Annotated in this window: 86 protein-coding genes, 3 pseudogenes and 1 other annotated feature (1 of these 90 running past the window's edge); of the genes and pseudogenes, 22 read left to right on the forward strand and 67 right to left on the reverse strand. The window is 54.4% G+C overall.

Going from position 1 to position 115,343, the window contains the following annotated elements; genetic code table 11:
* The first annotated feature begins 6 nt into the window (after positions 1-6).
* A complete protein-coding gene (locus WMW72_RS18450) occupies positions 7-90 on the forward strand; it encodes an IS3 family transposase (protein ID WP_341414600.1) in 84 nt (27 codons plus the stop codon).
* A gap of 81 nt (positions 91-171) precedes the next feature.
* Here WMW72_RS18450 and WMW72_RS18455 read toward each other — a convergent pair whose 3' ends face one another.
* From WMW72_RS18455 to WMW72_RS18480, 6 genes are all read right to left on the reverse strand, one after another.
* Positions 172-1,512 (reverse strand): DEAD/DEAH box helicase, encoded by a 1,341-nt coding sequence (locus WMW72_RS18455; protein WP_341417009.1) that lies wholly within the window; start codon positions 1,510-1,512, stop codon positions 172-174.
* Positions 1,513-1,758: 246 nt separating this feature from the next.
* Positions 1,759-3,000: a glycosyltransferase family 4 protein gene (locus WMW72_RS18460; protein WP_341417010.1), complete on the reverse strand. Its 1,242-nt coding sequence runs from the start codon at positions 2,998-3,000 to the stop codon at positions 1,759-1,761.
* A gap of 18 nt (positions 3,001-3,018) precedes the next feature.
* A complete protein-coding gene (locus tag WMW72_RS18465) occupies positions 3,019-3,681 on the reverse strand; it encodes a DUF1796 family putative cysteine peptidase (protein WP_341417011.1) in 663 nt (220 codons plus the stop codon).
* A gap of 201 nt (positions 3,682-3,882) precedes the next feature.
* Positions 3,883-4,119 (reverse strand): tagaturonate epimerase family protein, encoded by a 237-nt coding sequence (locus WMW72_RS18470; RefSeq protein WP_341417012.1) that lies wholly within the window; start codon positions 4,117-4,119, stop codon positions 3,883-3,885.
* Entirely contained in the window at positions 4,055-4,237 is a 183-nt protein-coding gene (locus WMW72_RS18475; protein WP_341417013.1) for a tagaturonate epimerase family protein, read from the reverse strand. The genes WMW72_RS18470 and WMW72_RS18475 overlap by 65 nt, the downstream gene beginning before the upstream one ends.
* Positions 4,238-4,264: 27 nt before the next feature.
* On the reverse strand, positions 4,265-4,486 hold the full coding sequence (locus WMW72_RS18480; protein WP_341417014.1) for a tagaturonate epimerase family protein: 222 nt from the start codon (positions 4,484-4,486) through the stop codon (positions 4,265-4,267).
* Positions 4,487-4,657: 171 nt separating this feature from the next.
* On the opposite strand from WMW72_RS18480, the gene WMW72_RS18485 reads away from it, so the two are divergent.
* Positions 4,658-4,834, forward strand: coding sequence for a hypothetical protein (locus WMW72_RS18485; protein ID WP_341417015.1), 177 nt, complete (start codon positions 4,658-4,660; stop codon positions 4,832-4,834).
* Positions 4,835-5,021: 187 nt separating this feature from the next.
* On the opposite strand, the gene WMW72_RS18490 is transcribed toward WMW72_RS18485, so the two are convergent.
* Positions 5,022-5,762, reverse strand: coding sequence for a MerR family transcriptional regulator (locus WMW72_RS18490; RefSeq protein ID WP_341417016.1), 741 nt, complete (start codon positions 5,760-5,762; stop codon positions 5,022-5,024).
* Positions 5,763-5,951: 189 nt separating this feature from the next.
* Positions 5,952-7,070 carry an RNA polymerase sigma factor RpoD gene (gene rpoD / locus WMW72_RS18495; RefSeq protein ID WP_341417017.1) on the reverse strand — a complete coding sequence of 373 codons (1,119 nt, stop codon included), beginning with the start codon at positions 7,068-7,070 and terminating at the stop codon, positions 5,952-5,954.
* A gap of 332 nt (positions 7,071-7,402) precedes the next feature.
* On the opposite strand from rpoD, the pseudogene WMW72_RS18500 reads away from it, so the two are divergent.
* A pseudogene (locus tag WMW72_RS18500) lies at positions 7,403-7,930 on the forward strand (sugar phosphate isomerase/epimerase family protein); the annotation flags it as partial.
* 47 nt (positions 7,931-7,977) lie between these two features.
* Here WMW72_RS18500 and WMW72_RS18505 read toward each other — a convergent pair.
* From WMW72_RS18505 to WMW72_RS18535, 7 genes are all read right to left on the reverse strand, one after another.
* Positions 7,978-9,549 carry a type 2 periplasmic-binding domain-containing protein gene (locus WMW72_RS18505; protein ID WP_341417018.1) on the reverse strand — a complete coding sequence of 524 codons (1,572 nt, stop codon included), beginning with the start codon at positions 9,547-9,549 and terminating at the stop codon, positions 7,978-7,980.
* 223 nt (positions 9,550-9,772) lie between these two features.
* A complete protein-coding gene (locus tag WMW72_RS18510) occupies positions 9,773-10,456 on the reverse strand; it encodes a S1 family peptidase (protein ID WP_341417019.1) in 684 nt (227 codons plus the stop codon).
* Positions 10,457-10,498: 42 nt separating this feature from the next.
* Positions 10,499-20,032 carry a chitobiase/beta-hexosaminidase C-terminal domain-containing protein gene (locus WMW72_RS18515; protein ID WP_341417020.1) on the reverse strand — a complete coding sequence of 3,178 codons (9,534 nt, stop codon included), beginning with the start codon at positions 20,030-20,032 and terminating at the stop codon, positions 10,499-10,501.
* 82 nt (positions 20,033-20,114) lie between these two features.
* The gene (locus WMW72_RS18520; protein ID WP_341417021.1) at positions 20,115-27,803 is read right to left on the reverse strand and encodes an S-layer homology domain-containing protein; all 7,689 of its coding nucleotides are present in this window, start codon (positions 27,801-27,803) and stop codon (positions 20,115-20,117) included.
* 90 nt (positions 27,804-27,893) lie between these two features.
* Positions 27,894-33,338: a hypothetical protein gene (locus WMW72_RS18525; protein ID WP_341417022.1), complete on the reverse strand. Its 5,445-nt coding sequence runs from the start codon at positions 33,336-33,338 to the stop codon at positions 27,894-27,896.
* Between the two features lie 363 nt (positions 33,339-33,701).
* The gene (locus WMW72_RS18530; RefSeq protein WP_341417023.1) at positions 33,702-34,097 is read right to left on the reverse strand and encodes a hypothetical protein; all 396 of its coding nucleotides are present in this window, start codon (positions 34,095-34,097) and stop codon (positions 33,702-33,704) included.
* 300 nt (positions 34,098-34,397) lie between these two features.
* Positions 34,398-34,634, reverse strand: coding sequence for a transposase (locus tag WMW72_RS18535; RefSeq protein WP_341417024.1), 237 nt, complete (start codon positions 34,632-34,634; stop codon positions 34,398-34,400).
* Between the two features lie 104 nt (positions 34,635-34,738).
* On the opposite strand from WMW72_RS18535, the pseudogene WMW72_RS18540 reads away from it, so the two are divergent.
* Positions 34,739-35,042 (forward strand): annotated as a pseudogene (locus WMW72_RS18540) (IS4 family transposase); the annotation flags it as partial.
* Between the two features lie 483 nt (positions 35,043-35,525).
* Here WMW72_RS18540 and WMW72_RS18545 read toward each other — a convergent pair.
* The 15 genes and pseudogenes from WMW72_RS18545 to WMW72_RS18620 form a co-directional block, all read right to left on the reverse strand.
* Positions 35,526-37,049: a P-loop ATPase, Sll1717 family gene (locus tag WMW72_RS18545; RefSeq protein ID WP_341417026.1), complete on the reverse strand. Its 1,524-nt coding sequence runs from the start codon at positions 37,047-37,049 to the stop codon at positions 35,526-35,528.
* 413 nt (positions 37,050-37,462) lie between these two features.
* A complete protein-coding gene (locus WMW72_RS18550) occupies positions 37,463-37,675 on the reverse strand; it encodes a hypothetical protein (RefSeq protein ID WP_341417027.1) in 213 nt (70 codons plus the stop codon).
* Between the two features lie 385 nt (positions 37,676-38,060).
* The gene (locus WMW72_RS18555; protein ID WP_341417028.1) at positions 38,061-39,296 is read right to left on the reverse strand and encodes an IS110 family RNA-guided transposase; all 1,236 of its coding nucleotides are present in this window, start codon (positions 39,294-39,296) and stop codon (positions 38,061-38,063) included.
* Positions 39,297-39,436: 140 nt separating this feature from the next.
* Positions 39,437-39,694: a hypothetical protein gene (locus WMW72_RS18560; protein WP_341417029.1), complete on the reverse strand. Its 258-nt coding sequence runs from the start codon at positions 39,692-39,694 to the stop codon at positions 39,437-39,439.
* Between the two features lie 196 nt (positions 39,695-39,890).
* Positions 39,891-40,742 carry a rolling circle replication-associated protein gene (locus tag WMW72_RS18565; RefSeq protein WP_341417030.1) on the reverse strand — a complete coding sequence of 284 codons (852 nt, stop codon included), beginning with the start codon at positions 40,740-40,742 and terminating at the stop codon, positions 39,891-39,893.
* A 1,174-nt stretch (positions 40,743-41,916) separates the two neighbouring features.
* Positions 41,917-42,132, reverse strand: a complete 216-nt coding sequence (locus WMW72_RS18570) for a hypothetical protein (RefSeq protein ID WP_341417031.1) — start codon at positions 42,130-42,132, stop codon at positions 41,917-41,919.
* A 718-nt stretch (positions 42,133-42,850) separates the two neighbouring features.
* A pseudogene (locus WMW72_RS35620) lies at positions 42,851-43,003 on the reverse strand (RHS repeat-associated core domain-containing protein); the annotation flags it as partial.
* Between the two features lie 254 nt (positions 43,004-43,257).
* Entirely contained in the window at positions 43,258-43,971 is a 714-nt protein-coding gene (locus WMW72_RS18585; RefSeq protein WP_341417032.1) for an amino acid ABC transporter permease, read from the reverse strand.
* Positions 43,972-44,050: 79 nt separating this feature from the next.
* Positions 44,051-44,752, reverse strand: coding sequence for an amino acid ABC transporter permease (locus tag WMW72_RS18590; protein ID WP_341417033.1), 702 nt, complete (start codon positions 44,750-44,752; stop codon positions 44,051-44,053).
* A 22-nt stretch (positions 44,753-44,774) separates the two neighbouring features.
* Positions 44,775-45,680, reverse strand: a complete 906-nt coding sequence (locus WMW72_RS18595) for a transporter substrate-binding domain-containing protein (protein WP_341417034.1) — start codon at positions 45,678-45,680, stop codon at positions 44,775-44,777.
* On the reverse strand, positions 45,626-46,861 hold the full coding sequence (locus WMW72_RS18600) for a M20 metallopeptidase family protein (protein ID WP_341417035.1): 1,236 nt from the start codon (positions 46,859-46,861) through the stop codon (positions 45,626-45,628). The genes WMW72_RS18595 and WMW72_RS18600 overlap by 55 nt, the downstream gene beginning before the upstream one ends.
* Positions 46,858-48,183, reverse strand: a complete 1,326-nt coding sequence (locus WMW72_RS18605) for an LLM class flavin-dependent oxidoreductase (protein ID WP_341417036.1) — start codon at positions 48,181-48,183, stop codon at positions 46,858-46,860. The genes WMW72_RS18600 and WMW72_RS18605 overlap by 4 nt, the downstream gene beginning before the upstream one ends.
* Positions 48,180-49,208: an LLM class flavin-dependent oxidoreductase gene (locus WMW72_RS18610; protein ID WP_341417037.1), complete on the reverse strand. Its 1,029-nt coding sequence runs from the start codon at positions 49,206-49,208 to the stop codon at positions 48,180-48,182. The genes WMW72_RS18605 and WMW72_RS18610 overlap by 4 nt, the downstream gene beginning before the upstream one ends.
* On the reverse strand, positions 49,205-49,735 hold the full coding sequence (locus tag WMW72_RS18615; protein ID WP_341417038.1) for a GNAT family N-acetyltransferase: 531 nt from the start codon (positions 49,733-49,735) through the stop codon (positions 49,205-49,207). The genes WMW72_RS18610 and WMW72_RS18615 overlap by 4 nt, the downstream gene beginning before the upstream one ends.
* Positions 49,736-50,087: 352 nt before the next feature.
* Positions 50,088-50,576, reverse strand: a complete 489-nt coding sequence (locus tag WMW72_RS18620; RefSeq protein ID WP_341417039.1) for an Rrf2 family transcriptional regulator — start codon at positions 50,574-50,576, stop codon at positions 50,088-50,090.
* 266 nt (positions 50,577-50,842) lie between these two features.
* Here WMW72_RS18620 and WMW72_RS18625 point away from each other — a divergent pair, with 266 nt between their 5' ends.
* The gene (locus WMW72_RS18625) at positions 50,843-52,387 is read left to right on the forward strand and encodes an MFS transporter (RefSeq protein ID WP_341417040.1); all 1,545 of its coding nucleotides are present in this window, start codon (positions 50,843-50,845) and stop codon (positions 52,385-52,387) included.
* A gap of 93 nt (positions 52,388-52,480) precedes the next feature.
* On the opposite strand, the gene WMW72_RS18630 is transcribed toward WMW72_RS18625, so the two are convergent.
* Genes WMW72_RS18630 through WMW72_RS18660 form a run of 7 tightly spaced genes read right to left on the reverse strand, consistent with a single transcriptional unit; the run spans position 52,481 to position 66,475 of the window.
* The gene (locus tag WMW72_RS18630; RefSeq protein WP_341417041.1) at positions 52,481-55,327 is read right to left on the reverse strand and encodes a GAP1-N2 domain-containing protein; all 2,847 of its coding nucleotides are present in this window, start codon (positions 55,325-55,327) and stop codon (positions 52,481-52,483) included.
* Positions 55,324-56,589 carry a TRAFAC clade GTPase domain-containing protein gene (locus tag WMW72_RS18635; RefSeq protein ID WP_341417042.1) on the reverse strand — a complete coding sequence of 422 codons (1,266 nt, stop codon included), beginning with the start codon at positions 56,587-56,589 and terminating at the stop codon, positions 55,324-55,326. The genes WMW72_RS18630 and WMW72_RS18635 overlap by 4 nt, the downstream gene beginning before the upstream one ends.
* Positions 56,590-56,642: 53 nt before the next feature.
* On the reverse strand, positions 56,643-57,278 hold the full coding sequence (locus tag WMW72_RS18640) for a hypothetical protein (RefSeq protein WP_341417043.1): 636 nt from the start codon (positions 57,276-57,278) through the stop codon (positions 56,643-56,645).
* A gap of 39 nt (positions 57,279-57,317) precedes the next feature.
* Positions 57,318-58,610: a vWA domain-containing protein gene (locus WMW72_RS18645; RefSeq protein ID WP_341417044.1), complete on the reverse strand. Its 1,293-nt coding sequence runs from the start codon at positions 58,608-58,610 to the stop codon at positions 57,318-57,320.
* Positions 58,607-61,219: a hypothetical protein gene (locus WMW72_RS18650; protein ID WP_341417045.1), complete on the reverse strand. Its 2,613-nt coding sequence runs from the start codon at positions 61,217-61,219 to the stop codon at positions 58,607-58,609. The genes WMW72_RS18645 and WMW72_RS18650 overlap by 4 nt, the downstream gene beginning before the upstream one ends.
* 56 nt (positions 61,220-61,275) lie before the next feature.
* Positions 61,276-64,665: a tubulin-like doman-containing protein gene (locus tag WMW72_RS18655; protein WP_341417046.1), complete on the reverse strand. Its 3,390-nt coding sequence runs from the start codon at positions 64,663-64,665 to the stop codon at positions 61,276-61,278.
* Between the two features lie 25 nt (positions 64,666-64,690).
* Positions 64,691-66,475 carry a VWA domain-containing protein gene (locus tag WMW72_RS18660; RefSeq protein ID WP_479724856.1) on the reverse strand — a complete coding sequence of 595 codons (1,785 nt, stop codon included), beginning with the start codon at positions 66,473-66,475 and terminating at the stop codon, positions 64,691-64,693.
* Positions 66,476-66,693: 218 nt separating this feature from the next.
* Between WMW72_RS18660 and WMW72_RS18665 the strand changes: the two genes are divergently transcribed.
* Genes WMW72_RS18665 through WMW72_RS18675 form a run of 3 tightly spaced genes read left to right on the forward strand, consistent with a single transcriptional unit; the run spans position 66,694 to position 69,564 of the window.
* Positions 66,694-66,864 (forward strand): hypothetical protein, encoded by a 171-nt coding sequence (locus WMW72_RS18665; protein ID WP_341417048.1) that lies wholly within the window; start codon positions 66,694-66,696, stop codon positions 66,862-66,864.
* The gene (locus tag WMW72_RS18670) at positions 66,833-67,846 is read left to right on the forward strand and encodes a hypothetical protein (RefSeq protein WP_341417049.1); all 1,014 of its coding nucleotides are present in this window, start codon (positions 66,833-66,835) and stop codon (positions 67,844-67,846) included. The genes WMW72_RS18665 and WMW72_RS18670 overlap by 32 nt, the downstream gene beginning before the upstream one ends.
* The gene (locus tag WMW72_RS18675) at positions 67,843-69,564 is read left to right on the forward strand and encodes a hypothetical protein (protein WP_341417050.1); all 1,722 of its coding nucleotides are present in this window, start codon (positions 67,843-67,845) and stop codon (positions 69,562-69,564) included. Before WMW72_RS18670 ends, WMW72_RS18675 begins: the two co-directional genes overlap by 4 nt.
* A 72-nt stretch (positions 69,565-69,636) precedes the next feature.
* Here WMW72_RS18675 and WMW72_RS18680 read toward each other — a convergent pair whose 3' ends face one another.
* Positions 69,637-69,885: a hypothetical protein gene (locus WMW72_RS18680; RefSeq protein ID WP_341417051.1), complete on the reverse strand. Its 249-nt coding sequence runs from the start codon at positions 69,883-69,885 to the stop codon at positions 69,637-69,639.
* Positions 69,886-70,017: 132 nt separating this feature from the next.
* Between WMW72_RS18680 and WMW72_RS18685 the strand changes: the two genes are divergently transcribed.
* A complete protein-coding gene (locus WMW72_RS18685) occupies positions 70,018-70,917 on the forward strand; it encodes a LysR substrate-binding domain-containing protein (protein WP_341417052.1) in 900 nt (299 codons plus the stop codon).
* Positions 70,918-70,926: 9 nt separating this feature from the next.
* Here WMW72_RS18685 and WMW72_RS18690 read toward each other — a convergent pair whose 3' ends face one another.
* Complete coding sequence (locus WMW72_RS18690; RefSeq protein ID WP_341417053.1) at positions 70,927-71,916, reverse strand: aldo/keto reductase family protein; 990 nt, start codon at positions 71,914-71,916, stop codon at positions 70,927-70,929.
* A gap of 211 nt (positions 71,917-72,127) precedes the next feature.
* On the opposite strand from WMW72_RS18690, the gene WMW72_RS18695 reads away from it, so the two are divergent.
* Positions 72,128-72,277, forward strand: coding sequence for a hypothetical protein (locus tag WMW72_RS18695; RefSeq protein WP_341417054.1), 150 nt, complete (start codon positions 72,128-72,130; stop codon positions 72,275-72,277).
* A 124-nt stretch (positions 72,278-72,401) separates the two neighbouring features.
* Here the strand turns inward: WMW72_RS18695 and WMW72_RS18700 are convergent, their stop codons facing one another.
* From WMW72_RS18700 to WMW72_RS18720, 5 genes are all read right to left on the reverse strand, one after another.
* A complete protein-coding gene (locus WMW72_RS18700; RefSeq protein WP_341417055.1) occupies positions 72,402-73,964 on the reverse strand; it encodes an ABC transporter substrate-binding protein in 1,563 nt (520 codons plus the stop codon).
* A 70-nt stretch (positions 73,965-74,034) separates the two neighbouring features.
* Positions 74,035-74,919, reverse strand: coding sequence for a carbohydrate ABC transporter permease (locus tag WMW72_RS18705; protein ID WP_341417056.1), 885 nt, complete (start codon positions 74,917-74,919; stop codon positions 74,035-74,037).
* 19 nt (positions 74,920-74,938) lie between these two features.
* Positions 74,939-75,880, reverse strand: coding sequence for an ABC transporter permease (locus WMW72_RS18710; RefSeq protein ID WP_341417057.1), 942 nt, complete (start codon positions 75,878-75,880; stop codon positions 74,939-74,941).
* A 258-nt stretch (positions 75,881-76,138) separates the two neighbouring features.
* The gene (locus WMW72_RS18715; RefSeq protein ID WP_341417058.1) at positions 76,139-77,737 is read right to left on the reverse strand and encodes a helix-turn-helix domain-containing protein; all 1,599 of its coding nucleotides are present in this window, start codon (positions 77,735-77,737) and stop codon (positions 76,139-76,141) included.
* A gap of 12 nt (positions 77,738-77,749) precedes the next feature.
* Complete coding sequence (locus WMW72_RS18720; RefSeq protein ID WP_341417059.1) at positions 77,750-79,501, reverse strand: sensor histidine kinase; 1,752 nt, start codon at positions 79,499-79,501, stop codon at positions 77,750-77,752.
* 224 nt (positions 79,502-79,725) lie between these two features.
* On the opposite strand from WMW72_RS18720, the gene WMW72_RS18725 reads away from it, so the two are divergent.
* The gene (locus WMW72_RS18725; protein ID WP_341417060.1) at positions 79,726-81,267 is read left to right on the forward strand and encodes an ABC transporter substrate-binding protein; all 1,542 of its coding nucleotides are present in this window, start codon (positions 79,726-79,728) and stop codon (positions 81,265-81,267) included.
* A 73-nt stretch (positions 81,268-81,340) separates the two neighbouring features.
* On the forward strand, positions 81,341-82,333 hold the full coding sequence (mgrA, locus tag WMW72_RS18730; protein ID WP_341417061.1) for an L-glyceraldehyde 3-phosphate reductase: 993 nt from the start codon (positions 81,341-81,343) through the stop codon (positions 82,331-82,333).
* Positions 82,334-82,405: 72 nt separating this feature from the next.
* On the opposite strand, the gene WMW72_RS18735 is transcribed toward mgrA, so the two are convergent.
* Positions 82,406-83,005 carry a nitroreductase family protein gene (locus WMW72_RS18735; protein WP_341417062.1) on the reverse strand — a complete coding sequence of 200 codons (600 nt, stop codon included), beginning with the start codon at positions 83,003-83,005 and terminating at the stop codon, positions 82,406-82,408.
* Positions 83,006-83,280: 275 nt separating this feature from the next.
* Here WMW72_RS18735 and WMW72_RS18740 point away from each other — a divergent pair, with 275 nt between their 5' ends.
* Positions 83,281-83,895: a DedA family protein gene (locus WMW72_RS18740; protein WP_341417063.1), complete on the forward strand. Its 615-nt coding sequence runs from the start codon at positions 83,281-83,283 to the stop codon at positions 83,893-83,895.
* Positions 83,896-83,983: 88 nt separating this feature from the next.
* Positions 83,984-84,493 carry a metal-dependent hydrolase gene (locus WMW72_RS18745; RefSeq protein WP_341417064.1) on the forward strand — a complete coding sequence of 170 codons (510 nt, stop codon included), beginning with the start codon at positions 83,984-83,986 and terminating at the stop codon, positions 84,491-84,493.
* Here WMW72_RS18745 and WMW72_RS18750 read toward each other — a convergent pair.
* The 15 genes from WMW72_RS18750 to WMW72_RS18820 all read right to left on the reverse strand — a co-directional run bounded on the left by WMW72_RS18750 (position 84,483) and on the right by WMW72_RS18820 (position 101,480).
* Positions 84,483-85,088 carry a rhomboid family intramembrane serine protease gene (locus tag WMW72_RS18750; RefSeq protein ID WP_341417065.1) on the reverse strand — a complete coding sequence of 202 codons (606 nt, stop codon included), beginning with the start codon at positions 85,086-85,088 and terminating at the stop codon, positions 84,483-84,485. The genes WMW72_RS18745 and WMW72_RS18750 overlap by 11 nt on opposite strands.
* A 341-nt stretch (positions 85,089-85,429) precedes the next feature.
* Positions 85,430-86,287, reverse strand: a complete 858-nt coding sequence (locus tag WMW72_RS18755; RefSeq protein WP_341417066.1) for a protein phosphatase 2C domain-containing protein — start codon at positions 86,285-86,287, stop codon at positions 85,430-85,432.
* Between the two features lie 56 nt (positions 86,288-86,343).
* Positions 86,344-87,603, reverse strand: a complete 1,260-nt coding sequence (locus WMW72_RS18760) for an extracellular solute-binding protein (protein ID WP_341417067.1) — start codon at positions 87,601-87,603, stop codon at positions 86,344-86,346.
* Positions 87,604-87,676: 73 nt separating this feature from the next.
* Positions 87,677-89,368 carry an ABC transporter permease gene (locus tag WMW72_RS18765; protein WP_341417068.1) on the reverse strand — a complete coding sequence of 564 codons (1,692 nt, stop codon included), beginning with the start codon at positions 89,366-89,368 and terminating at the stop codon, positions 87,677-87,679.
* Positions 89,352-90,449, reverse strand: a complete 1,098-nt coding sequence (locus tag WMW72_RS18770) for an ABC transporter ATP-binding protein (RefSeq protein ID WP_341417069.1) — start codon at positions 90,447-90,449, stop codon at positions 89,352-89,354. The genes WMW72_RS18765 and WMW72_RS18770 overlap by 17 nt, the downstream gene beginning before the upstream one ends.
* Before the next feature lie 25 nt (positions 90,450-90,474).
* Positions 90,475-91,563 (reverse strand): ABC transporter substrate-binding protein, encoded by a 1,089-nt coding sequence (locus WMW72_RS18775; protein WP_341417070.1) that lies wholly within the window; start codon positions 91,561-91,563, stop codon positions 90,475-90,477.
* Between the two features lie 220 nt (positions 91,564-91,783).
* Complete coding sequence (locus WMW72_RS18780) at positions 91,784-92,995, reverse strand: response regulator (RefSeq protein WP_341417071.1); 1,212 nt, start codon at positions 92,993-92,995, stop codon at positions 91,784-91,786.
* Positions 92,988-94,769 (reverse strand): cache domain-containing sensor histidine kinase, encoded by a 1,782-nt coding sequence (locus WMW72_RS18785; RefSeq protein WP_341417072.1) that lies wholly within the window; start codon positions 94,767-94,769, stop codon positions 92,988-92,990. The genes WMW72_RS18780 and WMW72_RS18785 overlap by 8 nt, the downstream gene beginning before the upstream one ends.
* A gap of 138 nt (positions 94,770-94,907) precedes the next feature.
* Positions 94,908-96,305, reverse strand: a complete 1,398-nt coding sequence (locus WMW72_RS18790) for a DALR anticodon-binding domain-containing protein (protein WP_341417073.1) — start codon at positions 96,303-96,305, stop codon at positions 94,908-94,910.
* Positions 96,306-96,317: 12 nt separating this feature from the next.
* Entirely contained in the window at positions 96,318-96,782 is a 465-nt protein-coding gene (locus tag WMW72_RS18795; RefSeq protein WP_341417074.1) for a DALR anticodon-binding domain-containing protein, read from the reverse strand.
* Positions 96,783-96,844: 62 nt separating this feature from the next.
* Positions 96,845-97,075 (reverse strand) — a binding site (T-box leader).
* A 90-nt stretch (positions 97,076-97,165) separates the two neighbouring features.
* A complete protein-coding gene (locus tag WMW72_RS18800) occupies positions 97,166-97,777 on the reverse strand; it encodes an SRPBCC family protein (RefSeq protein ID WP_341417075.1) in 612 nt (203 codons plus the stop codon).
* 151 nt (positions 97,778-97,928) lie between these two features.
* Positions 97,929-98,876 carry an aldo/keto reductase gene (locus WMW72_RS18805; RefSeq protein WP_341417076.1) on the reverse strand — a complete coding sequence of 316 codons (948 nt, stop codon included), beginning with the start codon at positions 98,874-98,876 and terminating at the stop codon, positions 97,929-97,931.
* 48 nt (positions 98,877-98,924) lie between these two features.
* Positions 98,925-99,338: a MerR family transcriptional regulator gene (locus WMW72_RS18810; RefSeq protein WP_341417077.1), complete on the reverse strand. Its 414-nt coding sequence runs from the start codon at positions 99,336-99,338 to the stop codon at positions 98,925-98,927.
* A 246-nt stretch (positions 99,339-99,584) separates the two neighbouring features.
* Entirely contained in the window at positions 99,585-100,484 is a 900-nt protein-coding gene (locus WMW72_RS18815; protein WP_341417078.1) for an SDR family oxidoreductase, read from the reverse strand.
* Between the two features lie 99 nt (positions 100,485-100,583).
* A complete protein-coding gene (locus WMW72_RS18820; RefSeq protein WP_341417079.1) occupies positions 100,584-101,480 on the reverse strand; it encodes an SDR family oxidoreductase in 897 nt (298 codons plus the stop codon).
* 401 nt (positions 101,481-101,881) lie between these two features.
* Here WMW72_RS18820 and WMW72_RS18825 point away from each other — a divergent pair, with 401 nt between their 5' ends.
* The 6 genes from WMW72_RS18825 (at position 101,882) to WMW72_RS18850 (ending at position 107,513) form a co-directional block, all read left to right on the forward strand.
* The gene (locus WMW72_RS18825; RefSeq protein ID WP_341417080.1) at positions 101,882-102,667 is read left to right on the forward strand and encodes an ABC transporter ATP-binding protein; all 786 of its coding nucleotides are present in this window, start codon (positions 101,882-101,884) and stop codon (positions 102,665-102,667) included.
* 22 nt (positions 102,668-102,689) lie between these two features.
* A complete protein-coding gene (locus WMW72_RS18830) occupies positions 102,690-103,535 on the forward strand; it encodes an ABC transporter permease (protein WP_341417081.1) in 846 nt (281 codons plus the stop codon).
* Between the two features lie 88 nt (positions 103,536-103,623).
* The gene (locus WMW72_RS18835) at positions 103,624-104,481 is read left to right on the forward strand and encodes an ABC transporter permease (RefSeq protein ID WP_341417083.1); all 858 of its coding nucleotides are present in this window, start codon (positions 103,624-103,626) and stop codon (positions 104,479-104,481) included.
* 46 nt (positions 104,482-104,527) lie between these two features.
* Entirely contained in the window at positions 104,528-105,580 is a 1,053-nt protein-coding gene (locus WMW72_RS18840; protein WP_341417084.1) for an ABC transporter substrate-binding protein, read from the forward strand.
* Positions 105,562-107,166 (forward strand): FAD-dependent oxidoreductase, encoded by a 1,605-nt coding sequence (locus WMW72_RS18845; RefSeq protein WP_341417085.1) that lies wholly within the window; start codon positions 105,562-105,564, stop codon positions 107,164-107,166. The genes WMW72_RS18840 and WMW72_RS18845 overlap by 19 nt, the downstream gene beginning before the upstream one ends.
* Positions 107,163-107,513 (forward strand): 4Fe-4S binding protein, encoded by a 351-nt coding sequence (locus WMW72_RS18850; protein WP_341417086.1) that lies wholly within the window; start codon positions 107,163-107,165, stop codon positions 107,511-107,513. The genes WMW72_RS18845 and WMW72_RS18850 overlap by 4 nt, the downstream gene beginning before the upstream one ends.
* Before the next feature lie 50 nt (positions 107,514-107,563).
* Here WMW72_RS18850 and WMW72_RS18855 read toward each other — a convergent pair whose 3' ends face one another.
* Positions 107,564-108,469 (reverse strand): LysR family transcriptional regulator, encoded by a 906-nt coding sequence (locus tag WMW72_RS18855; protein WP_341417087.1) that lies wholly within the window; start codon positions 108,467-108,469, stop codon positions 107,564-107,566.
* Between the two features lie 103 nt (positions 108,470-108,572).
* On the opposite strand from WMW72_RS18855, the gene WMW72_RS18860 reads away from it, so the two are divergent.
* Positions 108,573-108,944 carry a CidA/LrgA family holin-like protein gene (locus WMW72_RS18860; RefSeq protein WP_341417088.1) on the forward strand — a complete coding sequence of 124 codons (372 nt, stop codon included), beginning with the start codon at positions 108,573-108,575 and terminating at the stop codon, positions 108,942-108,944.
* The gene (locus WMW72_RS18865; protein WP_341417089.1) at positions 108,944-109,624 is read left to right on the forward strand and encodes an LrgB family protein; all 681 of its coding nucleotides are present in this window, start codon (positions 108,944-108,946) and stop codon (positions 109,622-109,624) included. The genes WMW72_RS18860 and WMW72_RS18865 overlap by 1 nt, the downstream gene beginning before the upstream one ends.
* A 127-nt stretch (positions 109,625-109,751) precedes the next feature.
* Here the strand turns inward: WMW72_RS18865 and WMW72_RS18870 are convergent, their stop codons facing one another.
* The 6 genes from WMW72_RS18870 to WMW72_RS18895 form a co-directional block, all read right to left on the reverse strand.
* Entirely contained in the window at positions 109,752-110,573 is an 822-nt protein-coding gene (locus WMW72_RS18870) for a PPK2 family polyphosphate kinase (RefSeq protein WP_341417090.1), read from the reverse strand.
* 206 nt (positions 110,574-110,779) lie between these two features.
* Positions 110,780-111,652, reverse strand: a complete 873-nt coding sequence (locus WMW72_RS18875; RefSeq protein ID WP_341417091.1) for an SMP-30/gluconolactonase/LRE family protein — start codon at positions 111,650-111,652, stop codon at positions 110,780-110,782.
* Between the two features lie 180 nt (positions 111,653-111,832).
* Positions 111,833-112,516, reverse strand: coding sequence for a deoxyribose-phosphate aldolase (deoC, locus tag WMW72_RS18880; RefSeq protein WP_341417092.1), 684 nt, complete (start codon positions 112,514-112,516; stop codon positions 111,833-111,835).
* Positions 112,517-112,550: 34 nt separating this feature from the next.
* Positions 112,551-113,507, reverse strand: coding sequence for a sugar-binding transcriptional regulator (locus tag WMW72_RS18885; RefSeq protein ID WP_341417093.1), 957 nt, complete (start codon positions 113,505-113,507; stop codon positions 112,551-112,553).
* Positions 113,508-113,712: 205 nt separating this feature from the next.
* A complete protein-coding gene (locus WMW72_RS18890; RefSeq protein ID WP_341417094.1) occupies positions 113,713-114,666 on the reverse strand; it encodes an ABC transporter permease in 954 nt (317 codons plus the stop codon).
* 4 nt (positions 114,667-114,670) lie between these two features.
* On the reverse strand, positions 114,671-115,343 hold the 3' portion of the coding sequence (locus WMW72_RS18895) for an ABC transporter permease (RefSeq protein ID WP_341417095.1). Its footprint extends 401 nt past the window's final position; 673 of the gene's 1,074 nt are visible here — the last part of the coding sequence; its start codon lies off the right edge, out of view — the gene reads right to left on this strand; it ends in the stop codon at positions 114,671-114,673.

Raw genomic sequence — 115,343 nt, forward strand, 5'->3', positions numbered from 1 at the left:
GAATTTATTCATTTTTATAACCACAACAGAGCACAACGAAAATTAAACAAGCTGACGCCGGTTGAATACCGACGCCAGCTTGCAGCCTAGGGCTTTTTTCAATGTCCATTAGATGGGGTCTTGACCAACTCGCCCTGAGTGAAAGTCGGAGGCTTTATTCATTGGTTCTGCTTAGGACTTACCTCTGACCTGGGTGCGACCCGCCATCGCTGGCCGGGGCGCGCTGCCCGACTTACCCGCCGGACTGCCTGGTCTCGGCTTGCTGTCCCGTCCCGGGGCCGCTTGCCTTGGCTTGTTCCGGCCCGGATTCCCGGTGCGCGGCTGCACAGGTTGACGGCCTTGGGCGGCCGCAGGCTCCGGCGGCTTGGTCGTGATCAACATCGGGTAAGGATGGTCGGTCACGACAGGGATCGTCTTTCCGATCACCCTCTCGATATCCTTCAGATACGGCTTCTCTTCGATGTCGCAGAAGGAAATCGCTGTACCGCTGAGCCCTGCCCGTCCGGTACGTCCGATCCGGTGGACGTAGGTCTCCGGGATGTTGGGCAGGTTGAAGTTGATAACATGAGACAACTCGTCGATGTCGATGCCTCTAGCCGCAATATCGGTCGCGACCAGTACCCGTGTTGTTCCGTTTTTAAAGTTGGTGAGTGCGGACTGCCTGGCATTCTGCGACTTGTTGCCATGAATGGCCTGTGCGCTGATCCCCGCTCTCGTCAGATCGCGGACGACGCGGTCTGCGCCATGCTTGGTACGGGTAAACACCAGTACCGAGGCAATGGACTTGTCCTCCAGCAGATGGACCAGCTGCTTCTGCTTGTTTTCCTTATCCACAAAATAAACCGATTGCGTGATCTTATCGACGGTGGAAGACACCGGGGTGATTTCTACCTTGACCGGATTCACCAGGATGGTTTTGACCATCTGCGCAATTTCCGGCGGCATCGTCGCGGAGAACAGCAGGGTTTGTTTTTTGCTTGGAATCTTGGCCACTATTTTCTTGACGTCATGGATGAAGCCCATATCCAGCATCCGGTCCGCCTCGTCCAACACGAAAATCTCGAGATGCCGTAAATCTACAAAGCCCTGATTCATCAGATCGATGAGCCGGCCCGGTGTAGCCACCAGGATGTCTACGCCCTGCTGAAGCTGGACCTCCTGCGGCTTCTGGGAGACGCCTCCGAAGATGACGCTGCTCCGCAACGAGGTGTAGCGACCGTAGGCCTTCAGATTATCCTGGATCTGTATCGCGAGCTCACGCGTCGGCGTCAGAATCAGAGAGCGAATCTGGCGTTTACCCGGCTTCCCGCTCTGTCCCTTGCTTAGCAATTGTAGAATCGGCACGGAAAATGCTGCTGTCTTCCCGGTTCCCGTCTGGGCACAGCCCAGCAAATCCCGGCCTTCCAGCACGGGAGGAATCGCTTGTTCTTGAATAGGCGTAGGTGCTGTATAGTTTTCCTGCTCCAGCGCTTTTAAAATCGGTGGTATGATGTTTAGTTCCTTGAATGTCATGTGGTCTCCTTATTCGTCCCATTCCGACCTCATCTGCTGCCGGAAGCCGCGTGAAGTCGCTTCCTCCTATGATATACGAAACCCTCGAAGAAGTACAAAGAAAACTGAAAAACGATCAGCCTGTAAGATAGGAAGGCCGTTCATCCGTCCTTTCCCCCATGCCGGCACAGCCGAAAACCGTAAGGCCTGTATGCTGCGGCTTTACGGTTTTCGATTGCGGAGAACTTCCCCGTCTCTATATCAGCCTCACCGTGAAACAGCGCTTTTCCGCCGTTTAGCAATCGCACTTTCATACACGTCCATCAGTTGATCCATCATCCGGTCCATGGACCAGTGAGTCATCGCCCACCGTTGGGCCTGAATGCCAAGCAGCTTGCGGAAAGCATCATTGCCCAGCAGCTCGGACAAGGCGGCATAGAGCGCGTGCGTATCCCCCACAGGAGTCAGCAGCCCGTTCCCTCGGTGCTTGGTCATCTCCGGCAAACCTCCGGCATCTGTCGTGACGATGGCTTTTCCGGCAACCTGGGCCTCAATGAGCGCTAACGGCTGGTTATCGATCATGCTGGGCAGTACGAAGATATCGGCCTGCCCTAATAATGCAGGCACATCATCTCTACTGCCCAAAAATAACACGTCGTTCCCCAGTCCCAGTGCGTTAGCCTGCTGCTGGAGTCTTGTCTCTTGATCCCCTTCTCCTACAAGCCAGCATACCCAATCCTTACGCTCTTGCTTCAGCAATCTGAGCGCATCCAGTAACATGTGAACACCCTTAATCTCCACCAGCCGTCCGGTAAATATAATCACTTTTTTTCCATAAGGCCGGTGCATGGAGGAAGGCCGCTTCATCTGTCGCCGGAAGCCCTCCATATCGTAGCCATATTGAAAGACCCGCATACTACGGGGAGAAACCTGGAACTCTCCGCTCAGAATCCGCTCCATCCACCGGTTGGCGAGCACGGTATATTCGGCGGAAGCTGCAGAAGTCCGCTCCATTCTGTTAAAGTACGCCTGAGCGAGGTGAGCGTTATGGGCAAGAGGACCATCCTCGGCTAGCGTCCGTTTGATCTCGTGGGCTACGCATCCGTGCAGCGTGGCAACCAGAGCGATTCCTCGCGGTCTGATCCGGTTGATGCTGACCGTCGAGATGACATCCTGGGTATGGACAAGATCGTAGGCTTGCAAGTCCAGTGATCTGACAGCCAGCTCAAAGGCATATCTTCGGAACTCCGTATATTCGATGAGCGGATTGGCATAAATAGCCGGATACATGGACCTGCTCAGCTTTTCTCGAAGCAGCGGAAACAGCTTCTCCGTTTCAATCCGAATTCCTTTATTCACCAGATGCACGTAGCTCCCGGGTATGTCGCCGTAACCGAGTAGATCCACCTCATGCCCCAGCTCTTCAAGCTTTGATTTCTTCTGGATCATATACGGCCAAACACCACCCAAATGCGGAACATGCCAATACGTAGCCAGTAGTATCTTCACAAGCCCAACCCCTTCTGCTTATTCTGCAACCACGTAATGATCAACGGATGTTTCCTCGTACACGATACCCTGGAGCAGCGCAGTCCACCAGAAGTCATTCTGACTCCATTTATCTCCCTCTTCCCCCTTCGGCAGTTGGACGGCACATACTCGGGCCAGAGGCCAGTGCTGCTCTACCAGCTCCCGTACATCCGCATGGTTAACGACCAGCACGCGGAAATCATGCTTCACCAGCTCTGACAGCACGCTCTCTAGCTCCTCCGCATCCTCCAGCGTGGCTTCCGTCCTTACAAACAGAATCCGCATGCAGGATTGCATATGGTCAAGAAAGCGACCAATGCGCCGGTTGTATTTCTCCATAACGGCCGGGTATCCTCCGAGATACGTTAACGAATTGGGCCCGATATGAAAGTCGTGATTGGACACGATGTGATTGTAATCATCCGATACGCAGATGCATTCGTCCGCGTAACCGACTACCCGCAGATGCCGCGGTCTCATAAAATCGGCAAACCGGTTGGCCAGCAGCCGGTTTACCTTCGAGAGCTCAAGAGACGCTACCCAGTCAAAAACCCCTGAATAAGGTCGCAGGTTGTTCTTTTCCAATTGAATGGATGTAAGACAAAGATTTCCCAAGCTGTAAATCCCGTCGTAGGTTCCCTGAAGTTCTTGAAGATTCATCAAGTAGCCCTCCCATGCATATGATCAAATTCTCCTGAAACATCATATGTTGAGAGGTTGAGCTTGGTATAGGACAAGAGCCTTACCCGTCATACGCATTTATCAACTTAACGCAATTCACCTAGTTCAGAATCTTCTATTCTTTCATACTCTGATAACAGGATCAACTTGAAGAAGAAGGGGTTGAGATGGAAGCGTTGGTCATAGTTGGCGGGCATCATTATCGTCCATGTAAGCAGGCAACTCACCGTCTCCTGTCTCGGCCTGCGGACGGATCGCACCGATATCAGCTGTAACGTGATAGTAGACCGCCGCTTCGGCAAAGAGATCCAGCGCGCACTGATGCATCCGGCGAAATAACGAAGGCGCGGCCTTAGCTACGACGAATACAGCCTCCAGCCAGTTCGTATCTGCTGTTTTCACATGGAAGCGGCCCATTGGTGTATCGCCCGATCAGCGGGTATACACTGAACTTGTCGCTGCCAAAGTGTATGCTCAGCTTGTAGCCGAAGTGGTCGGCGATCGCGGCATGGCACTGAAGCTCCCGCTGAGACATATGTACCAGATAGCGCTCCTCGTAGCCCTAACGGGTCGCAGCGGCAATCTGCGCATAGCGTTCCTCAAGCTCTGAGGACGCCATCCCCGCCACCGTATTGTCGAGCTTCTCCGAGCAGTCCAGCTTCAGCATCGTAAAGCCGAGGCACAGCGCATACTCAATATCCTCTTCATGCTTCAGATGGTTGCCGTCTGCGCCGTAACCGTCCCGGTAGCCCTCCTGGAAAACGGCATAGCAAGCCGCGTCCATCCTCCGGCCAGTCAACGTAGCTCCCGAATGCTCTGCTGCGCAAGAATGGGACGTATCTCCTTACCCTGCATCGTACGGATATGGCTTTTTTTTAATTTTATTGTCACTTTTGCCTTCTCCTGCATATACATATTTTGTTGGACTATTTTGATGAGGGAGCTGCTTGAAGACATGGCAACGAAGCAATTGGAAGTGCGCGGCGAGAAAGAATATGCCATCCAGGTACTGGATGAGATGGGCTTGAACCAGATTGCGAACTGGTTGAGCATCCTGCCTGAAGACCGTTGGCAGCAGTTGTTCGTCGCCCAATGGCCCACCTTGGCCAAAAAATGCGGAATTCGCGACTAAACCTGTACATACATCAGGAACAGCGCCGCCTTAGCAAGTAACGCCAGCTCAAAGCATGGGCGGGGCTGTACCCCCGGGTACAAGCGTAAAGTCGGCCGCGAACAACGAAAAGCCTTCGATATCCATGACAGACATGGATACGGAAGGCTTTTCTTGTAGGTAAGCCGGACTCGGCTATAACCGTTTCTTACGGCTTCTGCCGGTCTGCGAAGACAGACATCGCTTCCTTCATGAAGAGCGCGAGACCTGCTCCGAATTTATCGATATTGGCTGTGAAGCGTTCATCCTCCACGTACATCTGACCGAGCGCCCGAAACGCCTCAGGCTTGTAGCTGCCCATCGTGTTCAAGTAGGTATACCACTCTCCAATGGCCGCTTGGGATTCCACCGATTCGGGCGGATTGTGGCGCAGATCGGCCAGCTGCCGGTAAATCGCGTTCATCGATTCTCCCCATGCCTCCTGCCCCTGAGTAGGCCTGGACGCCAATTTTCCCTTCCATTGATCCACAGCTTCGTCCCCCCAGCGTTGCCTGGCTTCTTCTTCATACGGATCGCTGCTGAAATCAAACCCTTTAAACTTCTCTTCCTGAGTCATTTCAATCTCTCCCTTGGCATGTTTTATTGTTTTCTCCACCGTTGCGATCATCTCATCCAGCCTGCTCCGCTTCTCCAGCAGCATCCGGCGGTGGAGTTCCAGCGCTTCCTGCCGGTCAAAGGCCGGACTGTCGATAATGTCCCTGATCTCTTTCAACGGGAAGCCAAGCTCGCGGTAAAAGAGGATTTGCTGCAGCATAGCCAGATTGTCCTCGGAGTACAGCCGATAACCGGCCTCTGTGGTCTCATCCGGGACCAGCAGCCCAATTTCATCGTAATGATGCAGTGTACGGACACTGATCCCGACTAACTCCGAGACCTCCTTCACCTTCATCGCGGGTTCCACCTCCTTCGTCTTTTATGTTAGTGCCTCACGCAACGTGAGAGTCAAGGCCTCTCTATCTTATTTCGGCCATTGTTGCCTTTCCGGAATACCGAGGGCATGAATATACAGCAAAAGCCTGAGCACTCCCGCCGCTTTCGCGGGAAATGTCAGGCTCCATCCAAGCTTGCTTTGCTAGTTTTAATCGAGGAAATCCTTCAAACGCTTGCTTCGGCTCGGATGCCGCAGCTTCCGGAGCGCCTTGGCTTCGATCTGACGAATCCGCTCGCGGGTAACCCCGAACACCTTGCCGACTTCTTCCAGCGTTCTCGTGCGGCCGTCATCCAGTCCGAAACGAAGCCTCAGCACGTTCTCTTCCCTCTCCGTAAGCGTATCGAGCACATCCTCAAGCTGCTCCTTCAGCAGTTCAAAAGCGGCTGCATCCGCCGGAGCAGGCGCATCCGAATCCTCAATGAAATCACCCAGGTTGGAGTCATTTTCTTCGCCAATCGGCGTTTCCAGCGACACCGGCTCCTGCGCAATCTTCATAATCTCGCGCACTTTCTCCACGCTGAGCTCCATCTCCTTGGCTACTTCTTCAGGAGTAGGCTCCCGTCCGATTTCCTGCAACAATTGTCTGGAGACACGGATCAGCTTGTTGATTGTCTCCACCATATGTACAGGAATCCGGATCGTCCGGGCTTGATCGGCAATCGCGCGTGTAATCGCTTGACGAATCCACCAGGTAGCATAGGTACTGAACTTGAAGCCCTTCGTATGGTCAAATTTCTCGACCGCCTTGATCAGCCCCATGTTGCCCTCTTGAATCAAATCCAGGAACAGCATGCCGCGGCCCACGTATCTGCGTGCAATACTGACAACCAGCCGCAAATTGGCCTCAGCCAATCTGCGCTTGGCAGCCTCGTCTCCAGCCTCGATACGCTGCGCCAGATTGATTTCTTCTTCTGTAGACAACAGCTGGACACGGCCGATCTCCTTCAGATACATCCGAACCGGATCATTCGTCTTCAGCCCTGGAGGAAGCGAAAGATCGTCCTCAACCTGAAATTCTTCCGATGTCTGCTCACCGCGAGGGGATGAAAAATCATCATCCGATTCATCATTAATATCAATGCCCATCTCGGACAATTGCTCGAAGAAATCGTTGATTTGATCAGGGTCTTGTTCGTATGGCGACAGCTTATCCATAATTTCTTTGTAGGTCAGAGAGGAGTTTTTCTTCCCCTGCTCTATAAGCTGCTCTTTGGCCTGCTCCAGCGTGATGTCCGTCTCCAGCTTAGTCTGTTGTTCGTTCTCCATCGATCTGCCCCCGTTTACAAGAGAATGGCCTGTTCAGCCGGTTGACTTTCATTTATGATTATGCTATGATCGAATCGTATACCTTTATTCATTCCATCTATATGCCTTTACTATCCGCCATTATATCATGTTATTTCATGAAAAGCAACTTTGATTATTTCGCCCAATTCATGCCTACTCGAACCGGAATCCATCTCCACGGATTCCGGTTTTTTAATTGCAAATCCGGTCATTTTAATCGTCTCAAGCAACAAGCCATGGTATAGTTATACCTGACATGTACATATTAGGGGGGACGAGCTTGGGATTCGGAACGGCACGCGCGTGATTTTGGAACCTCCATCGTCGCAACCGAGACGGGCGATCTGGGCACGTTCGCGGAGCAAGAGCCTGAACGCTATGAAGAGTATGGCTGGAACGTCCTGAAGCAGACGGTTGAAGAGCTGGCAGAGGAAGCAGAGCGATGGGGCGTTCATATCGGACTCGAGCCGGTTTGCGTTTATACGCTTAACTCACCAGTTAACATGAAGCGGATGCTGGATGAAGTACCCTCCTCAAATCTGGGCGTCGTCTTCGAACCCTGCAATCTGATCGATCAGCATAATTTCGACCGTCGCGACGCTGTCGTGGATGAACTCTTTGATCGGGTCGGGGACCGGATCGTACTAGCTCACCTGAAGGATATCTCTTACCCCACGGACGGGCCACCGGCTGCGGCACTTATAGGGCAGGGCCAGTTTGACATCGAGCGATTCTTCAGCAAGCTGCAAGCCGTTTGTGGACATTTCGCTGGAGAATGTCCAGGAGCAGGACTTCCCTGTAGCGCTTATCCCAAACAAACGATACAACGAAGGACCTAACTGCGGGTGATTCCCGGGTCAGGTCCTTGATATGCCTTAATGGTTAATCAGCTTCGATTTTCCGATACGATGACGCCATTGCCTTTTTTATACCGCTCTGTCGCTTCCTTCAGAATTTCATGGCCTCCCTTGTTTTTGTATTCCTCAATCACCTTCGGCCAGTCCGAGATCGGCTCCTTGCCGTATATCATTTTGGTCATATGATCGATAATCAGCTTCGGACCCACATCGTCGCCGAGCGGCGTCAGGTCGGGAAATTTGGAGTAAGCCTGCAGCGTTGGCACGAAGCGCACTGAGCCAAGCCCCTCCTTGGATACTACCGTGTCCATGTACTTGATCATATCCCGCCCGTTCGGCGTCTGCTCTTCTTTCAGCTTGTTGTAAACCGAGTCGTGGACGAACCAGAACATGCCGCGGAACAAGTCCTCATCGATCGCCTCCGGGGTCGACGGCGGTGTAAACTTAATCGCACCGTTCTCGATCGTGTAGTTTTCGCCCTCGATGCCGAAGGAGAAATATTTCTCAGCTTCTGGCGTTGTCATCCATTCAAAAAATTGGATAATTCGAATCGCTTTATCCTTAGAAACCTTATTGTTGATGTAATAGGAGGTATTAATGCTGGAATACAGCAGATGTCCTCCCCGGTTCTCCGGTCCACGCGGAGACGGAATGATTTCTACTTGGGCATCAGGCGCTCCTACCGTAATCTTATTTCGGTAATTGTTGAGCTCCCGGGCGTTGGCCGACCACATCGCCGCTTTACCGCCCTCGATGTTTTTGCCATAGTCACCGGAGCTGATAGTCGCGAAGTCCTTGGGAATCAAGCCTTCATCAAACATCGTTTTGAACGTTTGGAGCGCTCTCGTCATGTTCTCCACATCAAAAAACTTAGGTACAACCTGATCGTTCTGAATCTCAAATTGGGAAGGCAGCACGTCGAAAGCACCGAGAATCGTATCCGCATACTTGAAATTTTCGCGCATCTGGTAAGGATGCTCCACGCCCAGCTTTTTAAACGCTCTCATCACGCCAAGAAAATCATCTACAGTCTTCGGAGCCGGGAGACCGGTTTTAGCCAGCAGATCGGCCCGGATGAACGTAGCGCGCCTGGACGGATTGGAAAGCCAGGCTGGAATGCCATAAATTTTGCCGTCAAAGCTGGTTTCCTGCCACGCCTCTTTTGGCACCGCTTTCATAATTGTGGGCGCATATTGCTTCAGCAGATCGTCGAGCGGCATGAACACACCAGCCTCCACGGATCCGGACATCCCCTTGGTCGTGGCGCCCCCAACATTTTGCACCACATCGGGAATGTCATTGGAAGCAAACATCAGCGACATCTTCTGATCGAAATCCTTAAGCGGGATCATGCGCAGGTCGAGATCCGTATTGGTGATTTCCTCCAGCTTCTTAACCCACTTCTCATTATTAATATCGGCGCTTTTTTCTGCATGCTTATAGCCGCTCGTCGTCATGGAGAAGCTGAACTTCAACTTCTCGGGCGCCTTGCCCGCAGCTTCCCCAGCCTCACCTTTACTTCCAGTGCCGGAATCTCCGCAGGCCGAGAGCAGACCGACTGTCATCGACCCGGCCAATGCGAGACTTAATATTTTTTTCATAGCTTCCCCTCTTTTTTCACTAGAATGAACCAAGCTGGCTTCGCTGGCTACTGACTACATAGTAAACGCGTTGGTCATTTTGAGGAATGTTATTTTTTATCGTCGAGTTGTGTTTGTTTTCGATATGAAGCCAAAAAGCTATCCGTAAAGCAGCATATCCAAAAAAACGGCCCCCGATGCGCAAACTTGCGCATCGGGGGCCGTGGAGCAATCCGCTATCCGGCTATGGGGTCTTGACCACCGGAAGCAAGGAGCGAACCTCTTTCAAAGGAATGACCAGATGGATATTATTCATCGTCCGAAGCGAGCCGGATATGATGCCAGCTACCCTGCCGAAGCGGTCAATGATGGGACCTCCCGACATGCCGCTGGCGATCTGAGCCGACGTCAGGACCCGGTCCCGTCCGTTGACTTCGGCCTTGGGGTTGTTAACGATCCCTTCGGTGATCACGGGCGTGTTCGCCATCGGATAACCGATCGCAAATACTTGTTCGCCGAAATTGACGGCTGTTTCCCTTATCGGAAGAAAGGCATAGCCGCCGGCTGGACCGCTTTTCAGAGCGGGAAGCTGCAGAACAGCCGCGTCGGTCTGTTCGTCGACTGCAACCACCTCGATAGGTCCAACTACGCTACCGTCACGGAGCGTACCTTCGATCCGTGATGCTTCTTTCACCACATGGTAAGCCGTCGCCGCCAGGCCATCCGGAGACAGGATCACTCCGGTTCCCGTAGCTTTTACCGAATCATCCTCACGCAGAATACGGATGTAGAGGATGGCCTGCTCACTTCGTCCGAAAATATCCTCCGCCGTGTACGCAGCAGGCGAATCAGCCTTCGCCTGCATCCATACAGCGGCACCGCACAAGAGAGAGATGAGAAGGCACAGTGCAGCAATTTTTCTTTTCATAGATCGTTCTGCCGCCTTTCAGCTTTTCAGGTCGTTCCTGCCTTACTTGGCAGCCGCCATGATATCCTGGAATGCCCAGTGTTCCGGCGTCAGGTCCTTGAACTTGGCCTGCACGTCCTGCTTCTTGGTCCCGATGATCCGGTTGATCACCACGACAACCTGTGCCCGCGTGATCTCGCTATCCGGACGGAACGTACCGTCCGGGAAGCCGTCGACATACCCGGCCTGGGTAAAGGCTCGGACATACGATTCCGACCAATGCCCGGCTACGTCCGTCAGCAGCGTTTCCCCTGGAGCAAGAACATCCAGCTTGAGCACCCGGGACATCATGGCGACGAATTCAGCACGGGTCAGCCCGCGCTCACCGCCGAACGTCCCGTCCTCATACCCGTCGATGATGCCTGCCGAGGTGAAGAAGGCCACATTGGCCTTGGTCTCTTCACTTACGCCTGTGAGCAGATTGGCTACGCTAACCTTCTCCTTGTCCAGGAGAGGGCTCAACGCATCCAACAGCTCATAACGGGTAATCGCCGTATCCGGCTTGAAGGCCTCATCGTCATAACCGGCTATATACTTGATCTCGGCCGCCTGTTTTTTCACCGCATACTTAGCGTTCTCCACCTGATAGCTGATCGTGATGACACGGTCATTCTTGTCCGTAATTGCCTTGACTGTCATATTGCGTGTAATGATGATGCTTCCTTCCTTAAACACCTTGCTCTTGTTGGTCGGTGTGCTTCCGTCGGTCGTGTAGTAGATGATCTGACCTTCAGGTGCTGTCAGCTTCAGAATACTGTTCTTCGCTACTGTAGAAGGTGCTCCTCCGTCGGCAGCCGTCTTGCTTTCGCCGACCAAGGCTTCAATTGTAGGAGGAGAAGGAATGAACCCTCCACCAAATCCCCCACCTGTGCTGACCTGTTTAGTCCATACTCCCGACAGAACTGGGCTGATCTCCTTCTCCGGCACAACCGTAACCGCCTTGATCGTCGTCGTCTCCGTAAGCCGGATTGGCGCCGTATAGAGGAGGGATTTGGCACTTGGCTGACTGCCATCCAATGTGTAGTAGATACTTGCATCCGGCTCGTCTGTAGTCAGGGTCACCAGAACTTCCCGGGTGAACGGTGCGTTATCAGGGACAAATTTAGGTGCCTTGGCTGTTTCCGCATATTTGAAGGCAGCGGCATTCAGCACGATGCTCCGGCTTTCTCCGCCTAATTCTGCTTTCAATACGGCAGCGCCAGTCGTTTGCAGAGCTCCGGTCCAGTTTCCACTGCCACTGCGGACAACCTTTGCGGCTGCATCCGCCTGCCAGTTGAGGGCCGCATCGGAGGTCAGCGTAAAGCTGCTGCCGATTCGGCTCAGCAGATCGTTATCGTTCAGAATCACTGCGGCTGTGCTCAGCTTGGATGCGGCGGAGCCGCCAACCGCCTTGAGCGACGGGAAGGAGCCTGCCGCTGCATCCCACACGCTGCCGTTCAAGCCTTGAGGCAGAGTACTTTGTGTCAGCTCTCGGGAGAGCAGTCCCGCTGCCCCGTAAGTCGATCCGCCTACCCGCTTGCCTGTTGCGTTGAAATAAGCGGTGTCCGTCTTGAGCGCCTGCTTGTTATAGAAGCTGCCTGTGATCGCGGCGGCCTCGGACTTCTGACCAGCGATGCCGCCGTAGAAAATCTTCCCGGGATGGATCAATTCGTCGATACCAGAGACGACCTCTCCATAACTCAGCGACCCCGTGATCTTTCCTCCAGCAGCATAGCCTGCGATGCCCCCTGCCTGGGCTTCCGTCACGCCTTGGCCGTACACCTTGCCGGATGCGTACACGTTGCTGATCGCACCGCTGCTGATGCCTGCAATACCGCCAGCCTGGGCTTGCGCACCTTTCGCATGAACATCCGTGTAGGAGAAAGATTGCTCGATGCTGCCCGTTGCCACAACCTCACCGGCGATACCGCCCGCAGCTGCTGCGCCCTCGGTTGTTTCCGCCGCAACGCTGCCTGCGGAATACGATTGCTTGATGCTTCCTGCATGGGTACCCGCTAGACCGCCTGCATGGCCGCCTGTTGCGGTAACAACCGCATTCGCGAAAGAACCGGTAATCGAGCCGCTGTTGTCGCCAACCAGACCGCCGATGTTCGCTACCCCGCCGACCTGGAGCGACTTGGCTGTAATATTCGCCAGCTTGTTCTTGTTAGTGCCTGCTGCGCCGCCGACTTGCCCGGCGCCTTTCACGCTGCCTTGCACCTCGATTTGGTTCAGTTCGCCTTCGTTGGCCCCGGCTATGCCGCCTGCCTGATCGCCTGTGGCGATGACTTCTGCGCTGACTTTGGAAGCGCTGATTAAGCCGCTGTTCGTGCCGGCGACTCCTCCGATGCCGGATACCCCGGCTACAGTCAGGTCCTGCAGGCCAGCTTGGCTGATCGTTCCCTTATTCTCACCGGCCACACCGCCGACGAAGTCGCGCCCTTGAGCCTTTCCGCTAACCGTGACTTCGCGGATTACTGCGCCAGCATGGTTGATACCCGCGATTACGCCGGTACGCGAGCCGCTAGAGACCTGTGCATCGGTAAAAACTAGACGTGCGATGACACCGTGATTTTCCAGGACAAACCCCTGAACATCAAGCGCAGATGCTTGCTTCAAGCCTGTAAGCTTAAAGCCCTGCCCGTCAAGCTCACCCAGGAAATCCTGAATTGGCGTCCATCTCTTGCCGGTCAGATCGATATCTGCCCCCAGCTTGATTGTAGCAATCGCCGGTTTTTCCGTTGCTGTCCGGTTAAACAGCTGGTAATACGGAAGCCCGGTATTCGGATTGTACAGAGATACGATACCCGCCAACTGCTTCGCATCCGTGACGATCCAATCCGATCCGGCCGTCCGGTTCAGGAAAGGAACCGAGAGTTCGAAATCCCAGCTGCCGAATCCGGCAAACGAATCCGATACATCCCCCTGCTTGTTGCCCGTAGCCACCCCGAGGCTCTGACCGATCGGATTGAAATCCGCCGTGTACCAAGACGAGTGAACCTTGCCGTCCCGGAAATTATACCCGACCAGCGCGCCCTTATAGACCGTAGTCCCGCCTGCATTCACGACAGGTGCCGGTGTCTTGGCGAATACGCCGTCGAGCGTGCCGTCATTGTAGCCGGCAAAGCCGCCTGCATACGAACGGGTCGCGTGGTTCACTCCCGTCACGGTAAGGCTTCCTTGCGCTGCGTAAGCATGCTTGATAACCGCACGACGCTCTACGGCACCTGCGAAGCCGCCGCTTCCCGTGTCATAGCCTGTATTGGCAACCTGACCCGAAGCATAAGCATCTGTGATCGTATAGCGGTCGATAGAGCCTGCGAAGCCGCCCGCGTACGAGCCTGTGATGCCCTTCGCATCGACGGAACCGAGCGCATATACGCGTTCCATCGTGCTGCTGCCGGTATTCGAGTCGCCGAGAATTCCGGCAAAGCCTCCGGCATAAATCGTCGTATCCTGATTGTCGTCCGCGACCTTAACAGGCAGCGCTGCATAAGCATCGGTTACCTTGGTGTTGTCTCCTCGTCCGATCAGTCCGCCCGCATGAACGGCGGGAACGATTCCTTGCTTGAATACAGCTCGTTGAATATCAATAGCTTGCCCGTCCGGCGAAGCGGCGGAGGTATAGTGAATGGCCCCGCCCGTCGCACGGCCGACAACACCGCCGACATCGTACACAACACTCGTATCGGCTTTGATGCTTTGCGTCGGCTCAGAGCTGACGATGATGCCGCTGCTTACCCCGGCGATACCGCCTGCTGCCGCCACTCTTCCTCCATGCAGCTCAAGATTGACGTTCGTCTTGGCATAATAGATGGAGGCATTGCTCAGCTTGCCGACGATCCCGCCAAGCAGCAGATCCGCTTCTTGGTTAGTTCCTTGAGCGATCAAAGGTTTTCCATGTACCGAAGCTTCATAAATACCCGGGTACAGCGGAGCTCTTCTGCCGAAATCAAAAGCTTTGTTCACATCGGCTGCCGACAAGGTTCCTGCGATGCCGCCCAGCGAGCTTTCGCCAGATTGGGAAGTGAAGGTCAGATTTGAAACGACATCCACTTGCTCCAGAATCGTATCCTGTGCGCTGCCGACGATACCGCCAGCCGTAACCTTCGCACCGGCCGCCTGGATGGCCCCGTCGAATACCGCCTGATGCACGGCCGCGCTCGACAGCTTCCCGAAGATACCGCCGATTGTCGCTTCCGGACTGCTCTCCAGCGAAGCGATCAGCAGTTTATCTGCCTTCACCCGCTCCACATCGAAGCGGTTCGTGCCTGCGCCCGTCTTGCTGCCGATCAGTCCGCCGACCGTTCCGCCGCTCACCAGCTGCTGACCGGACCCGGAAGCTGTGACCGAAACATCGCTCAGCGTGTTGCCGGCCTCGGATTGTCCCGTCACTCCGCCGACGATCGAGCCGCTGCCCTGAGCCGCTATGGAGCCGGAGGTATAAGTCAGGGCCACTTGCTCCGTCCTACCCTCCGTATGCCGGCCAATCAGTCCGCCCAGCACGCTGTCCTTCCCGTAAGCCGCCAGGGTGTAGTCCATCTCGCGAGCGAATCCGCTCACGATACCGGCCTGCTTCCCGACAAGACCGCCAAGCGTCGCGCTCTCCGCGGAGCTGGTCAGTATCACACCGTTTGACTTGAAGGTAAACGCACCCGGCACGAGTGCTCCCGTGTTATCTCCGATCAAGCCTCCTGCTACAGCGTCTGCTCCTGTCGCTTCCAGCTTGCTTCCAGGCTCCAGCGTGACGCTCACGTTCTGGAATGTCCCGGTGTTCTTGCCGAACAAGCTGCCCACCGTACCGCCTCTGACTGTGATATCTTTGGAGACCTTAAGGCTTACATTCGAGACTTGACCTTGGTTATAGCCAGCCAGTACGCCTGTGTTTTGAAGGCCTGCGATCGACAACGGCTCCATCACCATGTTCGAGACTTTGGATTTGACGCCGATCACGCCGAACAATCCGGAATTGTTGTGATCCGGCTGGACCATCAACCCGTCGATCAGATGCTTGCCTCCATCAAAGGTACCCTGGAACGGCGTATCCTCGCTTTTTCCGATCGGAACCCATTGTTTGGACTGAATATGGATCGGGTTCGAGATACGAATCGTTCTTCCTTCGAAATCAAACCTCTCTACACCGGTCACCGTACCATTGACCAGTGCTGCCAGGCCCGCCAGCTCGGCCTCGCTCTTAAGGTCGTAGGCAAAAGCTCCCTTGTCCCGCATATACCAGGCGATATTGGCGTTCACTTCATTGCCGCCTCCACCATCTCCGCCAGTATTGGCGCTGCGCTGAAGCTCCGGATATTTGTAATCCGCATTCACCGAGCCATACTTCCATGTATTCGTGAAGTCCCAGCCGGAGAGGCCCGGGAACGCACTGCGATCCATCAGTGTTGCGGACAGCAGCGTGCTGAGCCGCGCGTGAACTTGAAGCCAGCGGTGATAGCCGTCGGCGAAGTCCGGCAGATCCTGGTTGATCGCAGCCGTCTCGTCCTTCACATAGTAAGCCTTGTACAGCAGCTCCTTGCTAGGATTGTCATAGCGTCCGGCAAAGCCGCCCGCATAAGCGCCATTCTCCGCTGCAACCTGAGCAGCCGAGTAGACGGTGGATACTTCACCGTTCGTAATCCGTCCGAGGAAGCCCCCCGAGTAAGAACCCCCGGCTGCCGCCTTCACCACATTGCCTGCATAAGAGTTCGTAATCTTGCCGCCAGCCTGATCCCCGACGAGACCGCCAACGTTGGTGTTGCTTCCGCTCGCTGTGACCTTGGACACGGAATGCGATTTATCGATAGTCCCTGTATTGCGGCCGGCAAGTCCGCCCAGGAATACCGAGGATTCGGCCGTTCCATAAGCATTGCCATTCAGATCCATATCGACGTAAGAAGCGATAATCTTGCCCTTGTTATCGCCGACCAGACCGCCTGCCAGCGTACCTTCTCCTTCGATAGCAAGGTTGGAGTTCGAGTACGTATAGTACAGGGTACCTGCCGCCGCATTGACGCCGACGAGCCCGCCGATCGTGCCCTCTTTCCCCTTGGAGGAAACTGGGATTTTATCCGAAATGCTGTTGTTAGCAACAAGGCTGCGGTTTTCCCCAACCATGCCTCCTGTGATGGAAGACGGAGAAACCACTTGAATCGAGCCGACATACCGGCTGTTCTGGATCGTGCTGACTCCGGTTGCCGGCTGTGCGGCCGGATCGGTGTCCTGTTTGTCATTGATGCCGACGAATCCGCCAACCGTTGCTTGCGCGGCCGTCGCATTGACCTTGATATTCAACCCGTCCACGAAGTTGCTTGAGATGACGGATGAAGCCGAGCCTTTATTAGATCCCGCCATACCCCCGACCACGGACTGTGCGCTATTGACGACTAGATTAACCGCCTTGGCTGTCACTTTATCCATTGTCGTCAGCTCCTGGGAAGCCACGATACCGCCCACATACGCGGACGAGGCTGAAGGACTGGCGGTGATGAGCACATTCTCTGCATTCAATACTGTGGAATCTCCCAGCAGCTTGCTCTGCTCCAAACGGCCGGCAAGCCCGCCCGCTCCGTTTCCAGCAGCATTGACGGTCAACGTCACATAATTGGGAGTAACAGCTTCCACACGCGGATTGACAATTTCCGTTAGCTTCCCGAAACCGACGATCCCGCCGATCTGGGAACGCGCCCCGGTGGAAGCGATCAGAGCCCCGTCCTCCGCATGTACATAGGGACGGATGATCTTGGCGGAGGCAGGTCCGCCTGTAGCTACATCCGAGTGCCCTGCGATGCCGCCGGCTTCGGCGTTTGTTCCGCTGGTCGCAATAACCACCTGGGAAGCACTGCTTTCCATCAGAATGCCCCGGTTCGTGCCGGCGATGCCGCCGAGACGGTTGCCTGTCCCGCTGGAAGTGATCGTAACGCCTTCAGCGGAAACTCTCGGCGTGTCCCCGAGGTTCTCGCCGATGATGCTGCCGACCGAAGACTCGTTGCCCGGGACAGTGAAGGTCAGGTTCTGGACTGACAAAGCAAATGCCGCTGCGCCTGCACCGTCTGCTACCGGGATGCTCTCGATCGCAACATGCTGAACACCCGCGATGCCCCCCGCTTTCGCTTGATTCCCCTGGAGAGTAAACGTAGACTGCTTGACGGTCGTATAGACCTTCGGCGAACGGTTGTATCCGATCGCACCGCCGACCTGACTGCTCGCAGCGAGCAAGTCGATACTCATCTGATCGACTGGTACGGCTTTCTCAGGCTGACCGACTTGCGCCTCTGCGGTGAGTGAGCCCGCCAGCGAGCCCAGCGTATAACCGCTCCGGCCTGCTTGCGTGATCAGTCCGATGTTCGCAGCATGGCTGTCAGACAGTAAGAATGTATTCGTGTTCGCTCCAACGATACCGCCGGAAGTGATGTTATCCTGAGCGTTCACGGCGCTTCTAACCGCCGCTTCCTGCCTCACGCTGTAGCCGGTCGTGAATGCCGGATCTCCAACAGTTGCTTTCGTGATCAAGCCCTGCGCTTTACCGGCTACACCGCCGGAGATTCCCCCGGCCGTCTGGAGCAGGATCGTCGTGTACTTGACGCTGGCCGTATCCACGCTGCCGTTGATGAACCCGACGACACCGCCTGCATTGCCGTCCGAGGTGAGCTTGGCAAATTCGGCTGCTGTGTTGCCGACAGTAGCCCGGGTAATCGTACCGCCGTCGACATACCCGGCAATACCTCCTGTGTACGATTCGTTGCCGCCGCCCGTGGACGTGATCTTCCCTTGGAAGCTCGCCAGATCGATGGCGGCGAGGTTATCGCTATGATTGACATAGTAGCCGACAATCCCGCCTGTGCTGACGGTGCTGCCCAGCTCGGAGGACGCCGCTGTCACGGTAATTTCTTGATTGAAGGAAGCGCCGGAGATAACCTTATCCACGCCTTCCTCCGGTACGATACCGATCAGGCCGCCCGTATAAATCTTGCTTTGACCGCTGACTTGAAGGCTGGCCGTATTCACTACGTTGTTGATGACGGCGCCGGACGTTCTGGCATAAGCCCGGTTCCCCACGATACCGCCTGTATACACGCCGGTTCCGCCGTTCACGGCAATCGGTCCGCTATTGGCATAAGCCTGACTCGCCGTGCTGTCCAGCAGCACGCGCTTGCTTGCATACCCGATCAATCCGCCTGTGTAGGCTTCGCTAGGCTTTTGGGTGCCCGTACCGACGGTCAGAGCCGCGCTGTTCTTGGCGGTTCCGCTGAAAGTCACATCCCCCGTCACTTTACCGATCAAGCTGCCGGTGAATACCTGGCTCAGACCGCTAGCCGTGACGGCAGCCGTATTCGTGTACGGTTTACTCCACGTGATTGTGCCGTTTACATAACCGGCTAATCCCCCGGTGTGAACGTTCATGCCCCCGTTATTCGTAACCGCCGCCGTGTTGGTAAAGCCGATCGCAAATCGCGGATTGGCCTGCTGCGTATCGATCGAACCGATCAAGGCTGCCGCATAGGAGCCTTGAGCCGCAGCCGACTCAATGGTGACCGTGCCTCCGTTCGAGGTCACATCTGAGAATTCGACGGCTGCTCCTGCCCGGCCGACAATACCTCCTGCGTAAGCCGTCTTGGCATTCGTAATCTGAATAGCCCCCGTATTGGAAATCGGCGTATTCTCGTCACTCATGCTCAGCCGTCCTGCGGCATGGCCGATGATACCGGCTGCATGGGCGATTCCTGTGCTATCCGCCTGGATAGCTCCTTGGTTGCTCACTTTTTTCAGAACAAGACCTTGGCTCTCGCCGTATCCGACGATACCACCACTTTCCAGATCAGGGCCTTTGACCGTCACCGGGGCCTGGTTGCTGGAGTTGGAGATGCTGCCTTCTCCCCCGCCGACGATGCCTCCCGCATAAATATGCTTGACGACAAAGTCCGCCTTAACTGGGAGCTGATTCGTTACATTATAAACGATACTGTTGTTAACCATCTTGCCAACCGCCGCACCGACGTAGGCGATGCGGGTATCCGGCACGGGAACGAGCTCCCACACGGTGCCGTACGTTTGCGAGGTAACAGGCTGCATCACGTACACGATGCCCGTTACATTAGTCGAGCCGACTTCAATCTTGCCGCTATTCATAAACTTAAAGCCGCCCACGGTGCCGCGATCCATATAACCGACCAGCCCCGCATAAGTCAGGTTGCCGGACAGCTTCATCCCGCTGATCTCGAATGTGGAGTTGTTTTTGCCCAGCAATGTTCCACGGAACGGATGCTGATCCGTGCCGATCGGCACCCATTCGTAAGCGGACAGGTTAAGATTCTGATCTACTTCCAGAATCTTGTTTCTTAATCCGTCTACGGAGCCTTCGTTGACCAGCTTGGCCGCTCCAGCAAGCTTGGCCGGCGTATCGATCGTGAAGGTTACGTAATCCGCATTGTACCAAGCTGTATCCGCATGATCGGACCATTTTTCCGTATCGGCATTCACGACGAATACGCCGGCCCATACCATTACGGCTACCAACATGGCAGCAAATGCAATCCCGAAGATTGCTTTGTGCTTTCTTACCATCTGTACACCGCCTTCTTGAATTCGGAGAACAACTTACGCATATACCCGCACCAGTCCTGTGACTGATGCGGGCTGCTGCGTTCTACTTGCCCGTAATCCATTCTTCCAGTCTGACCGCGATAGCGGCCGCCTGTGCCCGGGTCAGCGCACCCAGCGGATTCACGGCATTGCCTTCGCCTTGAATAATACCGTACTTGATGCTTAGAGCGGCTTGACTGCGCGCCCAATCCGGAATCTGCTGCTTGTCCTCATAACTGCCGAGCAGTTGCTCGACCTCTTCGTCTGTGAGCTTGCTGTTCAGTCCAAGCGCTTCGATCACGCGCCCGACCATGGTCATCGCTTCAGCGCGGGTCAGAGTCGCTTGCGGCGCATAGCTGCCGCCCTCAAGACCGTTCACGATACCCAGCTTGGCTGCAATCGCCACGCTGCGGTTATACCAGGCGTCAGCCGCCACATCTGTGAACTCGGAGGTTGCGGACTTGTTCATCAATCCGGCTACCCTCAGAAGAACGGTTGGATACTCGGCGCGTGTGATCTTGCTTTCCGGATCAAACACACCATCGCTCTTGCCCTGCATAAACAGCTTGGCTGCTGCAGCTTCAATACCCGTCTTACCCCAGAATCCATCCTCCACATCCGTGAAGGCAGAGGCTCTGTGCAGGAAGACCAGGCTTCCATCGCCGGTCAGCCGGACATCGACAACCGCTTGACCACGAACCGTATCGAGCTTCCAAGGAACGGTTGTCCATTCACCATCCGCACCGCGCAGAATCACAGCACTGATATCTCCTGCTTTTATCGAGGCTGGGAGGAATACTTTGGCTTTCAGGTAAGCCTGACGATTCGCTTCCGGCAGGTTGGTAACAATCTCAAGCCCTTGGCCGTCTGCGAGCAGCTCGCCCTTCATATCAGTTGCCAGCTGCTTCATGGCGCGCAGAGCAGGTGCGCCGTTCGGACGAAGCTTGATCTCCAGATCCTGCTGCATGCCTGTCAGCATATCCGGCGTAAGGACCAGGCCCACCCCAGGCAGCTCGATGCGAATGCTCCGCTGCTTGGCTGCTGCTTGCTGTGCCACTTCCTTGTCGAAGCGGAACGTGTATTCCTTCAGAGTGACGTCATCCGAGGTGACGATAATGTCTCCCTTGGTCGTGTCAGCACCGTCCTTGGCCGTGATATGAACCGTCAGGCTATCAGCATTGCGTTCGGCCTTCACGATCTGATCGTTGACTTTGACTGAATCTTTGGCCGGCGGCGCCATCGGCCCGCCTCCGCCTCCGCCACCCGCTCTAGTCCACACATTGGCCGTCACCACAGGCGATGAGCCGACGGCTTCTTTCATGGCTGATGTCCGTTTGGCTACGACAACAGAGTCCCCGTTATTAGCCGGCACAACCCCGTCGGCAGGCAGGAAGCTCCAATCGTTCAACTTGTCGCCGAACACTGGAACCACGGCTCCCGCGCCCTTAGGAAACACCTTGTACACGACCTGGTAGCCCGGCTGTTCGCCCGTATCGCCTACGTGTACCCTGGTCGCGGCTGCATTGCCGCTTAAGGCTTCCGTTGTCACCGAATAGTTCTCCAGCTTCGTCGGTGCCGGCACCTTGACGGAAGCCACCATCATGGAATCCAGCTTAATGGCTGTATCAACGGCTTCCTCAGAAGACGCTTCGCTTTTGGCAATATCGTAAGTAGCAGCGATCAGGCTCGCGCCTGTATCCCGCCCGGCCGTAATTTGCAGAACCTTGCGGTTTTTGCCAGTGGCGGCATCTTTCACTTGAACTTCCTCAATAGCCACGGCATCCCCGTTTGTGACCGAATACTTCACGCGCTGCGATTGCTCCGGCGTCATCGGCACTTCGCCGAAAATAGGCTTCTTATTCTTATCCAGGGCTTGCTGCACGCGGAGAACTGGCTCCACGGTTACCTTGGCTCCTGGATTCAGTGTGTCGATCTTATGGAGGACGATGGCTGTCGGCACTTTGAAGCCGTCATTCGTCACCGCTACGGTAGCCCGGTTTTCATTGCCCGCCCCGTCACGTGCGACGAAGATTAACTGGGCTTCCGGACTATCCACCCCAATCGGGACCGATCCTGAGAATTTGCCGTTATCGGCTACCGGAATGCTTACGCCCTTCCCGTCTGCAACCTGACCTACATATACAGTCAGCTTGGCATCCTTGGACGTCGTACCCGCTGCCGTTATGGCGCCATTGACGGTACGCTGGCCTGTAACCGGCTTATCCAGATACAGAATTGGAGCGCTCGTATCGACATTCAAATACATGAACGTCACCTTCTGATCCTTCGTACGCTTGTTCTTGGCTCTCAGCTCGATCCCGAACGTGCCGTCCGTCGGGAATCGGTCGAACGTAATGGTTCCGGTGCTGCCTGCACCGTTATTCTCCAAACTCGTCTTGCCTATCGATTGTTCGTTATAAATCGCTTCGACCTCAATATCCAGCTGATCCGCGAACAACTGAATGGTCTGCTTCGTTTGGTTCGTCAGAACCTCCAGATAATCCGGGTACTTGCCTGCTTCCAAGCTTAGCTTCGGCTCGACGGGAATCGGCAGCAGCGTGCTTGCGCTGTCCGTACGACCCGCGAAGCGATAATTGTCGTTGTCCGGATTCGGTTTGGTAGCAGCCGAGACACCGAGTACATAGGACTGTCCCACTTCCAAGCCCAGATACGTTTTCTTCTCGTTCGGGTTGACCTTAGGACCTGTCAGATCCGTCTCATTGACCTCGGAGGAATTGGAGAATTCCGTCCAGCCCCCGACCAGTATGCCTTCGTACTTGCCGCTTGTGGCATTCCAATAAGACTTCAGTTCTTCTTCCGTAAACAATTGCTCGGCGAAGCTCATATAAGGTGAGAGCTTGCCATTCTTCTGCTGTAGAGCCGTGATCGAGTAGCTATGCTCGACCCCCTCTTGACCGGCCTTCTTGGCAGCAGGCTTGAAGGAGAGACTGAAGAAGCCGTTGCCGGCAGGCTCGATCTGCACATCGGTCACCTCGCCAGGTGCCAGCGGGTCCGTCATGCGGAACGTTTCCGCCGAAGTCTTAGTTTTGAAGGATGCCGATGACTTCAGCGAAGCGCGCAGGTAATACTGGCCCTGCTGCAGCAAGCCGCGAAGATCTTCTTCTTGACCCATCAGCATAACCCGGCTGACATCAACATTCAGTTTGCCGCTGGCGCGTGTGCCATTCACCGAACCGTTAAGATCTACGGCCAGGTCCCTGGCGATCAGTACGCCCGGATCACCGGGCTCCAGCACTTCCTTGCCGTCCACCATTTGCTTGTCTTGGGTGACGGGTTCTTTCGTCAGGTACAGATCTACCTTATCACCCGACTTGGCGTTATCTACCTGCCAGGTGGCGGTGAATTGGTTCGGATCGGTCCCGTGATTGACCAAAGCTACGCTATTCAGATCAGCAAGAACCGGGACGTTAAGCAGCCGTGTAGCGACCGGCTTCATAGCCGTCAATGTCCAAGTACCGCCCTCTTGAGCCTTCGCTTGCGGTACAATAATGAAGGCTTTGCGCACATCAGCCTTCGTAGCCGATTGTGCGGCAGGAATAAATTGTGTGAAAGCATTGGCCTCCGGATTCGTGTTCGTATTATCGAACATCACCGGGTACAGCACGCCGTTCTTATCCTTCAGCTTAAAGTCAGGTCTATTAGCTTCATCGTATTCCACTTCGATGATGGCATTACCGGACGCAGAGCCCACCGGGATTTCATGGATTCTTCCGCCGTCCTTCGTGTAGATACCGCCGATACCGGCTTCCATCGCACTATTTTCCACCAGCTTAACGCCTTCAGCGATATCGCGGTATACAATTTCATGATTGCTCTTCTCCGCATCCAGCCACGAAGTCGCCAACGTGCTCATGCCGGCTCCGATGACAAACAGCTGCGGACCTTTCTCAGGGTCCTCAATGAGCAAGTGAGCGAAGCCCTCCGGAAGATCCTCCTGCGAGGTGCCGAATTCGACCCCACCGCCCCAATAGTAGGTAATCCCCAAGGAAATGAACAAGATGCCCACACTACCCCAGATTTTATCGTTATTGAGACCTAGGAACACGCTGGACAGCGGCATGCCTCCTACGACCGGAACGCTATCCGGTATCTGCAGCTTCGCTCCAATATAACCCTCAAAGTCAATCCGGTGCTTCTCCAGATTTTGCCCGACGAAGATGCCCGCTTTACCCACAATGACTCCCCATCCGCCGATATCAACCTCGGTCTCCACCCGGACAAACCAAGGCGTCACCCATTGGGCTTCCAGCAAGGCTTTGGTAATCATATTGATTTTCTTCTCACCCTTCGGATCTGATGAGAAATCCAGCTTACCCAGGATTGCGAGGCCCGTGCGCTTAACTGTCATGTCCACGCTGCCGAACAAGTACACCGGCGGAACGCCGAACCTCATGTCAACTCCGGCCTGAATGACTAACGGGAACGGATCCTTGGACGTGCCTCCAGCAATCGTATCGGCCAATTCCCGAACAGCACCGCGGACCGAGGTCAAGTAGGTAGCGCCGGTAATCAGAACACCGGGTTGCCCCAGGGTCGTACCGAAGGCGACTACATCGGGCAGTACCCGGCCGTCCTTCACCTGCTTAAAGGCGAGCTCGGCCTGAACCTCGAACTTGCCCTTGACATCGGCCTTGAAGCGGATACCGTATCGATTGGAAACGTCCTCCACCTTCTGCACGAAGTGGACTACCGTGATATCTCCGCTCGCAGTACTCTCGCCCTCTTTCTTTTCTTTCTTCTTGGACTCAAACAAGCCGAGATCCTTGCCGATATCGAAGCGCAGATGTGCATCGACGCCGACGAAGCCCTTGTCATTGAATATAACGTTCCGCACTTCGCCATCCACAATCTTCATAGACACTTTCCCGCCAAACGAGATTCCGCCCGGCCGGAGAGTAAAGTCATTGAACGTAAAGCCAAAGCCTCCCACCATAAACCCTGGAGCGGCAAACAAGCTGTGCTTGTTAAAATACACATGCGTCAGCATCAACTGCCTAAGCGGATTGACCCTATCTCCAAGAGCGCCGGTGGCCCAGCTTAACGTGCCGTTCAAGCTGGTATCTTCAGGATTGCTGTGATCATCTGGGAATATTTCCGATGGATCATCGTCTTTAGGCACTAGTTGGCCCGCGATTTTTTTATCAAACCCGTTGAAGAAATCCAGCGTCCACTCGCCCGCATAGAATGCAAACCCGCTATTCGCAACACTTAAGGTTCCTTCGCCTTTTACAAACAAAGTGTCGAGGAACGGCAAGCTATCATAGCCGCTTATTTTCTTGGGAAGATCGAAAACATCCAGCTTCCCACGAACGAATACCAAGTCCTTGCCCCTATAGGCAACGGCCTCATTAATAAGCGCTGGCTCCGTCTTGGTATCGACGATCACCTGCTTCTCGCTGCCTGTACCAACTTCCTTGATCATGCCGCGAATCTCAACAAGCATTTCACGAACCGGCTTGTCGCTCGCATCTTTTTCCTCAAAAAATTCCTTGTACTCTTTCTCCGAGCTGAACAGCTTATAATTGTAAGCAGGAGTTTCCTTTAAGGACCCACGGTCCGTGAATCCAGGGAGATCGAATTTAGGATCCGCCAGCTTACTGGCTGCACCGACCAGCTTTTTCGCATTTATCAGAACATTGACTGCTTCGTTGAGCTTCTCGCCACTCTCAAACTTTTTGCCTGGGAAAGCATCATTGATCTCTTCAAGCTTTTTCCCGTTTGTCTGATTGGTGACTGAGCTCAAGTCCACATACTGCTTGTACACCGCCATCAGTCCGGCTTCCCTGACGCGGGCTTCATTATTATTCGTGACCTTAAAGGTTTGCTTCGTCGTAATGTCGTACATCGCAGCGATCTCTTCATCGCCGCCCGTATCGCCCTTGAAGTCAATTTGTACCTGGTACTCGCCTAGCGGGAGTTCTGGCCCAAGTCCGGCTTCAATCACATTTCCTTTATCGTCAACCCGGTCACCGCCCCGGTATGTGATCCTCATATCACCGGAGAAGCCGTCATCAGCCGGTTGAAGAATCACAGAATCTTTCACAGCAACCTTATATCGTTTGCCGGTAATCTTTTCTTTGAGATACAGATCAAAGTTAGGCGCTACTTGAGCATTACCCGTGTTGTAGGCTTCAAGATTCGTGATGTTCACGGTAAAGTACTTAATATCGGTGCTGTATAGTTCTTTGGGAGCCAGCCCGTATACATAGGTTGGCGTGGCTTGGCCCACAGGCGGAAGCAAGACAAAATTAGACTTGACGGACAGATACTGGGCTTTCAGCCCTTCATCCTGGATGCCCTCAATTTTCTTGACGGTTTCCGCACTTTTTGCTGTCAGCATGTACTGCTTGGTAGTCGGCCATGGCTTGCCTTTGGCCTGCACTTTAAATGATACCGTTACCGTATCGCCCGGCTTATACTTCGGTTCTATCCCATTAGCCGCTTCCTCCGGGGTAGCAGGCTTACGGTAAGTAAGCTCTTTACTCCGGAAGGCCTCCGTAACCACTTTGCCGGCAGCGTCTCTTACGACCTTCCCTTCATTGTCCAATCTGACGAAGCTTAATCCGCTCTCCAGCTCCAGGTTAGCCGTAATGTCGGAATGCTCCATATTAAACAACGCCAGATTTTCGATCTCCGCTGTAATATCAAATATGCCTTCATTTTCATAGGCGCTATTATCCATAGTCGTAGCGAGCTGTTGAGGCGGGTCCATGTATCGTATGGAGAACACCTTGTCCGGTTCCAGAATTTCCCCTAGTCCATAGACAGTCTCGAACGTTTGAACCTTTTTATTCTCAAGCGCCTTAGGCTTCCAATAAAATGCAACTGCGGAATCAGCCGTTCCGTAGTCGTTCGTATCCCTGGTAAAATCCAAATTTCCATGGGGTGTATAATCCCACTTCGTATTCGCCAGACCATTCCAGTGCCCAACGATCATTTCATCCACGATATTGATGCCAGCTTCGGAGAAATTGTTAAATCCGTACGCAACCACATTGGTCGCCAGCGGATTCGTTAAATCCAATTTGTCCCGCATGACCCAATAAGGAGGCAGCTTATAGTAGGCCCTATCCTCCTCTGAAATAGAAGGGTCGTTCTCGGGATCATGCACCAGCTTCCGTTCCACCAGCAGTGGTGCTCTGTAAGCTGTACCGATTTGAAACTGCGGCCCGTCATTACTGCCGACCTGCGTATCCAACAGGATCCGTGTACCCAATTCGACCTTAGCTCCGCTGTTGTTCATGACCTCATATCGGATGTTGGCATTACCTGCATTCAACTTATCGTTGGTGTCGGCATAAAGCATGAGGATTTGTTTGATCGCCACACCTTTGATGGTCCAAATCGTTTCGATCTGCTTGGTGCCATTGCTATTCTCTACAATTCGGGGAGTCGTGATCTCAGAGAAAAAATCAGCTCCAAATTTATAGGGATTACCGAAAATATAATCCGCCCCATCGATCCGGAAGCTTGTAAATGATGTATCCGGATCATCTCCGCGAAACATTAGATTGACATTGTCATCCTTCTTGCGGATCGGTTGCCCGTCCACCGTGCGAATCCCAAAACGGCCTGTGCCATTATCCACACTTATTTTAATAAACTTATTTTCCAGCACCGTTGTCTTGGGCTGCGAAGCAACGGCAGCCAGAGCCGATGTCGCCTGGGTGAGCGAGCCGAGCAGAAGCAATACGGCCAGCACGGACACAAGCGTTCTTTTAAACAGCTTCACATGAGTGCCTCCTGTCTCTTAATGAAAAAGCTTACTTTGACAATAGCTGAGGGAATCCTAAGATTCCCTCCTTATCCAGGCTAAGATGCGCTAATCCACTTTACTAATAAAGAACGTAGCGTACTCGCGCTCGCGTTCCTGATTACGAACGATGATGGTATACCATCCTGCTTTAGGGAATGTCACCTGATAATTGCCATTGACCAGTTCCCGATAGCTCAGCTTCGTCGCAATAGTTTTCATTTGTCCCTCACGGAACAGACCGGAGTAGTAGAACAAATCATAGGTGCCTTCTGTATTGGTCAATTTCTGACCTGAAACATCCATTACATTAAATCCAGTAATTTTGAAGCTAACCTTATTACTTTCAAATAAGGACGTCTCCCCGCTCGAAGCCGAGATTAACTGATCGTTACCAAAGATAAGCATACCGTCTCCAGCTACTACCACAACCTCCTGAGTAGCGGATCCTGCATTACCGACCTGGTCCACTGCGGTATAGGTGACGATTTGGCGACCCGTTCTGGAAAGATCCAACCCGTTGATTGATACTCGAATGTTCTCTGGTGAAGATACGTTATCGCGAACGGAATACCCTCCCAAATCCTTACGAAAATCGAAATCAGGCTTGTTCTGCGCAACGCCAATGGTTGGAACATTCAATGTAAGCTCAGGCGCCTTATTGTCTAGACCTTTGACCGTTATCGGAATTTTATTCACATTGCCGAGCAGATCAGATACTGCGACCGAGAGCGACCCGTCAGCTGAGAAAACTCTGGTGGTTGTAAACTTTCCATCTGCATCGCTAATTTGATTCTTGTATTCTTCCACGTTTGGATCCGGCTGATAAGGCGCCGTACCCAGAAACACACGGTTAGGAGCCATCGCTTTACCGCTGATGTCTACCTTCATTTTTCCTCGGGCATAGGCTTGGCCGTCAATGATTACCTTATTGCTCTCCGCAACTGGGTTTTCCTCTTCATCCACCAAGCTGTAGGCAATCGTTTCAGCCTGTGGAGGTGAGCTGATGATATTCTTGACGTTTTCCTTCACCACTGTCACATTGCCCAGTGCATCATAAACGGTGAATTCGGCAACGCCGTTCGCTGTCATATAGATCTCGGAAGGCATCCCGGCAGGAATGATGAACTCCTTGGAATTCTGGTCTTTCTTCTCTACCGTAAGCTTGACTCCCTCAATCAGTTCCAGACCGTCTGCGATTATTTTTTTATAAGCTGTGCCATCGGCCTTGGTATACGCACGGGCAATTTTTACTTGGGGTCCTTCCTTATCGATTGAATTCAACGTATAAGAAGCCGTACCACTGTTGCCTGCTTCGTCCAAAAACTCGAAGGTAAAGGTGCCGTTCTCTTTAAATGTATACGTATTGCTTCCATTATTATTGGTGATACGAACCGGCTCGGAAGGCTTCAGCTTTACCGTAACATTGCCATTGGTAGTGCCTTCCCCGGACAGAAGCTTCTCCACGATTCCCGTCGGCGGGGTAGTATCAATATTGCTGACAACCGCGTAAAGTGTAGCCTTGCGGTCCGGATTACTCGTATCTGTCAAATCAAATGAATAGTAACCGTTTTGCTTGACATGGAACCGATTCCCGCTCCGTTCCGGCGCGGACGGATTTACCGCGGAAGGTACTACCTTAATACCCAGTGGAGGCGTAATATCAATATCGATGCCCGTGACCACGCTAACAGGGCGGCTTGTGCTTAATGTGGAAATTGCATAGACAGGTTCCACATCGGATCGGGAGCCGATATCGAGCGGCTTGGCGTTTCCAATGACACCCTCACTTCCATCAGCTTGAGGCCCTGTTTTGTAACGAACTTGGATTTGCCCGCTCTTCACATTGTCTGAAGGTACCTTGATGGATACAAAATTCGTATAAGGGCGCCACCTCAGCCAGCTATTTCCATAATCCGGGGAGATTGAATATTCGTACCCCGACTTATCCAGCACGTCCAGACTGAGCTGGACAATCGCTGTATAACCATCCTCCTGATCCCCGTATACGTAGAGCAGGTCCGACTTGGCATCTGCCGGAGGCTGGGTGGACGGCTTGGATACTCTAAAATATCCTGTTGTGGAAATGACCGCCTCATTACCCGCCTTATCCTTGGCGTATACATAAAGCTTATAGTCTGCCGACTCTCCGGCAGCCAGATTGCTGGAATCAATTACGGCTTTTGCTTCATTGGTTTCTAGCGTCTTCCAGCCCGGAGAAACTTCCAGTGGAGCAGGCTCTCCTTTTTTCACCCATTGATATTGACCGGCGGCCTCATTCAGCGTATCGCGTACAGCAAAGCCCACTTCTTGCTTCGCCCTCGGATATAAGTTCTCCTGAATGCCAAATTCCACCGTCGGCGCTGTGTTATCAAAGAAATAGGCCTTTGAGAAGAAGTAATACCGATTCGCTCCCGCTTCCTTAACTGTAATATGCAGGTATTGCGTCCCATTCAATTGCTTGTCCGCAGGAACGAGGTATTCATAGCCTCCGGAACTTCCCGGCACTTCATGAATCCATGTGTAGGCACTATCTCCTTCGGGACGAACGGAGCTGTAATTGAATGCATAGCCAACCTCATAAGGGATGGTCAAGAGATTCTGTGGCATCCTGTAGGTAGCAGCACTAACCGTAGTCCCATAGGTTGAATAAGTTACAGAGCTAACGGTGGGCGCAGTCGGCCGGTTCAAAAAGAACTTAATATCATGACTTTGCACATAAACGCGATCAGTTCCAGAGGAAAACTCGCCTCTTACCTGAGCTGTTGAATCCACAGTAGCCGGAGAACTCAGCCGATTCAGAGATTCATTGCCTAACATATCTGTAGCCTTGATATACAGCACATATTTTCCGTCCTCCGACACTTCATTCACTGTGCCTGTGACGAATTGGTTCCCATTCAAGCTGATCGGCTTCCACTGGATATCCTGGGGCTCGCTGCCCTCTTTGACCCATTGATAGAAGCTTTCCTTCAGTCCGCTGTGCTCATCCGTTATCGTTGTCGTTACTTCTACGTTAGCCGAACGGTCATTGGACAGCGAAGAAAGCTCGATCGTAGGACCCTTGTTATCCAGCAGCATCGCTTTTTTGTTATGCGTCCAGTTCGAATCAAGATGATTAAAATCTTCCAAGGGCCAAACATTCAAATCGTCATATTGACCGACCGCAGCGAGTGCCTTGTTGTCAGCATAAAAGATCTTATCAGCCTCCGAACCTGGGGCTTCGTTTTTCCAGACTTCGTATTGCTGCGAGTGTGAAGCCTTGTACGATTTCATTTTTTCGTACTGCATTAATTCCCTGGCGGTATCCCATGTCATATCCGCGGTCCAACTGTGGAGGTACCACGTTCCACTGCCCTCAGGGGTGAATGCTTCCGCAGGCGGAGCGATCATACTCGTTTTGTTGTTGACCACATTTAGATTCAAATTGGCAAATGCAGCTTCATCCTTGTACAGGTCCTCTCTTGGCTGTTTGGCCGCCAGCGAATATCGCTTGATTGCGGCGTAATTGTCTGTTTCTTTTCCCGCCAAGGGGTCTTGGTCGCTTCGGGTCCAAGCATAATATACTAGTCCGACTGCCGGCGACGAAGGTCCTGTTACATTGGAAGGACGGTAAATCCCCCGGCTTGGTCGCTCGTAGTTCGAAGTCGCATTGTATTCCGGATCAAGTACAGGAATCGGTACCGGTGGATCATTGGCATCAATCGTGATCTTACCGCGCTTCTTATACTGTGTATCCGTTGCCCCATCATTCTCGTAGTGGAAGCTGATGACCGGAATCGTATTATCGATAGAAATTTGGGCCCAATCTACTTTGGAATTGACATTCGAATAGTCGCCTTCATCAATCGAAGGATCCTTCTCCGGGTCCTTGTCCTTGTGCAGCCCCATAAAATTAACAGGCTGAATGAGATGATTGCCTGCATAATCCTGTATGACATTTCTGTCTTTGTTCAGGTAGTCACTGTCCGGAAGATAGTCTTTCTTATTGTGCGTCAGTGCAATAACTTTGAGCAGCGGCGTTTCTACCTGTACACCAGCCGGAATCTTCATACGGAATCTAAGATTTTTAGAGTTAAAGCCAAGATTCTCATCATTGGCTTCATCATAGTAATAAGCCCGCATCCCATTATTAAAAAGCAAATAAGTCTCTTTAGGATTCCAATCCGGGCTTCCATCGCGATCATCCCTAATGACGACCTCTTCGGTAAGCTGGACTGTAAAGTCGATGGTGTCATCCTTATTCACAGTGACACCGGTTAAAATCTCAGGTTGAACACCATTTCCCGTTTTCGTAAATTTAGGCGCTACAGCGTCTACAATGACCCGAAAGCCACCTTTCTCAAAATCAAACGGGTTGACCTCCTTACCTCTCAGAAGCTGTAAGCTCTCATTGCTCGCTGTATTAGGAAAACTAAAAGGTTTAATCACATTACCCGCTGCATCAGCCAGCACTGCTTCTTGAAGCTTCTCCTCCAAGCTTTTGTCCATAGGTCCTCTGGAGTTCTCTGAAGGCTGATCCGTTAATTTGAGACGCGGCTTCAAAGGCAAGTTGCCGCTATGATGAAACTTCGATGCCTTGTATGTATATACGAATTGCTGCCTTAACGGTACCTTCAAAAACGTACCGGTAAAATCTGCTGACGTATAGGAGGCGTTTGTCAGAAACTGCTCCTGACCAGCCGTAGGCAAACCGTCTCCAGCCGGATTTACAAATAAAGGTTGCCGCAGAAAATGCTCATGATATCCTGAGCTTAGTGTCGTAGGCCGTACAGGCTTGCTGAAATTATATGACAGGGTGATGTTTTCCTTGGCTTTGGCATATAACTCATGTTGTCCTTTCTTGTTGGTTCGCTGCACGCCATCGCCAGTGAAAGTGTAACCTGTCATTTCGGGCCGGACCGTGTCTCTGAATTTAATAAATAATCCTTCAGCTCCTGCATGCTCGCCTTCCATACCTGCATTAATGTTAATAACCGTATTTGGGGTAATTTTTACGGCAAATTCACGGTAACCAATATCCCCGCCACCCGTATGTCCGGACAAAACCGATTTTCCGTCTATCGTGAAGTTAGCCGACGTAATCCTCGTTTTGCACCAGAACAGAACGCAATCATACTCATAAAGCCTGAGCTTATTCCAGCCTACTACAACTTCGGCAGTTCCTCCTTCGGCCAATGCCTTCAAATAAGGGTTATCCTTGACCGTAATCTTAAAGGCCACAGATACAGGGCCGGAAGCATTAATCGTGCCATCCGCATAAATTTTTGCATCGCGGTCCGTTTCCGTCTGTAAAAATCCGGGAGAAGCGGCAAAGCTGTCAGAAGCTACATTAAAATTGCGGAACGCATTTTGCGCCTCCTTTGTTGCATTGCCTATTCGGGTATTATCGAAAAATATTTCTAAATCCTCATTACCGGCCGCTTGAGCACCTAAGACCGGCAGTAATGAACATAGCATACTAACGACGATCAGAATGGACATCCATTTCCAGATCAACTTCTTCTTAATCACGAACAATACCCCTCCTAAAGTCTCGAATCACTAGTTCTTATGGCACAACTGAAATTCTTTAAAACCACTTCTCTTTCGGTAAGCTTTCCTGCATTATAAACAATGACCTCTAAACAAATACTAAACATTTTGATGAATATAAGAATAAATACTCATTTTCTCGTCCTAAAATGAGGGAAAATGTCGTTTCTTGGCTAATATCAAAAAAATTTAATACTTCTTTATTCTTAGTTAAGAGTGAAGTGATGGAGTTACAAGCAGTTAAAGGAGAGGCACTGACTTGAATTCAAAATAAAAAACCACAATACGAGGGTTATCGCATTGTGGTAGGAATGAACTGCTGCAACCGGGTTAATCTCTCACCTAATTCAACCAGCAACTCAAAAAATATTTCTCATCTTCTGTTAACAAAAAAGGCATATTTTTCACGTCTGGAAAAGTAGAATTTAGGAAAATAATCTTGTCATCCTCCCAAATCCCTTTCCAAAACAATCCTGTCAAAGGGTCCTTCCAATCAGGATTTAACGATTTGGCTTCACCTGTAAATTTTATATCGATTTCTTTATTATAAACTTCACCGATAAAGGGATGCGTTGTTGAGTGTATTGTTGGTACTTCATCAATAAATGGGCGCTTTTCAAATAGCAACTCATTAACGAGAAGCTCACCGTGAATATCAATACTATTTTCGTTTTGATAGATCATTAAAAGAAACACACTATTCTCCGAGGCAAAATAGAACGCTTTATATTTTCTCATACTATTCTCCATATCAATTTAAACAGATTTAACTGTATTCCATAAATCATTGAATTATAAACTACCGCTTCTGATTCCTTGCCTTGCAGCTTCCCTAGCCATTTTAGTAATGGATACCTCATTGAATCCAACTTCGTCAGTCCTTTGAAAATAATTCCAAGTACTCGTTTTCACTCTAATCCAATAACAAATCATTAGAGAGCCAATTACCCAAAAAAACAAGTAAGAAGATTCGAGAGTTCGTTACATAGATTAGAGTATGAGATTAATTATATTAGTCCCTCAAAATTCAGCTTCTCGCTATATGTAACTAAGTAAAATTCCTCCATGAGTATCATAGCGATACATTGTGCGTCCCATGAATCCGGCTTCTTTGAAGAATCCTGTGGTCGTGGCTTGTTTGATCCAGCGGTCTAAAGCGGAGGCTGTGAGGTCGTATTCCTCCACAATTGCTACTCTGGATTTGCCATTTTCACAGAGTTCCACCATTTGTTTTTTGAATTGTACTATAAAAGTACGTCGTTGTTGTTTTGGCATTATTGAGATCTGCTCCTTAGGATGATAGGTTTATTCCACAAGCCCTTATTTTTATTATCCAACTAAGTGTAGACGATCCTCTCCACCGTAACGGCATTGAGGACCAGAGTAACTTTCAAGGCCGCTCCTATGATTTGTTAATCAGCCATACGGCGATTGTGTTTTCCAGCAACATGCTTCTTGAGTGGCAGCATCGGAAAGAAAGACACGGACGCGCTCTCCTTCGGTGGTTTGTTTTATTTGCTGTACGACGAAGTTGGCACACTTGTTTGGATGGTGGCCCTGCAACAGTTGCTCGATTTGATAAACGAAGTAGCCAATAAAGCTGGGATGAAGCTGTCGGCTTTGATTAAGCGTCAACTTGGGCAATGGATTGCGGTGTTGCCCAACTACATCAGAGCTTGTTGACCAATTTCGTGCTGCGAAAGTTGAGTATTTAAGGCCAAGATATTTGATCCTAATACTAGGAAGGTTTATTGCTGAGGATATGTATGAAGGGGAACTTACGAATTCGCTCACGTTGAATCTTTATACGTATGTGCATAATAATCCGGTATTCTTTTTTACTAGGTAAACTTAAAATCATGGGAATCAGCAATAAATAGGCTTGAAAGGTCACCTTCGGAATTAAAAATGAATGTGGCCATTCGGTATTACACCGTATCACGCGTCGTTGCTTTCGCTCCTTGGTCCGGCAGAAGTTAAGAAGCCTGGAAGTGGAGTCAGCCGGACAATCCTGCAAGGCTAAGTTACGGAGAGCTACCCGGCAAGAAACATTAGCTGCGCTTGATTGAACGGAAACTTAAGCCTTTCGGGTTCGTGAATATAAAACGTTAGCTGAAATCAATTATTTATTTAGAAAGGTGGCAAAGGGGCCACCGGCATAATATTTTATCTTTTTTCAATTCGCAATCCATTTTTTATTACGAAAATAACTTTTGGATCGCTAATTTTATAAACGACCGTCCCGGATTTTTGTTCATGTTTTTTAACCAAACCCATTTTTTCCATTGCAACAACATAATTGTTTGTTGAACCGCCAGTTTTAGCGTATTCATTTAATTGGTTTTTCGTAAAGAACTCATCAGGCAATTTTTGTAGATGAGCTACATAGGAGTAAATATCCATTGTATTTGCCCGAGCATTAAGCTTTCTTGGGTAATACTCATAGAAATTAAACTTCAGAACAAAATGTTTAAATCCCTGTTGAATAGCCTCAAGTGTAACATAAGAGGAATCCGGATCAATTTCAAATTGAGCTTCAAAAATTCTATTAAATACATGCCAGAGATCTCTAGGATTAGAATTAGCTAAAATAAATACTTCATTGAGCATGGTTTCCTCAACTTTGGGATCAAATATTTCTTTGTAATCACTAATTTGATTATTTGAATAAGTTTTTAGTCGCTGGTTTAGTGCCATTACCAAATCAGCCTTATTCCAAGTTATCTCTGGACAGTAGTGTTTCTGAGTCCTTACAGCATCTCTTAACATGGAGAACGGGACAGCCCAAATCGAAACAATTAACTGAATATCTTGGTTCAACAATAATTTATTATCCGTGACAACAGGCTTTATGAATTCTGATATACCTTCTGCATCATTCTCGAATCTCGGATCCTCATCAAGTTTATCGAGAGAAATGATAATTTTGGTGAATCCCATCTTCTTAATAATGTAGATAAAGCGCTCAATTAAAGAGTATGTAGAATCTAGGTTCAAAAATCCTTCATCAATTTCAGTTGTTAATTCTGGAAAGAACTCTTTTATTTTCCCTTCTTGGATAAGCGGAGGTAGTTTGGAAAAATGTGATGTAATAGTATCGGATATAATATTTGCGGCGGCAGTAGTTCCATAATTTAATGTAAAGCGGAAGTAGTTGTACCCTTTTTTTAACCCGCGGACTAATTTAGGAGATTGGATCTGCTCAATTTTATCTCTTAAACTTCTTTTAGTGACATTTTCAAGATAATTCTTAAGAAGATATGAAAGTAAGAGTCTTTCTTCGGAGTTGAGTTTATTTATTTTTTTCCTATCCTCAGCTAATCTTAAAAAAATTTGAGAAGTTAAATTCTTTAAAATCAACTTATAAAATTCTTTTAGATCACCTGTTGTATCTAATTCAGAAAAATTATCAATTGAGCATACTAATGTCGTCGCCTTATTTTCTTTTCGAAGAAGATCAAATAGTAAAGCAGTTTTCCCTGTGCCTCTATTTCCGATTAACATCATCGTTCGCCCATGGCTGAAGCTTTCAATAATGGGAGCATAATCTGAAGGCTGAATAAACAAATCCACGAGTTTATCCTTCTCGTTTTCTGTTGTGTAAACTGTAAAGGGATATTCTATTAGTTTGAATCGTGTGTACAAATCTTTAAAGGTCGATTTAGTGGAAGCCATTGTATTTGTTGACATAGTTCTATTCTCCTATGATTCATTCTCTACTAATACTACCTATAGTACAAGTAAATTGTAATAAAAGAAAGAGTTTTACTGGATAATTCAAGAAGTTGCAATTTTAGCTGACACCATATTATGGAGGTCGTTTAGGATGCTGTCGTAAGGCAAACCCCGGCTATGCGTGAATGGATCCGCTATCTCGTCGTTTAAAAATATCTTCGTTGTTACCTACATCCGTTCTGCCAGAAAGTACGTAAGTTAACGTCCCCCCCCTGTACCACATTCACCAATAAGACCGTAAGCTAAGCTTCCATAAAAAATATGGGATAATTTCTTGCAGTGATCACGCATCTGACCATAGCCATGTAATTTGGGATCGGCTACATGTTCATAACTCTCTAGTCTTACTTGAAACAAGTCCGTGGGTATCATGCTTTTCCAAACCCCATTTCTATACATGGACCTGCATTTTTGAACGTCTCATCCAAACTAAAGTAAGAAGGATTATTTCTGTGCCATAGCTTTAGAATGACATGATAGTAGGTTTTCAGAGAAGTACTTGTTACACTTAGTGCTACGCTCGCTAAAGTTGCTGCTCCTCCAATCGCCGTTCCTCCCGTTGCTACGTCAGCGGTATTCATGCCAGCCGTAATTAATATGCCGCTGGAAACGTTGCAGGTCGCTCAAGCTACCGTTGCTCCGATCACAACAGACCAATCTTCCTTCCTCCCTCTATCAACCCTCATGTAGGGTACCAACTGTTTTAGCATCATTACGGTCTATAAAAAAACGTTGTTCCGCAAGTTGTAGTCTTGATCAAACAGCATTCCCGTTTGACCCCTCCGCTTATCATTCAAGCCAGCATTTTCTACAGCATGCCTACTAGGGTCCCTATACCTCAGCGAATTATTATACACATGCAAATTCAAACTCAACGGATTCTTAATATTCCCTTCATACGTATCCTAGTTAATAAAGCTGACCAACCGTAAGAATAAGGGGCGAATCCCGCCCCATTCCAGCATACTATCCCGCATCTTTAACAGGCACCTTCGGCATCACATAGGCTGTCTTCGTTTTCATCAGGCAGTACACTACATTAACCAGCTTACGCATGATGCAGACAATCGCCTGCTGCTTCGTCTTCCCAGCCGCCATCTTCTCCTCATAGTACGCGTGAAAGTAGGCGTTACGCGGCTCCTTCTTCGTTCGCGTGACGGCTATCTGCCGAATCGCCAAGGCTTTGAACACATCGTGCAGTTCCCGGTTCCCCTGCTTGCTCTTGTAATTTCGCACCTTATTGCCCGAGCCGCACAGGATCGGCGCTACTCCTGCGAATCTCGCCAGCTTCTCAGCGCTCGGGAAACGGTGAATATCTCCAATCTCTGCCACCAGCTCCGCTGCCGTGACTCCTTCAATTCCTGTCATCGTCTCCAACTGGTATCCTAGCTTCTCCATCAGCTCCCGGATTTCCTTCTCCAGCCCTGCCAGTTCCTCTTCATTAAACCGAATGTTTCTTACCAAGCTTCGCACAATCGCATCCCGCTTATCCTGAAACTCCCGTATCGTATCTCCATCCGTCTCGACCAGATTCAGGATTTGCTCAGCCTTCTTCCCGGATAAAGCATAGTTGCTCCGCTCTCTCAGGTACTCCGTCAGGCCTTCAACGCTTACGTGTTTCAGGTGGACGGAGGATGGATAGTCGTTCCAGAAGGCCAGCGCCGTCTTTCCATCCACTTCCGAAAAGAATTTCTTGTAACTCGGGTAAACATACCCCAGTTGCTGGTGAAGCTTCTTCACCAATCCACTCTGGTTCTTCACGATCCAGCGCCTCTGGGTCACAAGTTGGCTAATCGCCCAGTACAAGTCTTGAGGCTTCGCATCGGGCAACTGCTCCCACTCGTCTCGCAGCACCTTCGCCACACATTCCGCATCCCAGCTATCTGACTTCTGGACTGTTACGTGGCTTTTACGTCTCGACGCAGACAGCGCCGGATTCACTTCCTTCACCGGATATTTCTTCTCCGTCAAGTATAGGGCCAGCGACCTGCCGTAACCCCCTACATCCTCCAAGCCATAGACCGCGCTATAGCCCCGCTTGACATGCTTCTTCACTTCCTTTTCCAGAAGCGGAAACATAGCAGGCTTGTTCTCGAAACGGATTTCTCCCAGCTTTTTATTCCAAGCGTCGAGGATCACCGCCGTATGGTGCTGCTTATGCAGGTCAACCCCGACATAGATCGCCTTCTCACGCTGTGTCATTACTCATCATTCCTTCCTTAGGGTAGGACGGGCAGCATCCTCGGAAGAGAATCGGGTTAGCTTCCACCTAAGCCTGCATCCTCAGTTCGAGCGGACAAGCCGCAAAGACACGTTAGCAGAGTCTTAAGCTTCGATTTCCCTTATCTACTTTCCGCTTTCAGCCGCCCGGCCACATACGCTTTCTCCAAGCGAAGATGAAGCAGAGACAATCGTAACTCCTCGGTATATCGGTGAACCCTTCCCAGCAACTCCTCCGCCGTCAGGAGGTCCAGGTCCATCGCACGTTCATACGTATAGTCCAGTATCACCATCGTTAGAGCTTCGCTCGTTTGGACTTGCTGGAGCCGTTTGTCTTCTTGCTCCACTAAACTCTCGTACCTTTCTCGTTTCTCCTTCACGTACCGTCCCCCCCATCGCTTCTAGAAAATGGTAATTAATTCCTTATCGGCAAGCATAGTACGCTTCCCAGAAGAAATTCAAGCCCTTTTTTTAAAGTGTGGGGAACTTCGTTTTTAAAGTGGCATATAAGTACACACAGCCTACTCTAGCCAGCTACATGCTTCCGTCATGCTTCCTTTCCATTCCCGCTTTAAATCACTCAGTTTGGCTCGAGCTTAGCCGATAGGTCTCCAACTCCATATAATCCAAGTATTCCGCAGGAAATCGGCGCGACTCGACGAGATACGGTTGATAGCCATGACTCCTCAGGTCCTTCATCATCTCGTCGTAATCTCCCTTCATTCTCGTTGGCTGGATCAGGTTCTTGCTCTGCAGCAACAACCGCTTCCCATAGGAGCGTTCATCCTCTTTAAACACCCTCAGGTTATTCAGCATATCTTGCTTCAGTCGGTTTCGGCGTTCTTCCATCGGCAGTCCATAGATCGTTCGATAATCCACGCGCCCTTGGCCCCAAAGCGCCTGAAACGTCTGATCCTTCAAGACCTGCTCCGGGAGGCGGGGAAGGTTAGCCAGAACGTGAAAGTGCAGCGTTCCGCGCTTCTGAAACGACCGAACAGCCAAATATTTAAAATCTCCATACCACTCCCTCATCCGCTTCACCCAGTTCTCGAAGTCTCGTCCTCCTTCTTCCAACGTGATATCCGTTCTCTCATACGTCAAGGTGATGAACTTATCTCCCGGGCGGAAATTCAGGTCCATCAGGTGGCAGAACTTCTCCCGCTCAGCTAAAGTCAGCCTTCCAGGTCTGGGCATCCTCTCCCGGTGCTTCTTGGGCTGTTCTTCCTCCCCTACAGGCTCATAGATGGCGGAGCGAAGCAACTTCTCCATAGCGGAGAGCTTCGGGTCGGCCCGTATCGCCGCTCTCGCGGCCTCGCGCTGGGCCTTCGTTAGACGCGGATTCATTCCCGCAGGGTATATCTTTCTCCCATAGCGCTTCACTCGCACATAGTCCCCAATTCTTACCATCTGGCAGTTATATCCGCCCATCTTCTTCATCCTCCCTGGTTCATAAGCCCCCTGTGGGCATTTGTTCTAAATAAAGCAGGGAAGAAGAAGTGTACTCCATGGGGTTCATGGGAAATTGGTGAGGTCCTCAGGATAATACTTCGACGAGTCGAAATGGCGAAAAGCCCTTTCCGGCGATTTTAGGACGATCAGCGTCCGTCTATTCGCCAGAAGGGCTATGGAAAGGCAGGGATAGGAAGGGAACAGCTATTCGAAATCCATACATCAGCTCGATAAGAGCTGAGTGACGAGCGAAGCGAAGTCCTCCGAGCGTAGCGAGGATGGTCATGCTTCATACGCTTCATAGAAGACATGACTTTCCCTTATTCAGAAGTAGAAGCTTCGCCAAAACCTTTCTTCATTCTCTAGTTCCTTGTTGGGCTCAATCAGTTCAGGCTGTTCCTTTATCAGGGTTAAGGACTCAAAGGCTTAGCCCTTACCTTCCGGCCTTCAGGGAAGGACAGAATGTTCAGGTGTAGAAGTTTTGGTTCTACTTCTGAATATCCGCTCCACTTTTATTCGTTTTATACGCACACGCCTGACAGGTGCCTATTTCCTACTTAACAGAAGACTTTCACATACAAACTCATAGAGAGCCTGTAGCGGCCACATCGAAGCTCATAACCGTTTCATCACATGGCAACGATCCTCGGCGTCTATCTTTTCGTATATTCATTCGACATCTCGTATATAAATACGCTATTATTCGAATTATTAGATTCATTCGCAGGCATTGATCTAAAATCGATAACAATTATTTTTATTTCCTTTCTTCCCGTCCTATCCTCGCTACGCTCGGAGGACTTCGCTTCGCTCCGTCACCTTGACCTTGAAGGCTTCTTCTCTTTAAATGAATGGCTACAGCTGTCTAGGAAGTGGCAGACTGCCATCATCAGTCATTTCTAAGGGATAGGTCGATCGGGGGAAGGCACCACCATCTACGGGCACATACGGGCGCTTAGCCTTCAAGCAGAAGCTCGGGATCATTAGTCCGGTTTAGACTTTTTCTTCTAACTCCGAGAGAACTAAGCATGTATTAATAAAGTAAAGGGTTGTGTGGACGTGCTGCCTCGGCCAAGTGTAGTTTTGGATTATATTGGGTATATGGAAAGAAACCACAACGCGAGGGTTAGTCGCATTGTGGTTAGAGAACGACTTATAACTTTGTGATGTTCATTAATTGTTTGTCTAAATTCCAATCAACTGGCTTCTTTTTTTCATTCAACCAAGGTGCCCCCTCTTTTAACCACATAGCCCTATAGGTATCAACAGATTTTCCATGTACTAAGTCATCGTAACCAGATTGAAAGCCACAACACGGACAAACATTGAAATTTGGTGCACCAGATTCAAGGTACTGTGGTTTGTTCAACTTGTCGTATCCACATACTATACAAGTATTCAAAATAAAAACCTACCCATCATTTCAAATTTAAGAAGAACAGAACTCCTGACATTCCATAGTCTGGTTTCATATACGTTCCTATATAGTCACCGCCACCATGGGTAATAACTAATTCGTTAGTTCTCTTGTTGAAGGTAGCCGCTCTACCATTTTCAAGAACTTTAAAGAAAATATTTTTCCCATCTGAGGCGGTTCTTGCTAAATTAAAAGCACCTTCTAGATATTCTTGCTCTGAGATATTACCAAATTCTTTTTGCTTTTTAACATGCTTCATATAATGTTCTTCAAAATTCTCAAACATATCAAATGCTGCTTTTGATGCCTTTTTTAATTTATTTGCAAAACTTATCGTTTTAGTAATTTTACTACCGGGGTTAACCAGCATTTCTAGACCCAACATGAATCCGGAGCCAAACTCACTTGCACCTGATGACATTGTTGATTGATAAATATCATGATACATTTGTCGTTGTTGGCTTTGACTTGCTGTATTATAGGCCAACGAGTCTCCTGCTGCCCATCTTGCAAGTCTATCTTGGTAAGGGTAATAATATGTATCCACATTTTTACCATTCCATATCTCTGATGCTCCATCGTGTAATATGTCATCTTCATATCTTGAGTTATTGGCAGGGTCATCGCAAGCACCGGAATGAGCATACTTACCGTCAGCAGATGTGCACCAATGTCCTGTCGGGTCAATCCACTTCAGGGGATTGTTTGTAACATACGTATACAAATTCAAACTCAGCGGATTCGTAAGTTCCCCTTCATACGTATCCTCATTAATAAACCGCCCTATGCTCGGATCATACCATCCGCCTCGGAAAAACTGCAATCCATGCCGTTATCCCATCACTATTCGATATAACAGAACGACTGAAGCAAGTTTTCCTATTCAGTCAAGATTCCCTCTATATGTTCTTATCCGCCAATAATAGTTGGTCGCTATTCCCCCTCTCGTTCTTCACAAAAATAACACCGAAAGACCGTACGTGGTCCTTTTACCTCCGGCAGCTTGGCGGATATGCAAAAAGCGGAGTCCGTTTCATAGACTCCGCCTTTCATCATAATAAAGTTCCTAGCACTTACTCACCCCGCTACTCCGCCAGCGCTATATACCTTCCATCTCTTCTCAACGACCGCAGCCAGCCGCTCTATTACCAGTACAATCGCCCAATAGATCAAGGCAACGGCCGCCAGCGGCTCCAGGTAGCTCCAATTTTTACTCGCGAGCATCATGGCCATGCCGTTGATCTCCATCAACGAGACCATGTAGGCCAGAGAGGAGCCATGTAGAATGCCTACGAACAAGTTGCACATGCCCGGGACGCTGGCCCCGATCGCTTGCGGGAAGATGACTCGGCGAACGGCTTGGAAGGTCGTCATTCCGACGGAATAAGCAGCCTCTAACTGCCCACCTGGAACCGCTAGAATCCCGGAACGAATAATTTCCGACATATAGGCGCCAGCAGTAAGCGATAGGGCGGCAGCGACGAGCACGAACAGCGGAATGTCCTTGGAACGGAAACCCCAGCCATAGTGATCGGCCAGCGTATCCAGGAGCATCGGCAGACCCAGGTATACGATGAACAAATGCAGCACGACTGGCGTGCCCCGAGTAAACGATACGTAAAACTCAGCCAGCGGACGGATAACGGCGGGCTTTCTAAGCCGGATGATCGCCACCGCAAGTCCGATGACGAATCCGTTGATCATCGCAGCCAAAGTTAGAAACAATGTCAGCGGAAGCGCCCCGGCGATGCCGAGGAACGCTTCCCCGAAAAAATGCGGCTCGAACGTCATAGTTGTCTCCTCCTCCCTCTTCATTTGGGCGCAGCCTGCAGGCTACCAAACCAGAACTTGGCCTGTGTGCCTTAATGGCCTAAGTACCTGTCAGCGCCCGTTCATGCCGCTGCAACCTGCGCTCGGCGCGTCCAAAGAAATATTGAAGAAGCAGGCAAACTGCGTAGTATATGATCGCTAGACTGATATAAACCTCCAGCATGTGGAAATACACTCGACCGATCGCTTCGCCGCGCCCCATCATATCCATGACGCCAACGGAGAACGCCAGCGAGGTATCCTTGAGACTGGAGATCACGACATTGGACAGATGGGGCATCGCCACGCGAAGCGCTTGAGGGAGGATGATCCGCATGAAACTGTCCCAGCCGGACAGGCCGACTGAAGCGGCTGCTTCCGATTGGCCGCGATCCACGCTGTTGACCGAAGCCCGGAAAATCTCCGCTAAGGATGCACCGTTGTTCAGTCCGAAGGTTAGCACGACATACACCGCTGGGGGAACCTCCGGCAGTTGTAACCCGGCCGCCTTCAGAAGCTCCGGCAATACGTAGAAAATCAGGATCAGTTGAATAATGATGGGCGTGGCGCGAAAGAAAGAAATATAAGCCGCGCATAACCCGTCCGCCACCGGCCATTTATACAAGCGGGGCACCGCCAGCAGCGCCCCGACTATGCCGCCAAGCACCAGCGAGAAGAACAATATCGTCAAGGAGACAGGCAAATACTCCAGCAAAATCCAGAAGTAACGCCCTATTAATTGAATGTCAAACGCTTGTCCCATCTGCCAGGCTCACCCTCTAAAGCTATTTATAGTCCCGCTTCAGCCACTGCTGAATGAGCTTGGTCAGCGATCCGTCGTCCTTCATTTCTTTGAGCACCTTGTCAATCGCTTCGCTAAGCGGGGAGCCGTCCGCCTTGCGGAAAGCAAAGTAAATGCCCGATTGCTGGTTAAGGTTGGGACCGACCAGCTTGAGCTTGGCATCCGCCGTCCGGTTCAGGTTGGCAGCCAGGGAAGAATCGATGATCGTAGCGTCCACACGGCCGGACTTGATCTGCGTAACGGCATCGGTGATCTCGCCGTAGACGATTTTCACCGCATCCTGATTCGCTTTGTTGTATCGCTCAATGACCGCAGCCGTACTAGTCGAAGGCGTGACCAGCACGGACTTCCCCTTAAGATCATCAATCGATTGAATGATGTTGTTGGATTCGTTCACGGCTACCATCGTTTTAGACGAATCGTATAGTTCTTTATTGAATAAGTATTTGGCTTTGCGCTCTTCGTTTTGCTCCAGATGCATGGCTATAAATTCAATTTTCTTGGTATCCAGACTCAAGAACAGATTCGCCAGATCCCCGGTGACAAATTCAAACTCATACTCAGGAAGGCGCTTGTCAATCTCCCGGACCAGTTCCACGTCATAGCCAGTCAGCTTCCCGCTCTCGTTCAAGAAGGATACGTTCGGCACGACCGGGTTGGTGCCTACCTTTATTTTCTTCGGGGTTGCTTCCTTGGCTGATGCCGGGCTCCCCGCACCTGCAGGAGCGGATGCTTGCGTTACATCCGTAACGGCTTTGGCCCCGCAGCCCGCCGCCAGTACGGCCATCATGACCGCAACAAGGAATACCAACATCTTATGACGATATCCAACCTTCACTGTCCATTCCCCCGTCTGTTCTTCTCTTCGGCCGAAGCCTGCTGCACCCATTGCACAAAAACCTTCGCTCCGCTCGTCAGCACCTCTTCATCCACATCGAATAGCGGATGATGCAGCGGCTGCGTGATGCCCTTCGCCTCATCGGCAATGCCCAGAAATCCGAAGGCGCCCGGCACCTCCTGCAAATAAAGCGCAAAATCTTCTCCCGCAAGGCTCGGTTTATCCAACAAGACCGTCTTGTCCTCACCCAGCGCCGTTCGTCCAGCTTGCAAAGCGAGCTCTACGGCAGCCGCATCGTTGATCAGCGGAGTGCCCAGCCGATACAACGAGGAATAGCTCCCGCCGTAAGCGTTAGTCACCGCTTCAGCCCGGGTTTCCAGCAGACGCTGGATGCTCCCCACCGCCTCCGGGTCGAGCACACGGTACGTGCCGCTCAGCTGGCTTTCGCCTGCAATCGCATTCGTCGCGTTACCGGCATGCAAGGTGCCGAAGCAGAGCACGGAGGTTTCGAACGGGTCCCGCTCGGTCGCCAGCGCGAACTTCACATCCGTGACAAACTGAACCGCTATGGACAGCGCGTCTACCGCCAGATGCGGCTTGCTGTGATGGCCCTCCACGCCGTGGAAGGAGAACCGGAAATGGGACGAGGCGGCCATCGCCTCTCGGCGGTGAATCCCAAGCACACCAGAGGGCAGCTCGGGCCATACATGCAGAGCGAAGCACAGATCGACGCCGTCCAGCACGCCCGCCTCGATCATGTCCTTACCTCCGCTGATCATCCGGCCGTCGGAAGGACTCGGAACCGCACTTTCCTCCGCAGGCTGGAAGACGAACCGGATCGTACCGGTCCAGGCGTCGCGGTGACGACTGAGCGCCTTGGCTGCTCCGAGCAGCATCGTCATATGCGCATCATGCCCGCAGGCATGCATCGCACCTTCATTGCGGGAGCGGTGAGCGAACGTATGGCCCTCGGTGATGGCGAGTGCGTCCATATCCGCGCGCAGCAGAAGCGTGGGTCCCGGCTTGCCGCTATCCAGCACGCCGATGACTCCTTTGCCGAAATGCTTGCCCACCCCGGTTCTTACGTCCAGACCCAGGCTCTCCAGATAAGCCGCCACCTTGGCAGCTGTCCGGTCCACGTCGAATAAAATCTCCGGATACTGGTGAAAGTCCCGGCGAAGCTCGATGAGCTCCGCCTTCAGCGTATCGACATAATGCAGAGCCTCGCTCATCGCTGCACTTCCTTCACATAGCGGTTAGCCGGCACCGGCAGGCTCAGATGACCGCGGAACGTGTCCGTCTCATATTCTTTGCGGAACAACCCCCGATCCTGCAGGATCGGCACGACCAGGTCCACGAACTCCTCGAAGCCTCCGGCTTCATTTTGCCCGACGATAAATCCGTCCGATGCCCCAGACTCGAACCAGCGCTGAATCTCGTCCGCAACCTTCTCCGGCGTGCCGATGAACGGATGGCGGGGATATGTGGCCTGCAGCGCCGTCTCCCGAAGCGTCCAATTGTTTTCCTTCGCCTGACTCTTGATCCGGCGGGTACCTCCCTGGAACGCATTGCCGCCTACGCTGTCATCCAGCTCCGGAAACGGCTCATCCAGCGGATGCTTCGAGAAGTCATAGTGATCGAAGAAACGGCCCAAGTAGTTCAGCGTATCCTCCGCACTCAGCAGCTCTCCTACCCGCCGGAATTTACGGTCCGCTTCTTCCTGAGTCGCTCCCAGCACCGGCTGGATGCTCGGCAGAATGGAGATATCCGCAGGATTCTTGCCGAAATGCACGGCTCGGCTCTTGATGTCGTTGTAGTAAGCTTGAGCGGACTCCAGCGACACGAGGTTCGTGAAGACGCAGTCCGCATGAGCAGCCGCAAAATCCCGTCCCACTGAAGATGTCCCTGCCTGGAAGATCACGGGATGCCCCTGCCGGGACCGGATGATATTAAGCGGACCCTGCACGGAGAAATACGTTCCCTGATGATTCAGCGCATGCAGCTTATCCGGGTCGAAGAAAACGCCGTTCTCCTTGTCTCCGACAAAAGCATCGTCTTCCCACGAATCCCACAGCCCCTTGACGACTTGAAGAAACTCGTCAGCGATCCGGTACCGGTCGTCATGCTCCGGATGCGGCTTGCCGTAGTTGAGCGCCGAGCCTTCGAGCGGGGACGTGACGATATTCCAGCCGGCCCGGCCCTTGCTGATATGGTCCAGCGAAGCGAGCTGCCGGGCAATGGTGAAAGGCTCACTGTACGAGGTCGAGATGGTCGCCACCAACCCGACATGCGAGGTAACGGCGGCAAGTGCGGATAAAATCGTAAGCGGCTCAAACCGGTTCAAGAAGTGCGGAAGCGACTTCTCGTTAATAAACAGCCCGTCGGCGACAAACAAAAGGTCGAACTTCCCTTCCTCGGCCTTCCTGGCCTGGCTGATATAGTGATCAATATCCACACTGGCGTTAATCTTGGCCTGCGGACGGCGCCATGCGGCGTTGCTGGTGCCGACACCGGTAAGACCCGCGCCAAGCCGTAATTGTCTGTTCGTTGTCATTGAATGGCCTCCCCAATTGAATAAGATAATGGTCGATCCAGTTGCAGGCCGTCGGCCAGCCACTCATATGCCTGAAGCCGCTTGGAGAAATCATGGGCGGCTGGCAAGACGATCACTTCCTCGATGCCATGCTTGCGGCACAAACCGCTTAGCTTCTCGGCCAGTGTCGTCTTGGACCCGTGAAGGATACTTGCGGGCTTGGCTTCGATGGTGTAAGGCTCATTAGCCTGTTGACCTAGCCGCTCCGCCAGCTCGAGTGAGAAGATCGACAAGGTTTTGCCGCTGCTGAGATGAACCTTATACGTAATCATGTCCCCGGCCAGCCGTTCCGCATCCTCGTCCGTATCCGCGAACAGGACCGATACGGCGAAGATCAGCTCCGGCTTCCGTCCTCCGGCTGCCTTGAAGTGCTCCCGGTAAGCAGCCAATGACTGCAGCAGCACCTCCTCATCGCCATTGAGAAAATGGGCGTAGACATAAGGCAAGCCTTGGTCGGCAGCCAGTCTGGCACTGGAGCCTCCAGCTCCGAGCACGTACAGCGCAGGCGGGGTTACAGGCAGCGGCTGGGCCTTGAGGCCGTCGCTTCCTCCCTGGTTCAGGTACTGATCCAGCTGCGCCAATTTATCGGCGATCGGAAGCGCCTCGCCCTGCGTGGCCGGCAGCAGCGCCTTGCTTGACAGCGGCAGCCCGCCCGGCCCTCGGCCGACGCCCAGATCGACCCGGCCCGGGGACAGCGAGGCCAACAGGTTGAAATTTTCAGCCACCTTAAAGGGGCTGTAATGCTGCAGCATCACACCGCCGGAGCCGATTCGGATGCGGCTCGTTTGCGCCAGCAGGTGAGCTATCAGCACCTCCGGGGATGAACCGACCAAGACGTCGGAGCCGTGATGCTCCGATACCCAGAAGCGATAGAAGCCAAGCTCTTCTGCCTTCTGAGCCAATTTCAAGGTATGGGCAATCGCCTGTACCGGGGTTTCTCCTTCATTCACGGGACTACGGTCCAGCACACCGATTCGGATCGTCAATGCTCTCCCTCCTTCTCAGATTCTGTATGTCCAAGATTTATTGCCTTCCGCATAATGACCGATATGCCCTGCTCGCCCTTGTCCGTTTCCTTCACCGTCTCATAGCCTCGTCTCTTATACATGTCCACGAGCCAGGGATGCCGGGTGGACGTCGACAGTGTCACAGCGTCCGAATTCAGCTCGCGGCATGCGAGCTCCTCCACCCGATCCAGCAATCGGCCGCCGATCCCCTTCCCTCCATACTCCGGATCCGTAGCGAACCACCAGATGAAGGGTAGCTCGAACGGATACTCAATCACTTGTCTGACCCACTCCGGCAGGGAGATGGAGACCGTCGATACGATAGAGCCGTCCACCAGCAGCACGTAGGTGCGCTGTCGGCGGATATTGTTCTCTACCTTCCCCAGGTCGGCAGTTGCCGCAGGGAAGGACAGACCCAGTTCGCGAATCGGCGCATAAGCCCTCAGCGTAAGATCAAGTATGGCCGGGGCATCGGCTAACGTCGCCAGCCTGATTTCTTCCGTCATGATGTTCAGGTCCTCCTTACGCCTTGTAGGCAGTCTCTACATGTTTCATATTCCGCTCTTCATGTCTAAAGCATGGATTGCCAAGGACTAACGAAATAAACTACTCTTATGCGCTTACTAGGAATTAAAGATAAATAAAAAACACCCCTTATTCCCCGGGATGTTTCCGTTGGTACGGTCAACATGCGACGCATAGCGTATATGTTGCTTGGGAAGAACTGACTCAGTTACACTTACTGTAAAAAAATATAACGTTGTTCTCGTCTTCGCTAAAACTAATATAGTTACAGCTGGCTTATTTGTCAACTGCCAGTTCTTCGCTCTCCATAGGGAACAGAACCCATGAGCCCGCTCATGAGTCTGCCCGTACGGAGATCACCCGATCTGCCTCTTCGATGCTCATATTCGAAAACAACATCGTATCCTTCAGCAGATCGGCAATCGTCGACTTCGCCAGATTGGCCTTCATCGCCTGCTCGGCCTCGTCATAATAAGGCTTGAGCGCAGGCTGAATTCCAGCACCGATGGGACATCTGGCGTTCGGCGTGCTGTGATGATATTCAAAAAGCGGTTTTTCCTCGACCGCCTCGTAAACTTGCAGAAACGTAATCTCCTCCGGATTTCCGGCAATGCGCCAGCCCGCTCCCGTTCCGTAGCGGACACTAACTAGCCCTGCCTTGGACAGCACCGATAAAATTCTGCGGATAAACACCGGATTCGTATTCACACTATTGGCAATAAACTCGGACGTGCGATGATTATTGGCCGACGAACGCTCAGCGACATAGGCCAGCAAGGCCAGAACGTGCAACGAAATCGTATAACGACTGACTACCGCCAATTCCCTCACTCCCTGCTACCCAAATTCGTCTTACTTACTCCCCGTTCAAGTCTATCATAACGGTTTGCATATTGAAAATAACAATCAACCTGGCGTTCCAGTCATGTGTTGACAAAAGGTCTGGCTGTAACTATATTAGTTTTAGTGGATTTTGCGGACATCAAATCTATATTTTTTTGTCTCGGAAGAAACCCAATCAGTTACACTCAAAGCATGAGCTCCGTGTCCAGACTGGCCACGGTTCCATTCAAACAGGAGGATACAGCGTGAACCCTTCATCGGTTACCGGCTACTCCAAGTGGTGGACGCTCGCCGCCACCTGCCTCGGAGGACTTGTATTGAACATGGATTTATTTATTGTCAATGTGGCGCTGCCTGCCATCGGGGAGCACTATCATGCCTCTTTCTCCTCGGTATCCTGGACCGTCGCCGTCTATGCCTTAATGATCGGGGTTTTCCCGGGAGGCCTTGGACGGATCGGGGATCTTTGGGGGCATAAAAGGCTGTATATGCTCGGGCTCATTTTCTTCACCGCAGCCTCGTTCGCCTGCGGCATGGCGCCTCATATAGGCTGGCTGATCGTATTCCGGGCCCTTCAGGGAATCGGCGCCGCAGCCCTCATCCCGGGTACGATGTCCCTGCTGGTTGCCGCGTTCCCCAAAGAACAGAAAGGACTGGCTATCGGTATCAACTCCGGCATCGGAGGTTTGGGGCTGATCGCTGGCCCCGTGCTTAGCGGACTGCTCGTTCACGGATCGAATTGGAAATGGATTTTCTGGATCAACGTCCCGATCGGTGTGATTGCCATCGCCCTTACGGCCTGGTTTGTCCAGGAAACCAAGCTGCTGGAAGCGAGCAAAAAAGTAGATTGGCTCGGACTTGTTCTGCTGTGCGCAGGCATTTCGGCTGTTCTCTTCTCGTTCACGAGAGCCGAGAATGCCGGCTTCGACGGATTCTCCCTGCTATTCATCGGTGCAGGCCTGATCATTCTGGCGCTATTTGCTTGGCTGGAGCGGCGGATCAGCCACCCGCTAATTGATTTTTCACTGTTTAAGAACATGCAATTTTCCGTTCCGCTGATCAGCATGTTTTTATTTTCAGCCGCGCTGTTCGGCTCTCAGCCTTACTGGAGCTTGTTTTTCCAGAATTACTGGGGATTTACACCGCTGCAGGGCGGACTGTCGTTTCTGCCGGCTACGGTACTGATTGCACTTTTTTCGCCATTTGCAGGAATCATCAGTCAGAAGGTCGGCAGCCGCTTGCCGTGGTTTATGATGCTTGGCGTGCTTCTGGTCGCAGTCAGCTTCCTGATTATGATCGGGCTGAGAACGGACAGCCATTATGAGGACTCCATTCTGCCTTCCATGATCATTCGCGGCTTCGGCATTCCCATTCTGTTTGCGTCCACCTCCTTGATGATTATGAGTGCAGTCCCGGATACGAAGATCGGCCTGGCCTCCGGCTTATTGAACATGTTTCGGAACGTCGGCACGGCGATGGGCATTGCGCTGCTGGGGCAGTTGTACACGCGGAGCATCGGCCAGTACCCGGCACGGCCGCTGGAGCTGCCGGAGGGAACGTGGGCGGAGCTGCTGGCGCAAGCGCGGCAGTTTTTTCTCCCCGACTCCCCCGCCCTGCAGCCATTGGGAGCAGCTGTTATCACACACGCTTTCCAGCAATTGGCACTTATTTGTACGCTGTTTCTGGTACCCGCTCTGCTGTCTATTTTGTTCATCCGCCGAAAAGCATCCGCCCGAGATCAAGACGACACAGCCATCGTGGCGAAGCCCAAAGAAACCCAGGTCCTCTGACCTGGGCTTCTCGATATTCGGATTCTTTCACAAGCAGCTAAGGCAGCTCGATAGGGGAATATGCTTCATCGGCTCCTGTCAGAGGATGGACTATTACTCTCGTAACGTCGTCCCCTTTGTCCCGCCATTGCCTGTCTGTCCGGACTTTGTCGTGTCCGTCTTCGTTCCTTGCTTGGTTCCACCGGTTGTTCCGGTTGTTCCGGTCGTTCCAGCCCCTCCCGTGCCGCTCGCCGACACGCCATCGGTCGTCCCGCCGGTCGTACTGGACGTCGATACCGGCAGCTTCGGACCTACGGTCTGCTCGAGAATAATGGTCTTCGTGACTGTCTCCGGACTGCGGCCGTATTTATTCTCCGCCTTGATCGTGATCGTATTCACCCCGGAGGCCAGGAAAATCTCCCGGCTCACCTTGCCTTGACCGGCCAGAACGTCATTGATATAGATATTCGGCAGCTTGTCGTAGCTGTCCGCGGCCTCGGCTTTCACCACAATAACGTCAGAGGCCGTCCGCTCCGGCAGTTCGGTCACACGCAGCTCGGGAACGGGCCGCATGATGAATGCGGAGACCGGTGTCCAGATCGCCGGTATGATGATGAATACTGTGACGGCCACCAAAACTGCCAGCAAGAGAGGCTTGCGGCGGCGCAAGATCAGCCGCTGCCAGCCGGGTGCCTGACGAGCGCGAATTTCACGGAATAGAGCGATAAAGGCATCATTGGGAAGAGCCATCAGTCTCTCACGGACCGGCTTCATACGCAATGCGCCATTGTCGTAACGGTCGAAATAACGGTTCAAGGCCGCCCGGTAATGCGGGTCGATGCCGCCGCTGCTCCCGATGAAGCGCTCATCCGAGGCGCTCCATTCGATAAATTCGTAGACTGTTTCCTTGCTCCCCGCAGCTTGCGCCACGTAGTCCAGCATCGGGTCAAAGTCGAAGGTTCCCCATTTCCCTGCCTCACCGCCTCCGCCGCCGTAGAAAGCAAAGGCCATGCCGGAAAAAGCGGAGCGCGGCAGCCCGTTTCTCCAGACTCCCCGCAGGAAGGCCTGCGCCCGGTCCAGCTCCAGCGGTCCTAGCTTGGACATCGCGGCGGCGGCCCGTGCTTCTCCCCCGCGCTCCATGTTCAGCACGCCATACACGGCCGACCAGAGCTCCAGCGTCAGACGGTGTCCCTTGGTCAGATGGGGCAGCAGCTCGGGGGCGGGAGGGTCCAGCATGAAGCCCAGACGAATCACATGCTCGGCCTCCAGCTCGGCAAGCGGGGCTTCCTCCAGCAGCATCAATTGAATCTCAAGCTTCAGCAGCTCGCAATAGTCTGCATACCGTTCCAGACCCGGCTGTTCCGACAGCTCCTCGAAGAATCGAAACAGCGCAGCTCCATTGTCCACCTTGCGGCCGGGGGTTTCCTTGGCCAGCAGACGCTTAACCGCCGACACGGTCTCGCCGGCAAAGAAATTGAGCGACAGCGGGTCCGCATAAGTCAGCCAGAACGCCAGCGCCGTTTGCAGAGCACGGGTCCCGTCGATCCGCCCCAGCACGAAGGCTGCGCAGCTCTCCGCTGTCCTCGGCGAGAGGCTATACAGCTCACGGAAGACAGAGCGGAACATCTCGGGACGACGCTGAACCGGCTCCAGCAGCGGAACCGTAGCCGCCGTATCGCCCCCGGCAGCGGCTCGCATGATGAACAGCGCCACTGCCCGGCTGAGCAGCGCACGTTCGCCCCGCTCCGCGTAGGCCTCGCAGCCCAGCATCGCATCGATCAGCAGCGGATCGCCAGTGCGCTTGACATCTGCCGTCTCCAAACGCAATAGCCGTACGAACAGCTCATGAAGTCGCGGCTTACGGGTGGCTTCGCCCTCTCCCTTCATGTAGGACGCCAGCGAGTGCCACACCTGTTTCCGGTCGGCATCGTATAGAGCATCGCCAGCCGGTCCGCCCTGCTCGATGGTGAACAAGGTGCAGAGCTCTTCATAGGCAGACAAGGAAAGCGCGTGACCCGCATCCAGCCCAGCCAGCGCCTGCTCGCAGAAGTCGAACAGCGCCTGCAGGCGTTCCGGCTCCCCGCGCAGCGTCCAGATCGTCTCCATCCACCGCCCGGCGCCTCCAGCAGATTCGACACCGGCCAGCCTGCCGGCCGACAGATCGAACAGCATCTCCCGCTCCAGCTGTCGGTCGGATTGACGCAGCGCCCCCTTGCCCAGGAACGTAACATGCAGATGCTGTTTCCCCTCCGCCTCTCCTGAGAAGGTCAGCACACCCATGCGACGACGGAACGCATATGGCATGCAGCTCCACAAGATCTGCATCAGCCGCCGGGCATCCCGCTCAGCACGGTCAGGCTCCCCGCCCAATACGACATACACCTTGCGCCGGTTCGTCACGGAGGCCATCATCGACATCAGCAGCATCTCGAACGTCTCCCGGGTGATCCCTAGCTGCGACAGCAGCACATCCGGGTGTTGAGACTGCGTCTGATCCGATGTTGGGATCGCTGCCGCTTCCAGCAGCTCCGGCAGCTCCTTGCCTTGTGCCGCATCATGCGACACAGCAAAATCCTGAATGGCGAATATCCGCTCCGGATGGCGGACCCATTCGTCTTTGCGAGTCGAAGGAATAACATATTGATGAGTGAAAAAGGCACTGCGCTGCCCCGTGAAATCCTCCGGAACATAGGCAGTTTGTCCAATGATCAGATCGCCGTTATCTGCGTAATACACCGCGAGTGCAGCTGGATAAGCCTCCGCTCCCGCATTCTCACCGTTCTCCGGCAGCTCAAGAGGCCCCTTGTAGTAACAATACGGGTGCAGCGCCGACTTGATGAACAAAGCATCCAGGCCCGGAGAAACCGCCACGGTATCGAAGCCTTCATTGGCCCGGAACACGCCCTCGCGCGCACGCGTAAAATAATGCTGCTGAATGCTGCGCTGTCCGTTCGCAATCACGTGGCATCTCTCCTGTCTATATATTCGAGCTGGTTCAGCAGCCAGATGAACGGCTCATCCACGCGAATCGGACTGATCACGCCCGTCACTTGGCGGTTCACCGGATTGGTGCCCAGCGCCGAGACGGCAAAATACGCCGTGTTGCGGAAATATACATCGACCGCGTCCTTGAACGGCCGGTCCACCTTCTCGATGAAGCGGCGGATTTCGCCATTAATATTTTCGAACTCCGTACGATCGAGATATCCCCTGTGCCTCACGTCTTTGAACACGTTGCTGTTCGGCTGGATGTAGTCGCTGTCTTCCTCCTGCAGATGCTGCAGCATGTCGCTCTTGGTTAGCACGATCGCGGTCGGAATATCGGTCTTGCCGCTCTGCTGGTGCGAGATGAAATTTTCATATAAGGAAATAACGACCTCTCGCGGCTCATCATAGCGGCTGGCGAACTCGCCTTCCTCCTCGCCCAGATTCAGGCGGATCTTGTCACGGATCGTCCGCACCTGAAGCGGGTCCACGAGAAACAGAATGCCGGAGGAGTTCTGGATATGAGACGCATAAATGTCCAGGTAAGCGCGCTCCACCATCCCCTCGCCTGCCACATCGAAGAACACAAGCAGCAATGGCGGCTTCGTCTCGTCCTTGAACACGAATTGAAAGATAAACGGCTCCTGCTGCTCGTTCGGGTTCGTCGATTGCAGCATGCTGCCGCGCTCGAAGATCGGCTCATGATAGTGATGACGGAATTTCCGCGAGATATCCGCGCTGAGCGGCATGCAGGCCGCATCGAAATGGGCCGCCGTCTCCGTCTGCAGCGTATGGATCAGCGAGGTCATATAGACCGACTTGCCGACCTGCGATGCGCCGACGATGGAAATGATATTGCTCGGCACCTGGCCTGCTGTAATCGGCAGCTCGTTGTGGCAGTGCGGGCACAGCCGGCGGCGTGTCGTAACGCCATAGCGGTCCGTGACCCCGACCAGCACCTGGCCGTTGTAGATGCGGCTGTCCTCGGGTATGAATTCAGGATCAATCACCGCCTCCATGTCAGGCAGAGCAAGCCGGAACTTACGGCGCCATTCGTTCAGCCGCTCGTCCTCCTGCAGGGCGAATTCATCGTCGTTCTCCTTCACATGAGCGGCCCGAAACACAACCTCGGAGGGCTCGCACTTGGCGAAGCAATAAGGGCAGACAATACTGTAGAAGGGCAGCCGTTCCTTCACAGGCGCCTTCTTCTCGAACAAGTTTTTGAAAAAGTCCAGCATGTGCGTTCCTCCCTTCCCGCTATATAGAGATTACCTTATTTGATCACATTCACTTATTCAGGTACAACCTCGAATTGATCCCCATAGACCCGGCCATCCGTCAGAAATAGACGTACCTGCTCCGCCCGGCCTATCTGGATCTCCGGCAGCTCGCTTCTGCCCGCCTGCAAATCCCGAAGCAGCGGGTAACGGGTACCGTCATCCGGGTGCAAGGGAACTCCGCCCTGCTTCTTGACATAACAGAGCGCTTCCTTGGGCACAGGGATCTCGCAGTACAGACTGATTTGGACGGGACGATGCTTCCCGAACCAGCCGAAGCCATATTGGATGCTGTACCGGATTTTGGCGCGGCCCCCGCTGACGCGCGCCAGATTATCCGCATCCAGTTGGCGGAAAGCGGTCAGTTGTCCTTGCTCCATCCGGCACGGGTAGATTCGGAAATACCGGACGCCGATGAAATCGGCAGGCAGCCGGTAGCCGCCGCGGACCTTGTACTCCTCGCGTGTATAAAGCTTCATGCGCAGCTCATCGGGAGTGGCGGCTGCTTCCTCGCCCCCGGCCCCAAAGCTATGAATATAGACGTATTGAATGTCGCCTGGCCAATGCCAGGTAACCAGGCATTCCCCGTCCGCCAGCCGCGAAGCGGCCTTGGTGATGCGCTGCCGATCATCCGGCGCTGTCCACAACATGTCCAAGCTCCCTTCCTTGATGCCTCAGCCCCGGCTAACTCAGCGGAACCGCTTGCCCGTGCGGCTGCCGGCCGCTCCGCTGCCAGAGCGTTCAGGTAGAGCGCCATAGCCTCCGCCTCTGCGAAAACGCCCCAGTCCCTCGCCCTCACGGTTCTCCTTGAATGCGAACAGCACGGTGGACAAGGTCAGCACAAGCGCCAGCACGAAATCTGCCAGCGCCCGCACGGCAGCAGGCTCTCTCGCCGGCAAGGCTCCTTCCAGCACCAGCCCCGACAACAGCCCGGCGGCAATACCGCCAAGCAGGAAGCTGCGGGCCAGGTACCGGTTATCGAAGACGATACCGAGCGCCAGTCCGAGCAAACCGCCGACCAGCAGCAGCGACGCGACGCGAAGCAGAGCCCTATACGTACTGTCCGCAGCCAGCCCCGTACGCTCCTCCAGCAGATGCCAGTGCTGCTGATTCGCGTAGATCGTATCGAGCGCCTCGGAGATGCCCTCCGCCTGATCGACGTGGCGGTAAGTGCCGCCGGTGGCTTCCGCAAGCTGCTTCAGCAGCCGGTTGCCCTGTTCATTCCCCTTCGACTCCAGACCAATCGTATGTATACTGAATCCCATCGCCACATAAGGGGAGGTCACATCCGTCAGATTCAACGCGCTGTAGCCGTCCGAAAGCAGGATGACGGCTCCTCGGTTGTCAGGCGTACCTGCCGCTCTCAATTGCTCGAGCGCTTGGTCCAGCGCCTTGGCGATGTCCGTTTGCCCGATCGGTTCAGGCGCTCCAGCAAGCTTGTCCGCTATTCCTTGGCGCGCGGCCCGGTCGTTCAGACTGACCAGGGGCTGCAGCCAGGTCGTGTCCTCATTGAACATCGCTACGCCTACCCGCTTGCTGTCCGACATATCCGCGATCAGCGAGGAAGCCGCCTGGCGGCTAAGCTTGGACGGATCATTCTCCTTCATGCTTTCCGAAGTATCCAATAAGAGAATATAATCGCGCGGGGCGGCTTTGCGTCCCAATTCCAGACCATACAGCCATTGGAACAACGTGCCTGCGGCGAAAAGCAGAAGCAGCGAAGCCGGCACCAGCCACTTCCAGCCGTCAGCGGCATAGCGGAGCTTCCAGTTCGATCCGTTCAGCCTTGGCGATATCGTCTCGGCCAGCAGGCAGCCTGCCGTGACGAACAGGCCAAAGACCCCAAAATACAGCCCCATCAGTACCGTTTCATGCAGGGTACCGGCAAGCCTGTCCAGCATCCATTCCCCTGCGAGATAGCCTATCAATCCTCCGGCCAGGCCGAGGACGACAAGCAGGCCATTCCATTTGCGGCGCTTCATCGGTCATCCCCTCCTTCCGTTTGATCCGTGCTCTCGGGCGTTCCAGTGCCCAGGTGCTTATTCGCTGAAGCACTTGATGTCGTTTCAGCGATGTGTCCGTCTGGCTGATGGGTACCCAGGTTTCCTGTCCTTGTATTTATTGCAGACGCTAAATCTTGAATGCCTGCTTGGCCTTGACTCGCAGGAATCCGATCATCAGACAGCGCTGACTTTCTCTCTAGCTCCAGCCCTGCGGACGGCTTCGCTGCTGCAGGCTCCCAGCCCGGACGGTGGAACGTATAGCCGCTGGCCGCATAGGTGTCATAGAACCGTTGGCCGTTGCGATACGCCATCAGATCGTCGCGGCGGAACCCGCCCATCAGGCGCAGCTTCTCTACGCCGCTGCTTGGGCCTTCATGCACACAACCAGCCTTGGAGTCCGTCTGCTCCGCGGCCTCAAGCGCATACTTGACCAGCTCGCTATGAGCGTCGCCGAACAGATAGCTCTCCTCATGCCGGTGGCGGTGCGTGAACCGATATACATCCGCGCGCACAGCCGATTCCTGATCCAGCGCAGCCGACAGGTCCCGGTACAGCTCCTCCTTGGTGAGAGCCTGGCGGTTGTCGTAGCTGACGGTGACATTGGCTCGCTCCAGCAGCTCCTGCTCGAAGGGCTGATGGAACAGCGGATGGGCGAACCAATCCTGCTCAGCTATCTGGATCAGCCGGTTGATATAGGCATCGTCCCCCTGCTCCAGTAAGGCAGCGACCGATCCGATCCGGCGTTCGCCGAATTCAAAGCGGGCTCCCCACCGCGATTCCAGCTCGGCGGCAATCCGGTCCACAACCTGCGTATAATAATCCTCCACATTGCGTCCCATCTCGCCGCTCGCTTCCAGAATACGGAGGCGGCAGGCATCCTGAAGCCGCTTGTCGATCGTGGTCAGCCTATCGATATACCGCTTGAGCCGGCTGTTCAGCTCCTCCAGCATATGCTCATACCTCAGCAGCAGCTCGCGTTTCAATTCGAGCACGAGCAGCTCCCGCTTCCAGCCGTAGATCCGGTCCAGCAGAGCGCTCACCGTTCCCTTGAGACCGGATTTTCCTCCGCCGAACAACCCGAACATGCCCCCGCGGGCCGCCGGCAGCCCGTCTGCACTTTCCTCGTACAGCGCCTCCAGCTCATCGCGGCCCGCCGCCAGACGACGATCATTCTCCAGCCGCCATTCGCGCACGGCGCTCGTAAGCCCATACCGCTCATCCGGCGAAGTCCATCGATAGACGGCCCACAGGCCGTAACGCGGGTCCTCGACGAGGCGCTGCCAGATTGCCTGACGCAGCCGCTCCGCCGGTCCGCCGGCAGATAAGCCTTCCTTCAAGCGCTCGCGCTGCCGTTCGAAGAAATCGCGCGCATTGCTGCCGAACAGCGCATTCTCCGCCTGACGCAGCGTCTTCCGGCGCAGCTCGCCGGGAGACAGCGGCTCGTAAAGCAGCCCCTGCATCTCCTCCACCGGGTCGGGATAGCGCTCCGTAACCCCCTGTACCAGGACATCGATCTGACCTGGATCAAGACCTAGCGTCTCCAGCAGCTCCCGCTGGCCGGTGTCGCCGCCATTATCCTGCAGTAGCCTCATCATGCGGCGATGCAGGGCCAGTAGTACCGTCAGCGCAATCGCCCGGTCAGGCCGGGTCACCTCCGCTAGACCTGCTGACGCATAATAAGCTTCAGCCGCCCCCGGAGGCATCATATTCTGACGGAAGAGCTGGTGATTATAAGGATTGAGACGGATCTCGCCGTCGGCGTTCTGCCGGCATCTGAGGAAGCTCAGCCTGCATACGATCCGGCTGCAAACCGCCGTATCATCCTCGGCAAATAATCCCCGTTCATCCTTGTCCCCTAGCACATAAGCCGTATCGAATAGTGGCGAGGGCCCATGCGATACCGGAAGCCTGAGCCCGTCATGGGTAAGCTGAAGACCGGCTTCGAACCGGAAGGTGCGATGCTGCATACGGTCCAATTCCTGAAGAAAGGCTACGCCCAGTGCGGCGTCATAGGCATAGTCGCTCTGCGACTGCTTCTCCCGCAGCAGGGTGAACAAGTCCGCCGAAACCGACCGGAAGCTTTCGCCAAGTACGGATTTCATCAGAACCGTCAGCTCGGGCAGCAGCGCATTCGCGGGATCGTCCGCCCGTGTAACGACGGCCACATGCACCTGCATCAGGGAGCCGTACAGCCGGCCTTTCTCTCCGATCCGCCCGACCATACGGCGCAGCAGCAGGTTCAGCTCCTGCAGCTTGTCTCCGTTGTCCATCAGGGCTTGCGGAAGCAAGCTTCGCGCTGAGCTCTTGTTCTCCCGTTCTCCGGCCCCCGGAGGCTGCCAGCAGAAGGTTTCGCTTCCGGCCGCCCCCTCGGGCTCCCCGGAGCCGATGTAGATATACATCACTCCGTCCGGATGCGTCCACTGCATCCGGTTCAACTCGTATAGACGCTCCAGCGCAGCCTTGGAGCGGTCGCCGACGACGAGAACGACGAGCGGATGGTGGAGACCACGCCGCTCCTCCGCGCCCGGATCTGCGCTGTCCATCCGCTGAACGTAAGCATCGGCAAATGCCGCCAGACGCTCCTTCATGCTCGCTACCTCCTCGGCCGGAGACATTAGTTGATGTCTTCCGGCCCTTTTCATGCCTATCTCAGACTCCGCACCATCTCGTTGACCTTGATGGCCAGTTCCTTGTAGAAGCGGTACATCTCTTCACCGTCCGCATAATCCCCGCGATCGTAGTCCAGCGCAGACTTCGCATCCTGGTACACGCCCGCCATCTCCTGCAGCTTGGCGACCAGGCCTGAGATATCCTCGGAGGCCGTGAGCTGGCGGATGCGGTCCGCTGTCTTGCGCTGCAGCTGGGCGAGCTGCTTGGGCTCCAGCGCCCGGAGCTTGCCGTACATCTCGAAGTCCACGAAGCGTCCGGCCTGCATCACGTTGGCGAACGGCTCCCACGCATCCTCCTCGGCACCGTGATCATACACATACAGCGCTCCGCGGCGTCCGATCGTGCCGGTGTAGATCGCCTCGATATACTGCTTGAGAAGCCGTTCCTCGTCCTGATGGGCGGCGAGCACCTTCTCCAGCGCCTCCAGCCGCTCACGGATCCGCTCGTACTTCCCGAGCTCCTCACGTACCTGGCGCAGCTGCTCCGGCGAGCGGATCAGATTCTCCTTGGCCAACTCTTCGCTGACGCTGCCGAAAATATCCTTGATGCTCTCCGTCTCCAGCCCCTGCTCCAGCAAAGCGCGAAGGTCGGTTACGCAGCGCTTGACCTCGCCCAGATTCGGACGGGCCTCCTGCAGCTGCATGCTGTAGCCGGCCAGCCTGCGGTCCAGATCCAATGCTCCGGTCACCACGCATTCGTAGCGGTGGATCGTGCCGGAATCGGCTGATTTCTCTCGGATGACGCCCTGCTTGACTGCCAGGTCGAAGATGCTGCGCACCTCCGCATTGTAGCCGCGCACCCGTCCATTGACATACGTATCGCCCCAGGAACGCTCGGGAATCGGCGACGGCAGATACGTCCAGTTGATCCGGTCGGTCTGCACCAGGTGGCGGCCGATGCCTTCCGGCTCGAGAATGGAGCGCTCATAGCTTTCCTCATACACCTTGAGCGGCGTATACAAGAACAGAGGGACCCCGTTCTGCGTGTTCAGCCAGAAGATGCGGTTCTTCACTTCGCTTTCCTTGATCGTAAAGCGGGAGTTGGCGATCGCATTATCCTGGAACGCCCGGATGCCCTTGAAAATATTCGGTGCCTTCACCGGCACCGAGACGAAGCCCCAGGAAGGGAAATTAAAATGGCCGGATGAGTTGGTCAGGTGGAACACCGGCTTCGCTTCCTCGTACAACCGTCCGGCAATACGCTGCTCGACCAGCTTCTCGATGGAATCCTCATGGCCGTACTGAATGACCAGATACTCCTCCATCGACTTCGTGATCAGCTCGCCGAACTGATCCGTCAGGAAGTCCGAGATGGAGCCGACGATATCGACCTCCTGCTCCTTGACCCACTGGTTAGCCTTATTCAGCAGCTCCTGCGTGAAGTCGCGGATCAGCTCTTGAGAGTTGCGGTCCTCGGTTAGCCGGCCGATCATCTTGGCCATATCCGGCACACTGACGACATTCCAGTAATACGTGCGATTGCCCTTGTGATCGACCTGCTCCTCCCCGTTCAGCAGCAGATTTCCATTTTTCTCAAAGATCCGGTTCAGCTCGTTCAGCAGCTCGGTGAATACCTGGTAAATCCGCGAATTGTCGTTATTGATCAGCGTGTACAAGTCCTCGTAAAATTCAATCATCTGCTCCATCCGCTCTCGGTCGGCATGCAGCATGTATTCCTGAATTTTCGCCTCAATATAGGCGTCCTTCTTACGGTCCTTGGAGATGAATGCACTCTTGGCCTCGCCAAGCTTCTGGAGTGAACTCTCCTGCGCAGCTTCCAGGTCCTGCGGCAGACGCAGCAGATTCTCCTTGAGCGCCTCGATATAGGAGGAAATCAGCTTCAGCAGGCAAAAGCCCTTATCCTGCAAAATAATACGCGACGCATAGAACGGCCCCTGCTCTGGATGGAGAAACACGCGCGTGATCTGCTCGGTGAACCGCTCCTTGACCTCGCCCGGCAGCTGCCGGCGGCACTTGATATATTCCTCGCGCGCCCGCGACAGATAGCTCTGCTCCAGCTCCGTATCGACGTGGACCACCTGCTGCTTTACGACATTGTTGTAGCTGAGACGCTCGCTGTTCTTATAGCCGGGCAGCGCCTCAGGCACACGCTTATCGAACTCCCGATGGATCGAGTCGGGGTCAAGCCCCAGCTTATGCGCCAGCTTCTCGACATCCTCCTGCGACGGTCCGGCCTTGAACATCTCGTCCATGCGCTGGAATACTTTGTAGGCGAGAAATGTCGTCATTTCCTCAATCGGCAGCACGGCGGAGGAAGCGCCCAGAATATTGTACTGATAGTTAGCGGCATAGGCTTTCGGCATCTGGTTGATATTGGTGCGGATATTGCTGATATAGTCATGGATGGCGAATTCCTCGCCGGAAGCCTTCTGCTCGCTCGCCATGAAGTTGGTAATATTCTCGGCCGTCACATTCATGCAGTAGTCGTAGGCGTTCTCCAGCAGCTTGCCCTCAAGATTCGTCGCTGAGATCAGATGCGCCAGATTGAATGGCGGCATCGGCGACTGGACGTTCAGGATGTTCGCATATTGCTGGCGGAACCGCTCTCCGCGCTCGTCCACATTCATCCAGTAGTCAAGCTCCTTGAGCGCGGCGTAGCCGTTTTTCTTGATATATTCGCGGGAATGCTCGGTCAGGCTCTTGTTCGCAAGATTGACGTCCGGGGTAAAGAGGTAGCCCAGAATGCTCACCTTGTCCACACCGGCAGAACCGTAGTCCCGCTCGAGAATCCCCCGTACGATATAGGAAATGTCAAGGAAGCAGCCGCTTCCTGTACCGCCCGACAGCCCGGTCAGCACGAACACCATCAGCTTCTTGTTGGTGCCGATCATCAGAGACTTGATCTTGCGCTCGATCGTTTGGACGACCTGGATAATTTTAGTGAAGAGCAGCAAGCGCCCGGCTTGGCGCACTCCGGAGGCACCGTTGATCCCATCCGTAATCGTCAGCTCTGGCGACAGCCATTCCTTGATATAAGGCTCCAGAATGCTGCGGTTCTGCAGCACGCTGCCGATCTCGGCATTCGCCAGCAGCACGAATTCAGTCATCGGATCGAGCCCGACGCCCTTATAGCGCTTGCCACGGTCATGCTCATTGGTCTCGAAGGCTAGGAATTCGATATTATCTGGCTTCTCGCGCTTCTTCTTCGTATGCGGGTCCTCAGGCAATCTGAATCGCCGGTTCACCTGGTACTTCAGACGAAGCAGCGCATCGATGCCCGTCCCGCCCAAGCCGATGACCAGCATCGGATTGTCGATCGTATCCACCCGGATCTTCTCGCTGACGATTCCTCCGCCCAGCGATACGTCTAGCTGTTGAATATGCTCTCTAACGACTGCTTTCATCGGGTAACCCCTCCTGTGGGAACATTCACTTGATATATTCGAGCGTCACCGAACGGTGGACGCTGCCAAGCATGATGCGGATGCGATCACCTGCGCGAAGCTCCTTCCCTTGCGCTGCCTCCAGCACGCGGCCGCCTTTCTCGATCACGCAGGCGGTTCCGTTGTGCAGCTGGAGGCTGTCATTCGCCCCCGGGCGGAAGACGATGTCCTTGGTCTCCGCGAATTCCGGCGCGAGCTGGAGCAGCTGATGCAGGGTGAACTTACCCTTGAACGCATCCAGCTTGCGGTATTGCGGCGTCGTACGCTCGCCGGTATCCTCGTCGCGCACCTCGATAACCACTTGTCCGACAAATCCCTTGTTAGCCTTACGCCACATCGACAGCCCGTAAAGAACGGCGGCCGCAAGAATCAGCACGCCAGCGCCGATCGCCGTCCAGACCATGGCTCCCGGTCCCTTCTGGGCCGGCTCTGCCGTCTGGACAGGAGTGGCCGGGGTCTGGGCAGCACCTGAGGCAGCCGACAATCGGACCGGGTCGCTCTCCCGCACATAGCCCGCATCCTCCGCCCGGACGACCAGCTCGTAGTCATGCGAGTCAGGCAGCTTGTAGGTACCCGAGATGCCCTGAGCACCGGACGTCAGGGGAACCTCCTCCGACTTGCCCGTCTGGACATCCTTGGCGACCAGCGTGGCTTTAAGTTTTTTGTAAAGCTCGGCGTCGCCTGCCTTCTGCCCGCCGGATTCAAAATACGCCTTGACTGCAACATCTTCCCCCCGTTTCCACGTCTTAGAGGGCAAGGGCTCCATCTGAAGCTTCAAATCATAGTTGTACACGAGGTTGATCTTGATCTTGTCCTTCGGTACTCCCTTGACCTGCAGCTTCCAAGTGCCCTGAGCCGGCTGCACGATCTTGAGCAGCGTATAAGCCTTGGATGAGGTATAGACGAGCTTATCCGAAGGAATAGCTACCGCCTTGCCCTGAGGGTCCGAGAGCTTCACTTCGACCGCCGAGCCGGAGATCAGAGAGATATTGGCCTCCTTCACGCTGGCGTTCGGAATGTCAATCGCCACTTCCTGATAAGCGCCGTTCCCGTTCAATTCTTGAACCGGCACCACCTTCAGATTCAGGTGGCGGGCATAGATCTCGCTCAGGATGCCAGGCAGATCGGCTGCCGAGCTCGTGACGAACGACTTGGCGCCCGTCTCGCCCGCGATCTTATCCAGTACCGATTTATTCAGCTGGCCGTCCGCATTCAGGCCGATCGTATAGATCGGGATGTTCTTGGCCTTGGCCCGCTCGATAGCTGCGGTCATCTCCTTGTCGGATTGCTCCTGCGTGCGCCCGGCAGCCAGCGAGTTATTGCCATCCGTCAGCAGCACGACCATCGGGATATGGGAAGGGTCCGCGCCGTTTTCCAGCACCTTCACCGCTTCATTCACACCGACGGCCAGATCCGTGTAGGGCCCCCGGTCGAGCTGGTCGATGAAGGACTTCAGGCTCTGCTTGTCCGCAGCCGTCTTCATCTCCAGCAGCGCCTTCTCGCGCATGATGCGGTCCGTATAGGCCACGACACCTATCTTGTCGCCCTGCACCGACGCCATGTCGACAAACAGCTTGACCGCCTCGAAGCTGACCTTGTTGACGTCGCTCTCATTCATCGAAGTGCTAACGTCCACGGAGAGCACGGCGTCCATTCTCGGATCACCCGCAGGAGTTGCTGCGCTCCCTGTGGCTGGCTGCAGAAGCAGCAGGACCAGCAGCATAGGCAGCAGCAGGCGGTAGAGCCTTACGTGTATTTTCACAGCATTCATTCCTCCATCTGTAGCGACCGGGCCTCATATAAAGGCGCCGGACTTGTAGTATTTTGCCGGTTAGGGTTGTACAATGAATATTACTGTCGCTTGTAACTTTATATATTACCTGGTCCTAAATTGAAAGACCATTAAAAATTCCTTAAGATTTGCTAAAAGATTGCTGACCGATGGCTGACGGATCACTGACAGCACATCTGGCATGACCGGGAGGACCTATGCTGACCTTGCTTGTTCTGCTTGCAGCCGCCCTGTTTGCAGGGGTTCGTCTGCTCACCTTCGTCTATACCAAAAAACAAGATATTTCGCTAGCCCAAATCGACCGCGAGCTCGCCCTACGGTTTATGGAGGGAACTCATGAATCCGAAAAAAACCGTCCGCTTCAATAAGACGCTTCGAACGGCCTATTTGTTTCAACGTTTGCGCCAATGTTCGAGTTGCGGTGCCTATACGTGCCTGGACCCTGAGGAATGCCCCCGCTGCGGACCCAAGGGCACCTGGCTGAAAGTCCCGGCTCCCGCCGAAGTCGCCGCCCGGCAGCGGGGCTATACGGACATGATCGTACTCGGCATTCTGGCCGCTGCAGGCGTCATCGTCGCCCGAAGCTTCACAGAGATGGCGGCCGCTCTGGGAGCCGGTGCCGTCCTGATTGCCGGTTACGCCAAAATCCGTCAAGCGTACGCGCCCTATATCTTTAGACGCACGCTATCCCGCCTACTCCTGCAGGAACATGAAAAAATTCGTCAGGGCCTGCTGCAGGATATCGACCAGGCGGAGGTCGCGCTCAAATCCGAGGACTTCAAATCCGCCTACGAAAAATTCCGTGAGATCGGGCATTTCATCCAGGATAATCCGATCCGGCTGCTCAAGCTGATGTGCCTGAACCGGTTTATCCTGCGCAGCGATATGGAGCTGGAGCTCACCCCGCTGATCCCGAGCCGCTTCGATACAGACTTCACCGCGTATCTGCTCGAGATCAGCCGGGTCAAGCCTAGGCTCATCGAACGGCCGACAATCGACTATGTCGTGAAGCATCGCACCGAGATCGAGCGTCTGCCTTACGGAGCCGAGGTGCTGACGGCGGCGGCAGGAGCCGCCCTGCGCATCAAAAGCCATCTGCTGCAGTACCAAGGGCTGGTGCTCGACTATATCGATCTGCTGCCCGATGAACGCCTTCAGCGGCTCCAGCAGCTGGCGGCAGAGCTGGCAGCTGACAATCCGGGCCTCTACGAGCGTGTGCAGCAGGCGGCCGGCCGCCGCTCGGGCGGAGCCGTGACCGGCTTCACGGCTCCGGAGCCCGTGGCCAAGTCTGAGTCTGAGTCCCTTACGGACAGCAGCGAACCAAACAGTCAAAGGCGGGAACGCTTGTGAGTGGTTTTACGTATCAGCGCGCTTACCGTTTCAAGAAGGCAGCCCTGGTGCTGCTAGGCATAACCTTGCTCGCAGCCGGGTGGAAATCCTACCTGGCGCTGCAGACGGTGCAAGCATATAAACAGGCTCGGGCGCTGCAGGCGGCAGGTCAACTGCCCGAAGCCGAGGCACTGTACGCCAAGGCCGCAGCCATGCCTGGCTTCGACTATCATAAGGCTGAGATTCACACCGCCCTGGCCCAGCTTCAGCCTATCGTCCATATGATGAAGACGGTGACGGCACTGTCCGACAGCGTGACAGCCGCCGCCTCAGCGGGGGACGCGGCCGCCCTGGCCAAAGCCTACGCCGGGCTGGAGGCGGCTAGGGAAGCCATCACCGCCTCCGGAGCCGAGCACGCCCAGCGGTTCGCCTCCGCCGTGCAGGAGGCCGGGCTGGAGGAGAAGCTGACCACCGGCTTCTCCAACATCCGCAAGGCCGCAGAGAAGCGGCTAACCACCGCCAAGGCGACTGAGGACACCGGGAGTGCCGCAGCCGACCTGATTGCGATCCCCTCCGCTTACTACGGCGGAGATGCCGCGAAGCGCAAGGCGGTGAACGGCTTGCTCCAGAACCGCGATACGGCCAGACTGGACAGCCTCGCCAAGACCAAGCCTTATGTCGAGGTCTGGAAGCTAGGCGAAGAGCTGCGCACCTCCTATGAGCGATTGGGCTGGGAAGCAGCCTGGGTCGCTCCCAAGCTGGAGAAGCTGGCGCTAGGCTCGCTCTCCATTCTGGAGAAGCAGGATCTGCCGAAGTTCCTTGAGGCGGCCCGCCAGGTGAAAGCTTACACGGTCTGGGCCGGTCCCGGCAGCAAAATCGACACGTACATTGAATCCGTCGTCACTGGCAGGCTGCAGAGGGCGGCTCAGCTCTCGGCCAGCGGCAAGCACGAAGATGCCGTCGCCCTGTACCGGACCATCGGCGCTTACCGCGATACCTCCAAGGAGCTGCAAGCTGCCGAGCAGCGTCAGCTCGCCGGCGATCCCCAGAAGCTGCTGACGGCCGCAGGCGCCACCGGCAAGCTGCAGGCCGTGACCGGACTCGCCCCGGCGGGTGGTCTGCCTCAGGCGGCTGCGCTGGACAGCACAGGCGGCAAGCTGCTGCTCGCTCAGCTATCGGAGGGCGGGAGCCCCAGCCTGCATGAAGCGACGCTGAACCCTCCCGTGAAGAAGGGCGCCGTTCGCTACTCGGACCTCAGCGCGCCGGATGGCGGCAAGCTGCTGCTGGTCGAAGGCGCATCCGCACGCAGAATCGCCAGATACGTGCTGCTGCACGTGGAGGAGGATGGCACGCTGCGTCCCGTGCTCGACGTGGAAGCCGATGCCTTGTCCTCCAGCGGCAAAGGCGAGCTGACCGCTACGCGTCCATGGCTCACAGAGAACCGGAGCGATGAGAACGCCCAGCCGGGGCGCGGGCATTACAAGTATAGCCGGGAACAGTACGAGCTAGTCCGTACGGAGGCTGCCCCCTCTCTTGCTGACAATGTGCAGGGCAATCCGTCCGGCCAGGGAGAGCCTGCAAAGCCCGGGACGACAGTGCCTGGCAGGAACACCCCTGCTCCGAACGATCAAGCCAAGCCGAAGCAGCCGCTGCAAGGAGCGGACAGAACGAATGAGGCCGGCTCTGACTCGCCACCCGTCAAACAGCCGGTTGGCAAGCTTAAGCCGCAACCGGAATAGCCGAACAGGGGAATCCATCCCATCACGAGTGGATTCCCCTTCTTGTTTGCTATCCCAGCCTGGGATCTATGTTTAATGTGTAAGATCAGCCGTGCCGTGCGTTTTCCTGATCTCTAACGCTGCATGTACCGACACACGGGTGAGCACGCCCGGGCGCGCAGCAGGATCCAGCTCCATAAATGTATCATGCTGCCATAGCTGCAGCAGAGCTTGCCTGGCTGCGTAGGCCGCCAGATCCTCACAACGCAAAATCGTCATGCAGATCGTATAACAATCGGTCTCATGCTCTCTCAAGACGGATAATCGGTTCTCCCTGTTCATGACCCGGTTTCCTCTTTTCCTTAACCCTAACGTTCCTGCAGTCATTGTAGGATGAAGAAAACGGTCCTGTGTAGTACTATCTTTTTCTAGTACCCTGACGAGCCCCTTATAGAAAGGAAGATAACCGCGTCTATGGACTTGAAAAAACTGCGATACTTTATCGCCGTTGCGGAGGAGCTGCATTTCAACCGTGCTGCCAAGAAACTGAATATGACCCAGCCTCCCCTCAGCCAGCAAATCCAAAGTCTGGAGGAGGAACTGGGTGTTCAGCTTTTGGACCGAACCAAGAGAGAGGTCCGGCTGACGCCTGCTGGAACGATATTTTTGGAGGAATCCCGCAGCCTTATCGCTCAGCTGGAACGGTCCATTCAGCGGACACAGCTTGCTGCCCAAGGAAAAACTGGACAATTGACCCTCGCTTTTGTAGATTCAGCTGTTGGCGGTACCATGGTCAACGTCATCAAGCAATTTCGGGAGCGCTTCCCCCATGTGCAGCTAACGTTACTCGAAATGACATCCGCCCAGCAATTGAAAGCTTTACACGATGGAGCCATTCACATCGGCTTCCTGCGCTCAGCGGACCGGTCCGCCTTTATTGCTTCACGGCTCTATACGAATGAATCGCCCGTCGCCGTATTACCTGTTACGCATCCGTTAGCTAGCTCCTCCACCCTGTCTCTGCAGTCCTTGGCTGATGAAGCCTTTGTGTGGTTTCCCCATCAGATGGGCGGGTCATTTCATGATCTGCTGGTAGGCATTTGCAGGGAGCATGGATTCGAGCCCCGCATCGTGCAGGAAGCTGTTCAGATGTACACCATCGTGAATCTGGTGGCTGCTGGGATAGGTATTTCCATAGTGCCTTCTTCGGTTTCCGTGTTCCAGCGCAGCGACGTAGTATTCCTCCCCTTCCATGAAGATACGCCGCAGCTTCCTCTCTATGCCGCGTGGCAACCCGATAACCGGAATCCCGTCCTGACTCATTTTCTAATGATCATGGAAGAAACGGCGGATCAGACAAGCAAGCTTGTGTAGCTTGACAGGTCAACCCGTTTTGCTTGGATCCAGCTCAGCGAACCCGCTTAGAATGTCGTTGATTCGTTCCATAACCTCAGCATCGAGACGAATGCCTGCTGCCTTCACGTTTTCCTTGATCTGCTCCGGCTTCGAAGCACCAATAATCGCTGATGATACCTGCGGGTTCTGCAAAACCCAGGCTACCGCCAGCTGCGGCAGCGTCAGCCCGGCTTCATGGGCAAGCGGCCGGAGCCGCTCGACGGCCTGCAGCACTTCCTGACGCATCCATTGTCCGGCCAGCCGTTCGAAAAATGGCGAGCCGGCTGCCGAAGAAGCACGGGAGCCCTCAGGCAGAGGCTTGTCCGTTGCGTATTTACCTGATAAGATGCCCTGCGCCAGCGGCGACCACACCACCTGCCCTATGCCTTCACGCTCACAAGCGGGAATCACCTCGGCTTCAATCACACGCCACAGCATAGAATACTGAGGTTGACTTGCGACGAGGGGAACCTTCAGTTCCCTGGCCCATGCTGCCCCCTGGCTGATCTGCTCGGCTGTCCACTCGCTGACCCCTACATACAGCACCTTCCCTTGCCGGACCAAGTCGGATAATGCCAGCCAGGTTTCCTCTGGGGGCACAGCCGCATCGAAGCGGTGTGCGTAATAGACATCGATGTAATCCGTTTGCAGACGGCGTAGCGATGCATGGCAAGCCTCCATCATATGTTTACGGGACAGACCTTTGTCATTAGGTCCCGGACCCGTCGGATGAAACACCTTGGTACACAACTCCACACTCTCACGGCGTATCCCCTTCAAAGAATTGCCCAGTACGGATTCCGCCCTCGTCTCCGCATACACATCAGCTGTATCGAAGGTGGTAATGCCAGAGTCCAATGAGGCATGTACACAGGCCTGCGCAATGCTGTCATCGACTTGAGCCCCGTGAGTGATCCAGTTCCCGCATGCAATCTCGCTTACCATCAAACCGCTTTTGCCAAGCTTTCGATATTTCATACCAAATTTGCCTCCCTTCATTCATTGGATTGATTATAACAAGCGATTTTTAATATGGAAAATATATAATAAACTCATTATTAATTCGGAAAATGTATTAATAATTTTCCTAATAGTTGCCCTCGCCCGCGCACAGCGTCGCCTGGAGGCATAAACTATAACAACTCCGCCAGTATCGCTACCGTATACTCCGGGAGGCAGGTGAACCGTTGTGATCAAGTTCGAGCATATTCTGAAGGTGCTGACCGAGGATCGGGACATGCAGAGAATGTTCAAAGACATGGAAAAGTTAGACAAGGAGCTGACTTCGCTGCGCAAGAGCATGGAGACGCTGATTAACAAGCAGAAGATCTCTTCCTGACAAGCATCGGTCACCGGGTATGGCTGTCGTTGGACCTTGAGACGGTTATCCGCAGGAGATGCAGCACCCGCGCTACGGGCAAAAGGGCTACGCAATTACGCGTAGCCCTGCTTGTATGTGCCGCTTATTTCTTGTGTGCTTTTGCCCACTCATCCAGTTGCTTTTGCTTCTCGGCGATGATTTTATCCATGCCGGCCGCTTTCAGCTTCTCGACGAATTTCGGGATGTAGACTTCAGGATCGAGTGTACCGGTGTACAGACCGCCTGTGAATTCAGTGACTACGTTATTGGTTGCTGCAATCTCGTTTTTGACCTTCTCCGGATCGAAGACAAAGCCGAGAGCGATGGATTTTTGCGCGCCTTCGTTGAACTTCTTGTATTTATCCCAAATTTGCGGATCTTCTGTCTTCCAGATATAAGAGTTCAATTGGTTACCGAACATCCACGGCAGGTTCAGGTTGTAGCCAACGTTAGCGGCATCCACGCCCTGCGGGTAGTCAATAATGTTATCGCCAGCTTTGGCGTAGTGCTTGCCTTCGATACCCCAATCCAGCAGGTTCAGCAGCTTTTTATCCGTGTACAGCAGGTTCAGGAACATCATGGCTCTGTCCGGGTCCTTGGACGTAAACGGAATCGCGAACATCGCACTTGTCGTATCGCCCGTCGTCGTGTATGGCTTGGTCAGCTCAACCGTTGTCATTGGCGTACCGGTGTTGCGTGTTTCCTGCATATCGAAGCCAGGCTTCATGGACTCGCCGTAAGCGAAGGCTTTGCCGGCTTTGACAGCCAGGAATTCGCTGTCTTTGTTCGTCGAGCCGTCTTTGTTAACGTAGCCGAGCTTATACCACTTGTGCATCAGCTTCGTCGCTTCCAGGAACTGCGGAGTTTGGAACATGTCGATGACCTTCAGGTCATTGCTGTTCCGATCCAGTACGCCTGGGCCATCGCCCAGCATATCGAACAGTCCGTAGCCGAGAATGGCGCTTGCTGGGGAGCGGTCGTTTTTAACCTGCAGCGGCGTGATGCCTGGCTCGGATTCCTTGATCTTCGCGAAGATCGGCTCCAGATCCTTCAATTCCTTGACCGCCGACAGATCGAATTTGTACTTATCGACCAGATCCTTACGCATAACGACACCCTTCGTAGCGGCAAACTCCTTGTTTGCCACGACGCCGTAGGACTTGCCATTCAGCTTGCCGCCTTCGACGTAAGCCGGGTCGAGCACGCTCTTGATGCCTGCGCCGTGCTTGGCGATTAGATCGTCGAGCGGAATAATCTGGCCTTTGGCCGCCTGCTGCCCGAGTCCGTACCAGGAAGCGGTAAACATCAGGTCGAACTGCTCCTGGGAAGCGAACATCAGGTTCGTCTTGTTCTGCCAGGCTCCCCAGTCAATCGGGCGGATTTCGATGGTTGCGTTGATTTTCTCCGTCAAATATTTATTGATTTCGTCCTGAACCTGCGGCAGATCCTTAGGCACGACGCCGGATGGGAAAATCATGACCAGCTTATAAGGCTTAAGGTCCGATTTGGTGCCGGTTGGCGCCGCAGTGCTTTTTGGCTCTTCCTTGGCCGGAGCCGGAGCTGCGCCTTGGTCGGCCGGTTTGGCCGTGCTGCAAGCAGCCAGCATGGTGGACGACAGCAGCAGGGTGGATAAAGCAAGCTGGGTCCCTTTTTTGATACGTAACATTGAATAACCCCTCCGTCAACTTGGAATTGGTTGATCCTTTTCTATGATAAGCCGGCCGCTTAAGCCGGTATTATCCTTTCACAGCGCCTACAGTCAGGCCTTTGACAAAATATTTCTGGAAGAATGGATAAGCGAGTACGATCGGACCGACCCCGATAATCGCCATCGCCATACGGACCGTTTCAGTTGGCAGGGTGGCAATAATTTGCGAAGCGTTATTGTTTCGCGTGTTTTGGGCCAGGAATTGAATGTTAAGCAAAATTTTGTTCAGCAGGTACTGCAGGCTGTACAGCTTCGAATCGGTCAGGAAGACCAGCGAGTTGAACCAGTCGTTCCAGTAAGCCAATGTGTAGAACAACCCGATAGTAGCAAGTACCGGTGTAGAAAGCCTCAACACAATTTGGAAAAAAATCCTAAATTCACCTGCACCGTCAATGTAAGCGGATTCGATTAGCGCCGGTGGAATCGAAGTACTGAAGAAGGTACGCATAATCAGAATATAAAAGCCATTGATCAGTAATCCTGGAATAATGAGACTCCATATCGTATCCTTCAGGTTAATCAGCTGGGTGAAGACGAGGTACCAGGGCACCAACCCCCCATTGAACAGCATCGTGAAGAAGACGAAGAAGGCCAGCTTGTTCCGGTACGGGAAGTCGCGCCGGGACAGCGGATAAGCGAGCAGCGCGGAGAGCAGCAGCCCAACCACCGAACCTACGATCGTGATGAAGATCGTAACGCCGTAAGCCCGGACAATCGTCATTGAATCGAGAAACAAATATTTGTAAGCCTCGAAGCTTATCTTCTCCGGGATAAAGGAATACCCGTTGCGGGTAATGGTCGTCTCGTCGGTAATCGACACCATAAAGACGAGCAGGATCGGCAGGATCGTCGAGCAGGCGATCAGCCAGAACAATACGTGCAGATACCACGGTGTTTTACCTTGATGCTCCATGATTCTTGAGCTCCTTTCTCTAGAACAGCGCCTGATCGCGGTTGATGCGGCGGACGACCAAGTTGGAGAACATCACCAGCACAAAACCTACGACGGATTGATAAAGACCGGCAGCGGAGGACATTCCCAGATCACCGAGCTGCAGCAAGCCTCTGTATACATACGTATCGATAACGTTGGTTACCGGCAGCAGCGTCCCCGAATCGAGCGGCACCTGGTAGAACAACCCGAAGTCCGAGTAGAAGATACGGCCGACCTGCAGCAGAATCATCGTGATAATGACCGGAGTCATGAGCGGCAGCGTAATGTGAATAATCTGCTGCCATTTGCCGGCTCCGTCCACGACAGCGGCTTCATAGTATTCGTAATCGATACCGACGATTGCCGCAATGTAGACGACGCAGAAGTAACCGACGCTTTTCCACGTATTGACGATAATCAGAATATAGGGCCAGTACTTCGGTTCGTGATACCAGAGGATCGGATCAATATTGAACCAGGCCAGAATATACTTGTTGATAAAACCATACTCGGCGCTCAGCATGCTGAAGGTTAGATAAGCGACGATAACGGCGGATAAAAAATACGGCAGCAGCAGCGCGCTTTGATAAAACTTCTTGGCCAAGTTGCGCTTCACTTCATTCAGCAAAATCGCGAGCGCTACCGAGCAAACCAAGGTAATGACAATAAAAGCGAAGTTGTACAAAATCGTGTTGCGGGTGATGACAAATGCATCTGATGTGCCAAACAGATACTCGAAGTTTTTCAAACCTACCCAGTCGCTTTTCCATATCCCCTTGGCGTAGTTGATGTCCTTGAAGGCAATCAAGGTACCCAGCATCGGCAGATAGTTGTTCAGCAGCAGATACACGGCACCCGGCAGGACCATGACCCACAGGGCCCAAAATCTGCGCATATGCTTGAAGCTTCGCCCACGGCGTGCAGTGTTGGTTGCATTCATTGCCTTTCCCAGCTCCCTTTCTCATCCTATTCGTTATCCGGCTTCTTCTCTTTCTTTCCGTTTGTTCTTCTTTATTATAGATGGGACCCGAGTAGCCACCTACCAATTTTGAGACATGAAATGACACGATTGTGACTGATTGCTTCCTGAGCAACCAGCCATTCTGTGACTTCGTGACAGTTGCCTAGGAAGCTGCTGCCGGCATACACCCGGATAGGATAAAACCGCCTGGATAGCTCCACGCGGTTCTCATGAATGTTATTTTTTACGGTATTCCTGGGGAGTCACACCATATACCCGCTTGAACATCCGGGCAAAATGCGAGAAGTTGCCGTAGCCAAGGTGAACAGCAATCTGGCTGACCGGCTGGTCGGTTTCGAGCAGCCGAGCGGCTGCTTGCTTCATCCGCTCCTGCAGCACATAGTCGGAGAGCGAATGCCCCGTTTCCTTGCGGAACAGCCGGGAAATATAGGCCGGGTTCAGGAAAACGTGCGCGGCCAGATCCTCCCGGGAGAAATCGACATGCAGATTTTCCTCGATATAAGCCTTCATCTTGTCCACGATCGAATTGGTCGGGCGCTTCGCGGACAGCAGGCCGTTCACGGTAATGACCATACTCCGCATCCATTGCCCGAGCTCGCCGAGCGAACGCGTGGCATGCGCCACCCCGGGCAGCGCCCCCTCCCGGTGCAGCAGCTGCGCGTCGATTCCCTTCCGGTGCAGCACATAGTACACCACCTGCAGGAAGCTGTGGTACAGATCCTCCAGCGCCTCCACCGACACCTGCCGGCGTCCAAGCTCATGCAGCGTCTCGTCGATGAGCCCCGTCAGCGTCTCCATATCCCCCTTCTCAAACCAGTCGGCCCAATGCAGCAGAGGCACTGGCGCACGGGGAGCGCCTTCCTGTCCTTCCTGGGTCCCTCCGTACACCAGCACACTACCCAGCTGGGTCACGTTGCGATGCTCCCAATCGAGCAGACTATGATACGATTGCATCATATTCTGTAACTTTACGACCTCGCCGATATAGCAAGACAGCGTGGCATACAGATACCGGTTGCAGGAAGCGATGTACTCGCTGCATGCGAGAGCCGTTTCCTCTGCAAGACGGGAAGCTTCATCGGCTGAGGCATACAGGAAGATGACCATGTTCCCCCGGTGATCCTCGACGACATGACCCGTCCGGCTGCCGACAATCATCTCTTCTGCCGCATTGCGCAGCGCGAAGGTCATGATCTCCTCATCCCGCTCATTGAATGGCTGTGACCACTTCTCGACGCTGACCAGCACGAGCAGCATATGCCGGCCCAGCTCGACAGGCAGCTGATAATCCATCATCGCGCTATCAAAGGTCGTCTCGCTCGGCAGCTGCCGCTGGCTGAGAATATCCTGCCAGAACCGCTCGATCAGCGCCGTCTTCTTGTTCTCCCATAGGCTTCGGTATTTCTTCATCTGCTCGGTAGACTCCGTGCTCTCCCGCTTCTCGCGGATGCCTTCCAGCGCCTTGGCCATCACGACCTCCAGCTCGCTGAAGATAACCGGCTTCAGCAGATAGTCATAGCTGCCGAGCTGGACCGCCTTCTGGGCAAACGAAAATTCCGCATGGCAGGTCAGGAAAATCACCGTAACCTCCGGCTTATTGGCCCTTACCCACTCTACCAGCTGGAGCCCGTTCTCCTCCGGCATCTCGATATCGCACAGCATCAGATCAATGGGCAGCTGCTGCAGGCTCCTCTTGGCTTCTTCCGCGTGATAAGCCTCATGCACCTCGGAGATGCCTAGCCTCTCCCAGTTAACACCGGACATCATTCCTTTCACTGCAAATATTTCGTCATCGACCAGCAACACCCTGTACATCACGGTTCCCCCTTATTCCTCTTCCTCACAGCGCGGCACACTCAGCGTGACGACTGCACCGGAGACCTCTCCATTCCCGATCGCAACGCGCACGCCGGATTTGTAATAAAATTTGCATCGCCTCACGACATTCCACAGACCGATATGCTCATCCGGCTGCGAGTCGAAGAACGCAGAAGCCTGCAGCCGAGCCAGCGGTTCGCTCCCGAATCCCCGTCCGTTGTCCCGCACCTCAATCAGAACAGCAGAGCCTTCGGTCCCGTCCGGCTTGACGCATACCTCGATCGAGAACCTCTCACCGGGCTTGACCGTAAAGCCGTGGATCATCGCATTCTCCACCAGCGGAAGAATGGTGGACGGCGGAATCCGGCAGGACTCCAGTTCGGGGTCCAGATGGATGGCAAAATCAAGCGTTTCGGGAAATCTGACCTGCTGAATCCCCAGATAGCTCGCGATATGTTCCAGTTCTTCCTTCATCGTCGTGGATGCAGCATGCGTGCGGATGGCGAACCGGAAATATTTGACCAGATGAATCGCCATCTGCTGAATAATATCAAACTGCCGGGTCTGGGCCAAATTGTAGACGATGTTCAGTGAATTCATGAAAAAATGCGGATGAATCTGGGCCTGCAGATGCTTAAGCTCCGCCCGCTGCGTACGGATTTGCTCCTCGTACACGTCGATCTTGAGCACTTCAATCTGCTTGACCATCGTATTGAAGGTTTCTCCGATGACCCGAAACTCCATTAGTCCGTTATTGGTGAACCGCACCGACAAGTCCCCGGAATAGATGCGCCGCATTCCCGTTATCAGCTGCGTAATCGGCTTGTAAATCGAGCGCTGCAGAAATAGCAGATAAAGCACCAGGATCAGCACCGCCAACAGCGGCACATAATACGTCAGCCGCTGGAACCAGGCCAGCCCCTCCAGCAGGTTATGCTCCGGAATCATAACGACAAGCTGAATATCCGTCTTGGCCGAAGGCTGGATGACCAGCAGAAACTTTTCCCAGAGCTGAACGATCTTGTACGGCTTGCCGCTTTCCTTCCCGCTCTTTTTCCACACAGCCAAGGGAGCTTCCCCATTGAAGCGGGGATCTGCAGCATGGGTCAGCGGAATTCCCTCCTTGGACAGGAACAGCGCTTGGCCGTCCGTGCCCAGATGCAGCAAATTCAGCGGAACCATCAGTCTCGCAATATCGATCCAGGCACCGACATAAGATTTGTAGCCCGTATCGACAACCCGGACCAGCGAGTACTGGCCGTCATGCTGAATCAGCATCCAGGAGCGGAACAAGCCTTCATTGCCTTGCTCGCCTTCCGCCATCAATTGATCGAGCCGCGCCTTGATCGACTGCTTGCGCTCATGAGTCACGTCCTGCTGGGCAGCCATCAGAAGCTCTCCTTGCTTGGCATTGTAAGCAAACAGGGCGTCCACATTCCGATAATAATTGGTGTTGATGTACAAATTATTCAAAGTACGCACCTTGGCCAGATAGGCATCCGGGTTATCTTTGTCATACGTGCTGAGCGATATCAGCTCGTTATCCTGGCTGGCCGTCTTGAACACGTAGTTCTCAAGGTCCTCCAGCACCTGATCGATTTGACTCATGTACATACGGGTCAGGTTCTTGTTGGACAGGGATACCTGCGAATGCACCACATCCATCGCATAGGTGTTGTTCCACAGCAGCAGCAGCACCAACGGAACGGTTATGTAAGCAAAGCCGAGGATCAGTCTTGAGCGAAGGGTCGCTCTCTTCATGCCCTTCCCTTCTTTCCTTGTTGTACTGGTTTTCCTGGTTTGAATCGACGTATTCGACACTCCTTTTGTAAACCCTTTATTTCCCATTCAGAGAATAAATACCAGCTGAATCAGTCCGCTCTTTTGCCGCGGATCATTGTTTGTTAAGATACATAGGTAGGCAACCATATCCAGACTCCTATTATCCACATTCATCAACGCTTTTCAAGGAGGAACACACTCCATTGTCAGCCATCAAACAATTAGTCCAAATGGCCTCTCGTACGCTTACTCTGCTTGTGCTGGCTATCCTGACCGTTTCCTGCGAGCCGGACAGCTCCCAGCGGATCGCTTCGCCGTCCGAGAATCCCGAGTCATCCGCCGAAAGCAGGCTGCAGCCTTACCCGATCGTCATGCTGTTTCCGTCCCATAACGTACCTAAGGATCTGCCGCTCGTCCAGAATGAGATCAATGCGTACTTGCGGCAAAAGCTGAATGCCACCCTCGAGCTTCGTCCGATCGAATGGTCGGAGTGGCAGAGCAAGACGAATTACCTGTTCGTCTCCAATCAGCCGTTCGACCTGATCTTTACCTCCTCTTGGCTGTATCTGGGCGAGAAAGTAAACAAGCGTCAGATTATCCCGCTGGACAACTTGGTGAAGCAGTACGGGAGCTCCATACGGAAGACGCTGCCTGCCGAATATCTGGATAGCGGACGGGTGAACGGTGCCATCTATGGGATCGTCACGAACAAGGAGTTCGCGTCGACCAAGGGCTTGTTTCTCCGCAAGGATATTGTCGATAAATATGGCTTCGACCTGTCGTCCGTGAAAAAGCTGGAGGACATGGAACCCATCCTGCGCACGGTGAAGGAACAGGAACCCGGCCTTGTGCCGCTGCAGGTCAAATACGACCGTTCCCCCCTGACCACCCTGCTCGGCTACGGAGAATTCGATATGCTGGACTTCGGGACTGGCCCCGGCGTGCTGAATCGCCAAGACCGGAACCTGAAGGTCGTCAATATGTATGAAACGCCCGAATATCTCCGCTACGCAAAGCTCATGCACCGATGGTTCAAGCTGGGATACATCAATGCGGACGGGGCGATCACCCGGCAGGATGAGCATGAAGCCGTGAAGTCTGGACTTGCCTTCGCGTATGCGGAATCCATCAAGCCCGGCGCCCAGCTCCAGGAGTCCCGCATTACCGGCTACGCGATGGCAGCCGTCGAGCTGACGCAGCCTTATACGACGACTGGCGATACGACCAGTGCCATGTTCGCGGTATCGCGAACCTCCGCCAATCCGGAGAGGGCGATGATGCTGCTGGATCTGCTTTACGGGGACAAGTACCTGATTAATCTGCTAAACTGGGGAATCGAAGGAACCCACTACATCAAGAAGTCAGAGAATGTCATTGATTATCCCTCGGGAGTCAACGCCCTTAATGTCGGGTACAACCTCAATATCCCGTGGATGTTCGGCAATCAGTTCAATTCCTATACCTGGGTGAATGAGGACCCGAACCTATGGGATCAATACCGCCGCTTTAACACCAGTGCCGAAAAATCCCCGGCGCTCGGCTTCTTGTTCAATCCGGAAAGCGTCAAATACGAGGTAGCCGCCTGCAACTCTGTCATCCAGCAGTATACGGGCGCGCTCAACGCAGGGGAATTCGACCCGGATGTCATGCTTCCCCGCTTCATCGAAGCGCTGAAAGGAGCGGGCATGGATAAAGTGATCGAGGAGAAGCAGCGACAACTGGACGAATGGGCCAAAAACCGATAGGATAAGGTTTGAGGAGCCCGGCCTCTTTTCCTACATAACGGGTAATCTACCGGACTAAAGGAGACTTACGATCATGCCTTACTTGGCAAGCGCAAATCGATACGATACGATGCAATACCGCCGCTCAGGCAAAAGCGGCTTGAAGCTTCCAGCCATCTCCCTCGGGCTGTGGCATAACTTCGGCGGGGTAGACGTGTATGAGCGCGGCCGCGAGCTGGTGCTGAGAGCATTCGACCTCGGCATCACCCATCTGGACCTCGCGAACAACTACGGCCCTCCTCCAGGCAGCGCTGAGGAAAACTTCGGCCGCATGCTCCGTGAGGACCTGCGCCCTTACCGGGACGAGCTGATCATCTCGACCAAAGCAGGCTATCTCATGTGGCCGGGACCCTACGGCGAATGGGGCTCCAAGAAATATCTCGTCTCCAGCCTCGACCAGAGCCTGACGCGCATGGGCCTCGACTATGTCGATATTTTCTACCATCACCGTCCAGACCCGAACACGCCGCTCGAGGAAACGATGGCTGCGCTCGATCTGATCGTCCGCCAGGGTAAAGCGCTGTATGTGGGCCTGTCCAACTACAAGCCGGAGGAAACCCGGGAAGCGTCTGCGATTCTGAAGCGCCTGGGCACGCCTTGTCTCATCCATCAGCCGAGCTATTCCATGCTCAACCGCTGGATCGAGGATGGCCTGCAGGATGTGCTGGACGAGGAAGGCATCGGCTCCATCGCTTTCTCCCCGCTCCAGAAAGGTATCCTGACGGACCGCTACCTGAACGGCATTCCGCAGGATTCCCGCGCGGCCGGACAAAGCGTCTTCCTGAAGCCCGAGGACCTGACGGATGAGGTGCTGGGTAAAGTCGCCAAGCTGAACGCGATCGCAGCCGAGCGCGGACAGAAGCTGTCGCAGATGGCCGTAGCCTGGATTCTCCGCGGAGGACGCGTCACGTCGGCTCTGATCGGCGCCAGCAAGGTCAGCCAGATCGAAGATGCTGTAGGTGCCATTGCCAACCTGGACTTCTCCGACCAGGAGCTGGCGGATATCGAAGCCATCCTCCAAGGATAATATCGACATACAATAGCAAAAAACCTTCAATCCACTTTATCGTGGTTTGAAGGTTTTTTTGCGAAGCTTTTATTATTTGAAAACTTTCAGGCGCTCGTCTACAGGCTTGAACTCTTTGTCGCCGGCAGGAGCAGTCGGTTTGCCGAATACAAGCTGAGCCACCAGGGACCAGTTCTCAGGCAGCTTCCACTCCGACTTGACTTGCTCGTCGATCAGCGGATTGTAGTGCTGCAGGTTCGCTCCAAGCCCTTCGGCTTCCAGTGCTGTCCAGATCACGAATTGGTGGATAGCGTTCGTATGCTGAGCCCAAGTCGGGAAGCGGTCCTGGTAAGTGGCGAAAGCAGCCTGCAGTCCTTGGATGACGGACTCGTCCTCGAAGAACAATACGGTGCCATAAGCGCCGCGGAAGCCGTTCAATCGTTGTTGCGTGGACTCGAATTGATCGGCAGGTACGATGGATTTAAGTACGGAAGTCGTAATGTCCCACAGCTTGTTATGCTGTTCGCCCAGCAGAACGACCAGACGTGTGCTTTGCGAGTTAAAGGCGGAAGGGCTATGTTTGATTGCGTCTTCGACGATTTCTTGGATTCTTTCATCCGAAATCGTAGATTCGTTGCTCAATGTGTATACGCTGCGTCTGTTTTGAACTGCTGTCCAGAAATCAGTAGCCATGTGCTTGTATTCCTCCATTATGATTAAGTATTGGCGGTTCATAGATTATTATATCCAAGCTGCTATAAAAAATAAAGTAAAATATTTTTTAACACCTACTAACCCGGTTGTTGCTAGATTCGATCTTTTATAACCTGCTGCTCTGGTCGCCTTCGGCTCATCCAAGACCAAAGTCCAGCCGCCAGACTATACCAGGGACTGTTATGGTATTCCCTTTTATTAGCTACACTATGTAAAGAAGATTGAATCAACGATTGGATTGTGAGGAGTTGCACATGGAGTGGATTACAGCGCTATCTGAACAATATGGCTATCTCGTTTTATTTCTGGGCTTATTCGCCGAGTCGCTGGCCCTGCCATTTCCCGGGGAATTAGCGATGGCAATTTGCGGTCATATAGCCGCCTTAGGCAATCTTCATCTGCCGCTTGTGATGCTGTACGCCTACGCCGGGGCCTTGTCCGGCACGGTGTTGACTTACTACCTGGGCTATCGGCTAGGTGCGCCATTCTTCGATAAGCACGGCAAGTATTTCTTCCTCAATGCAGAGCGGATCGGCAAAATTTCGAGCTGGTTTGAACGTTACGGCGATAAGCTGATTCTGGTCAGCTACTTCATCCCCGGATTCCGGCACTTTACCGGATACGTATCCGGGATGCTGCGGGTTCGCCTCACTACGCTGCTGATCTACAACGGGCTAGGCGGCGCTCTGTGGGTTACGCTTTATGTCATGATCGGCAAGCTGTTCGGCCACCGGATCGTGGAGCTGCTCCATAGGATCTCCGGTTATTCCGCCGCGGTCATTGCAGGCTTGGCAGTTCTGTTCATTGCCGTCCTTATCATCAAACGCAACAAAGCAGCCCTCACCAAGTGGCTGGGCCGCAATTTATAACCGTCAGGCAAGTATCATTGCAAAGCTCATTCAATTCCCGTAAAATGAGAACTGGTGTTCCAGCATACTTTGAGAGGGATTGACAGCTTTGCTTCAACCGACACATGGCGCTGCAGGCGTGCTTGCAGCGGAACTCACACTCATGCATTTTCAGGTTCCACTATTATCTTGGGAAGCCGCAGCAGGCGTTCTCATCGGCTGTCTGGCGGGGCCTCTTGCCGATATCGACAAGCAGGGCTCCATCATGGCCAAAATTTTCTTCCCCGTCTCCGCCCTGCTGCGCTTGATGAAAATCAAGCACAGAACCTTTACGCATTCGATCATGTTCCTCGTGCTGCTCGGGGGTATCGCCGCTCCGATGCCCCCGCTGTACTACTGGATCTTCCTGGCAGCCTATGCCTCGCATCCGCTAATCGATCTGTTCAATGAGCAAGGCGTGCGGCTGTTCTGGCCCTTGAAGTTCAAAATCCGGCTCCTCCCCCGCTTCCTTGCGGTGGACACGGGCTCGACAGCAGAGATTATGTTCCGGTGGCTGCTGATCGCGGCGTGCGGATGGCTGCTGCTGCTCGATGCGGGCGTCGCTTCCTTTATCTCCTAACCGATACCGTAATGGCCAGCAGGGCTGTAGCGGCCAGGCCGCCCACGAAGCCTCCGGCATGCGCATACAGATCAACTTGCGGAATCACAATGGAATACACCAGGCCCACGATGACAATGGTCCTGACGGTCTGCTTCGTCTGATAATCGATCAAGTCCTTGCGGAATACGGATAAGAACAAGTAGCTCGCATAGACGCCATAGATGGCGCCGGATGCCCCGGCTCCGATATAGGGACCGGACTGCAGCCAAGCACTGGCGATATTTCCGGCGATGCCGCCGATCACATAGAGCAACGTGTAGCGCCAGGTCCCGAGCAGCCGCTCCAGCGGCGCGGCGAATACATACATGGCAAAGCTGTTGAACAGCAAATGCTCGAATCCGATATGCACGAACATCGCTGTGACGTATCGCCAGAGCTCCGGCTGCACGCCTGGGGCTCCATACATGGCTCCGAATTCCAGCAGCGTCGCATTGCTTTTGGATGAACCGTAGACCTCCATCGCCAGCCATACGACAAGCTGGATCACGATCAAGGCCGTCGTTATAGGATACAGCCTCACATATTGCTTCAAACTTTCACGTCTAACGAACAAGCTGCTCTCCCCCTTCTAAGATGTATCCGCTCCTTCCATTATAGCGCTCATCTTTCCATAAAATCCACGCAGCCGTTCCGCCGCGGCAGGCATGCGCAAACTAGCCGGGGAATAGAATGTCCTCCCGGCTGGTTCCGGCCGCTCAGCTTGAGCGGCAATCACTGATCAATCTCTTTCCTGTCCCAGTCACAGATGCGGACCGGCTCATGGAAAACAATCCGCATTAGAACGTACACGGGATGATAGAAAATGCCTAATAACCGTCCGGAGCTTACCGGACGGTTATTAGGTTTATTCGCCATGTCTGTACTTGTCTCACAAAACCTGCTGCCTCATGTACGCTAGGCGTCCAGCCTTAGCCAGACGGCCGATTTGTCATCCGAGACCTTGAACCTCGGGATACGGATGCACTCAGGATCTTCCCGTTCCAGGTCCAGCAGCCAGTTGGCGTAGTTTTGCAGGCCTTCCGCCTGCACCTGCCGCCACAGCTCCGTCTCGGGATCAAGCAGACTATGCCCTATCTCGCGCGGAAAGAATAACCCGTCGGTGATCAACAGCAGCCCCTGCAGGCAGATCCGGTTCAGACGCCCATATTCGAAAAACATCTCGGCGTCCGGCTTGCCGTTCATCACGGAGTAACCGTGAAGAGTATTCATCTTCTCCTTGTTGGCCAGAATACGCGGCTTCACTTGCTCCCATAGCGTTGCCTTGGAGCCAATGCCGGAAGCAATCCCCTGCTCCCAGATCTGCCTCGATTCCTCGTCGATATGGGCCACATGATCACGAGTCACCGTACGGACTGAGCCGTCCTCATAGATGGCAAAAATCATGCAATCGCCAGCCTGGGCGTATTCGATCCCATGGTCGGTTACGCGGATAAGCGCGAAGCCCGCCGTCCATAGCTGGTCCTTGGCCGCGAGATCGATGCCGTTCTCCAGCATGGCCTCGCCCAGCCTGCGGTTGGCTTCCTTCATTAGAGTCTCCAGCGTACCAGACTCTGTATCCGGCGGCAGTCCTTCGATATATTCTTTCACTAAATGGGAAGCTAGCCTTCCTCCGGTCTCTCCATGAGTCCCGCGAAACGGAACAAGCGAGGTGGCCCCGTCGATGACGCCGTAGATGCCTTGCGCCTCATGGACGACTACGGCATCCTCATTCCACTCACCGGTTCCCTGGATTGAAATCCATTCGCTACGCATACAGCTCCTCCGTTCTGTGTTGCTCTCTGTAGTAAGTCCGGTACTTAGGGGACCTGTCAAGGCATCAGCGGAAGCAGCTTATCCGCCGCCCTGACTACGTCCTGCTCCGTACCGAACTCCAGTCTCTGCAGTTCTTCCTCCAGCACCTTCCACCGGAATAGCCCATATGCACCAGGTTGCGAAGGCCCGGGGGACTTCTTCTCCCATAACGGAGCGTACAGCCCGGTCAGCACCGAATCCCCGTTGGGCTGTCCGGCCAACTCACCGCGGACCGGCAAGTATCCGGTCGTCCCCAGATGGTCCGACTGGACCTCCGGCGAGATCAGATACCGGACAAGCTCGCCGGCCGGCTTCACCCGATCATTCATGGAAAACACGGCAAATGCCGTCACCTGCGGAAGCACAGTCTGCCCGTTCGTCTCCGGCAGCGGGAGAAGCCCATAATCGAATTTGCCGCCGATGTAACGCTGAAGCCAAGCCCTTCGTTCGGATGTAGCTGCATAAAACATCGTTTTACCGCTGATGAAATCACTGAGCGCAAGCTCATGCTGCAGAGGTTTCATCACTCCCGGCTCCACAGCCAGTCCTCTCCACTCGCCAAGCAGTTCCTGCAGGCGGGCCTTGCGGTCTTCAGGCTTTCGTGACTCCCACATACTCGTGAACAGAAACGGGAAGCTTCGGTCCACAGCAAGTGCATGCAGGCTGCCGGGCAGTCCGGATTCATCCGGCTGCCCACTTAGCCAGGTTCGGACGCTTGCCGTGAATGACGACAGATCCGGGAAGCCGAGACTTTGCTCCAGACCGCCCCGCTGCACCATGTCCCGGTTGTAGAACATGATCGGCAGCGATACGCCGGCCGGCGCCGCCCATAACGAATTGCCGGACATGAACGCGGAACGGAATGTCTCCCCGATCGAGGCCTCATCCTCCGGCGTCAAGTAAGTCTGGGCTGGGGCCAGTACATCCTGACCGAGCAGCTCGGTGAGGCCTAGCAGCTCCGCCAGGCCGTAAGCATTGTTCAGCTCCACCACGTCCGGAGCTGTTTTGGCGGATATCGCATTCATCAGCTCCTCGTATAGATCCGTATAAGATCGGAATACCCGGACATGCAGGCCAATCTCAGGATGCTCCGTCTGGAACCGGTCCAGCAGCGGTCCCCAAGTATCCGTGTACACCCAGCATTCCAGCGTCCCCACGCTGGCGCTGCGCTGCTCCGGAAATGCTCGGACCTGATGAAAGTAAGTCGAGTAAACACCCAACGTGACCCCTACGATGAGAATAAGCATCATCCATACAAAGCTGTTTTTGTTCATCATCCGTCCCTCCGGCTCGGCAGTATTGCACGATTAACTCGGATATATGGGACGTATTGTACCATAACCCAAGGGGTTACAGGGAAAGACCTTTGCTGCCTGACAGCTTGTTGGCAATCAGCAGGGAGATTAACGTCGTGACTGTCAGGATGGAGGCCAGCGCAGCTCCTGTGCCGTAGTTGGAGGTGAACACCTCGCTGTAGATCGTGACCGAGATCGTAGCCGTCGCCCCGGTATACAGAACCAGCGTGGAGCTAAGCTCATTAATCGTCGTAATCCAGCTCAGGATGGCTCCCGATACCACACCCGGAGCCATCAGGCGGCCCGTCGTCTTGAAGAAGGTTTTCATAGGCGGTACGCCTAGACTAATCGAGGCCTCTTCCACGCTGTGATCAAGCTGATGCAGAATCGCCGTACTGGAGCGGATCGTATACGGAATTTTCCGAACTACATAAGCGACGACCAGCACGACCCACGTGCCGGTCAGCAGCAGCGGCGGCTTGTTGAAGGCGATAATCAGGCTGATCCCCAGCACGGTACCCGGCATGACGTACGGAATCATCAGCACGCCGTCGATCGCAGCCGTGAGCTTGGACTTGCGGCGCACCAGGATATAAGCGACCAGCATCCCGGCAACCACCATCAGAACAATAGACAGAATGGAGTACGTATACGTATTGAGAATCGCCCTCGGAACTCGGAACAGCACTTCCCGGTAGCTATCCAGACTAAAGCCGGATTGGAACACCGGCCCCTTCGTCTTGATGAACGAGGTGACGAGCACCGTCGCCTGCGGGAAAATCGAGATGCAGGCCGGGATGAACGCCAGCACGGTCAACAAGGCTTTCGCGGCAGGCTTCAGCGGCATTACCTTGGGCGTTCGCATGCCGGTCATGGAATAATTTTTGCGGGATACAAAATACCGCTGAACGAACAGGATTACCGTCGTGCAGAAGATCAGAATAATACTGAGCGTGCTCGCCATCGCCGGGTTACCGCCCATCTCGCTGATGAACTGCTCGTAAGCGAGGATCGGCAGCACCTTGAAGCCTTGACCCAGCAGCATCGGCGTACCGAAATCCGCGAAGGAAGCCATGAACACCATGAGCGCTCCGGCCGACAAGGTCGGGAAAATCAGCGGCAACGTAATCGTGCGCAGACGCTGCCAGCCGTTCATCCCGAGACTCTCGGAGGCTTCCTCCAGCGAGGTGTCGATCGTCTTCAGCGCGCCAGACACATACAGGAAGATGTGCGGGTAGAACTGGAGCGCGAACACCAGGATGATGCCGTGCATACCGTAGATCGACGGAATATCGATGCCCAGCCCGTGAATGAACCGGGTAATGAAGCCGTTGTTCCCCATCAGCAGAATCCAGGAATACGCGCCGATAAACGGCGGGGACAGCAGCGACATGATGATCATGATCTGAATCAGACCCTTGAACCGGATCTCATAACGTGCTGTCACATAAGCCAGCGGCACGCCGATCAGTACCGCGAGCAGCGTAGCCGAGCCCGAGACGATGAAGCTGTTCAGCATCGCCGTCCGGTAATACTTCAGCTGGAAGAAGTTGATATAGTTCTGAACCGTCACCCGTCCCTCTTCGTCATAGAAGCTGTTGATGAAGAGCGAGACGAGCGGATACAGAATGAAGACGAACATGAACAGGTAAACGAGCAGAGTGACGAACGTCCAGAAATCCCATTTCTTCAGCAGCAGGCGCTGCCTGACCGTAGGCTGCGCGCGGACCTCAAGACTCGGCTGCACGATAGATGACCTCCTCGCCGGCTCCGTCGTACATGATCGACTGCTCCAGGGACAGGTCCACATACAAGGACTGCTTCTCCTTATAAATGTGATGGGCGGAAGCCGGATGATCGTGAACCTCCAGCGTCTGTCCGCTCGTCATCTTCACCTCATAGCTGACTTTGTCGCCGAGGAAGGTGACCGTCTCCACCGTACCGTTGAACCGGTGCTGCGGGGTGCGTTCTACACTGAGTCCCACCTTCTCGGGACGGACCGAAAACAGCACACTGCCTGCATGCGGCTTCAGCAGCGGCAGCTCCGTCTGCTGCTCCAGGATCGTCACCGCAGCGGAGCTGGCTCCGCTCATTTTACTGCTGCCGGTGATGAAGTTGGACGTCCCGATAAAGTTAGCCACGAAGCGGTTCTGCGGGTACAAATAAATCTCCTGCGGCGAAGCAATCTGCTGCACCTTGCCCTCGCTCAGCACGGCGATCCGGTCGGAGACGGCGAGCGCCTCCTCCTGATCGTGCGTGACATAGATCGTGGTAATGTTCAGTTCCTTCTGCAGCTTGCGGATATCCGTCCGCATCTTGACGCGCAGCTTGGCGTCGAGATTGGACAACGGCTCATCCATCAGCAGCAAGGCCGGACGGATGACGATAGCCCGGGCCAGCGCGATGCGCTGCTGCTGGCCGCCGCTCATATTGGACGGAATTCGATCGCGGAGATGGGACAGTTCAACCAGCTCGAGCGCTTCCATGACGCGCTGCTCGATTTCCTTTTTGCTAACCTTGCGGGCTCTTAGACCGTAGGCGACATTATCGAACACGCTCAGGTGGGGGAAGATCGCGTAGTTCTGGAACACCATGCCGATATTGCGTTCATGGGTGGGAACATCATTGACGGCCCGGTCTCCGAAGTAAATATCCCCTTCCTCCTGCCGGTAGAAACCCGCGATCGTCCGCAGCAGCGTCGTTTTCCCGCAGCCGCTCGGGCCGAGCAGGGTGAAGAACTCACCCTCCTCAATCGTAAAATGCGCGTTATTCACCGCCTTGGCGGTACCGAAATACTTGGTGACGCGGTCGAAAACAACCTTGCTCATCGGTGCTCCTCCTTCTGTGCGGCCGTTATTCTTGTCCAGTCGTCATGCGAGTGAATTTTTTGATGATGTCGTTTTTGTTCTGTGCCGCCCAGTCAAAATCATAATTGACGAGTTTGATATCCTTCGTCTGCGGCAGACCTTCCACCGGAGACACGTCACTGCGCACAGAACGGCGCTTGAACTCCTTCTGGATCAGCTCCTGAGCGTCCTTGCTGACGAGGAAATCGAGGAACTGCTTGGCCTGCTCAGGGTTTTTGCCACCCTTGATAATCGCTGCGCCATCCGGTACAGCGGACGTGCCTTCAGCCGGATACTGGATGCCGATCTTGGAGCCGCCCTCGATGTAGCGGAGTGCCGCGTCCTCCAGCGTAATGCCGAGCGCGAACTCTTTATCCGGCACGGCGCGCTGTACCAGACTGGAGCCGGACAAAATCTTGCCATTCAGGTTGCCGACGAGCTTCTTGGCGTAATCCCAGCCTTTGCCGTCATCCTTGCCGAAGGCGATCAGCATCGTGACCAGTTGGGTGTAAGAGGAACCGGATTTGGCCGGATCGGCATAAGCGATTTTCCCTTTCCACTTCGGATCGAGCAGATCATTCCATGTCTTAGGCACGTCCACATCGGGGACAAGCTCCTTGTTGTACATGATGACCATCGGCAGTGCGTTGAACGGTGTCCAGTGGTAGGTCTTATCTACATAAGCGGGCAGTAGTTTATCGAACTCCTTGACCTTATACGGCTCAAAGTATTGCTTATAAGCTTCTAGGGAGTCCGCTCCACCTGCCCAGAACACATCGCCCAGCGGGTTTTGGGTCTCCGCCTGTACCCGCTTCAGCAGCTCGCCGGTGCCTCCGGTGATCAGTTGGACCTCGATGCCGGTACGGTCCTGGAACTCCTTGATGATCGGGTTATTGATTTCCGCCGCGTTGGGGGAATACAAGGTCAGCTTGCCGCCCTTCACGGGTGTCGACGTGCCTGTGCTAGCATAGCCTGCCGGAGCCGGCGTGCTGCCCCCCGCACCGCTCGTGCTGTTCGTATTCCCCGTTCCACATGCCGACACCATAGCCGCCATCAGCACCGTAGCCGTTAATCCCGTGACCCATTTTGTTTTCATCCGCTTGACCCTCCGTATGTTAGGTTTGTGTTCAACTTGCTATAAACTAACTATAAACATTACTCAAATCTGCTACAATGCGAGGATTTTTCCTAAATGTCGATTTTTTTGATCATATTCGCGCAATTTTCATAACATCTAAAAAAAGAGGAACCGTCAGTTAAACGGTTCCATTTTTTTAATACTCACATTTACATAACATTAACTTGACATATATTTATCAATCCAAGTCTCCATGATTCCGGCGGTACTCCGTTGGAGTCTCTCCTGTATACTTACGGAAAATCTGACTGAAGTAGCGTGCGTCCTGGTAGCCTACGGCCAGCGACACCTCGTAGATGCGAGCCTGAGGCTGCAGCAGCAGACGCTTCGCCTGCTCCAGTCTAAGTCCTGTTACGTATTCCATATAGCTATGCCCGGTCCGCTTGCGGAACATTCGGCTGAAGTGAGCCTCGCTCATGTGAAACCGGGCAGCCAGCTCCTGCAGCGAGATATCCTCGGCATATTTCTGCCGGAGATACGCCTCGACCGGGCCAAATCCCCCGGCGCCCGCCAGCTCCTGGCCGCTCCAGCCGGCAATATCCCCATATTCCCACACCGTTCGGGAGGCTCCCGGGCGCTTGCTGCGCAGTGCACTCTCCGCCTCCAGATACGCCTCGCGGAGCGTAGCCAGGGATGGATGCCTGAGGCTTAGGCCGAATACCGTCGCAGCCTCTGCTCTCTCCTCTCCAGTCGCCTCCAGCAGGCGGGCCGCAGCCTGTCCGTCGTCGTCCGCCAGCAGCCATGCCGTCCGGCGCGAATCCAGCTTGACGGCACCCGCGTACAGCACCGGCTGCAGCAGGCTGGTAACCCGCTCCAGATGCGAAGCTTCCGCCGGTCTGCCATCCTGCTCGCTATACGCTACCCGGAAACCGGCCCGTTCCAGCCGCTGCGGGTCCAGCAGTTGCGCCACCGTGAGCATTGCCTTGCTGTCGGCGATGCCCAGCATCAGATCCTGGAGCAGCTTCTCACGGACAATGCCGTGCTGTTCCTCGGCGCTGTCCTGAGCCTGACGCTCCTGCCCGATCTGCGAGCAGATCCGGCTGACGATACGCACCAGTTCGTCTGGGTCGGTCGGCTTCAGCACGAAGTCCGAGGCCTGCAGCTTGATCGCCTGCTGTGCATAGGCGAAATCGTCAAAGCCTGTCAGAAAGATGATTTTCAGCCCCGGATATTCCTCGCGCGCTTCGCGGGCAAGCTCCAGGCCGCTCGTACCGGGCATCCGGATATCCGTTAGCAGAATATCCGGCCTATGCACACGAACCGCCTGCAAAGCCTCTTCACCGTTCGAAGCCTCGGCCACCACCTCGCAGCCGATCGCTGCCCAGTCGATCGTATGCTTGAGCCCTTCGCGAATGAGCCATTCATCATCGGTTATGACTAGTTTATACATGGTTCTCCACCTCCGAAGCGTGCAGGATGACGGGAATTCGCAGAATAACCCGGGTTCCCTGGCCCGGCTCGCTTTCGATGCGGAAGCTGTACGACTCGCCGAAATGCAGCTTAAGACGGCGCTGCAGGTTATCGAGTCCGATTCCCGTTGTTCCTGGATGGTCAGAGGAATATTCGCCGCGCAGCAGCTGCTCCAGCTTCTCCGGCGGAATGCCTGTCCCGTCATCCTCCACCCGGAACTCGACCTCCTGATCGATCCGGGAAGCGGTAATGCGCAGGACACCTGGACCGCTTTTCATCTCCAGGCCATGATTGATCGCATTCTCGACAAGCGGCTGCACGAGCAACTTAGGAATATACAGCTCCAGAATGTCAGGGTCAATCTGCTGTTCGACCCGAATCTTATCCCGATAGCGCAGCTCCTGGATCGTCAAGTAATTCTGAATCTGCTTAAAGTCCTCGCGGATAGGAATGACCGGATTCCCCTTGCGGATGCTGAATCGGAGCAGCTCGCCGAGTGAAATCGCCGTCTTGCTGATGGCATCGACCTTATGAATCCGCGCCATCCAGTTGATGGAATCGAGGGCGTTATACAGAAAATGCGGGGTAAACTGCGCTTGAATCGCCTTCATCTCCGCCTCCTGCACCTTCAGCTGCTTGTCATAGACCTGATCGATCAGACGCCTGATCTGCCTCAGCATATGATTGAAGCTCATCCCGAGATGCCCGACCTCATCGTGGTACTTGGAGGCGAAGACGACCTCCATATTGCCCCGCTCGACCTCCTTCATCAGGGATCGAAGCTTACGCAGCGGACGTGTGATATAATCCGCCAGCAGATAAGCCAGACAATAAGAAACCAGGATACCTGCGATCACGATCAGCACCGTCAGATTGCGGATGCTGGCACTCTCCTTGGTCAGCGCGCTGACCGGAACGACACTGACCAGCTTGAAGCCGGACGTATCGGACGTATCGTAGATGACCATGCTTTCTGCGGACTGACCGTCCGCTTTCATTTGGAAAAAACCTTTCTTGCCGCTCAGCACCTCAGACATAAAGCTCCGGTCCAGCCGCGTGCCGACCTGCTGCTTGGAGGGTATGCTTGAGATTACGTAGCCGTTGCCGTCCAGCAGATAAACCTCTCCGCCCGGATATTGATGCGCCTTCTGGTACTTGTCGGCCAGCGCCGTCTCCATGATGTCGACGACAAAGTACCCCAGCGTATCCCCGGTGCCAACATCCCGCAGCAGCCGGCCGGAGCTGAGCACTGCGCCGTAATCCTCAATTTTCTTCAGTGAATAATGCGTATCCCAGGCCGCCCCGCCATCGGCGATACGAGCTTTACGGATCAGGCCCCAATGGTCGTTGTACTCCCGGTACGCATACGGGAGCAGGTCTCCGGTGAAGTATCGGTCTCCGTTCACGCCCAGCACATACAGCTCGATATCCCAGGCCTTGAAGCCGAGAAAGCTCTTCAAAATCTGGTTCATCGCGACACTATCCTGATGCTTCTCCAGCATGCTGCGGCTGGCCGGCTTAGCGAGCACGCTCTGGACTTCCTTGTTGCTGTAGACATACATCGATAACTGCTCGATATCCTTCACAAAATACGTGAGGCTGTAGTTGACCTGGGACAGATTCTCCAGAATAATCTCGCAGGCCTTGATCTGAATCTCGCTGGAGGCCTTCCGGTAGGAGAACATGCCCAGACAGGCAAGCGGAATGACCGCGATCGCCAGCAGCAGCAGCATCAGCTTCGTTTTCAGTTCCATCGCATGCAAGCGGGCACTCCACTTCCCCATCGCACTCACCGTACCCCTCGCTTTAATGACCCTAAGGTATCACAGAAGCCTGTTTTTTTCTAGGCTGAAAAAATATCCGCCGTTCCTCTGCGAGGCGGTACTGCGTACCTACAGCTCCTCCGGCGCGGGCAGTCCGAGAACATCCAGCGCATCGCGCATTGTTGTGCGGTATCCCTCCGTCAGCTGCAAGCGGAAGCTCCGCAACGGTTCCTGTTCCTGCAGGATCGGACATGCCGCATAGAAATGGTTGAATAAGCCGGACAGCTCGTAAGCATACGTACACAGCAGATGAGGGGCCAGTTCCCGGGCTGCTTTCTCCAGCACTTCAGGCCAGTAGAGCAGGTGGCGGAGCAGGGCATACTCCTGCGGTTCTGCTCCTGCTGGAATCGCAGAGGAGGCAGACGCAGCTCCCGGACCCGCCTTGCTGAGTATGCTGCAGGCTCGTGCATAAGCATAGAGCAGGTAAACCCCTGTATTACCCGAAATCTCAGCTGCCTGGTCCAGGTCAAAAATCACCTCCGTCTGCATATGGAACCGGAGCAGGTAATACCGGATCGAGGCCGCTGCAATCTCCCGGCTGGACAGTCCGGAAGCACGGGAGCGTCTGCCCTCGACAACCCCCTCCATACGCTGGAGAAAGTCGCCAATTCGTACCCCGATTCCCTGCCTGCCGGACATTGGGTAGGAACGCTTACCTTCGGAGGTATTCACGCCCAAGCCTTCCGCTGTGCCTGGACTTAACGACACCACGCCGTAGCTCACATGCTCCAGCCGCTCGGCTTGACCCTCATAACCAAGCGCCAGCAACGCCTGACGCACCATCTCCTGCGGGTATTCCTGCCGCTGGTCGATCACATTGATCACGAGATCCGCCCGCCCGAGCTCCGGCCTCGGGAAGCCGTCCGCGGCTGTTGTCCAGAGGCCCGGAGCAAACAAACGGTAGCTGAAGTCCCTGCCCAGTAACCCAAACTTCCAAAGATGATAGGCAATATCCTTGGCCGTGTAAGTCAAAATACCGTTCGAACGGACCAGCACCTTATCTGTCTGGTAATCTTCTTCTCCGCGCTTCTCCTCTCCCGATCCCGCCTGCTTCAAGACCCAGCAGCCTGCCAGCCTCCCCTCCGTTTCCTGCCGGAATACGGACGTGCCTTGCAGCAGCTCGAAGGCCTTCGACCAGAAGCCCTCTCTCACGATCCGGCTCTCCCACACCAGCACATCGTAGCCGATGCCGAACTGCCCCATCTCCTCCAGATGCTCACGGACGATCCGCTCTGCGACCAGCAGACCGAGCCAGGACGTTCCCGCTTCTCCAGCCTCTAGCTCATGAAGCACGCGGACTCGTTCCTCCAGCAGCTCCGGTGTTTCTTGGTAAGCCTGATTCACCCCCGCATAAATATCCCAGCAATAATCGCCGAAGCGTACATAACTGTCTTCCGTCCTTACTTGCTTCATAGCCACCAGCGTGTCCGCCAGCTGATTGCCCAGATCATCAATATAGTTATGCACTTCTACCTGATATCACGTTCTGCGGAGCAGCCTGGATAATGTATCGCCGATGCAGGAGTTGCGCAGATGGCCGATATGCGCCGACTTGTTCGGATTGATCGACGTATGCTCGATGACCGCTTTGAGCCCCTTTGCCGGAAAAGCCGGAACAAACGCCTCCGCCCACCGGGACAGCCACGCCTCCCACCTTACATAAAAATTCAGGTAGCCGGGGGCCGCAATCTCTACCTTGGCGAACCGGCTGCGAATGGCCTCCTGACGCTCCAGCTTATCCTTCAGCTCTGCAGCAATCGCCAGCGGCGAACGCTGGAGGGTCTTGGCGAGTGCCATCGCAATGTTCAGACTGTACTCCCCATGCTCAAGTTTAGCCGGACGCTCAAACGCGATCCTCTCCAAAGCTGTTTCCGTCTTGCCCGACTCAGCCAACAATTCGCGAACCGCGGCCGTTACGAGTGCTACCATCTCTAACTGCATCATTCCTGCATCCTCCTTATTCATTATCCGCAGGCCCGAAAAACGCCAAAAAGCCCCCGTCTCTATAAAGAGACGAGAGCATAGCGACTCCCGCGGTACCACTCCAGATGCTAAGCCGTTCACCGGCACAGCCACTTTACTTGATAACGGTCCTCCGACCGGATCTGCCTACACTTGCTTCGTTCGGCAGACCATTTCCCGGGTCCGCTTCATCCTTGACACCCGTACCGGCTTTCACCTGCTCCGGCTCGCTGCAACTGTGCGTCAGAGATTACTGTCCCGTTCCTCAATATTCGGATATGCACTTCAGGTTGATGAATATGAGAACTATTTATACAGGAAGATACAGGAATTGTCAATATGTTTACCTATAGCTGAATGGCAGACTAACCGCGTTCCCCAGCCTCCCGAATCAAGCTATCGGCTACTTGTTCCCAATGCTGCTTCATCATATGCCGCATGTACAGATCATCCAGCTTCTCCTGATGAAAGCTGACGGTCGTCTTGCCGGTCACCGCCGGCAATACATAAATCTGAAGGGTGGAGGGATGCTCCCAGTCCTCCCGTTTCCAAGAGAGCCTCAGCTTTTCCTCAGGCTTGACAACACTCAGCCTGCCGGTTACGCCTTCTTTGGACGCAAAGGTAGAGCCAACCTCAATCGGGAATGGCTCGGCATCGCCGATCCACAGCTTCAAGCCATCAGGCGACACCAGGTAGCTCCACAGCCGCTCTTTGGCTAGAGAAGCGGTCTTTCTTACGCCGATATTGAAGCCGACATTCTTCGTCAGTCCGACCGGCTTGCGTCCCAGCGACTGCTCGTACATAGCCGCGAGGATCGGCGCCCACTTGGCGTCCGCCTCCCGGACCTCCTGCACATAACGGGTTAATTCATCATAGGAATACCCCGGCCCGCAATCCTCCTCAAGCCACTGGAGCCATTGCTCCCAAGCCTTGCCCGTTTCCCGTTCAATATCACGCCTGAATACTTGACCCGGCATCTGCTAGCCCCCTTAGCTTCTTGCTATGGGAATAGTATACCGCATCAGGACTGACACTGGCTGTCAGTCTTTAACAAAAGGGTGCTAGACTCATCTTTGTTGCACTCTATACGACAGCATGCTTTCCCTAGATTAAGCCCATGCTAGCATGTCAGGCTTGCTCCAACCGGTGCAGTTGTTCCGCGCTAAGCAGCAGATGCGGGGCTGCGAGATTTTCCGCCAGCTGTTCGGGACGACTTGCGGCGATGATGGAAATCGTACGTGGAATGCCCTGATACAGCCACGCGAGGACCACCTGATTCAAGGTTGCGCCCGTCTCCCCCGCCACCTCAGCCAGCACCTTCAGCCTCGCCTGCGAATCCAGCCCTTCGTATTGTGCCGGAAGCGCCACATCCGACCTGGTATACGCTCCGTTAAGCAGAGGCGAATATGCCAGAAGGGCAAAGTCCTCATGATGCTTCAGATAACCTAGCAACTCATCATTGAGGCTGATCTGCACGCCGAAATCCGCGCCAGGCTTGGGCCGAAGATACGTGAACCGCTGCTGCAGGCAGCAGTAGGAAGTCCAGCCATTCGCCAAGCTGATGCTTCGCGCCTTCTCGATGCGCCATGTCCAGTGGTTGCTGCAGCCAAGTGCCCGCACTTTACCAGCCCTGACCAATCCGTCCATCGCCTCCAGCGTCTCCTCGAGCGGCGTATTCCCGTCATCGATATGGGCGTAATACAAATCTACATAATCCGTTTTGAGACGCAGCAGACTTTCATCGATGGCCCGTTCGATCGCCGTGCGGGACAATCCTTCCTTATGCTCGAACCCCCCGCCTGCGAACGTCGGCTTGGCTCCCACCTTGGTCGCCAATACGATACGGTCCCGGTTTCCCCGCTCCTTGAACCATGCGCCGAGCAGAGCTTCGCTCTCTCCACCGATACAGCCTTCATTCCAGAAAGCATAATTATTGGACGTATCCAGGAAATTTCCTCCTGCGTCCACATATTGGTCCAGCAGTCTATAGGAAGTCTCTTTATCTGTCCGAGAACCGAAGTTCAGGCAGCCCAGTCCAAGTGCACTAACCTCAATACCAGAATGGCCAAGTTTCATCGTGTGCATCTCTAACTTCCTCTCCGCTTAATAAACTTCCCGCCGACCTCAGCCATGCTGAGAATCCGGCTTCAATACCGGCTGAGCCTCTTCCAAGGACCGGTAGTACTCGATTTTGCCGCGCAGAACAAGCAAGGTTTGCCTAAGCTCATCCCGCTCGACGAGCAGCTTCCGCTCATGCTCCTCGAGCTGCTCCCGTCTTTGACTAATCGTCAAATCACCATGGCGCATTAAGTCCGCGAACCGCTGCATGTCCGAAATCCGCATGCCGGTCGCTCGCAACCGCATGAGCAGAGTAATCCACTCCAGATCATACTCCTTATACGCACGATGCCCGTTGGATGCCCGGCAGATCGGCTCCATCAGACCAATTCGTTCATAGTAACGCAACGTATGCACACTTAAACCCGTTCTGGCAGAAACCTGTTGAATCGTCAATTCATTGTCCATCATTTGTCCCATGGAAGAACCTCCTATGAATGGAAGCTTACTCGTTAGAGCGCGCTCTAAGTCAATACCCTTTCCTGTGTGTTTCATAAGATTCATTGTAAGCCATCCTAACCATCCTGTCGGCATGATATTTGGAAGGTCCATGTCAAAAAAGGCTACTTTTCAAGTGCAGCTTAGCACTTCGTCAAATAGCCCTGATTCGCATACTTGAAGGCAGAGACAGATACCGCTTTCCTGCGGATACCCTTCAGCTCCCGTTCAGGAGCCCGCAATCACGCCCCCGTTCACATGCAGCACCTGACCGCTCACAAAACCGGAATCGTCGGAGGCCAGGTACACATAGGCGGGAGCCAGCTCGAACGGCTGCCCGGGGCGGCCTATCGGCAGATCGGCCCCCATCGTTCGGATATAGTCGGCGCTAAGGCTGGACACCTCCAGCGGGCTCCATACAGGGCCGGGCGCCACGGCGTTGACCCGGATGCCCTTACCGATCAACTGCAGCGAGAGCGAACGGGTGAAGGACACGATCGCCCCCTTGGACGAAGAATAATCGATGAGCTGCGGATTCCCCTTATAGGCCGTAACCGATGTCGTGCTAATAATCGAGCTGCCAGGCTTCAGATGCGGCAGAGCTTCCTGTGTGAGGAAAAAACTAGGAAAAACATTCGTTCGAAACGTATCCTCCAGCTGCCGCCGGGTGATCTTCATCATACTGGTTTGCGGGAACTGCACGCCCTGATTGATAACCAGCACATTCAACTTTCCATAATAAGCTGCCGTCCGGCGTACAACTTCCCGGCACCACAGCTCATCCCTCAGATCCCCGGGCAGCAGCAGGCAGCGCCTTCCGTATCCGGCCACCATCTCGGCAGTGGCTTTCGCATCCCGATGCTCATCCAGATAGGCGATCGCCAAATCCGCCCCCTCCTTGGCAAAGGCAATCGCCACGGCACGCCCGATACCACTGTCTCCGCCAGTGATGATGGCAACCTTATCCTTCAGCTTGCCACTGCCCATGTAACTCGGGTTATTGGAAATCGGCGGCGGCTGCATCAAGTATTCGAACCCCGGCTGCCGATCCTGATGCTGGGCAGGAAAAAATATGGACCGTTCCTCGCAGGACTTTTCCCAGCCTATAGGGAGATAAGACGGATACATGCGAATTCCTCCTGATTTCAGCTTCTGGCAAATAGTTGCTTACTTTAAGTCCATGATGCTCCTTCGATTCTGCTGAAAGGGCACCTCCACGTTGCGTGATCAGCTTTCCGTTATCGTTCCTCCGTTCACATGGAGTACTTGACCCGTGACATAACCGGAATCATCGGAGGCCAGATACACATAAGTCGGGGCCAGCTCGAATGGCTGACCAGGACGGCCCATCGGCGTATCGACGCCAAACGTCCGGATATATTCGTTGGTGAAGAGAACCTGCAGAGGGGTCCAGATCGGGCCGGGAGCCACCGCATTGACCCGGATGCCGGTGCGGGCCAGCTGCAGCGAGAGCGAACGGGTAAAGGATACGATCGCCCCTTTTGACGCGGAGTAATCGACCATCTCCGGCACCCCCTTGTAGGCCGTTACGGATGTTGTGCTAATAATCGAGCTTCCCGGCCTCAGATGCGGCAAAGCCTCCTGGGTCAGAAAGAAGCTGGGGAAGATATTGACGTGAAACGTATCCTCCAGCTGCTGGCGGCTGATGTCCATAATACTCGGCTGTCGAAACAGTACGCCGTGATTGATGACAAGCACATTTAACTTCCCGTACTGAGCCACGGTCCGGCTCACAACCTCCCGACACCACTGCTCATCCCGCAGATCCCCTGGCAGCAGCAGGCAGCGTCGTCCGTACCCAGCCACCATCTCGGCAGTCTCTCTCGCATCCCGATGCTCATTGAGATAAGAAATCGCAAGGTCGGCCCCCTCCTTGGCAAAGGCAATGGCCACAGCGCGTCCGATACCACTATCCCCGCCGGTGATAATGGCCACTTTGTCTTTCAGCTTGCCGCTGCCGACATAGCTTGGATTGTCAGAAATCGGCAGGGGCTGCATTAAGTATTCAAGCCCGGGCTGCCGGTCCTGATGCTGGTCGGGAAAGAAGACAGGCATTTCCTTACAGGTCTTCTCCGTGCCTATAGGGGGATAATACGGATACATTGGAAACTCCTCCTGATCTGGGCGTTCTTGCAATTAGGTTATTCACCCATGGGCAAATGGTGCCCCTTACCGGTTTGGATAATAAACTTTGATTCATTTTGAATAAAAGACCCTGATCCGTTTCGCAAAATAGTCGTACCTGACTCAGAAAATATATGGAAGCGCCTTTCTTTAGAAGAAATCCTTAACATATTTCGTCATTAGCCCAGTCTGCAGATATCATGGCGGCTCATTTTTCCGTTGACAGAAGGACGGCTGGTTGATACGATAGTCCAAAATCATTTAATTCACACCTGAAAACTATGATTTAAATTGAATAATGTCTACCTTACAAAACGGAGACCTTTTCTGAATGCTGTCATTTGGATTGGGCTCCGTTTTCGTATGTGGGGCTGGAGGAGATGAAGACTGTGTCTGAACCGTTATTGAGCATTGAGCATGTTAACAAAACCTTTCATTCGAACAAAGGGTCCGTTCAGGCTTTGCATGACATTGTACTGCATGTAAAAGAAGGAGAGTTTCTGACGGTCATCGGACCGAGCGGCTGCGGCAAAAGCACACTGCTTAAGATCATCGCCGGTCTTGATGTCCAGTATGCGGGGGATGTGCGCCTCGGGGGACAACCGATCAAGGGACCAGGCATCGATAAGGGCTTTATCTTTCAGGAGCCCCGGCTGTTCCCTTGGCTAACCGTGGAGAAAAATATCGCCGCCGATCTGTCCCTGCGCGATCCGGCGGTTCGCGAGAAGGTCAATGAGCTGATTGCACTCGTTCGGCTCGAAGGCTTCGAGAAGTCGTACCCCCGCGAGCTGTCGGGCGGGATGGCTCAGCGGGTCGCCATCGCCAGGGCGCTGCTGCGCAACCCGAAGGTGCTGCTGCTCGACGAACCGTTCGGTGCTCTGGATGCGTTCACCCGGACGCATATGCAGGAAGTTCTGCTCGACATCTGGCAGAAGAACAAAACGACCATGATCTTCGTCACCCATGATATTGATGAAGCCATCTATCTGGCGAACCGCGTCGTCATTCTCAAGCCCCGGCCGGGAGCGATCCGCAACATCGTGCCGATCGACCTGCCGCTGCCCCGCAAGAAGACAACCACGTCGTTTCAAGAGCTTCGCCTGAAGGTTCTCAGCGAATTCGAGAAAATTGAGGAGCTGGAGCTGATCGACAGCTCCGGCATTTAGAACAGATGCGGAGGAATATGCGATGAGCCAAAGCGTGTCACCCGCTCCCGGACTGCCCGGGAGCCGGAAAGGGCTCCTGACAGAGCAGCAATTGAGAAGCCGCCAGCGGCTCGCCCGGATCGGACTAGGCTCGCTTGTCCCGATTCTGGTGTTGGCCCTGTGGCAGGTGCTCGGCGATCTGGGGATTATATCCTCCCTGCTCTTTCCCACACCGCTCCGCATCGCGCAGGCCGCCGTACGGCTCGCCCAGACCGGAGAGCTCGGCGACAACCTGAAGATCAGCGTCCTCCGTGCCCTGGGAGGCTTCGCTCTTGGCGCAAGCCTCGGGCTCGCCTTCGGCATCCTGGTCGGCTTGTTCCGGCAAACCGAGCGAGCACTCGATCCGACTGTGCAGATGATCCGGATGGTGCCCCATCTGGCGATAGCGCCGCTCTTCATCCTATGGTTCGGTATCGGCGAAACCTCCAAGGTGCTGCTTATCGCGAAGGGAGCCTTCTTCCCGCTGTATATCAATGCATACATGGGCATCCGCGGTGTGGACAACAGGCTGTTCGATGTGACGCGTGTGCTGGGATTTAGCCGTTGGAAGCAAATCATGCGGCTCATCATCCCGGCGGCACTGCCAAATATTTTGCTGGGCGTGCGCATCTCGCTCGGCGTTTCGTGGCTGGGACTCGTCGTCGCCGAGCTGATGGGCTCGACGGCCGGTATCGGCTACCTGATGTCCGATGCCCGGCAATTTTCGAAGACGCCAATTGTCTTCGTCGGCATCTTGATCTTCGCCTCGTTCGGTATATTGTCCGATGCGCTGGTGCGGTTGCTGGAGCGCAAGTGGCTGAGCTGGCGCGACAGCTATCAAGGCCGCTAAGACGGTCATAACGGCTTTCCTATCGGAAAGCCTGGAGCTTTTGCTTACGAAGTGGCTTTCCTATGGAAAGCCTGGAGGAGGTCATCCAATGAGCAATGCAGTTAAGGCGCTGGAGCAGCAGACATCGCTTGCCGAGCGGGACGACCAGGCCGAGCTGGCGCTGAACCGGGCCAGGTGGCTGAAGGAGAAGGTGAACGATCTCGTGATCGGCGCCCTGCTCCCTGTACTGATCGTCGTCGTCTGGCAATTGGCCGGTGACTTCGGGTTATTCTCCCGTGAATTCCTGCCGACGCCGCTCCATATCGCCGGAGAGTTCCGTACGTTATTCGCTTCAGGCGAGCTTGTTCAACATCTGGCCATCTCGCTGCAGCGCGCAGCGGTCGGCTTTCTGATCGGAGGCTCGCTGGGTCTCGTATTCGGCTTTTTGGTCGGCTTCGTACAGCGGCTCGAGTTTATGCTCGATCCTTCCTTCCAGATGCTCCGGGTCATTCCCCATCTGGCGATTGCGCCACTGATCATTCTATGGTTCGGCTTCGGGGAAACGTCCAAAATCGTCATCATCGCCGCAGGCTCCTTCTTCCCGATGTACATGAATACGTTCCTCGGCATCCGCAGCGTGGACCAGAAGTGGTTCGAGGTAGCTCGCGTGCTGAACTTCAGCCGAACCCAGCAAATTTTCCGGCTCATTCTGCCCGCTTCCCTGCCCGGCATCCTGCTTGGGCTGCGCTTATCGGTCGCCATCTCCTGGCTCGGCCTGGTCGTGGCGGAATTGATCGGCTCCCAGGCAGGTGTCGGCTTCCTGATCAATTTCGGCAAGCAGACAGCCACCACCGAGCTGATCTTTGTGGGGGTCATCGTATTCGCCGTGATCGGTAAGCTCGTCGATTCACTTGTCCGCTTGCTTGAGCGCAAATTGCTCGGCTGGAGAGATAATTTTCAAGGTTAACCAACTGCTTCTACAGAATCCGCACACAGAAAAGGGGAAATGTTCAATGAAATCATCATCCATCCAATCAAGATTCCGCAAAGCGCGCTTTGCAGGAGGCATGCTCGCTATCGTGCTCACTATGCTGGTGACACAAGCCTGCGGAGCAGGCGAGAGAACCATCTCGACAGGAGCGGCACCAACCAGCTCAGGCTCCAACTCCGGGGCAACCAAGGCGTCGGTACCGGCTACGCTGAGCTACGGCTATATTGGCACGAGCAAGCTGAACTACCCGGGAACCGCCGAAGGCTGGGGCTTCTACAAGGGGATCATTCAGGAGGAATTGAAAAAGTACGGGATCACGGATATCAAGCTGACTGCCTTCCCTAACGGCCCCGATCTGAGCGAATCGCTGATCAGCGGACGGCTGGACTTCGGCAGCCTGGGCGACACGCCGGCTATTCTGGCCAAATCCACCGGCGCCAAAACCCGCTTCATCACGCAGGGAACCACGGACAGCATCGGCTACCTGATCGGCAAGAAGAACGGCCCGAAGACGCTAGCTGACCTGAAGGGCAAAACGGTCACCACCCAGAAAGGATCGTTTCATCACCGCTATCTGGCGGGATTGCTCAAAGAAAATAACATCACCGACGTGAAGATCGTGCATATGCTGCGCCCCGATGCGGAGGCTGCCCTGGCTCGCGGAGAAGTCGATGCGATGACCAACACCGGCGTATTCGCCCTCAAGCAGATCGACCAAGGGTATCCGCTGATCGACGATGCGACCAAGCATCCGAACCTGATCGGGACGAGTGCGACGGTTGTCAGCGAGGATTATTTGAGCAAAAACCCGGACTTCCCAAAGATTTGGAACGAAGTGCGGCTGAAGGCGCTGAACGACCTGAAATCCAAGCCGGCCGAATACTACAAGTTTCTGGCTGAGCTGAACAACTCAACACCGGAGCTGATGGAGAAGGTTAGCCCGATCAGCGGCATTAAGGACGTGCCGTTCACCGACGACGGCATCAAGCTGCTCGAAGGCACCAAGAAATTCCTGGTCGACGAGAAGCTCGCGGAGAAAGACATCGATATCAAGCAATGGATTCTGAAGCCATGACGACGAAGCTGGAAGCGGATGTGCTGGTCATTGGAGGAGGTCCGGCCGGAGCTTGGGCGGCTTGGAGCGCCGCCAAGCATAACGCCCGGGTCGTGCTGGTCGACAAGGGCTATCTCGGATCCAGCGGCGCGACTGCGCCAGGCGGTACCAATCTGCTGTACCTGCCGCCCGATCCGGAGCTCCGGGAGCAAGCCGTGCAGCAGCGGTACCGCGAGAGCGGGTATCTGGCCGAGCCCGCCTGGATTCACCGGGTGCTCGATCAGGTCTACGAGAGTCTGGTGCTGGTGGAAAGCTGGGGATATCCGTTCCGCCGCGACGAAGACGGCGTACCCCTGCGGGATCATCTGCAGGGTCCGGAATACATGAAGCTGATGCGCAGACAGGTGGCCCGCGCCGGTGTTAAAATTCTCGATCAGTCCCCTGCGCTCGAGCTGCTTGTCGATGAGCATGGGGTCGGCGGAGCAAGAGGCGTCTCCCGCCTGAACGGCGGAGAATGGGAGGTCCGCGCCCATGCCGTCGTCATCGCGACGGGGGGCTGCGCCTTCCTTAGCAAGGGACTCGGCTGCAACGTGCTCACCGGCGACGGCCTGCTAATGGCCGCGGAGCTCGGAGCCGAGCTGTCCGGGATGGAATTCACCCGGCAGTACGCTCCTAGTGCTGCATTCGGCACCAATACCCGTGGCCGGCTGCTGAACTGGGCTACCTATACAGCTGAGGACGGCACCGTGCTGCAGGGCGGTGGGCCGCGGGCCGGCGACTTCCTGCCACGCATGCTGAGCCAGGGACCCGTTTATGCGGTGCTCAATCATGCCGATACCGAGGAAAAGCGCCAGATTCTGCGCAAATCGCATGCGATCTTCTTCCTTCCGCTCGACCGGGCAGGCATCGATCCGTTCACGGAACGCTTCCCGCTGACGCTTCGCTATGAGGGGACTGTACGCGGCACAGGTGGCATCCGTCTCGTGAGCGACGATTGCGGCACCACCGTAAGCGGGCTATACGCCGCAGGCGATGCCGCGACCCGCGAGCGGGTTACGGGAGCCAAGTCCGGAGGCGGCGCGTTCAACGCATCCTGGGCCATCAGCTCCGGCACGTGGTCCGGAGCCGGAGCTGCCAAGTACGCGCTGGCGCAGAGCCGCAGCGTAAGCGAGCGCCGTCTCCGCCCAGCCGGGCGGTATGGGCTGGAGGCAGGCGCTCATACCGCGGAGGAGATCGACTCCGCGGCGCTCGTTCATGGCGTCCAGCAGGAAGTCTTCCCGCTGGACATCAATTATTTCCGCAGCGAGCCGGTGCTCCAAGCCTCGCTGGAACGGCTGCATGGCCTATGGGAGAGCGGCCTCACGGGTACGGTACGCCCTGGCGTGCAAGGGCGCGTACGCACCCGCGAAGCCGCCGCGATGCTGGCAACGGCCCGCTGGATGTACACCGCTGCGCTGGAACGCAAAGAATCACGCGTGCTGCATGCTCTGGCCGAATACCCGGACACCGACCCGGCCCAGCAGCACCGGCTTATCGTCTCCGGGCTGGAGCGGATTCGTATCCGCAAGGAAGCACAGCCGTACCGGCAGGAGGTTGTTGTCCCATGATTGAACTTGTCAGCCAAGAACGCTGCGTCTCCTGCAATATGTGCGTCCGCGTGTGCCCGACGAATGTATTTGACGAAGGCCCGACAGGTCTGCCTGTGATCGCCAGGCAGGAGGACTGCCAGACCTGCTTCATCTGCGAGGCTTACTGCCCGGTCGATGCCCTGTATGTAGCTCCCTATGCGGACCCCTTGGAAACTCCGCCCTTACAGGAGCAGTTGATCGACTCCAAGCTGCTCGGCAGCTGGCGCGAGACCATCGGTTGGGGCAAAGGCCGGACCAGGCTCGCCGAGCTGGACACGACGCCGTTTATCGACCGCATCTTACCTCCCCGCAAGGCGACCTCTTGACCTTGCATCCTTCGTGAAACCTGACGGCTGGAGTCTAAGAGCACTAGCCGTCAGGTTTCACGTATTTCCCCGTTCTCTCCGAACGAATTCTTCACGAAGCTGATCCACGCCCGCGCTGCATGGGACAAATACGTATCTCGCCGCCAAATCATCGCCAGATGCCAAGGAATAACGGGATCTACTAGATGAACCTGTGCAACATGAGCAGGGTCCAGAGACTCGCATATCGTTTCGGGAAGCAGCGCTACCCCCAGATTAGCCGCTACCAGCTCGCGGATAAAATCCCATTGTGAGCTTTCATACATCACATTCGGCTGGAAGCCGGCACGCTCGCACTCATCGATAATAATGTCATGCAGCGCAAAATCCTCGCGAAACAAAATGAACGGCTCATGCTCGAGCTCCAGCAAAGCTACTTCTGTTCTCCCTGCGAGTCTGTGCTGTGGATGCACGATAAGCTTCAGGCGCCGTTCAATGATCGAGTGAACAGAGAACTCCTCCTCATCCGTCGGCAGTACGGTCACCCCCATATCCAGTCGGCCTAGCGTGACTTCCTTCTCAATGCGCCTCGCACCATCCTCCACCATCTGAATCGCCAACCCCGGGTACCTGGCACGAAAACGGCTCATCACGCCGGCGAAAAAACTCGATCCTGCCATAGGCGGCAGCCCGATCCGGATGGAGCCTTTATGTAGACCGGTCATATCCTTCAGCTCCCGGTCCAGACTGGCGAAAGCCTGCAAAATCATCTGCCCCTGTTCACAAATCAAAGCTCCGGCATCCGTGACCTCCACCCGTTTTCCGACGCGCACAAACAGATCGACGCCAAGCTCCGACTCCAGATTGCGGATCATCTTACTGAGCGTCGGCTGCGTAATGTGCAGCGCCTCTGCAGCCTTGGTGAAGCTGCGCCAACGCGCCAGCTCAGTCACATATTGCAAGTCGCGGATTTCCATAAATCCTCCTTATGTATAGATAAATGGAATGAAAACTATTCAATATATTCATTTTACCAATGAAAATAACAGCTGTATACTTTCATTAAAAAGGAGTACGGCGATGCAAGCCTTTCTTAAGAGTCTCGCTCAAGTGTTGTTCTTTATCGCAGTCTCCAGCCTGATGAATGCTCTGGCGCAGCTTCTCCGGCTTCCGGTTCCCGGCAGCATTCTGGGGCTGGCTCTTGTGTTTCTTCTGCTGCAATTCAAGCTGATCAAGCTGGAATGGATCGATTTGGGCGCCAAATGGCTGCTGGCCGAGATGCTGCTCTTCTTTATTCCGCCAGCCGCAGGCATGATTGAATATAAAGCTATCCTATTAGCCAGCGGAATGCGTATTCTGATCGTCGTCGCCTGCAGTACCGTGCTTGTGATGATTTGTTCCGGGCTGTTGACCGAACGTTTTGCGCGCAAGAAGGAGAGGGGACAGTCTTAATGCTGTATGCAGCCTGCTTCATAGTTACCATCCTGATCTACGGGGCGGTCAAGCGTCTGTACCGGCTGCGCCCGGTCACACTCCTGTCGCCCCTGCTGCTTGCTCCGGCGTTCATCGTAGCTGTTCTGCTAGAGTCGGGCATTCCTTACGGCACCTACGAAGCCGGCACCTCCTGGATCAGCAGCATGATCGGTCCTGCCACCGTGGCCATGGCCGTCCCGCTGTACAAAAATGTTCACATCTTGAAGAAACACGCACTGGCCATCGGGGTCAGCGTGCTGACCGGAGCCTTGGTCTCGATCACGACCTCGGTGTGGCTTGCCCGCAGCTTACAGCTGAGCGATCAGATCGTTGGCAGCCTCGCCCCGCGCTCGGCGACAACTCCGATAGCGCTGGCCGTGTCCGGGATGAACGGCGGCCTGCCTGCCTTGACTGCTCTGTTCGTCCTGCTGACCGGCTTGCTCGGCATCCTGATCGGTCCGTTGGTCATCCGGATTTTCCGCATCCGCAACGCCATCGCCCGCGGCGTACTGCTGGGTACTAGCGCCCATACGGCAGGCACGACTAAGGCCTTCGAATACGATGCCTTAACCGGCTCCATTTCCAGCATCTCGATGATCCTCACCGCCTTCGTCATCTTGTGCTCCACACCGTGGCTGCTGCATTGGCTGGCCGGCTGACAAGTCAATGAGCCTCCATAAGCTCGAGGCCTCTCTTCGCTTCGCGGCAGGAGTCATCCCCGCCGCACATGACAAAAAACTTCTCTCGTCAGAGAGAAGTTTTTTGTCGATACCTGTAAATCCTAGCTCACTCCTGAACCGGATCCTCAACCTCAACCTTAGACTCGGAGTGCGCGGTAAGCTTGGGATAAGCCAGCGGCAGCTTTCTCAATGCTTCTACGATAATGTTAAGCACGAGGTAATCCCGGTACCAGCGGTGATCGGACGGCACGATATGCCACGGAGCCTGCTTGTCACTGCAATGCTCGAATACATCCTCATAGGCACGCTGGTATTCATCCCAATATTCTCGTTCCGCCAGGTCCGTCGGATCGAATTTCCAGGCCTTGGCCGGATCATCCAGCCTCTGACGGATTTTGTTCAACTGAAATTCCTTGGAAATATGTAAGAAAATTTTTAATACAACCGTATCATGATCGGCCATCAGCTCTTCGAAATGCCGGATGGACGCGAACCGCCGCTTGGCCTCTTTCTTATCAACCTGGCCGTGGACGCGGGTAATCAGCACATCCTCATAATAAGAGCGGTTGAATGCCGTGATGTAGCCGCGAGCAGGAGTCTCCCGGTGAGTACGCCACAGAAAGTCATGTGCAGCTTCGTCTTCGGTCGGCCGCTTGAAGGAGACAACCTTGAAGCCCTGCGGGTTCAAGACTCCAAGCACCTTGCGAATCGTCCCGTCCTTGCCGCTGCAATCCATCCCCTGAAACACGATCAACACGGAATATTGCTTCTGGGCGAACAATTTATTCTGCAGCTCGTCCAGCTCTTCCTTGAGCTTCTCAATCTGCTCCTGCACCTCATGCTTGCTCTTGAATGTGCCGGTGTCGGCAGGATCAAAGTCATGAAGCCGCTTCTGTTTGTCAGGCTTCCACACATAAGATTTGATCATCCGCAACCAACCTCCCTGGGTCTCCTGTGTACAGAGCCCTGTTCTCGTCCATTACCTGATATCCAGATGGGTCAACCTCCAGCGTTCGATATCGGGGCATTCCCCCTGAGCAAGCTCAGTCCTTACTGCTTTTATTCCATATCCGGCCCATCTTAAGGAGCGTCCCGGCTTGCAAGCGGTCAGTTGGCTTACAGGCGGGTCAGTGATCAGGAGCCGAACGGTTGCCCGGCAGTTCCGCGGACACCGGGCCTGACCTTGAATAGGCTCCCAGCCAGCGGATACCGGGCGGATTGCTCCGCACTCATACCTTCTCTTGCCGTTGTAATGTACAATTCATCCAAGTCCCGACCGCCGAATGTGCAGGAGGTCACATTCAGTGCCGGCACGGTCACCTCGGCGAGCAGACTGCCTGTATCCGGGTCCCAGCGCGAGATGCGACCCCCGCCCCAATGCCCGACCCAGAGCATGCCTTCCGCATCGATCGTCATCCCGTCCGGCCAGCCTGCATCGTCAGGGAAACGCACGGCTGGCCTGCGGTTAGCAATGGCTCCCGTGCTGGCATCCCAATCTAGCGCATCGACCCGGCGCGTCCCCGTATCGATATAGTACATCCGGCCTCGCTGGACGTCCCAGGCAAGTCCGTTCGAGCAGCCTATGTCGGTAAGCGCTTGACGAAAACGACCGTCTCGTTCCAGCACATACAGCGCTCCGAGCTCCTTGGAGCCGTCCATACGCATCGTCCCCGCCCATAGTCGGCCAGTCGGATCACACTTGGCGTCGTTCATCCTGGTCCTCGGCAGATCAGCCTCCACTTCCGTCAATAAGTGCAGCGCATCGTCCTCCGGGTGGAACCGGTAAATCCCATCCTGAAGAGTCACAATAAGTCCTCCCTCTTCAGCAGGAATGACCGCACTGACCATCCGGTCGAAATCATACACGTCCTCCGTATCGCTGGGTGCATGATAAGCATGAATGCGGCGCCCTGTAATATCGACCCAGTACAGCATCTGCTTCTCCCGGTCCCAATGCGGCCCTTCGCCCAATTCAGCCTTTGCTTCCCATACCAGCTCCGCTTGCATCGTTCTCCTCCTTGGCTGTCCATAGAATGTCAAGAAAAATAGGTTGTATAATCAAATCCTATCATTTCCATTCGCCGTTGCGCAAGGATAGCTGCTGTATAGGCAAACAGACCCCGCCTTATGGCGAGGTCTGCTAACTCATCTCTATGCTGTTCTTCAGCACTATGCCGCTTCGGTGAATTAATAGCCGTCTCCCTGCAGGCCGGATACAATCGCTACACTCGCGCTTGCTCCGACACGCGTCGCCCCGGCATCGATCATCTTCTGTACCGTCTCCAGATCGCGCACGCCGCCGGAAGCCTTAACGCCCATCCCTGCACCTACCGTTTGGCGCATCAATGCGATATCCTCCACGGTAGCGCCGCCTGGCCCAAAGCCTGTGGAGGTTTTGACGAAGTCCGCACCAGCACACTTGCTCAGCTCGCAAGCCTTCACCTTCTCCTCATCGGTCAACAGCCCGGTTTCGAGAATGACTTTGACAATAGCGCGGCCCCGGCATACTTGAACCACGCCGGCAATATCCCGCTCTACCTCATCCAGCCACCCGGATTTCAGCGCGCCGACGTTAAGTACCATATCGATCTCCGTCGCGCCTGCTGCGATGGCATCGCGGGCTTCCGTCATCTTGGCGAAGGTGCTCGTCGCCCCTAGCGGAAAACCGATAACCGTCGTAATACCTACTGCCGAACCGGCCAGCTGCTCAGCCGCAGTCGGCACCCAGTAAGGATTGACGCACACGGTAGCGAAGCCGTATTGCTTGGCTTCCTCGCACAGGCGGATAATTCCCTCGGCGGTGCTCTCTGGTTTCAATAAAGTATGGTCGAAATATGCTGCCAATTGGCTTGGCGTCGTTGCTGGTTTCATCGTTTTTACTCCCTCTCATAGCCCGATCGCACAACTAGCTGTCGCGCTCGAGCAAATATTTGGCCGTAAACTGATCGGTGATCAGAACATTGGCATATTGGCCGCGCAGCGCGCCGTAGATGCCGTCTACTTTCTTGGCTCCTCCGGCTACCAGGACCGACTGGTCCTTCCGCTTAAGTTCCTCCAGATCAATCCCGATCGTCCGCCGGTTTAACTCCTTGGAAATAATCCGGCCGTTCACATCGATGTAACGGGAGCAAATATCTCCCGCACCTTTCTCCTGAATCGTAGCGAGATCCGCTTCCGTGAAATAATTGGCCTTAATCAGCACAGAATCCTCCGTCGGCGCGCCGACCGTGATAAAGGCCAGGTTCGATTGCTTGCCGAGCTCGAGAATGTTGCGGATATGGCGGTCCGACTCGATCGCCGTCCGTACCACCGGATCGTCCACAAGAGCAGGCAGCGGGATAAAATAAGGAACCGTATGGAACGCTTTGCCGAATAAATGGACAATTTCATAGGCGTAGGTATTCGTCTCCGAATGGCTCACACCGCCGTTCAGTTGGACGACCTTGATGTCCTTCAGATGCTTGTCCTGCAGACGCAGCGCCATTTCGTACAGCTGTGTCCCCCAGGTCGTCGCGATGATGTCCCCATCCTTCACCGTCTGGTGCAAATAGTCGGCCGCTTTTTCTCCGAGATATTTCTTGACTGTGACATCATCATATTCGGGGACTGTGACGATGACAGCATGCTTCAGATTAAACTTTCGTTTAATCTGACCGGTCAGGTTGCCAATATGCTCCCAGGGATCGACAATCTTGATCTGCACAAAGCCCTCTTCCTTGGCCTGCTGCAAAAACCGGCTTACCGTCGGGCGGGAGATCCCCAGCTTGAGGGCAATCTCCTGCTGGTTATAGTCAAGCTGATAATACATCCGGGCCGCGTCGATCATCTTCGCCCGTTTATCTTCCACTCGATCATCGGTCATCGGCATTCACTCTTCCTTTGTCGACCACCCAGTCTGAACAAATGTAAACTTAATTACTTATCATTTGTTCATCCCTTCTTAACTATACGGCTGCCGGCTCTATTTGTAAATCCATATTCATAACCAAACCTGATTCTTTTTTCCTCGATAATCAAAAGCAGGGCTAGCGCCCTGCTTGTCTAAGGCTCTGATCAAGCCAGCTTGTCTATCGCTTGCCGGAGTCAAACACTTCTCCCGCCGCTTTGGGCGCCTGCGACGATTTGGAGAAGACCACCAGCGCGACGAGCGTCACCACATAAGGGAATACCTTAAGGATGATCGGCGGGATGACCGCCAGTGTAGGAATAACCTGCGAGACATTGGCCAGCGTGCTGGCAAAGCCGAAGAACAGTGTTGCCGCGAGCACGCCGAGCGGTCTCCATTGGCCGAAGATCAAGGCTGCAAGCGATAGGAAGCCGAGACCCGCCACACTGCCGGTAAACTCGCCAGCAATCGTCACCAGCAGGATGCCCCCGCCGAGCGACGCGAAAGCGCCGGAGATCATGACACCGAAGTAGCGCATCTTTCTAACATTAATGCCGGCCGCTTCGGCTGCTTGCGGATATTCGCCGCAGGCTCGCAGCCGCAGGCCGAAGGCTGTCTTTTTCAGCACGAACGCGCTAAGCAGCACAAGCCCCAGAATGACCCAGGTCGTCATATACGTCTTCCTGAAGAATAGGTCGCCGATTACTGGAATGTCCACCAGCCCCCAGATGTCGAAGGGCTGCAGTCCATTCTGGATGCGGATGTTGCCACTGCCTGTCATGTTTCGGGCAAGAAATACCGTAATCGCTCCGGCAATCATATTGATCGCCGTACCGCTGATGACCTGATTGGCGCTCAGATTGATACTCGCGAAGGCATGGAGCAGCGAGAACAGCACGCCGACGACCATAGCCGCCAGCAGCCCGAACCAGGCCAGATTCGGATTATGCGGGTAAATCTCATTAAGCTTAAACGTCACGAACGCGGTGACGAAGGCGCCGACCACCATCAGCCCTTCCAGACCGATATTGACAATCCCGCTTCGCTCGCTGAACAGTCCCCCGAGTGCCGTAATCAGGAGGGGAATCGTGAACACGATCGCATAAGGGAAAATTTGTTGTATTATCGTCCACATCGTCCTACTCCCCCTTCCCCTTCGCACTGCCGGCCTGCTCCGAACGGCGTTTTTTGGCTTTGAAGCGTTGAATCAGCCGGTCCATCAGCACGCTGGTGGCCGCAAAGTAAATGATGATGGCGATAATGGAATCCGCGATTTCCGGCGGGGTCTCCGTCATCGCATTCATGAAGCCCCGGCCCGAATACAGCAGGCCGAAGAACAGAGCTGAGATCATAACCCCGAGCGGCGCATTGGCTCCGAGCAGCGCGACGGCAATCCCGTCGTAGCCCTGCGAAGGCAGCAGGCCGATCTGCATGTTTGACGCGTTGCCTGCATAATGCGCCACCCCTGCGAGTCCGGCCAAACCGCCGGAGATCACCATCGAAAGCACCACGCCGCGGTTGACCGCAATTCCTGCATATTCAGCCGCATACTTATTGAAGCCGACCGCTTTGAGCTCATAGCCGAGCGTCGTTTTATTAATAATGAACGCAATGACGATGACGGTGATAACCGCCAGGAACAAGCCCAGATTGATATAGGAGCCGTCGAACATCTCCGAGAGGAAAGGCACCCGGAGCGTCGCCGCTTCCGGCAGCGGCCTGGATTCGGTCTCCAGAAACTCGGCCTTGAGGTAGGCAGGCACGGCATAATAGATCGTCCAATAAGCGATCCAGTTCATCATGATCGTGGAT

Origin of the sequence: Paenibacillus filicis (assembly GCF_038070315.1) — a bacterium.
Classification (GTDB): Bacteria; Bacillota; Bacilli; order Paenibacillales; family NBRC-103111; genus Paenibacillus_G; species Paenibacillus_G filicis.

Coding starts and splice junctions, on each gene's coding strand:
- WMW72_RS18455 (WP_341417009.1), bottom strand. CDS start 1,512: ATGACATTCAAGGAACTAAACATCATACCACCGATTTTAAAAGCGCTG.
- WMW72_RS18465 (WP_341417011.1), bottom strand. CDS start 3,681: ATGAATCTTCAAGAACTTCAGGGAACCTACGACGGGATTTACAGCTTG.
- WMW72_RS18470 (WP_341417012.1), bottom strand. CDS start 4,119: ATGGGCCGCTTCCATGTGAAAACAGCAGATACGAACTGGCTGGAGGCT.
- WMW72_RS18475 (WP_341417013.1), bottom strand. CDS start 4,237: ATGTCTCAGCGGGAGCTTCAGTGCCATGCCGCGATCGCCGACCACTTC.
- WMW72_RS18480 (WP_341417014.1), bottom strand. CDS start 4,486: ATGGACGCGGCTTGCTATGCCGTTTTCCAGGAGGGCTACCGGGACGGT.
- WMW72_RS18485 (WP_341417015.1), top strand. CDS start 4,658: ATGGCAACGAAGCAATTGGAAGTGCGCGGCGAGAAAGAATATGCCATC.
- WMW72_RS18490 (WP_341417016.1), bottom strand. CDS start 5,762: ATGAAGGTGAAGGAGGTCTCGGAGTTAGTCGGGATCAGTGTCCGTACA.
- rpoD (WP_341417017.1), bottom strand. CDS start 7,070: ATGGAGAACGAACAACAGACTAAGCTGGAGACGGACATCACGCTGGAG.
- WMW72_RS18505 (WP_341417018.1), bottom strand. CDS start 9,549: ATGAAAAAAATATTAAGTCTCGCATTGGCCGGGTCGATGACAGTCGGT.
- WMW72_RS18510 (WP_341417019.1), bottom strand. CDS start 10,456: ATGAAAAGAAAAATTGCTGCACTGTGCCTTCTCATCTCTCTCTTGTGC.
- WMW72_RS18515 (WP_341417020.1), bottom strand. CDS start 20,032: ATGGTAAGAAAGCACAAAGCAATCTTCGGGATTGCATTTGCTGCCATG.
- WMW72_RS18530 (WP_341417023.1), bottom strand. CDS start 34,097: ATGAGAAAATATAAAGCGTTCTATTTTGCCTCGGAGAATAGTGTGTTT.
- WMW72_RS18535 (WP_341417024.1), bottom strand. CDS start 34,634: ATGCCAAAACAACAACGACGTACTTTTATAGTACAATTCAAAAAACAA.
- WMW72_RS18545 (WP_341417026.1), bottom strand. CDS start 37,049: ATGTCAACAAATACAATGGCTTCCACTAAATCGACCTTTAAAGATTTG.
- WMW72_RS18550 (WP_341417027.1), bottom strand. CDS start 37,675: ATGAATACCGCTGACGTAGCAACGGGAGGAACGGCGATTGGAGGAGCA.
- WMW72_RS18555 (WP_341417028.1), bottom strand. CDS start 39,296: ATGACACAGCGTGAGAAGGCGATCTATGTCGGGGTTGACCTGCATAAG.
- WMW72_RS18565 (WP_341417030.1), bottom strand. CDS start 40,742: ATGGGCGGATATAACTGCCAGATGGTAAGAATTGGGGACTATGTGCGA.
- WMW72_RS18585 (WP_341417032.1), bottom strand. CDS start 43,971: ATGACGTTCGAGCCGCATTTTTTCGGGGAAGCGTTCCTCGGCATCGCC.
- WMW72_RS18590 (WP_341417033.1), bottom strand. CDS start 44,752: ATGGGACAAGCGTTTGACATTCAATTAATAGGGCGTTACTTCTGGATT.
- WMW72_RS18595 (WP_341417034.1), bottom strand. CDS start 45,680: ATGGGTGCAGCAGGCTTCGGCCGAAGAGAAGAACAGACGGGGGAATGG.
- WMW72_RS18600 (WP_341417035.1), bottom strand. CDS start 46,861: ATGAGCGAGGCTCTGCATTATGTCGATACGCTGAAGGCGGAGCTCATC.
- WMW72_RS18605 (WP_341417036.1), bottom strand. CDS start 48,183: ATGACAACGAACAGACAATTACGGCTTGGCGCGGGTCTTACCGGTGTC.
- WMW72_RS18615 (WP_341417038.1), bottom strand. CDS start 49,735: ATGACGGAAGAAATCAGGCTGGCGACGTTAGCCGATGCCCCGGCCATA.
- WMW72_RS18635 (WP_341417042.1), bottom strand. CDS start 56,589: ATGCTGGACTTTTTCAAAAACTTGTTCGAGAAGAAGGCGCCTGTGAAG.
- WMW72_RS18640 (WP_341417043.1), bottom strand. CDS start 57,278: ATGTTGTGGACAGCGCCGGATGATCGGCAGCGCATCACCAAGGCCGCT.
- WMW72_RS18645 (WP_341417044.1), bottom strand. CDS start 58,610: ATGAAGCGCCGCAAATGGAATGGCCTGCTTGTCGTCCTCGGCCTGGCC.
- WMW72_RS18650 (WP_341417045.1), bottom strand. CDS start 61,219: ATGAAGGAGCGTCTGGCGGCATTTGCCGATGCTTACGTTCAGCGGATG.
- WMW72_RS18655 (WP_341417046.1), bottom strand. CDS start 64,665: ATGAAAGCAGTCGTTAGAGAGCATATTCAACAGCTAGACGTATCGCTG.
- WMW72_RS18660 (WP_479724856.1), bottom strand. CDS start 66,475: ATGAATGCTGTGAAAATACACGTAAGGCTCTACCGCCTGCTGCTGCCT.
- WMW72_RS18665 (WP_341417048.1), top strand. CDS start 66,694: ATGCTGACCTTGCTTGTTCTGCTTGCAGCCGCCCTGTTTGCAGGGGTT.
- WMW72_RS18670 (WP_341417049.1), top strand. CDS start 66,833: ATGAATCCGAAAAAAACCGTCCGCTTCAATAAGACGCTTCGAACGGCC.
- WMW72_RS18680 (WP_341417051.1), bottom strand. CDS start 69,885: ATGAACAGGGAGAACCGATTATCCGTCTTGAGAGAGCATGAGACCGAT.
- WMW72_RS18685 (WP_341417052.1), top strand. CDS start 70,018: ATGGACTTGAAAAAACTGCGATACTTTATCGCCGTTGCGGAGGAGCTG.
- WMW72_RS18690 (WP_341417053.1), bottom strand. CDS start 71,916: ATGAAATATCGAAAGCTTGGCAAAAGCGGTTTGATGGTAAGCGAGATT.
- WMW72_RS18700 (WP_341417055.1), bottom strand. CDS start 73,964: ATGTTACGTATCAAAAAAGGGACCCAGCTTGCTTTATCCACCCTGCTG.
- WMW72_RS18705 (WP_341417056.1), bottom strand. CDS start 74,919: ATGGAGCATCAAGGTAAAACACCGTGGTATCTGCACGTATTGTTCTGG.
- WMW72_RS18710 (WP_341417057.1), bottom strand. CDS start 75,880: ATGAATGCAACCAACACTGCACGCCGTGGGCGAAGCTTCAAGCATATG.
- WMW72_RS18715 (WP_341417058.1), bottom strand. CDS start 77,737: ATGTACAGGGTGTTGCTGGTCGATGACGAAATATTTGCAGTGAAAGGA.
- WMW72_RS18720 (WP_341417059.1), bottom strand. CDS start 79,501: ATGAAGAGAGCGACCCTTCGCTCAAGACTGATCCTCGGCTTTGCTTAC.
- mgrA (WP_341417061.1), top strand. CDS start 81,341: ATGCCTTACTTGGCAAGCGCAAATCGATACGATACGATGCAATACCGC.
- WMW72_RS18735 (WP_341417062.1), bottom strand. CDS start 83,005: ATGGCTACTGATTTCTGGACAGCAGTTCAAAACAGACGCAGCGTATAC.
- WMW72_RS18740 (WP_341417063.1), top strand. CDS start 83,281: ATGGAGTGGATTACAGCGCTATCTGAACAATATGGCTATCTCGTTTTA.
- WMW72_RS18755 (WP_341417066.1), bottom strand. CDS start 86,287: ATGCGTAGCGAATGGATTTCAATCCAGGGAACCGGTGAGTGGAATGAG.
- WMW72_RS18760 (WP_341417067.1), bottom strand. CDS start 87,603: ATGATGAACAAAAACAGCTTTGTATGGATGATGCTTATTCTCATCGTA.
- WMW72_RS18770 (WP_341417069.1), bottom strand. CDS start 90,449: ATGAGCAAGGTTGTTTTCGACCGCGTCACCAAGTATTTCGGTACCGCC.
- WMW72_RS18775 (WP_341417070.1), bottom strand. CDS start 91,563: ATGAAAACAAAATGGGTCACGGGATTAACGGCTACGGTGCTGATGGCG.
- WMW72_RS18780 (WP_341417071.1), bottom strand. CDS start 92,995: ATGTATAAACTAGTCATAACCGATGATGAATGGCTCATTCGCGAAGGG.
- WMW72_RS18785 (WP_341417072.1), bottom strand. CDS start 94,769: ATGGAACTGAAAACGAAGCTGATGCTGCTGCTGCTGGCGATCGCGGTC.
- WMW72_RS18795 (WP_341417074.1), bottom strand. CDS start 96,782: ATGATGCAGTTAGAGATGGTAGCACTCGTAACGGCCGCGGTTCGCGAA.
- WMW72_RS18800 (WP_341417075.1), bottom strand. CDS start 97,777: ATGCCGGGTCAAGTATTCAGGCGTGATATTGAACGGGAAACGGGCAAG.
- WMW72_RS18805 (WP_341417076.1), bottom strand. CDS start 98,876: ATGAAACTTGGCCATTCTGGTATTGAGGTTAGTGCACTTGGACTGGGC.
- WMW72_RS18810 (WP_341417077.1), bottom strand. CDS start 99,338: ATGGGACAAATGATGGACAATGAATTGACGATTCAACAGGTTTCTGCC.
- WMW72_RS18815 (WP_341417078.1), bottom strand. CDS start 100,484: ATGTATCCGTCTTATCTCCCTATAGGCTGGGAAAAGTCCTGCGAGGAA.
- WMW72_RS18820 (WP_341417079.1), bottom strand. CDS start 101,480: ATGTATCCGTATTATCCCCCTATAGGCACGGAGAAGACCTGTAAGGAA.
- WMW72_RS18825 (WP_341417080.1), top strand. CDS start 101,882: ATGAAGACTGTGTCTGAACCGTTATTGAGCATTGAGCATGTTAACAAA.
- WMW72_RS18830 (WP_341417081.1), top strand. CDS start 102,690: ATGAGCCAAAGCGTGTCACCCGCTCCCGGACTGCCCGGGAGCCGGAAA.
- WMW72_RS18835 (WP_341417083.1), top strand. CDS start 103,624: ATGAGCAATGCAGTTAAGGCGCTGGAGCAGCAGACATCGCTTGCCGAG.
- WMW72_RS18840 (WP_341417084.1), top strand. CDS start 104,528: ATGAAATCATCATCCATCCAATCAAGATTCCGCAAAGCGCGCTTTGCA.
- WMW72_RS18845 (WP_341417085.1), top strand. CDS start 105,562: ATGGATTCTGAAGCCATGACGACGAAGCTGGAAGCGGATGTGCTGGTC.
- WMW72_RS18850 (WP_341417086.1), top strand. CDS start 107,163: ATGATTGAACTTGTCAGCCAAGAACGCTGCGTCTCCTGCAATATGTGC.
- WMW72_RS18855 (WP_341417087.1), bottom strand. CDS start 108,469: ATGGAAATCCGCGACTTGCAATATGTGACTGAGCTGGCGCGTTGGCGC.
- WMW72_RS18860 (WP_341417088.1), top strand. CDS start 108,573: ATGCAAGCCTTTCTTAAGAGTCTCGCTCAAGTGTTGTTCTTTATCGCA.
- WMW72_RS18865 (WP_341417089.1), top strand. CDS start 108,944: ATGCTGTATGCAGCCTGCTTCATAGTTACCATCCTGATCTACGGGGCG.
- WMW72_RS18870 (WP_341417090.1), bottom strand. CDS start 110,573: ATGATCAAATCTTATGTGTGGAAGCCTGACAAACAGAAGCGGCTTCAT.
- WMW72_RS18875 (WP_341417091.1), bottom strand. CDS start 111,652: ATGCAAGCGGAGCTGGTATGGGAAGCAAAGGCTGAATTGGGCGAAGGG.
- deoC (WP_341417092.1), bottom strand. CDS start 112,516: ATGAAACCAGCAACGACGCCAAGCCAATTGGCAGCATATTTCGACCAT.
- WMW72_RS18885 (WP_341417093.1), bottom strand. CDS start 113,507: ATGACCGATGATCGAGTGGAAGATAAACGGGCGAAGATGATCGACGCG.
- WMW72_RS18890 (WP_341417094.1), bottom strand. CDS start 114,666: ATGTGGACGATAATACAACAAATTTTCCCTTATGCGATCGTGTTCACG.